82 protein-coding genes and 3 pseudogenes (1 of these 85 cut by a window edge) are annotated in these 99,853 nt (G+C 62.6%); 42 read left to right on the forward strand and 43 right to left on the reverse strand.

All coding sequences use genetic code 11. The annotated features are described in order from the left end of the window. The 4 genes from GYB81_RS05140 to GYB81_RS05155 all read left to right on the forward strand — a co-directional run. Positions 1 to 316, forward strand: the final stretch of a protein-coding gene (locus GYB81_RS05140; protein ID WP_024308676.1) for a class II glutamine amidotransferase. 458 nt of this gene lie to the left of the window's left edge; only the last 316 of its 774 coding nucleotides appear in the window; its start codon lies beyond the left edge, outside the window; its stop codon occupies positions 314 to 316. Positions 317 to 320: 4 nt separating this feature from the next. Further along, a complete protein-coding gene (locus GYB81_RS05145) occupies positions 321 to 845 on the forward strand; it encodes a DUF2937 family protein (protein ID WP_161866308.1) in 525 nt (174 codons plus the stop codon). Positions 846 to 983: 138 nt separating this feature from the next. Continuing rightward, the gene (locus GYB81_RS05150; RefSeq protein ID WP_161866307.1) at positions 984 to 2,051 is read left to right on the forward strand and encodes a DUF2167 domain-containing protein; all 1,068 of its coding nucleotides are present in this window, start codon (positions 984 to 986) and stop codon (positions 2,049 to 2,051) included. 9 nt (positions 2,052 to 2,060) lie between these two features. After that, the gene (locus GYB81_RS05155; RefSeq protein ID WP_161866306.1) at positions 2,061 to 2,459 is read left to right on the forward strand and encodes a hypothetical protein; all 399 of its coding nucleotides are present in this window, start codon (positions 2,061 to 2,063) and stop codon (positions 2,457 to 2,459) included. Positions 2,460 to 2,515: 56 nt separating this feature from the next. On the opposite strand, the gene GYB81_RS05160 is transcribed toward GYB81_RS05155, so the two are convergent. The 3 genes from GYB81_RS05160 to GYB81_RS05170 form a co-directional block, all read right to left on the reverse strand. Next, complete coding sequence (locus tag GYB81_RS05160) at positions 2,516 to 3,694, reverse strand: vWA domain-containing protein (protein WP_161866305.1); 1,179 nt, start codon at positions 3,692 to 3,694, stop codon at positions 2,516 to 2,518. A 150-nt stretch (positions 3,695 to 3,844) separates the two neighbouring features. Further along, the gene (locus tag GYB81_RS05165; RefSeq protein WP_161866304.1) at positions 3,845 to 4,690 is read right to left on the reverse strand and encodes an AAA family ATPase; all 846 of its coding nucleotides are present in this window, start codon (positions 4,688 to 4,690) and stop codon (positions 3,845 to 3,847) included. A 144-nt stretch (positions 4,691 to 4,834) separates the two neighbouring features. After that, positions 4,835 to 5,914 (reverse strand): DUF748 domain-containing protein, encoded by a 1,080-nt coding sequence (locus tag GYB81_RS05170; protein ID WP_161866303.1) that lies wholly within the window; start codon positions 5,912 to 5,914, stop codon positions 4,835 to 4,837. A 137-nt stretch (positions 5,915 to 6,051) separates the two neighbouring features. On the opposite strand from GYB81_RS05170, the gene cysK reads away from it, so the two are divergent. Beyond that, on the forward strand, positions 6,052 to 7,023 hold the full coding sequence (gene cysK, locus GYB81_RS05175; RefSeq protein ID WP_161866302.1) for a cysteine synthase A: 972 nt from the start codon (positions 6,052 to 6,054) through the stop codon (positions 7,021 to 7,023). A 122-nt stretch (positions 7,024 to 7,145) separates the two neighbouring features. Here cysK and GYB81_RS05180 read toward each other — a convergent pair whose 3' ends face one another. Continuing rightward, entirely contained in the window at positions 7,146 to 8,036 is an 891-nt protein-coding gene (locus GYB81_RS05180) for a DMT family transporter (protein WP_161866301.1), read from the reverse strand. A gap of 220 nt (positions 8,037 to 8,256) precedes the next feature. Here GYB81_RS05180 and aceK point away from each other — a divergent pair, with 220 nt between their 5' ends. Together aceK and GYB81_RS24945 are read left to right on the forward strand one after the other, a co-directional pair. Next, positions 8,257 to 9,975 carry a bifunctional isocitrate dehydrogenase kinase/phosphatase gene (aceK, locus tag GYB81_RS05185; RefSeq protein WP_161866300.1) on the forward strand — a complete coding sequence of 573 codons (1,719 nt, stop codon included), beginning with the start codon at positions 8,257 to 8,259 and terminating at the stop codon, positions 9,973 to 9,975. Positions 9,976 to 10,062: 87 nt separating this feature from the next. Further along, the gene (locus tag GYB81_RS24945; RefSeq protein WP_017362870.1) at positions 10,063 to 10,194 is read left to right on the forward strand and encodes a PA1414 family protein; all 132 of its coding nucleotides are present in this window, start codon (positions 10,063 to 10,065) and stop codon (positions 10,192 to 10,194) included. Between the two features lie 6 nt (positions 10,195 to 10,200). On the opposite strand, the gene GYB81_RS05190 is transcribed toward GYB81_RS24945, so the two are convergent. The 5 genes from GYB81_RS05190 to speB all read right to left on the reverse strand — a co-directional run bounded on the left by GYB81_RS05190 (position 10,201) and on the right by speB (position 16,606). Further along, on the reverse strand, positions 10,201 to 10,932 hold the full coding sequence (locus tag GYB81_RS05190) for an MBL fold metallo-hydrolase (protein WP_161866299.1): 732 nt from the start codon (positions 10,930 to 10,932) through the stop codon (positions 10,201 to 10,203). A gap of 91 nt (positions 10,933 to 11,023) precedes the next feature. Next, a complete protein-coding gene (locus GYB81_RS05195; RefSeq protein WP_161866298.1) occupies positions 11,024 to 12,364 on the reverse strand; it encodes a purine-cytosine permease family protein in 1,341 nt (446 codons plus the stop codon). Positions 12,365 to 12,543: 179 nt separating this feature from the next. After that, positions 12,544 to 14,145, reverse strand: a complete 1,602-nt coding sequence (locus GYB81_RS05200) for a 5-guanidino-2-oxopentanoate decarboxylase (RefSeq protein ID WP_161897746.1) — start codon at positions 14,143 to 14,145, stop codon at positions 12,544 to 12,546. 17 nt (positions 14,146 to 14,162) lie between these two features. Further along, positions 14,163 to 15,569: a YjiH family protein gene (locus tag GYB81_RS05205; RefSeq protein WP_161866296.1), complete on the reverse strand. Its 1,407-nt coding sequence runs from the start codon at positions 15,567 to 15,569 to the stop codon at positions 14,163 to 14,165. Positions 15,570 to 15,646: 77 nt separating this feature from the next. After that, positions 15,647 to 16,606: an agmatinase gene (speB, locus tag GYB81_RS05210; protein ID WP_161866295.1), complete on the reverse strand. Its 960-nt coding sequence runs from the start codon at positions 16,604 to 16,606 to the stop codon at positions 15,647 to 15,649. Between the two features lie 236 nt (positions 16,607 to 16,842). Here speB and GYB81_RS05215 point away from each other — a divergent pair, with 236 nt between their 5' ends. From GYB81_RS05215 to GYB81_RS05230, 5 genes and pseudogenes are all read left to right on the forward strand, one after another. After that, a complete protein-coding gene (locus tag GYB81_RS05215; protein ID WP_161866294.1) occupies positions 16,843 to 18,399 on the forward strand; it encodes an EAL domain-containing protein in 1,557 nt (518 codons plus the stop codon). Positions 18,400 to 18,415: 16 nt separating this feature from the next. Next, the gene (locus GYB81_RS05220; RefSeq protein ID WP_161866293.1) at positions 18,416 to 19,318 is read left to right on the forward strand and encodes a LysR family transcriptional regulator; all 903 of its coding nucleotides are present in this window, start codon (positions 18,416 to 18,418) and stop codon (positions 19,316 to 19,318) included. A gap of 117 nt (positions 19,319 to 19,435) precedes the next feature. After that, positions 19,436 to 19,717, forward strand: a pseudogene (locus GYB81_RS25145) (PAS domain-containing protein); the annotation flags it as partial. 306 nt (positions 19,718 to 20,023) lie between these two features. After that, positions 20,024 to 21,001 (forward strand): annotated as a pseudogene (locus tag GYB81_RS25150) (methyl-accepting chemotaxis protein); the annotation flags it as partial. A gap of 85 nt (positions 21,002 to 21,086) precedes the next feature. Further along, on the forward strand, positions 21,087 to 21,680 hold the full coding sequence (locus GYB81_RS05230; protein ID WP_161866291.1) for a tRNA-uridine aminocarboxypropyltransferase: 594 nt from the start codon (positions 21,087 to 21,089) through the stop codon (positions 21,678 to 21,680). A 166-nt stretch (positions 21,681 to 21,846) separates the two neighbouring features. On the opposite strand, the gene GYB81_RS05235 is transcribed toward GYB81_RS05230, so the two are convergent. The 3 genes from GYB81_RS05235 to GYB81_RS05245 form a co-directional block, all read right to left on the reverse strand. Beyond that, positions 21,847 to 23,205: an HlyD family type I secretion periplasmic adaptor subunit gene (locus GYB81_RS05235; RefSeq protein WP_161866290.1), complete on the reverse strand. Its 1,359-nt coding sequence runs from the start codon at positions 23,203 to 23,205 to the stop codon at positions 21,847 to 21,849. A gap of 11 nt (positions 23,206 to 23,216) precedes the next feature. After that, positions 23,217 to 25,367 (reverse strand): type I secretion system permease/ATPase, encoded by a 2,151-nt coding sequence (locus tag GYB81_RS05240; protein WP_161866610.1) that lies wholly within the window; start codon positions 25,365 to 25,367, stop codon positions 23,217 to 23,219. A gap of 91 nt (positions 25,368 to 25,458) precedes the next feature. Further along, entirely contained in the window at positions 25,459 to 26,814 is a 1,356-nt protein-coding gene (locus GYB81_RS05245; protein WP_161866289.1) for a TolC family outer membrane protein, read from the reverse strand. A 411-nt stretch (positions 26,815 to 27,225) separates the two neighbouring features. On the opposite strand from GYB81_RS05245, the gene GYB81_RS05250 reads away from it, so the two are divergent. Then, on the forward strand, positions 27,226 to 33,813 hold the full coding sequence (locus tag GYB81_RS05250) for a retention module-containing protein (protein ID WP_161866288.1): 6,588 nt from the start codon (positions 27,226 to 27,228) through the stop codon (positions 33,811 to 33,813). Between the two features lie 150 nt (positions 33,814 to 33,963). Then, positions 33,964 to 34,305, forward strand: a complete 342-nt coding sequence (locus tag GYB81_RS05255; RefSeq protein WP_013716143.1) for a hypothetical protein — start codon at positions 33,964 to 33,966, stop codon at positions 34,303 to 34,305. Positions 34,306 to 34,364: 59 nt separating this feature from the next. On the opposite strand, the gene lapD is transcribed toward GYB81_RS05255, so the two are convergent. The 4 genes from lapD to GYB81_RS05275 all read right to left on the reverse strand — a co-directional run bounded on the left by lapD (position 34,365) and on the right by GYB81_RS05275 (position 38,183). After that, positions 34,365 to 36,305 (reverse strand): cyclic di-GMP receptor LapD, encoded by a 1,941-nt coding sequence (lapD, locus tag GYB81_RS05260; protein WP_161866287.1) that lies wholly within the window; start codon positions 36,303 to 36,305, stop codon positions 34,365 to 34,367. A gap of 9 nt (positions 36,306 to 36,314) precedes the next feature. Then, positions 36,315 to 36,995 (reverse strand): cysteine protease LapG, encoded by a 681-nt coding sequence (lapG, locus tag GYB81_RS05265; protein WP_161866286.1) that lies wholly within the window; start codon positions 36,993 to 36,995, stop codon positions 36,315 to 36,317. Between the two features lie 162 nt (positions 36,996 to 37,157). Beyond that, positions 37,158 to 37,556, reverse strand: a complete 399-nt coding sequence (locus GYB81_RS05270; protein ID WP_017362861.1) for a YbaN family protein — start codon at positions 37,554 to 37,556, stop codon at positions 37,158 to 37,160. A gap of 42 nt (positions 37,557 to 37,598) precedes the next feature. Then, positions 37,599 to 38,183, reverse strand: a complete 585-nt coding sequence (locus GYB81_RS05275) for a UPF0149 family protein (RefSeq protein WP_013716139.1) — start codon at positions 38,181 to 38,183, stop codon at positions 37,599 to 37,601. A gap of 190 nt (positions 38,184 to 38,373) precedes the next feature. On the opposite strand from GYB81_RS05275, the gene recQ reads away from it, so the two are divergent. From recQ to GYB81_RS05295, 4 genes are all read left to right on the forward strand, one after another. Continuing rightward, entirely contained in the window at positions 38,374 to 40,506 is a 2,133-nt protein-coding gene (gene recQ, locus GYB81_RS05280; RefSeq protein ID WP_161866285.1) for a DNA helicase RecQ, read from the forward strand. Between the two features lie 92 nt (positions 40,507 to 40,598). Further along, complete coding sequence (locus GYB81_RS05285) at positions 40,599 to 41,759, forward strand: GGDEF domain-containing protein (RefSeq protein WP_161866284.1); 1,161 nt, start codon at positions 40,599 to 40,601, stop codon at positions 41,757 to 41,759. Positions 41,760 to 41,891: 132 nt separating this feature from the next. Next, positions 41,892 to 42,323: a MarR family transcriptional regulator gene (locus tag GYB81_RS05290; RefSeq protein ID WP_161866283.1), complete on the forward strand. Its 432-nt coding sequence runs from the start codon at positions 41,892 to 41,894 to the stop codon at positions 42,321 to 42,323. 279 nt (positions 42,324 to 42,602) lie between these two features. Further along, complete coding sequence (locus tag GYB81_RS05295) at positions 42,603 to 44,702, forward strand: FimV/HubP family polar landmark protein (RefSeq protein ID WP_498051847.1); 2,100 nt, start codon at positions 42,603 to 42,605, stop codon at positions 44,700 to 44,702. Positions 44,703 to 44,752: 50 nt separating this feature from the next. On the opposite strand, the gene GYB81_RS05300 is transcribed toward GYB81_RS05295, so the two are convergent. After that, positions 44,753 to 46,939, reverse strand: coding sequence for a patatin-like phospholipase family protein (locus tag GYB81_RS05300; RefSeq protein WP_161866282.1), 2,187 nt, complete (start codon positions 46,937 to 46,939; stop codon positions 44,753 to 44,755). Positions 46,940 to 47,009: 70 nt separating this feature from the next. On the opposite strand from GYB81_RS05300, the gene GYB81_RS05305 reads away from it, so the two are divergent. Further along, complete coding sequence (locus tag GYB81_RS05305) at positions 47,010 to 47,291, forward strand: Rdx family protein (RefSeq protein ID WP_161866281.1); 282 nt, start codon at positions 47,010 to 47,012, stop codon at positions 47,289 to 47,291. Positions 47,292 to 47,300: 9 nt separating this feature from the next. Here the strand turns inward: GYB81_RS05305 and GYB81_RS05310 are convergent, their stop codons facing one another. The 3 genes from GYB81_RS05310 to GYB81_RS05320 form a co-directional block, all read right to left on the reverse strand. Further along, on the reverse strand, positions 47,301 to 48,152 hold the full coding sequence (locus tag GYB81_RS05310) for a DMT family transporter (RefSeq protein WP_161866280.1): 852 nt from the start codon (positions 48,150 to 48,152) through the stop codon (positions 47,301 to 47,303). Beyond that, entirely contained in the window at positions 48,149 to 48,484 is a 336-nt protein-coding gene (locus GYB81_RS05315) for a tRNA-binding protein (protein WP_161866279.1), read from the reverse strand. Before GYB81_RS05315 ends, GYB81_RS05310 begins: the two co-directional genes overlap by 4 nt. A 151-nt stretch (positions 48,485 to 48,635) precedes the next feature. Next, on the reverse strand, positions 48,636 to 49,382 hold the full coding sequence (locus GYB81_RS05320) for a helix-turn-helix transcriptional regulator (RefSeq protein ID WP_161866278.1): 747 nt from the start codon (positions 49,380 to 49,382) through the stop codon (positions 48,636 to 48,638). A gap of 134 nt (positions 49,383 to 49,516) precedes the next feature. Here GYB81_RS05320 and GYB81_RS05325 point away from each other — a divergent pair, with 134 nt between their 5' ends. Both GYB81_RS05325 and GYB81_RS05330 read left to right on the forward strand, forming a co-directional pair. After that, positions 49,517 to 50,335, forward strand: coding sequence for a UDP-2,3-diacylglucosamine diphosphatase (locus tag GYB81_RS05325; protein WP_161866277.1), 819 nt, complete (start codon positions 49,517 to 49,519; stop codon positions 50,333 to 50,335). Then, complete coding sequence (locus tag GYB81_RS05330; protein ID WP_161866276.1) at positions 50,332 to 51,372, forward strand: glycosyltransferase family 4 protein; 1,041 nt, start codon at positions 50,332 to 50,334, stop codon at positions 51,370 to 51,372. Before GYB81_RS05325 ends, GYB81_RS05330 begins: the two co-directional genes overlap by 4 nt. A 102-nt stretch (positions 51,373 to 51,474) precedes the next feature. Here the strand turns inward: GYB81_RS05330 and GYB81_RS05335 are convergent, their stop codons facing one another. The 3 genes from GYB81_RS05335 to GYB81_RS05345 form a co-directional block, all read right to left on the reverse strand. Beyond that, positions 51,475 to 52,863: an adenylate/guanylate cyclase domain-containing protein gene (locus tag GYB81_RS05335; RefSeq protein ID WP_161866275.1), complete on the reverse strand. Its 1,389-nt coding sequence runs from the start codon at positions 52,861 to 52,863 to the stop codon at positions 51,475 to 51,477. 157 nt (positions 52,864 to 53,020) lie between these two features. Beyond that, positions 53,021 to 53,608 carry an HD domain-containing protein gene (locus GYB81_RS05340; protein WP_161866274.1) on the reverse strand — a complete coding sequence of 196 codons (588 nt, stop codon included), beginning with the start codon at positions 53,606 to 53,608 and terminating at the stop codon, positions 53,021 to 53,023. Between the two features lie 211 nt (positions 53,609 to 53,819). Beyond that, entirely contained in the window at positions 53,820 to 54,137 is a 318-nt protein-coding gene (locus tag GYB81_RS05345) for an Mpo1-like protein (protein ID WP_161866273.1), read from the reverse strand. Between the two features lie 129 nt (positions 54,138 to 54,266). Between GYB81_RS05345 and GYB81_RS05350 the strand changes: the two genes are divergently transcribed. Continuing rightward, positions 54,267 to 55,277 (forward strand): AraC family transcriptional regulator, encoded by a 1,011-nt coding sequence (locus tag GYB81_RS05350; protein ID WP_161866272.1) that lies wholly within the window; start codon positions 54,267 to 54,269, stop codon positions 55,275 to 55,277. A 9-nt stretch (positions 55,278 to 55,286) separates the two neighbouring features. Here GYB81_RS05350 and GYB81_RS05355 read toward each other — a convergent pair whose 3' ends face one another. Both GYB81_RS05355 and GYB81_RS05360 read right to left on the reverse strand, forming a co-directional pair. Then, positions 55,287 to 56,741 (reverse strand): TrkH family potassium uptake protein, encoded by a 1,455-nt coding sequence (locus tag GYB81_RS05355; RefSeq protein ID WP_161866271.1) that lies wholly within the window; start codon positions 56,739 to 56,741, stop codon positions 55,287 to 55,289. 3 nt (positions 56,742 to 56,744) lie between these two features. After that, on the reverse strand, positions 56,745 to 58,199 hold the full coding sequence (locus GYB81_RS05360; protein ID WP_161866270.1) for a TrkH family potassium uptake protein: 1,455 nt from the start codon (positions 58,197 to 58,199) through the stop codon (positions 56,745 to 56,747). A 293-nt stretch (positions 58,200 to 58,492) separates the two neighbouring features. On the opposite strand from GYB81_RS05360, the gene GYB81_RS05365 reads away from it, so the two are divergent. Together GYB81_RS05365 and GYB81_RS05370 are read left to right on the forward strand one after the other, a co-directional pair. Then, positions 58,493 to 58,864 (forward strand): YkgJ family cysteine cluster protein, encoded by a 372-nt coding sequence (locus tag GYB81_RS05365; RefSeq protein WP_024308629.1) that lies wholly within the window; start codon positions 58,493 to 58,495, stop codon positions 58,862 to 58,864. A gap of 172 nt (positions 58,865 to 59,036) precedes the next feature. Continuing rightward, a complete protein-coding gene (locus GYB81_RS05370; RefSeq protein WP_161866269.1) occupies positions 59,037 to 59,597 on the forward strand; it encodes a nitroreductase family protein in 561 nt (186 codons plus the stop codon). 11 nt (positions 59,598 to 59,608) lie between these two features. On the opposite strand, the gene GYB81_RS05375 is transcribed toward GYB81_RS05370, so the two are convergent. The 5 genes from GYB81_RS05375 to GYB81_RS05395 form a co-directional block, all read right to left on the reverse strand. Then, a complete protein-coding gene (locus GYB81_RS05375) occupies positions 59,609 to 60,937 on the reverse strand; it encodes a sensor histidine kinase (protein ID WP_161866268.1) in 1,329 nt (442 codons plus the stop codon). Between the two features lie 61 nt (positions 60,938 to 60,998). Further along, entirely contained in the window at positions 60,999 to 61,406 is a 408-nt protein-coding gene (locus GYB81_RS05380) for a Spy/CpxP family protein refolding chaperone (protein ID WP_161866267.1), read from the reverse strand. A gap of 280 nt (positions 61,407 to 61,686) precedes the next feature. Then, positions 61,687 to 62,364 (reverse strand): response regulator transcription factor, encoded by a 678-nt coding sequence (locus tag GYB81_RS05385; protein WP_161866266.1) that lies wholly within the window; start codon positions 62,362 to 62,364, stop codon positions 61,687 to 61,689. A gap of 4 nt (positions 62,365 to 62,368) precedes the next feature. Next, positions 62,369 to 62,746, reverse strand: coding sequence for a translation initiation factor 2 (IF-2, GTPase) (locus GYB81_RS05390; protein ID WP_161866265.1), 378 nt, complete (start codon positions 62,744 to 62,746; stop codon positions 62,369 to 62,371). A 41-nt stretch (positions 62,747 to 62,787) separates the two neighbouring features. After that, positions 62,788 to 63,087, reverse strand: coding sequence for a YciI family protein (locus GYB81_RS05395; protein WP_024307820.1), 300 nt, complete (start codon positions 63,085 to 63,087; stop codon positions 62,788 to 62,790). Positions 63,088 to 63,205: 118 nt separating this feature from the next. Between GYB81_RS05395 and GYB81_RS05400 the strand changes: the two genes are divergently transcribed. From GYB81_RS05400 to rluB, 7 genes are all read left to right on the forward strand, one after another. Beyond that, positions 63,206 to 64,072: a PHP domain-containing protein gene (locus tag GYB81_RS05400; RefSeq protein WP_161866264.1), complete on the forward strand. Its 867-nt coding sequence runs from the start codon at positions 63,206 to 63,208 to the stop codon at positions 64,070 to 64,072. 13 nt (positions 64,073 to 64,085) lie between these two features. Beyond that, positions 64,086 to 64,712, forward strand: a complete 627-nt coding sequence (locus GYB81_RS05405) for an L-threonylcarbamoyladenylate synthase (RefSeq protein ID WP_161866263.1) — start codon at positions 64,086 to 64,088, stop codon at positions 64,710 to 64,712. A 71-nt stretch (positions 64,713 to 64,783) separates the two neighbouring features. Continuing rightward, positions 64,784 to 65,998 carry a tryptophan--tRNA ligase gene (locus tag GYB81_RS05410; RefSeq protein WP_161866262.1) on the forward strand — a complete coding sequence of 405 codons (1,215 nt, stop codon included), beginning with the start codon at positions 64,784 to 64,786 and terminating at the stop codon, positions 65,996 to 65,998. A gap of 14 nt (positions 65,999 to 66,012) precedes the next feature. After that, entirely contained in the window at positions 66,013 to 66,837 is an 825-nt protein-coding gene (locus GYB81_RS05415) for a segregation and condensation protein A (protein ID WP_498051848.1), read from the forward strand. Beyond that, positions 66,834 to 67,625 (forward strand): SMC-Scp complex subunit ScpB, encoded by a 792-nt coding sequence (gene scpB, locus GYB81_RS05420; RefSeq protein WP_161897747.1) that lies wholly within the window; start codon positions 66,834 to 66,836, stop codon positions 67,623 to 67,625. The genes GYB81_RS05415 and scpB overlap by 4 nt, the downstream gene beginning before the upstream one ends. Before the next feature lie 95 nt (positions 67,626 to 67,720). Next, positions 67,721 to 67,903, forward strand: a complete 183-nt coding sequence (locus GYB81_RS05425) for a DUF1289 domain-containing protein (RefSeq protein ID WP_161866260.1) — start codon at positions 67,721 to 67,723, stop codon at positions 67,901 to 67,903. Between the two features lie 167 nt (positions 67,904 to 68,070). Further along, positions 68,071 to 69,225: a 23S rRNA pseudouridine(2605) synthase RluB gene (gene rluB / locus GYB81_RS05430; RefSeq protein ID WP_161866259.1), complete on the forward strand. Its 1,155-nt coding sequence runs from the start codon at positions 68,071 to 68,073 to the stop codon at positions 69,223 to 69,225. Between the two features lie 75 nt (positions 69,226 to 69,300). On the opposite strand, the gene GYB81_RS05435 is transcribed toward rluB, so the two are convergent. The 5 genes from GYB81_RS05435 to GYB81_RS05455 all read right to left on the reverse strand — a co-directional run bounded on the left by GYB81_RS05435 (position 69,301) and on the right by GYB81_RS05455 (position 74,086). Continuing rightward, entirely contained in the window at positions 69,301 to 70,227 is a 927-nt protein-coding gene (locus tag GYB81_RS05435) for a GGDEF domain-containing protein (RefSeq protein ID WP_161866258.1), read from the reverse strand. 239 nt (positions 70,228 to 70,466) lie between these two features. After that, positions 70,467 to 71,207 carry a YciK family oxidoreductase gene (locus tag GYB81_RS05440; RefSeq protein WP_161866257.1) on the reverse strand — a complete coding sequence of 247 codons (741 nt, stop codon included), beginning with the start codon at positions 71,205 to 71,207 and terminating at the stop codon, positions 70,467 to 70,469. A 64-nt stretch (positions 71,208 to 71,271) separates the two neighbouring features. Continuing rightward, positions 71,272 to 71,943 carry an N-acetylmuramic acid 6-phosphate phosphatase MupP gene (gene mupP / locus GYB81_RS05445; protein WP_161866256.1) on the reverse strand — a complete coding sequence of 224 codons (672 nt, stop codon included), beginning with the start codon at positions 71,941 to 71,943 and terminating at the stop codon, positions 71,272 to 71,274. Continuing rightward, positions 71,943 to 72,641, reverse strand: a complete 699-nt coding sequence (gene ubiG / locus GYB81_RS05450; protein WP_161866255.1) for a bifunctional 2-polyprenyl-6-hydroxyphenol methylase/3-demethylubiquinol 3-O-methyltransferase UbiG — start codon at positions 72,639 to 72,641, stop codon at positions 71,943 to 71,945. The genes mupP and ubiG overlap by 1 nt, the downstream gene beginning before the upstream one ends. Before the next feature lie 125 nt (positions 72,642 to 72,766). Beyond that, entirely contained in the window at positions 72,767 to 74,086 is a 1,320-nt protein-coding gene (locus GYB81_RS05455) for a TRZ/ATZ family hydrolase (protein ID WP_161897748.1), read from the reverse strand. Positions 74,087 to 74,294: 208 nt separating this feature from the next. On the opposite strand from GYB81_RS05455, the pseudogene mtnA reads away from it, so the two are divergent. From mtnA to ihfB, 9 genes and pseudogenes are all read left to right on the forward strand, one after another. Beyond that, positions 74,295 to 75,376, forward strand: a pseudogene (gene mtnA, locus GYB81_RS05460) (S-methyl-5-thioribose-1-phosphate isomerase). 224 nt (positions 75,377 to 75,600) lie between these two features. Next, entirely contained in the window at positions 75,601 to 78,369 is a 2,769-nt protein-coding gene (gene gyrA / locus GYB81_RS05465) for a DNA gyrase subunit A (protein ID WP_161897749.1), read from the forward strand. Positions 78,370 to 78,525: 156 nt separating this feature from the next. Then, on the forward strand, positions 78,526 to 79,611 hold the full coding sequence (gene serC, locus GYB81_RS05470) for a 3-phosphoserine/phosphohydroxythreonine transaminase (protein WP_161897750.1): 1,086 nt from the start codon (positions 78,526 to 78,528) through the stop codon (positions 79,609 to 79,611). A gap of 1 nt (position 79,612) precedes the next feature. After that, positions 79,613 to 80,707 (forward strand): prephenate dehydratase, encoded by a 1,095-nt coding sequence (gene pheA, locus GYB81_RS05475; protein ID WP_161866250.1) that lies wholly within the window; start codon positions 79,613 to 79,615, stop codon positions 80,705 to 80,707. A gap of 98 nt (positions 80,708 to 80,805) precedes the next feature. After that, positions 80,806 to 81,915: a histidinol-phosphate transaminase gene (gene hisC / locus GYB81_RS05480; protein WP_161866249.1), complete on the forward strand. Its 1,110-nt coding sequence runs from the start codon at positions 80,806 to 80,808 to the stop codon at positions 81,913 to 81,915. Further along, on the forward strand, positions 81,912 to 84,152 hold the full coding sequence (locus GYB81_RS05485; protein WP_161866248.1) for a bifunctional prephenate dehydrogenase/3-phosphoshikimate 1-carboxyvinyltransferase: 2,241 nt from the start codon (positions 81,912 to 81,914) through the stop codon (positions 84,150 to 84,152). Before hisC ends, GYB81_RS05485 begins: the two co-directional genes overlap by 4 nt. Continuing rightward, positions 84,149 to 84,814 carry a (d)CMP kinase gene (gene cmk / locus GYB81_RS05490; RefSeq protein ID WP_161866247.1) on the forward strand — a complete coding sequence of 222 codons (666 nt, stop codon included), beginning with the start codon at positions 84,149 to 84,151 and terminating at the stop codon, positions 84,812 to 84,814. The genes GYB81_RS05485 and cmk overlap by 4 nt, the downstream gene beginning before the upstream one ends. Before the next feature lie 149 nt (positions 84,815 to 84,963). After that, positions 84,964 to 86,646, forward strand: coding sequence for a 30S ribosomal protein S1 (gene rpsA / locus GYB81_RS05495; RefSeq protein ID WP_012018329.1), 1,683 nt, complete (start codon positions 84,964 to 84,966; stop codon positions 86,644 to 86,646). Positions 86,647 to 86,932: 286 nt separating this feature from the next. Continuing rightward, on the forward strand, positions 86,933 to 87,217 hold the full coding sequence (gene ihfB / locus GYB81_RS05500) for an integration host factor subunit beta (protein WP_003243558.1): 285 nt from the start codon (positions 86,933 to 86,935) through the stop codon (positions 87,215 to 87,217). A gap of 1,112 nt (positions 87,218 to 88,329) precedes the next feature. Here the strand turns inward: ihfB and GYB81_RS05505 are convergent. The 6 genes from GYB81_RS05505 to puuE form a co-directional block, all read right to left on the reverse strand. Then, positions 88,330 to 89,190, reverse strand: coding sequence for an outer membrane protein OmpK (locus GYB81_RS05505; protein WP_161866246.1), 861 nt, complete (start codon positions 89,188 to 89,190; stop codon positions 88,330 to 88,332). Between the two features lie 85 nt (positions 89,191 to 89,275). After that, positions 89,276 to 90,793, reverse strand: coding sequence for a nucleobase:cation symporter-2 family protein (locus GYB81_RS05510; RefSeq protein ID WP_161866245.1), 1,518 nt, complete (start codon positions 90,791 to 90,793; stop codon positions 89,276 to 89,278). 234 nt (positions 90,794 to 91,027) lie between these two features. Beyond that, positions 91,028 to 92,326 carry a urate hydroxylase PuuD gene (locus GYB81_RS05515; protein ID WP_161866244.1) on the reverse strand — a complete coding sequence of 433 codons (1,299 nt, stop codon included), beginning with the start codon at positions 92,324 to 92,326 and terminating at the stop codon, positions 91,028 to 91,030. Between the two features lie 48 nt (positions 92,327 to 92,374). Beyond that, the gene (locus GYB81_RS05520) at positions 92,375 to 92,878 is read right to left on the reverse strand and encodes an ureidoglycolate lyase (RefSeq protein ID WP_003243314.1); all 504 of its coding nucleotides are present in this window, start codon (positions 92,876 to 92,878) and stop codon (positions 92,375 to 92,377) included. Positions 92,879 to 92,922: 44 nt separating this feature from the next. Next, complete coding sequence (uraD, locus tag GYB81_RS05525; protein ID WP_161866243.1) at positions 92,923 to 93,438, reverse strand: 2-oxo-4-hydroxy-4-carboxy-5-ureidoimidazoline decarboxylase; 516 nt, start codon at positions 93,436 to 93,438, stop codon at positions 92,923 to 92,925. A gap of 11 nt (positions 93,439 to 93,449) precedes the next feature. Beyond that, complete coding sequence (puuE, locus tag GYB81_RS05530) at positions 93,450 to 94,376, reverse strand: allantoinase PuuE (RefSeq protein ID WP_161866242.1); 927 nt, start codon at positions 94,374 to 94,376, stop codon at positions 93,450 to 93,452. Between the two features lie 399 nt (positions 94,377 to 94,775). Here puuE and uraH point away from each other — a divergent pair, with 399 nt between their 5' ends. Next, positions 94,776 to 95,129 (forward strand): hydroxyisourate hydrolase, encoded by a 354-nt coding sequence (gene uraH / locus GYB81_RS05535; protein ID WP_161866241.1) that lies wholly within the window; start codon positions 94,776 to 94,778, stop codon positions 95,127 to 95,129. 408 nt (positions 95,130 to 95,537) lie between these two features. Here uraH and GYB81_RS05540 read toward each other — a convergent pair whose 3' ends face one another. Then, positions 95,538 to 96,878 carry an NCS2 family permease gene (locus GYB81_RS05540; protein WP_161866240.1) on the reverse strand — a complete coding sequence of 447 codons (1,341 nt, stop codon included), beginning with the start codon at positions 96,876 to 96,878 and terminating at the stop codon, positions 95,538 to 95,540. 591 nt (positions 96,879 to 97,469) lie between these two features. On the opposite strand from GYB81_RS05540, the gene GYB81_RS05545 reads away from it, so the two are divergent. Beyond that, entirely contained in the window at positions 97,470 to 98,237 is a 768-nt protein-coding gene (locus GYB81_RS05545) for a GntR family transcriptional regulator (protein WP_037050562.1), read from the forward strand. Between the two features lie 183 nt (positions 98,238 to 98,420). Here GYB81_RS05545 and guaD read toward each other — a convergent pair whose 3' ends face one another. Further along, a complete protein-coding gene (guaD, locus tag GYB81_RS05550) occupies positions 98,421 to 99,725 on the reverse strand; it encodes a guanine deaminase (protein WP_161866607.1) in 1,305 nt (434 codons plus the stop codon). Positions 99,726 to 99,853: the final 128 nt, after the last annotated feature.

Consider the following 99,853-nt stretch of genomic DNA (forward strand, 5'->3'; position numbering starts at 1 on the left):
GCTGCCGGTGCTGGTGGCGGCCTGTGCCAGCTACCGCCAGCTTGGCGTGTTCAACTGCCTGCTCAGTGATGGCGACTGGTTGTTCAGCTTCTGCTCGACCAAGCTGGCGCATATCACCCGGCGTGCGCCGTTCGGCCCGGCGCAGCTCAAGGACGCCGATCTCAAGGTGGACTTTCAGTCTGAAACCACACCCAACGATGTGGTGACGGTCATCGCCACCGAACCTCTGACCGACAACGAACAATGGTCGCTGTACCAGCCGGGCGAATGGCGCCTGTGGCGCCGCGGCGAAAGCATCACTCACGGCAAGGCCTGATCCCATGCTTAGAAGCTACCTGCGTCTGACGCTGTTCGCCTTCGGCCTGTTGCTCGGCGTACAGGTGCCGGGCTTCATCGATGATTATGCCAAGCGGGTCGAAGCGCACCGCCTCGAATCGCAACAGAGTCTCAAGGGTTTCCAGGAAACCGCAGAGAAATTCTTCAAGGGCGACATGGACGCGCTGGTGGCGCACTACCGCGTCAGCGACGACCCGGTGATGCGCAGCGACGCCAAGAGCGTCGGGCACCTGGTGCAGCGCTCGGCCTTGCTCGAGCGCGAGTGGCAGGCCATGCAGGGGCCCTGGTATGCCCAGGCCTGGCACCTGGCGACTGGCGCCGATCACGAGCTGTTCCAGGAAACCCTTCGGGCGTACCGCTATCAGGTGTTGTTCACCCCGGATGCCATCCTCTGGGGTGTGATCAGTGCGTTGCTGCTGGCCTGGCTGGCGGAACTGCTGGTGCTGACGTTCGGCTGGCTGTTCGGGGCAGGGCGGATCAGACGCGCTCAGCAGCGCCACTGGCGCTGAATCGGTCAGCCCGCGAGCGTTCCTAGGCGCAAGCCGAAGGGGGCAAAAGGTGCGCTGGTTCGCCAGATGTGCAGGCAGGGTGTGTTAATGTAATACCGCGTTACATTTATCCCAAACCCCTGTAGCACTGGAGTTTCCATGTCGATCAAGGATTCGATCCTGGCAGCCGCGCTGGCTGCCGTTCTGCCGTTCACGTCCGCTGCATACGCCAATCCCGAGACCGAGCCTGAGAGTGCTGCGGTCAGCGAGGAGGTCACCGAGGGTGACGATTCGGCGCAGTACATCAGCCCCGAAGAATTCGTCGCCAGCCTGGAGTTCAAGACCGGGCGAGTGGTGATCGGCAACGATCTGGCCACCCTCAACCTGCCCGATTCGCTGGTATTCCTCGATGGCGAGAATGCCCAGCGCCTGCTGGTCGATGGCTGGGGCAACCCGCCGGACGACTTTCCGCCGCTGGGCATGATCCTGCCGGCCGGGGTATCGCCGCTGGCCGAGGAGTCCTGGGGTGTCACCGTCGAGTATGAAGACAGTGGTTATGTATCCGACGAGGACGCCGCCGACATCGACTACGGCGACATGCTCAAGGACATGCAGGCCGACATGCGTGAGGCCAACACCTGGCGTGAGGAGAATGGCTACGAGCCGGTACAGCTGGTCGGCTGGGCCGCTGCGCCACGCTACGATGCCGAGGGCAAGAAGCTGCACTGGGCCAAGGAACTGAAGTTCGGTGACAGCGAGACCAACACCCTGAACTACAACATCCGCGTGTTGGGCCGTAAGGGTGTGCTGGTGCTGAATTTCGTCGCCAACATGGATCAGCTTGCAGAGATCGAGGCCAACGTGCCGGCCGTGCTGGCAGCCACCGAATTCAACCCAGGCCAGCGCTATGCCGAATTCGATCCGGACCTGGACACCGTAGCCGCTTACGGCCTGGGCGCGCTGGTAGCCGGCAAGGTGGCGGCCAAGACCGGTCTGCTGGCCATGCTGCTGGTACTGCTGAAGAAGTTCTGGTTCATCCCGGTGGTGGTGATCGGCTGGCTGTTCAAGCGTATCGGCCTGAGCAAGAAGGACACTGCGAGCGAAGAAGCGAGTGCACCGGCTGCTCCTGTGGCAGCGCCAGCCGAGGCCAAGGTCGAGGAGCCGGTACAGGCCCCGGCGCAGACGGTGATGGACCTGAACAAGCCGGACGACGCGGACAAGCGTTGAGCTCGAAGCGTGGGTGGTGTCATGCACAGGGATATACTGCGCTGCTCCTTTCTTGCGGTTGTGCTGTTGCTGAGCGCCGGCTGTGGCCAAGCGGATCGCTTCGCCGAGGGATGGGATCAGGGCGGTACGCTGCATGAGGCGACCATGCGGGACTGGGCTTTTGCCGTCGATGCCAATCGACTGGCCACCAGTGCCGATTTCGTCCGCGAACGGATTCCCGACGTGCCAGAAGAGGCGTTGCCGATCATCAGCGCCCTGGTCGAGAAATGCCTGAGCGACATGTCGCTCAGGTTCGCCGTGGACTATGTGAAAGCGCACGAGAAGCTGGATTACTGTTTCGACTATACCGAGAGAATGCTCGGCAGGTTGGAGCAGGAATATGCAAACCAGGCGCGTGCAACCGAATAGCAAAACGCCGCGAATCCTTAACCGGGTTCGCGGCGTTCTTCGTTGCGGCTCTAGCCTTACTTGGACAGGTACTTCATGCCGTCTTCCAATCCCTGCAGGGTCAGCGGGTACATGCGATCTTCGATCAGCTCGCGTACCAGGGCGGTGGAAGCGGTGTAGTTCCAGGTGTCCTTGGGGTAGGGGTTGATCCAGATGATCTTCTTGAACTTCTCTGTGAAGCGCTTCATCCAGACGTAGCCGGCTTCCTCGTTCCAGTGCTCGACGCTGCCGCCGGCCTGGGTGATTTCGTAGGGCGCCATGGCCGCATCGCCGACGAACACCACCTTGTAGTCGGCGCCATACTTGTGCAGCAGGTCCATCGTCGAGGTGCGCTCGCTGGTGCGGCGCATGTTGTTCTTCCACACGCTCTCGTAGATGAAATTGTGGAAGTAGAAATATTCAAGATGCTTGAACTCGGTCTTGCAGGCCGAGAACAGCTCCTCGCAGACCTTGACGTGGGCATCCATCGAGCCGCCGATATCCAGCAGCAGCAGGAGTTTGACCGTGTTGCGTCGTTCCGGACGCATCTGAATATTGAGCAGGCCGCCGTCTTTCGCCGTGTGGTCGATGGTGCCGTCCAGATCCAGCTCTTCGGCAGCGCCCTGGCGGGCGAACTTGCGCAGGCGACGCAGCGCCACCTTGATGTTGCGCGTGCCCAGTTCGACCTGATCGTCGAGGTTCTTGTATTCACGCTGGTCCCACACCTTGGCGGCCTTGCCCTGGCGCTTGCCGGCATCGCCGACGCGAATGCCTTCCGGGTTGTAACCCCCGGAGCCGAACGGGCTGGTGCCGCCGGTGCCGATCCACTTGTTGCCGCCTGCGTGCTTTTCCTTCTGCTCCTCGAGGCGCTTCTTGAATTCCTCGATCAGCTTGTCGAGGCCGCCGAGGCTCTGGATTTGCGCTTTTTCCTCATCGGTCAGCAGGCGCTCGAACTCCTTGCGCAACCACTCCTCTGGGATCATCGCCTCGATGTGCTGGTTGAGGTTCTCAAGGCCGTTGAAGTAGGCGCCGAAGGCACGGTCGAACTTGTCGAAGTGACGTTCGTCCTTCACCAGGATCGCGCGCGCCAGGTAATAGAACTCGTCCATGTCGGCGAACACGACGTTGTGCTTGAGCGCGTTGATCAGGTCGAGCAGCTCGCGCACCGACACCGGCACCTTGGCCGCGCGCATTTCGTTGAACAGGTTGAGGAGCATGGCTGCGGGTCTCCCGGTGATGCACGAACGGTTCCCTCTCCCATTCATGGGAGAGGGTTAGGGAGAGGGGCCTTTCAGGCCGTATCGACTTAGCCGGCTACCCTCTCCCCCGGCCCCTCTCCCGCAAGCGGGAGAGGGAAGACAAGCCTCTCAGCGGCTGGCGCGGCGGGTCATGAAGGCCAGGCGCTCGAGCAGTTGCACATCCTGCTCGTTCTTCACCAGAGCGCCGGCCAGCGGCGGGATGGCCTTGGTCGGGTCGCGCTCGCGTAGCACGGCTTCGCCAATGTTGTCGGCCATCAGCAGTTTGAGCCAGTCCACCAGTTCGCTGGTCGAAGGCTTCTTCTTCAGGCCCGGCACCTTGCGTACGTCGAAGAATACGTCCAGCGCCTCGGCCACCAGCTCGCCGCTGATGTTGGGGTAGTGCACGTCGACGATCTTCTTCAGGGTCTCGCGATCCGGGAAGGCGATGTAGTGGAAGAAGCAGCGGCGCAGGAAGGCGTCCGGCAGTTCCTTCTCGTTGTTCGAGGTGATGATGATGATCGGGCGCTGCTTGGCCCTGATCGTCTCGTTGGTCTCGTAAACGTAGAACTCCATCTTGTCGAGTTCCTGCAACAGGTCGTTGGGGAACTCGATGTCGGCCTTGTCGATCTCGTCGATCAGCAGGATCACGCGCTCGTCGGACTCGAACGCCTCCCACAGCTTGCCCTTCTTGATGTAGTTGCGAACATCGTGGACCTTGTCGGAGTCGAGCTGCGAGTCACGCAGGCGGCTGACCGCATCGTATTCATACAGGCCCTGATGCGCCTTGGTGGTGGACTTGATGTGCCAGGTGATCAGGCGGGCAGAGAAGGCCTCGGCCAGTTGCTCGGCGAGCATGGTCTTGCCGGTGCCCGGCTCACCCTTGACCAGCAGCGGGCGTTGCAGGGTGATGGCGGCGTTGACCGCGAGTTTGAGGTCGTCGGTGGCGACGTAGGACTGGGTGCCTTCGAACTTCATCGGAAAATCCTCGAAACGGTAACGCGCGGGCCGGCCCGCAGCAGAAATTCAGAGCGCGACTATAACGCGCAGCTCCGGTGGCTGTGAACGCAGACGCAGTATTCAGTCACTGAATGGGCGGTCACCGCTGCTTTCGGCTACAGCTCAGCTGCCGTCCTGCTGAGGTGGCGGGCGTTCGTAGCGGGGCGTGAAGGCTTCGACGAAACCATTGCGCAGGATGCCGATGAAGGCCTGGAAGGCGCTGATATCCTGCTGGCGCGTGCTACCGCTGAGTTCGACACGGGTGGCGATCTGATCCTGACGCTGATTCTTCAGGACCTTCTCGCTGCCACCGACCAGAGCCTCCCATATCGAGCGCAGAAAGCCCTTGTCCTGGTCTTCCACATCCTGCTGCCAGTCAAACACCTCGACGTTGCGTAACAGCGGCTTGATGTAGCCACTGAGCTGAGCATCCTCGGCGGAGGCTTCGACTACCAGGTCGCCGTTACCGCTTTTGAAGTCGAACTTGCCATAGGCGTTGGCCAGGTCGTTGAGGCGCGTTAGCTCGATACCGGTGGCGCGTACGCGGAACTCGAAATCCTCGAAGTTGTGAAAGGGATCGAACACCGCCGTGGCTTCCAGTGGCGCGTGATCGAGCAGTTGCGCCGTGCCCTCGAAACGGGCGACGCGATCGCCCTGTTCGTCGGCCACGTTGGTCAGGTTGTAGAGGCTGGCGTCGATCGCATTGGCATGCAGCTTCACCGGTGGTGAGACGCTGAAATTGTAGAAGCCCAGCGTACCGTCGAGTACACGCACTTCGTTGAGGGTGATCGGCAGCAGCTTGTTCAACTGCTCGCGCCAGTCGACGCCTTCACCGGTCTGGGTGTCATCGCTGTTTTGCCCGTCGACGAAGTTCACTTGCGGCCGGTCGAAGATCACCCTGGCCACCACGGCCCGCTCCTGCCACAGGTCGCGCCAGCTCACTGAAATATCGATGCGCGGCGCCTCGACGAAGGGCACTGGCACCTGCTGTTCGGCCTTGACGATGTTCAGGCCGTTGATGCGATAGGCGCCGCGCCAGAGCGCGATGTCGATGTCTTCGATCTGCCCGCGGTAGTTGCCCATGTTCGCGAGCTTGTCATTGAGGTAGACGCGAATGACGTAGGGCAGGGCGACGTGCAGCACCACCAGCAGCGCGAGCAGGCTGAGGCAGATCCACAGCGGCAGGCTGTAACGGCGTTTCATCGGGTGTATCCGTCAGGTCTGATTCTCCACAGGTTGACTGCGCTAGCCGGGGCAGAGTTCGACCTTCCTGACGCTGGACGCGATGATTCATCAGGCATAGGCTGGTGAGCTCCGCAACGACAAGGAATCGATGCACCATGAGCCGCATTTTCGCAGACAACGCCCAGGCCATCGGCAATACACCGCTGGTGATGATCAACCGTCTGGGTCCGAAAGGCGTGACCATCCTGGCCAAGATCGAGGGCCGCAACCCGGCGTATTCGGTCAAGTGCCGTATCGGCGCCAGCATGATCTGGGACGCCGAGGAGCGCGGTGTGCTCAAGCCGGGCATGACCATCGTCGAGCCGACCTCCGGCAATACCGGCATCGGCCTGGCGTTCGTCGCTGCCGCGCGCGGTTACAAACTGGTGCTGACCATGCCGGCCTCGATGAGCCTGGAACGGCGCAAGGTGCTCAAGGCGCTCGGTGCCGAACTGGTGCTGACCGAGCCGGCCAAGGGCATGAAGGGCGCGATCGAGAAGGCCAACGAGCTGGTCGCTGCCAATCCTGACTATTACCTGCCGCAGCAGTTCGAGAACCCGGCCAACCCGGCCATCCATGAAAAGACCACCGGGCCGGAGATCTGGCGCGACACCGAAGGTGCCATCGATGTGCTGGTGGCCGGCGTCGGTACCGGCGGCACCATTACCGGCGTTTCGCGTTACATCAAGCAGACTCAGGGCAAGCCGATTCTGTCGGTGGCGGTGGAGCCGGTGGGCTCGCCGGTGATCAGCCAGACCCTGGCGGGTGACGAGGTCAAGCCGGCACCGCACAAGATCCAGGGCATCGGTGCCGGTTTCGTGCCGAAGAACCTCGACCTGGCGATGGTCGATCAGGTCGAGCAGGTCAATGACGACGAAGCCAAGGCCATGGCCCTGCGCCTGATGCGCGAGGAAGGCATTCTCTGCGGGATTTCCTGCGGCGCGGCGATGGCTGCGGCGGTGCGTCTGGCCGAGAAGCCGGACATGCAGGGCAAGACCATCGTGGTAATCCTGCCGGACTCCGGTGAGCGCTACCTGTCGAGCATGCTGTTCAGCGATCTGTTCACCGAGCAGGAGCTGCAGCAGTAAAGCGGCAGGGCTAGGGTGGATCGATGAAGCGCGATCCACCCTACGGCTTGGCCTGACCACCAGTCCGTAGCCCGGATGCAATCCGGGGATTCACGCCGCCTGCGCCCCGGATTTCATCCGGGCTACGCTCTGCTCACGCTCGGCCTGACCACCAGCCACAGGGCCAGGGCGATCAACAGGCAGCCGGGCAGGTAGTCCCAGCTCAGGGGCTCACCCAGCAGCAGGCCCCCCCACAGCACGCCGAACGGCGGGATCATAAAGGTGGTGGTACTGGCCCTGATCGGTCCGATATCGGCCAGCAGGCGGAAGTACAGCACGTAGGCGAACGCCGTACAGAGCAGACCGAGACCGGCCAGCGACAGCCACACCTCCATGCCACCCCAGCTTGGTGGTGGCTGCAGCGCCAGGCTGCCGGCGAACAGTGGCAGCAGGAACAGGCTGGCCCCGGCCAGGCTGGCGAAGGCGGTCAGGCGGTTGTCCAGGCCGCCCTGCTGGCCGATCCAGCGCCGGGTGAGAAAGCCGGCGAAGCCGTAGCATGTGGTGGCCACCAGACAGGCACCGGCGCCCAGCAGCAGGTCGAGATCGAAGGCCACCGGGCCGGTACGGGTCAGCACCGCCACGCCGAGCAGGCCGAGAAACACGCCCGCCGCCTTGCTCGGGGTGATGCCTTCATGGAAGAACAGTGCGCCGATCAGCACGCCCATCAGGGGCGTGGTGGCGTTGAAAATCGCCGAGTAGCCGGCCGGCAGGATCAGCGCCGCCAGGCAGTACATGGCTGAAGGCAGCCCGGCGTTGATCACGCCCAGCCCCAGGCAGATGCGCAGCTTGCCGCGAAAGTCCCAGTCACTGCGCAGCAGCACAAGCACGGCGAGCAGCCCGAGTGCGCCGAAGCTGGCGCGAAAGAAGGCGGTCGGCATGCTGCCCAGCACCGGTGCGGCAACGCGCATGAACAGGAAGCTGGCGCCCCAGATGGCAGCGAGCAGCAGCAGGCGAAGCAGATCGGCGGTACGCACGGCGAAGCATCCAACAGGGTGGGGGCGAGAGTGTTGCCGCTGGGCAGGGTTCTGGCAATCCGCATTGCACTTTTGAATGATTGGTAGGGCTCGGTGGCAGGGACGGTGTGGGAGGGCTTTAGCCGCGACCTGCAATGGTGGAGGCTTTGGCAATCAAGATTGCATCCAGGTCGGCGTTGTCGGCTAAGCTCGGCTGATCACTGCGGATGAGGCATGCGTAATGGGGCAACAATGGCCGGCCGGCGAGATCGCTCGCCTGATCCTCGATGGCTTCGACGATTATCGCGAGCACTTTCGCCAGATCACCGATGGCGCCCGCCTACGCTTCGAGCAGGCGCAGTGGCAGGAGGCGCAGCAGGCCTCGGCAGCGCGAATCAATCTGTACGAAGCGAAGGTTGCAGAAACCCGCGAACGCCTGCTGCAAGGGTTCGATGCTGCTCTGTTGGAGGTAAGCCAGTGGCCGCTGGTCAAGAGCGCCTATATCGCCCTGATCGATCGGCGTTTCGACGACGAGCTGGCGGAAACCTGGTTCAACTCGATCTTCTGCAGCCTGTTCAGCCATGACCAGATCAGCGATGGCTGCATGTTCATCCATACCACCCGGCCGTCGCTGCGCAACCAGCCCAGCGCCGCGCAGACGCGCAGCTACCGGCCCGCCGGAGAACTGCATCAGGCGCTGCAGGCGATCTTCGAGGATTACCGTTTCGATGTGCCTTACGAAGACCTGCCACGCGACCTGCAGCGCCTGGAAGAGCAACTGCGCGCCAGCCTGCCGGACTGGGTATGCAAGGACCCGGAGCTGTGCATCGAGCTGTTTTCCTCGGTGCTGTATCGCAACAAGGGCGCCTACCTGATCGGGCGCATCTACACCCGCGACGAACAATGGCCGCTGGCGATCCCGCTGCTGCACCGCGAAGCGCAGGGCATCCAGGTCGATGCGGCGATCACCGACGAGGCGGAGGTGTCGATCATCTTCTCGTTCACCCGCAGCTACTTCATGGTGGACGTGGCGATCCCAGCCGAGTTCGTCGGTTTTCTCAAGCGCATCCTGCCGGGCAAGCATATCGCCGAGCTGTACACCTCGATCGGCTTCTACAAGCACGGCAAGTCCGAGTTCTACCGTGCCCTGATCGGCCACCTGGCCAGCACCGACGACCGCTTCATCATGGCGCCGGGTGTGCGCGGCATGGTCATGAGCGTGTTCACCCTGCCGGGCTTCAATACCGTTTTCAAGATCATCAAGGACCGTTTCGCGCACGCCAAGACGGTGGACCGCAACACGGTGATCGAGAAGTACCGCCTGGTCAAAAGCGTCGACCGGGTAGGGCGCATGGCCGATACCCAGGAGTTTTCCGATTTCCGTTTCCCCAAGGCCAAGTTCGAGCCCGAATGTCTGGCCGAACTGCTGGAAGTAGCGCCCTCGACCGTGGTGGTGGAAGGTGACACCGTGCTGGTTCGGCACTGCTGGACGGAGCGGCGCATGACGCCGCTGAACCTCTATCTCGAAGGCGCCAGCGAGGCCCAGGTGCGCGAGGCGCTGGACGACTACGGCCTGGCCATCAAGCAACTGGCGGCGGCCAATATCTTCCCCGGCGACATGCTGCTGAAGAACTTCGGCGTCACCCGACATGGCCGCGTGGTGTTCTACGACTACGACGAGATCTGCTTTCTCACCGAAGTGAATTTTCGGCACATTCCGCCGCCGCGTTTTCCCGAGGACGAGATGAGCTCCGAACCCTGGTATTCGGTGGGGCCGATGGACGTGTTCCCCGAGGAGTTCCCGCCATTCCTGTTCGCCGATATCAAGCAGCGCCGGTTGTTCAGCCAACTGCATGGCAATCTCTATGACGCCGATTACTGGAAGCGATTGCAGGAGGCGATCCGCGCGGGCAAGGTGATCGACGTGTTCCCCTATCGGCGCAAGAGTCCGGTGATTTGACGGAGGCTGGTTGAAATCCGTTTGGCCCGGCCTAATCTGATAAGTGAGCCGCCGGCTCTTACCTTAACTTGGCAGGAGGTCGTACCCATGCTCGCCAAGCTGCAAGAACAACTGCAAGCCCTGCTGCAGGCCCTTGGCCTCGTCCCGCAACCTCAGCCGATTCGTATCAGCGAGGCCGAGCAGGAGCGCCTGCGTCGCGAAGCGCGTCAGCGCCGCTGAAGCTGTTCAGTCGAGATGGTGGGCGTCGAACCAGGCGTCTATCAGCTCGCGCATCCGCTGCCCCGAGAAACTCGCGAAATGCCCGCCATGCACGGTGCGCACGGGCAGTTCGCGCAGGCGCGCCAGACTCTGCGCGTAATCTTCCAGGTTCGAATGGTAGGCGTCCTCGATCAGCGGGCCGTCGTAGAGGATGTCGCCGGAAAACAGCGTCTGCGTCTGCGCTTCCCACAGGCTGATGCCGCCCGGTGAATGGCCGGGCGTGTGCAGCACCTGCAAGACCCGATTGCCCAGATCCAGCACGTCGCCATTCTCGATCAGACGCGTGGCCGGCGCAGCCCGTACGCGGTATTCGGCGTAGCACAGCGGGCAATCCGGGTGCGCCTCGAACATCTCGTCGCCGACGAAATCGGTGGCCAGGGTATTGGCGCCGTCCGGCGCGGCGAGGATATCGGCCTCGGCCGGATGCACCAAGCGCTCGGCGAATTCGTGATGCCCGGCGATATGGTCGAAGTGGCAGTGGCTGGCCACGGCCAGCAGCGGCTTTTCGGTCAGCCACGGCAGTTGCTCGCGCAGGCTGACCAGCCCGGAGCCGGAGTCGATCAACACGTCATGCTCGCGACCCTGCACATGCCACATGTTGCAGCGGTAGAAGGGGCGTACGTAGGGCTCGTGGATCAGGCAGATGCCATCGTGGCGGTGTTCCACCTCGAACCAGCGGTCACGGCTGACGATTTTCATGATGGGGACTTGCCTCATTGGCGGGTTGCACCCGCCCTACAGATTCGTATGGCGGGTAGGGCGGGTGCAACCCGCCACGATGTTCATCACGCTACGCCAGCTGCGCCCGTGGCACCAGCACCCAGCGGCGCAGGACCGTGTAGCTGGCGGCGGTGATCAGGAACACCGGCAGCGAAGCGCCCCAGGCCAGCGGCGAGATCCAGCCCCAGTAGTAGGCCAGCACTGCGCCCAGACCATAGGCGACGAAAGCGGCCGGGTTGAAGCCGTTCAGGTAACGGTAGCGGCCGCCGTCTTCGCTGAGCAGTTCGTCCACTGCGTAGTGGCCTCTGTGGATCAGGAAGTAGTCGGCGATCAGCACGGCGAAGGCCGGAATGAACACGCTGCCGATCACCAGCAGGAAATTCTGGAAGTTGTCGAGAATGCCGGGGATCTGCGAGCCGAGGATCGACAGTACGCCGATGGCCAGCGCCGGCTTCCAGAACGGAGTCTTCGGGCTGATGTTGAGGTACGAAAGCGAGGCGCTGTAGACGCACATGACGTTGGTGGTCATCACCGAGAGGAAGACCACGACGGCCGCCGGCAGACCGAAGCCGAAACCCGCCAGCAGCACCGCCGGGTCGTAGGTCTGCTCCATGCCGGTGAGTACCGAGAAGCCCGACACCGTGGCGCCGAGGCCCATGGCCAGCAGCGTGGCCGCGACATAGCCGACCCAGGTGCCGACCGCCGCCACGCCCTGGCTGCGGCAGTTGCGGTTGTAGTCGGCGGCCAGCGGAATCCAGGAGAACGCGGTGGCGATGACGATATCGAAGGCGATACCGGGGGTGATCTCGTTACGTGGCTCGGTAGGCATGGCCAGGAGGCTGGCGAACTCGAACTTCTGTCCCATCACGTAGAACACCGCGCCTGCCAGCAGGAGCATGCCGATGGCCGCCCAGCGCTCGACCCGCTCGATGCCCAGATGGCCGCGCAGGGCGATCAATAGCACCAGGGTCTCGCAGAGGATGGTGAACAGCGGCAGGTTGGAGTAGCCGGTCAGGTGCTCCACAGCATAGTTCAGGCTCATGCCGGCCAATAGCGCCTGGATCCAGCTCCAGGCCAGCAGGGTCAACAGGTTGACCAGCGAGGGTAGCTTGGCGCCGCGCGAGCCGTAGCTGCCGCGCGCCAGCACCATGGTGGTCAGGCCCGAGCGCTGGCCCATCAGGCCGACCAGCACCAGCGGCAGAATGCCGATACCCGAACCGATCAGCACGATAAGCATGGCCTGGGTAAATTTCAGATCCGGCACCAGCAGCATGCCGGTGAGGATGGTGGTGACCACCACGTTGGCGCCCAACCACAGGGCGATGGTGCCGCCCAGGCCGAGGCTGCGATGACCCTTGTCCGTAGGTGCGAGGCCGTCCTGGCCGAAATACTGGCTGAGATGCTTGAACATGGAACGACTCCCCGATGCTTGTTTATTGGTGTTGTAGGTACGGCAGTCAGTGATGCAGCTGAATCTTGTGGTTATGTCGGTAGCCCCGATGCAATCCGGGGCGGGATGTCGCGGCTAAAGCCCCTCCCACAGGGGCACCTCGATTTCCGTGGGAGGGGCTTTAGCCGCGATCAATGTCGTCAGGGGTGAAAGGGCGCGGCCTCCTGCACTTCGATGATCAGCGGGCGATCCTGCGGCGCGCTGCGCAGCAGCTCGGCCAGATGCGCATGGTCGCGCGCTCGTTCGGCGGCGCAGCCGAAACCGCGGGCGATGGCCAGCAGGTCCGGGGTGTAGATGTCGACGCCGATCGGCTCGATGTCGCGGCGCTGCATGTAGCGCTTGATCTCGCCATAACCGGCGTTGTTCCACAGCAGCACGATGATGCCTACCCGCGCTTCCACGGCGCTGGCCAGCTCGGGCAGGGTGAACTGGATGCCGCCGTCGCCCATCAGGCTGATCACCGGGCGCTGCGGCTCGGCCAGCTTGGCGCCGATGGCAGCCGGCAGGCCGTAGCCGAGGGTGCCGTAGCCGGTGGAGGCGTTGAACCAGCGGCGCGCGCCGTCCAGTTCCACCAGATGGTTGCCGCTGTACACGGTTTGCGTCGAGTCGCCGACGAAGCGGGCATCGGGCAGGGCATCCAGGATGCAGTCGAACAGCTGGCGGTAATGCGCCCAGCCGCTGAAATCCTCGTTCAGGCGTGCCTGCGCGGCGGCGGTGCGCCGTGCGCCGGGGCTGTCCGCACGGGGTTCGCCGGGGTTGAACTCGGCCAGCAACATGCGCATGGCCACGCGAGCATCGCCCTGGATCGCCAGGTGCGGGGTGAAGTTGCGCTGCAGCTGCTGGGCATCGATGTCGATGCGGATCAGCCGGCCGGGCAGACGGAAGTCGCCGTCGAACACCACGTCATAGTCGGTCTCGCCCAGCTCGGTGCCGATGGCCAGCACCACATCGGCCTCCAGCGCCAGGTCGCGCACCGGGCGCAGCGACTGGTTGCTGCCCAGCAGCAGCGGGTGGCCTGGCGGCAGCAGACCCTTGGTATTGATGGTCAACGCGGTCGGTGCATCCAGCGCGGCGGCCAGGGCGCGCGCTTCGGCTTCGGCGGCGACGCAACCACCACCGAGCAGCAGCAGGGGGCGTTCGGCCTGCTTGAGCAGGCCGGCGGCTTCGCGGATCAGCGTGCGATTCGGTGCCGGGCGGCGCACGGTCGGTCGCGGCGCCACGGCCATATGCGTGGCGTCGGCGGTGATGATGTCCAGCGGCAACTCGATATGCACCGGGCGCGGCCGCTCGCCCTCGAACACGGCGAAGGCGCGGGCCAGCACGCCGGGCAGCTCCTCGACGCTCATCAGGGTATGGCTGAAGGCGGTGACGCCCGCGGTCATTGCCCGCTGGTTGGGCAATTCGTGCAGATAGCCCTTGCCCAGGCCGAGGCGCGCCCGCTCGTTGACGCTGGAGATCACCAGCATCGGGATCGAGTCGGCGTAGGCCTGGCCCATGGCGGTGAGGATATTGGTCATCCCCGGGCCGGTGATGATGAAGCACACCCCCGGCTTGCCGCAGACTCGGGCATAGCCATCGGCCATGAATCCGGCGCCCTGTTCGTGGCGCGGCGTGATATGGCGGATACCGCTGGCCGGCAGGCCGCGGTACAGCTCCACGGTGTGCACGCCGGGAATGCCGAACACGGTATCGACGCCCCAGGCCTCGAGTTGCCTGACGAGAAATTCGCCACAGGTGGTCATGGTCATTCCTCCTGGCATCAGCCGACGATCCAGTGCGCCATCAGCGCGATGATCGGCAGGGTGATCAGGGTGCGGATGATGAAGATGACGAACAGCTCCAGCAGGTTCAGCGGCAGCTTGGCCTTGAGGATCAGCACGCCGACTTCGGACATGTAGATCAGCTGGGTCAGCGACACACAGGCGACCACGAAGCGCGTCAGCTCGCTTTCGATGCCCTTGCCCAGTACCGCCGGCAGGAACATATCGGCAAAGCCCACCAGCATGGCCGGCGCTGCCTTGGCCGCTTCCGGCAACTGCAGCAGCTCGAGCAGGGGCACGAAGGGGTAGGACAGCCAGTTGAAGATCGGTGTGAACTCGGCGATCGCCAGGGAAACGGTGCCGATGGCCATGACCAGCGGCAGCAGACCCAGCCAGATGTCGACCACGTTGTGCACGCCGATCCTGATCATCTGCGCTGGCGAGGGGTTGGCATTGGCGCGCTGAACCGCCTGGGTCAGCCCCCAGCGCAGCAGCGAGGTGCCGGCCGGCACGTCTTCCTGGATCTGCTTGCCGACGCCGGCGACGTATTCGTCCTTTTTCCACGACAGTGGCGGAATGCGCGGGGTGATGATCGCGGCGGCGAGGCCGGCGACCACCACGGTCAGATAGAACGGTACGAACAGGTGATCGATTTTCATGAAGCTGGTGATCAGCAGGCTGAAGGCGATCGAGGCGATGGAGAAGTTGGTCGCGATCACCGCGGCTTCCCGCGCACTGTAGAAACCTTTCTGATACTGCTGAGCCGTAATCAGCACACCAACGGTGCCGGAGCCGAGCCAACTGGCGATGGCGTCGATGGCCGAGCGCCCGGGTAGACCGAAGATCTTGCGAAACACATTACGCACGATGGTGCCGATGAACTCCATCAGACCGTAGTCGGTCAGCAGCGGCAGGATCAGGCCGGCAACCAGGAAGAAGGTGATCAGTACCGGCGCCAGGTCTTTCAGTACCACGCCGCCAGTGTTGGCGCTCCAGATCCATTCCGGGCCGAACTGCCAGAAGGTCATGGCGGCGAACAGCGCGCCGAGCACACGCAGGCCCAGCCACAGCGGATGCAGCACGAACAGGTCCTGCAGCGGTTGGCGCTCGCTCAGCCAGCGCGGCTTGAGCAGGCTGCCGAGGACGCCCAGCACGGCCGAGAGGATCAGCAGTGCGGTGGCGATAGCCGGCAGGTGGTCGTTGAACGCAGCCTTGAGCGCATCGGCCATCACGCCAAGGCCGATGGTCACCTTCTCTTCATAGACGATGGGGGTGAGAAACAGCAGTACGCCGAGCAGCGAGGGGATCAGGAAGATCAGAAACTGGCGCAGGTTGTAGGGCTGTGCGGCAAGGTCGTTGGCTGGCGGCTGCTTGTCCAGCGTTGGAGCAGCGTCTTCTCGATTCATCAGGGCACCCTAATTCTTGTTGTATGAACGTGCCGGGTGCCGCTATGGACACCCGTGCGGGTATAAAAAGCCGTGGGTCAGCGGCGCTGAACCCCCGGCAGCACGCAGAGCATTTCGTAGAGCAGGTTGGCACCGAGCAGCGAGGTGTTGCCGGTGGTGTCGTAGGGTGGCGAGACCTCGACCAGGTCGCCACCGATCAGGTCCAGGCCCTGGCAGCCACGGATGATCTCCATCGCCTGGATGGTGGTCAGGCCGCCGATTTCCGGGGTGCCGGTGCCGGGGGCCCAGGCCGGGTCGATGCCGTCGATGTCGAACGACAGGTAGACCGGGCCGCCGCCGACCTTCTCGCGTACTTCGGCCATCAGCGGCGCCAGCGACTGGTGCCAACACTCTTCGGCCTGCACCACACGGAAGCCCTGCTTGCGGCTCCAGTTGAAGTCCTCGGCGGTGTAGCCCTGGGCGCGCAGGCCGATCTGCACCACGCGCTGGCTATCCAGCAGGCCTTCTTCCTGGGCGCGGCGGAAGGTGGTGCCGTGGGCGATCTTCTCGCCGAACATGTGGTCGTTCACATCGGCGTGGGCATCGACGTGCACCAGGCCGATCTTGCCGAACTTCTTGTGCAGGGCACGCAGGATCGGCAGGGTGATGGTGTGATCGCCACCCAGGGTCAGCGGCTTGATGCCGTACTCGACGATCTCGTCGTAGGCCTCTTCGATGATGCGCACGGCGTCGAGCAGGTTGAAGGTGTTGATCGCCACGTCGCCGATGTCGGCCACGTTCAGCGAGTCGAAGGGCGCGGCGCCGGTGGCCATGTTGTACGGGCGGATCATCACCGACTGGGCGCGGATTTCGCGCGGGCCGAAGCGGGTGCCGGAGCGCAGCGAGGTGCCGATGTCCAGCGGCACGCCGACGAAGGCGGCGTCGAGCTGGCGTTTTTCCTCGGGGCTCTGGATATGCGGCAGGCGCATCATGGTGGCGATGCCGCCGAAGCGGGGCATTTCGTTGCCGCCCAGGGGCTGATGAAAAGCGTTGTCCATGGGAGGGCCTCACGGTTGTTGTGTTTGTAGGAATCGTTGCCGCGGATTCTTGGTCAGCTGTTCATCAGGAAAAATCGGTTGAGGCAAAAACTTAGTTCAGAGATTTCTAAACTAACCCTTCGGTACTAGACTGATCGACCTCAGCTCCGAAGCCGCCGCCGTTATCTGTCAGCCTCAGTGCGGCGGCGTGTGGGGGGTGTTGCGTCTGAGACTGAACTGACGGCGAGGAAGCCCGGATGCCGCTAACCGCTTACCGCGCCAATAGTCTGCGCCTTCGGCTGTGCGCATCTCTCACGGTAGGAATGCTGCCGATCGTACTCGGCCTGATATTTCTGTACGTGCAGGCCGGAATCGTGCTGCGTGATATCAGTCGTACCAGCGCCGCCGACGCCGTGCGCCAGATCGACCTGATGCTCGACAATGCTGGCTTGGCCGCCGGTGAGGTATTGCCGCAGGTCGGCAGACCCTGCGAAGAGGTCGAACTGGTACTGCGCGAGCAGGTCGCCACCGTGCCCTTCGTGCGTTCTGTCAACCTGATGGAAGACGGACGGCTGTACTGCTCATCGCTGTTCGGCGCATTCGAGGAGCGGGTCGATTCTGCCGCTTACGTAGCCGGGCGGCTGCGGCTGCTGGCGGGCAAGCCGGTCACCCCGAATCATTCGTTGCTGGTGTATCGCGACGTCGTGGACGAGCGCGGCGCGCTGGTGGCGATCGACGGACGTTACCTGGCCAATGTGTTGCAGTCGGTGGACCGCGGCGCCTTCATGCAATTGCTGGTGGGGGAGCAGTGGATGCCGCGCAGCGGGCTGGTGCGGGCGGGGCGCCTGCCCGAATACCCCCTGGCTCAGGTCGCGCTGAAGTCGGCGCGCTATCCCTATCAGGTGCGCGCGGCGTTTCCCGGAGGCGCGCGGCTGCGCTACATGGGCGAGCAATATCCGGTGCTTTTCGTGCTGCTGGGGCTGCTGGGTGCGTTGGCCGGCGTTGGCACCCACTGGTTGCTGGCGCGTTCCAGCTCGCCCAGCATCGAATTGCGTCGTGCGCTGCAGGCCGGGGAATTCATTCCCTATTTCCAGCCGCTGGTGCGCAGCGGTTCGCAGCAGTGGATAGGTGCCGAGGTGCTGATGCGCTGGCAGCACCCGCGCGAGGGCCTGGTGCGTCCGGATCTGTTCATTCCCTTGGCGGAACGCTCCGGCCTCATCGTGCCCATGACGCGAGAGCTGATGCGGCAGACCGCCGACTTGCTGGCGCCGGTGGCAGATCGACTCGGCGGTGGTTTTCACATCGGCATCAACATCGCAGCCGCACATTGCCGTAGCCGCGAACTGGTCGAGGACTGCCGGAGCTTTCTGCAAGCCTTCGTACCGGGTCAGGTGGTGCTGACGCTGGAACTGACCGAACGCGAACTGCTGGAGCCGGACGCCTTCACCGATCAGCTGTTCGCCGACTTGCACGAGATGGGCGTGAAGATCGCCCTGGACGACTTCGGCACTGGTCACTCCAGTCTGAGTTACCTGCACAAGCTCAAGGTGGACTATTTGAAGATCGACCAGAGTTTCGTTGCCATGATCGGCAAGGATGCGCTGTCGTTGCACATTCTCGATAGCGTGATCGAGCTGTGTGCCAAGCTGCAACTGGAGGTGATCGCCGAAGGGGTAGAGGATGAACAGCAGCGCCGCTACCTGGCCGACCTGCAGGTCGACTATCTCCAGGGTTACCTGATTGGCCGACCGCTTCCGGCCGGCGAGTTTCTCTCCCGTGCGTGTTCTGACCTGGCTGCAACCAATCCGTCATAACACTAGACTGCTCAGCATGCTGACTCATTCCTCTTCGCTACCCGATCTCAAACTGCTTCGTGTCTTTGCCTGTGTGGTGCGCCACCAGGGCTTTGCCGCTGCGCAGCAGGAGCTGAACCTGTCTACCTCGGCCATCAGCACCTACATGAGTCAGCTGGAAAGCCAGCTCGGCATCGTGCTTTGCCATCGCGGCCGTGGTGGCTTCAGCCTCACCAGCAAGGGCGAACTCTTCCATCAGGAAACTCTGCGCCTGCTGAGCGAGCTGGAGGATTTCGAGCGTTACTCGGCGGCGCTCAAGGGGGAGTTGCGTGGCACACTCAATCTTGGAGTACTGGACTCGACCGTCAGCGATCCTGCACTGCCGCTGCCTGACGTGATCGGTGCATATAGTCAGGAACACCCCGGCGTGCATCTGCATCTGTCGGTAATGAGCCCATACGAGCTTCAGCTGGCGGTACTGGACAACCGTCTGGATCTGGCCATCGGCGCTTTTTCCACGCGAATGACCGGCCTGGTCTATCAACCGTTGTACCGCGAGCAGCACTGGCTCTATTGCAGCGAGCGGCATTCATTGTTCGAGCAGCGCCGTATTCCCGCCGAAGTGATCACCCAGCAACGTATGGTCGGCCGCGGCTACTGGAGCCAGGCGGAGCTTGCCCGACATGGATTCAAGCACAGCGCGGCAACTGTGGAGTCGATGGAGGCGCAGCTGATTCTGGTGCTCTCCGGCGCCTATATCGGCTATCTGCCGGAGCATTACGCGCAGCCCTGGGTCGATCAGAAACGCCTCAAGGTACTGCTGCCCACCACCTTCGGCTATCAGGCACCGTTCTCCCTGATCCTGCGTCGAGGCCGCTCGCGTGAGCCTCTGATCCAGACGTTCCGAGATTTGCTCAAGACGCAACTGCAACAGATCTGAATCGGCATCGGCGCTATTGTCCAAAAGGCTTACAGCCTAACGCTGGCGCGCTTATTAGGCTGTGCTAGTACTTATTCATACGTCTGCCTCAACTCCAATGCGAACAGGGAAGCCTCGATGCGCCAGAACCTGCCCGTGACTCAGCGGGAAAGAACCTTCCCTGCGGAAGAACGCCTGATTTCCACCACCGACCTCAACAGCAAGATCACCTACTGCAACGATGCATTCGTCGAGATCAGCGGCTTCACGCGTGAGGAGTTGATCGGCCAGCCGCATAACCTCGTGCGACACCCGGACATGCCACCGGCAGTGTTTGGCCATATGTGGGACACGATCAAGCAGGGCAAACCCTGGATGGGGATCGTCAAGAATCGCTCGAAGAATGGTGACTACTACTGGGTCAGCGCCTACGTCACACCGATCTACGAGAACGGCCGGATTGCCGGATACGAGTCGGTGCGTTCATTACCGACAGAGGCGCAGAAGCGTCGCGCCGAGGCGCTTTACGCCCGCTTGCGTGCCGGCAAGCCGCCGGTACCGAAGCTCGAGTACTGGACATACGATCTGCTGCGTTCCTGGCCATTGATCGTCGCGGCATTCCTGATCATCGCGGCGCACTGGCTGATCTCGGGTTGGCCGCTGATGGCCTTTATCGTCCTGACCCTGTTTGCGCTGGGCTCCTACCAGCTTCATAGCAAGCGACAGCTCATCCGCCGTACCTTGGCCGAGCATCCGAAAGCCTTCACCAGCGGTTTGGTGGCGTTGACGTACAGCGACAATCGCGGTGCCCAAGCGCTGCTGGACATGGCGATGATCAGCGAGGAGGCGCGCTTGCAAACGGCCCTGACACGACTCGAGGATGCCGGGGAAAACGTCAAGAAGCGCGCCACTCAGTCTGCTGAACTGTCGCGCTCTGGCGCGCAGCTACTCGATCAGCAGCGGGCCGAAACCGACCAGTCGGCGACGGCCATCAACGAGATGGCGGCGACCATTCAGGAAGTCGCACACAACGTGCAGAACACCTCGCACGCTGCCGAAGAGGCTGACCGTCTGGCTCGCGAGGGGCGTGATCTGGCCGTGGGCAGCCTCGATTCCATGCGGCAGATGGCCAAGGCCGTCAGCGATATCGGTCAGGCGGTCAACGAGCTGGCCAACTCCACCCAGTCCATCGGCAGCGTGGCCGATGTGATCACCTCGATCGCCGAGCAGACCAACCTGCTGGCACTCAACGCAGCCATCGAAGCGGCGCGCGCAGGCGAACAGGGCCGTGGTTTCGCGGTGGTGGCCGATGAGGTGCGCTCGCTGGCTTCGCGCACACGTCAGTCCACCGAACAGATCCACCAGATCATTTCTGACCTGCGTGCCGGCGCCGAGCGTGCGGTGCTGACGGCGGGCAAGGGGGAGGAAATTTCCCGCGGCAGCGTAGAGAGCGTGGAGTCGGTGCGCGATGCGCTGGAGGGCATCAGCTCGGCGGTGACGCGCATCACCGGCATGAGCCAGCAGATGGCGGCGGCGTCCGAAGAGCAGAGTCATGTGGCCGATGACATCAGCCGGCAGATCACTCGTATCGCTCAGCTTTCCGACCACAGTGCCGGTCAGGCGCATCAGGGCGCAGCCATCAGCCGTGAACTGGAGGAAATGGCCGACTACCTGCACAGCCTGGCAGAGCGCTTCAACCGCTGATTCTTTAGCCCGGCTGCAATCCACGGCATGATTCGGATTGCATCCGGGCTACGCGCGGGCAGGGGGTTCTGGCAAACTGCGCGGCATGCCTCGTCCGACCTGTCCCCGTTGTCAGCGCCCCCTCAGCCTCTGTCTCTGCCCGCTGATTCCCGATCTCGATAGTCGTACTCGTGTGCTCATCCTGCAGCACCCGAGTGAGGTCGGTCATGCGCTGAATACCGCTCGCCTGGCTGCGCTTGGTTTGCGCAATGCGCAGCTGCACGTCGGCGAGGTCTTCGAGGATCTGCCGCAACTGCTCGCCCAACCTGACCACCAGGCCTGCCTGCTGTTTCCCGGTGAAGAGTCCGTCGCCCTGGGCGCTTATGCGCCCGACGAGAGACCCTTGCTGTTGGTGGTGCCCGATGGCACCTGGCGCAAGGCGCGCAAGCTGCTGCACCTCAATCCGCGATTGGCGGCATTGCCCCGCGTCAGCCTTAACGGCGCTGCGCCGTCGCGTTATCGTCTGCGCAAGGCGCCGCAAGAGGGGGCTCTGTCGACCATCGAGGCGATCACTGCCGCGCTGGATGTGTTGGAAGCGCCAAAGCGTTTCGATGCGTTGCTGCGGCCCTTCGATGCGCTGATCGAAGGGCAGATCGCGGCGATGGGGCAGGACGTGTACATGCGCAATCATCAGCGCTGATGAGGTCCGCACGGTGCACCCTAGGCTATCGCTTCGGCGCGTAGCCCGGATGCAATCCGGGGAGGTTCTGCGTCTCGACTATCAATCGCGGATTTCATCCGGGCTACGCAGCTACGGTGTCGCGTCGGCCGCGTAGTCGGGTGATTGGCATGGGCGCGGCGCGGTCTCAGCGTTCGCGCATGGCTTCCGAGCGCGCCTTGAGTACGGGCTTAAGCAGGTAGGCCAGCACGCTTTTCTCACCGGTGATGATGTCCACGGTGGCGACCATGCCGGGGATGATCAGCAATGGATTCTCTTCGCTGCCCAGGTGGCTTTTCTCCGTACGTACCTGGATCAGGTAGAAACTGTTTCCTTCCTCGTCGGTGATGGTGTCGGCGCTGATCAGCTCCAGATTGGCCTTGAGCCCGCCGTAGATGGTGTAGTCGTAGGCGGTGAACTTGACCATGGCCTTCTGCCCGGGATGGAGGAAAGCCACGTCCTGCGGGCGCACCTTGGCCTCGATCAGCAGGCTGTCATCCAGCGGCACGATTTCCAGCATGTCGCTGCCCGGCTGCACTACGCCGCCGATGGTGTTGACCTTGAGCTGCTTGATCACCCCGCGCACCGGGGAGGTCACGGTAGTGCGGGTAACCTTGTCCTCGATGGCGACACTGGTAGCGGTGATCTTCTGCAGTTCGGTGCGCACCTCGTTGAGCTCCTTAAAGGCATCGGAGCGGAAACTGAGCTCGGATTCTTCCATCTTGCTTCTGATTTCGCTCATCGCCGCTTCGGCGCGGGGAATGGCCAGGTTGGTGGCTTCCAGGGAGCCTCGCACTTCCACCAGACTACGACGCAGGCGCAGCACTTCGACCTGTGAAATCGCCCCGGAGGCCACCAGCGGTTGCGACATGTTCAGCTCCTGCTGCAGCAAACCGAGGCTGGAACGGTATTGCTGGGCCTTGGAGCGGAACTCGGCCAGTTCCTGTTCCTTCTGGCGCAGTTGCTCGCCAAGGGTGCGTTGCTCGCTTTGCAGTCGCTGTTGCCGTGAGCGGTACAGGGCCAGTTCGTCTTCGGCCAGTTGTGGCGCGCCTTGTGTGATCTGCTCCGGCAGGCTGGGCGCGCGCCCCTCGGCTTCGGCGCTGAGCCTCTCCAGGCGGGCCATCAGCGCCAGGCGATCGGCTTCGGTTTCGCCACGGTTGGACAGAAAACGGGTGTCATCCAGCCTTAACAGTGTGTCGCCCTTGTCCACCACCTGGCCTTCGCGGACGAAGATTTCGCTGACGATGCCGCCTTCGAGATTCTGAATCACCTGCACCTTGCTCGAGGGAATGGCCTTGCCCTCACCGGTAGTGACTTCCTCCAGCACGGCGAAGTGGGCCCAGACCAGTGCGCTGAGCAGGCAGGCGCTGACCGCCCACACCGTGATGCGACTCAACCAGGGAGAATCCTCGAGGATGGCACCTTCCACTTCCGGCATGAATTCGCTGTCCTGGCGTTTTTCGCGCAGGCTGCCAAAGTAACCGCCGAGACTTTGAGTTGCTTGCATGGCTGGAGCTCCTACAGGCTGGCGGGGCCGACACGGCCCTTGCGCAGGGCTTCGATGACGGCATCCTTCGGCCCATCCGCTACGACATGGCCGTTGTCCAGCACGGCGAGGCGGTCGACCAGGCTGAGCATGGAGGCGCGATGGGTGATCAGGATCAGGGTCTTGCCTTGCACCCATTTGTGCAGACGCTGGCGCAGCAGATCCTCGCTGGTGTTGTCCATGGCGCTGGTGGGTTCGTCGAGCACCAGAATCGGCGGGTCGAGCAACAGCGCGCGGGCCAGCAGTACGGCCTGGCGTTGGCCGCCGGAGAGCAGTTGGCCACGCTCGCCCACCGGCCGGTCGAAGCCCTGCGGATGCTGGCGCGCCAGGTCGACCACGCCGGTCAGCTCGGCGACTTCGAGCATGCGTGCATCGCTGATGTAGCGCGCACCCAGGGTCAGGTTGTCGCGCAGGCTACCGGCAAGAAGCGGCAGGTCGTGGGCGACGTAGCCGATCTGGTGGCGCAGGTCGGCGACGTCGAGCTGACGCAGATCGAGATTATCCAGCAGTATCTGACCTTCATCGGCGCAGTAGAACGCCATCAGCAGACGGGCCAGGGTGCTCTTGCCCGATCCGCTGCGACCGATGATGCCGAGGCGTTCGCCAGCTCCCAGCCGCAGGCTGACATTGCTCAGCGCCGGGGTGCTCTGACCGGGGTAGGTAAAGCTGATCTGGCGCACCTCCAGCGCCCCCTTGAGCTGAGTGCGATCCAGCGGACGCTGCTTGTCCTGACGCTCCTGCGGCAGGGCCATCAGCGCGTCGGTGCTGGTCATGGTCAGGCGCGCCTGCTGGTAGCGGGTAATCAGCCCGGCGATCTGTCCCAATGGCGCGAGAATCCGGCTACCGAGCATGTAGCAGGCCACCAGCGCGCCGACGCTGAGATTGCCGGCGATGATCAGGTAGACCCCGGCGATTATGGTGGCCATGCCGGCGAATTGCTGAAGAAACAGGGTGCCGTTGGTGGCCAGCGAGGCAAGGAACTTGGCGTGACCATCCAGGCGCGTGAGGGCACCATGGGTCTGTTCCCACTGATGCTGACGTTCGCTCTCGGCGCCACACACCTTGAGCATCTCCAGCCCGCCAAGCGTTTCGATCAGCAGTGCCTGGCGCTGCGCACCGAGTTGCAGACTCTTTTGCACGGTATCGCGCAGGCGCACCTGGATGATCCAGGCGAAAAGAATGGTGATGGGGAAGGCCAGCACCGGGATGACCACCAGCGGTCCGCCGATCAGACCGATCACCAGCAGCATGAGCAGAGAGAAGGGCAGGTCAATCAGGCTGGTCAGGGTCACGGCGGTGAGAAAATCGCGCAGCCCCTGAAAGTCGTGAATGCTCTGGGCGAAGCCGCCGATGGTCGCCGGACGTGCCTTCATCGACATAACGGTGATGCGCTCGAACAGGGTGGCTGAAAGCACCACGTCGGTCTTCTTGCCGGCGGTGTCGAGCAGATGCGCCCGCAGCACTTTCAGCAGCAGTTCGAAGCCGGTACCGATCAGCAGACCGATGGCCAGCACCCAGAGCGTCGCGGTGGCCTGGTTCGGCACCACACGATCGTAGGTCTGCATCACAAACAGCGGCACCATCAGCCCCAGCAGGTTGATCAGCAGGCTGGCCAGCACGGCATCGGTGTAGAGCCAGCGTGACAGCTTGAGGGTGTCGCGGAACCAGGCCTCGATGCGTGGCACCAGCGGCGTGCGGGCTTCCTCCAGTTCATGCCGTGGGCGAGCGAAGAACGCCTGACCGCTGTATTCGGCAGCCAGTTGCTCGCGGCTGACCCACTGTTCGCCGCCGTCGGTTTCGCAGGGCAGAATCAGCGCCTGCTGCTTTGGCCCCCATTGGCGCAGCACCGCGCTGCGGCCATTTTTGAGCAGCAGCAGTACGGGCAGGTTGAGCGGTGAAATGCTGGCGAGATCGCGCTGCAGCAGGCGACCCTGCAGCCCTGCCCGGGCCGCGGCGCGGGCCAGCAGGTCGGGGCTCAGGCGTTGTGCCGGCAACGGCAGGCCGGCGCTCAGACTGCCACGGCTGGCGCTGCAGCCGTGCAGCCGACAGAGGATCAACAAACCATCCAACAACGGATCGTCGTGACTGAGCCGCGGATCACTGGCAGGCCCTGGCCGTTCCATGCTGGTCAATTTCTACTACTCCTCAGAGCCTGTTCAGCCCTTTTGCCGCGCGTCGAGCCCGAGGCATTCGCCCGGACCCTTCGAGCCGGGATCACTTCATATCCGGCAGGCGTGCTTCGCTTTTCACTTCCGTGAGGGCTACAGCTTCTGCCGGGACCACGACCTGTTGCTGACGCAGCAGATCCCCCATGGCCGCAATGACGCGGTACATCGAGAATTCTTCGCCGTAGCGAACCTCGGTGTAGCGACGATTGGCGGTGAACAGTTCGTTTTCGCTGTCGAGCAGATCGAGCAGAGTGCGTTGGCCCAGGCTGAACTGCTGCTGATAGGCCTCGCGCACGCGAGAGGTGTAGTCCGCGTAATCGCGCGCCTTGGGGGTTTGCTGGCGGGCGTTCTCCATGGCGTTCCAGGCCAGGGAGAGGTTCTCGTTGAGTACCCGCAAGGCGTTGTTGCGAATGTCCATCGACTCGTTGATCTGGTGCGCGGCCGACTGCAGGCGAGCCTTGTCGCGCATGCCGTTGAACAGGTTGTAGTTCATCACCACGGCTGCCCGCCAAGTGTTGTAGTGGCCTTCGTCGCCCTGCACGTTGTCATCGGCCGTGGTGGCCAGCTCCAGGTCAAAACGCGGATAGAAGGGTGACTTGGCAACCTCGTACTGCTTCTCGGCGGCGTTGACGTCCGCTTGCGCCGATTTCAGGAAGGGGTTGTTGTCCATCACGGTTTGCCGGGCGGCCAGCAGGTCGGCGGGCATGTTGCCCCTGATCGATGCCGGCGCCTCCAGTTGATCCGGCAGGCGCCCGACGGCGCTGAAGAAGTTGGCCTCGGCATCGGCCAGGTTGACCTCTTCGGTGTAGAGGTTGTTCTGTGCCAGGGCCAGACGCGCCTCGGACTGATCCAGGTCCGCGGTGCTGCCTACGCCCTGGCGATTGCGCATGCCGATCTGATCGTTGATGCGCTGATGGGCCTGCAGGTTGTTGCGGGCCAGGGTGACCATCTCGCGGCGCATCAGGACATCCAGATACACCTCCACGGTGCGCAGTGCCAGGCTCTCGGACGTGCCGAGCAGGCGGTAGGCGCGGGAATTGACCACGGCCTGGGTGCGCGCCACTTCGTTGGGCGTATTGAAGCCATCGAAGAGCATCTGGCGCAAACGCAGCTCGGCGTCACGGTAGTTGAGGGTTTCCTTGTTGTGATCACCCAGCGCACGGGTGCTGGGGCTGTCCGTGCGTTCCCGGCCGTAGCCGACCAGCAGGTCGACGGTAGGCAGATAACCGCCCTTGGCGAATTTCACGTCTTCATCCGACGCAAGTCGGCTATTGGCGGCTGCACTGATCTCGGGATGGTTATTCAGTGTGCTCTGAATCGCTTCCGACAGATTCATGGCTTGCGCCTGACTGCAAATCGTCGCCAAAAACATGGCGCTCCACAGCGGGGTTAAGGTGCGCATTGGCGTGTTCTCCTTACTGAAGTTCTTATCCTGTCGCCATAAAAATGGCGTTTTCTCCTGTCAAACCGTTTCAGGCTTGTAACATCAGAGCTAAGAACAACTTTTGGAGAAGCTAAGATGATTTTTTCACAAGGTATATTCAGAAAAAATCTTATGAACTCTGCGAAAAGCAGCACATTGTTTGACCCTGTGAGCTGTGCCGGGTCCGCATTTTCTGTGGGCTGGCAGCTGAAATGGGCAGTCAGGCATCAAAAAGGTGGGAATTCAACTGATGGAGTAGTTCGACGCATGCTGTGGTGACATTTTTTTGTCAGTAGCGTTTTTTGGGATTGTGCGCCGTTCCATTTCAATCTGCTGTTCTGGGTTCTCTCCTCTGCTTCGAAAAGGTGTTCTGACCCTTTTGCTAGGTACGTGTCGGCGGTGGTCGGCAGCTGTAGTGAGGATGGAATCATGGCTACTCTCATTGGTGTCGTCAGTCAGGTGGTCGGCGAAGTGTTCGCGGTAGCGAGCGACGGATCGCGCCGGCCAGTCAGCGAAGGTGATCGGGTTTATGCGGGCGAGCAACTGGTAACCGGCGCCTCGGGTGCGGTGGCCGTCACCATGACCAACGGCCAGCAACTGACCCTTGGGCGCGACAGCAGCATGACGCTCGACGCCCAGATGCTCGCCTACCGCGGTGAGTCGCAAGCCCCGGTCGGCGAAACGCCTCCCGCCGCTCCCAGCGATGCCGACCTCACCGATGTCGAGCGCCTGCAAGCTGCCATCGAAGCCGGGGACGACCCGACCCTGGAGGGCGAAGCCACTGCGGCAGGGCCGGGCGCCGGTGCCGGCGGCGCGGGAGGTGCCGGTGGCGGGAACTCGTTTGTGATGCTCACCGAGGTGGGCGGGGCGCTCGATCCGGTCATCGGCTTTCCAACCGAAGGGCTGCCGGGTGGGCCGGAGTTTCCGGATGCGGAGCCTATCCTGAGTGCCGATGCCGTTCCTGGTATTCCCATTGGCGGTGCTGCTTCCAATGCGGTGGACGAGGACGGCTTGCCCGATGGCCACGTCGGCGGTGTGAACGATCTGGATGGTGAGGCCACGAGTGTCAGTGGTGTGCTCGGCTACAGCTTCGGGCCAGATGGCCCTGGTACCTTCACTTGGTCAACGGCTGGCCTAGCGTTTCTGGAAATATCTTCTGGCGGAGTACCGCTGACCTATCAGGTCAGCGCCGACGGCCTAATTCTTACCGCCTTTGCCGGTGAAACGGTGGCATTCGTGGTGCAGGTCACCAACCTGCTGACCGGCGCCTATCAGTTCGACTTCTTCGCCCCTCTCGATCATGCCGCGCCGCCTCTGGGTGAGAGCAACGAGAACGACATCCTCTACCTGTTCAACTACACCATTACTGACGGCGACGGTACACCGGCAAATGGCACCCTAAGCATATTGATCAACGACGACAGCCCGGTGCTGGCCGAAAGCGAAGGTGAGCGCACAATCGTCGGCGGCCTGGTGCATGAGGATGCCCTGAGTGTCGGCAATGGCGAGGCCGGTAATCTGCCCACGCAAACCCATCAGCTGATTGGCAGGCCGGGAGCGTTGGATGTGCTGGTCAACTTTGGAGCCGATGGGCGAGGGGGATTCCAGTTCGATACTCGACCTGAAGCCCTTTCCGATTTAGAAGCGTTGGGGCTGACCTCGGCCAATCAGGAGTTGCTCTATTCAGTCACGGTCTCGGACGATGGCAGCACTAGCACGCTGACAGCGACCGCGGGTGAGGGCGGCCCATTGGTATTCACGCTAGTGGTTACCAGCGATGGAGACTACGTCTTCACGCTGGCGGGGCCGATCGATCATCCCCGGGGGGATGGAGACGATAGCGAGCGCCTGGGCGACAGCAGTCTGGCCCTGGACTTCTCCAAACTGCTGATCGCCACCGACTACGACGGTGATGCGGTTGCGGGCGGCTTCAACCCTGGCAGCTTCGTGATCGACGTGGAAGACGATGTGCCGGTTCAGGTTGGTGAGAACGGCGAAGGGACACGTGTCATCGGACTGGTGCATGAGGATGCCCTGCCCCCTGGCAATGCCGAAGGCAATAATCAGGTGCTGAGCATTAGCGGCGGTGCCGGAACCCTGGATGCGCTGGTGAACTTCGGTGCCGATGGTCGCGGTGGTTTCCAGCTGAGTACCGAGCCGGGCGCGCTGACAGCCCTGCAGAACCTGGGGTTTACCTCGGGCGGCGTGGCGCTGAGCTACGCGGTTTCGGCGGATGGCACCACGCTGACGGCGACGGCTGGCGCCAAGCCCACTTTCACCCTGACGGTGGGTACTGATGGAAGCTACGAATTCCTGCTGCAGGGTCCGCTGGATCATCCGCTGCCGAATGGCGATGACAGTGAAACCCTCGCTGGCAGCAACTTGGTACTGGATTTCTCTGGTGTATTGATTGCCACTGACGGTGACGGCGATCCGGTTGCTGGTGGCTTCAAGGCTGGCAGCTTCGTGATCGATGTGGAAGACGATGTGCCGGTTCAGGTTGGTGAGAACAGTGAGGGGCCACGTGTCATCGGACTGGTGCATGAGGATGCCCTGCCCCCTGGCAATGCCGAAGGCAACGATCAGGTGCTGAGCATCAGCGGCGGTGCCGGAACCCTGGATGCGCTGGTGAACTTCGGTGCCGACGGGCGCGGTGGCTTCCAGCTGAGTACCGAGCCGGGCGCGCTGACAGCTCTGCAGGGCCTGGGGCTGAAGTCGGGCGGCGTGGCGCTGAGCTACGCGGTTTCGGCAGATGGCACCACGCTGACGGCGGCGACGGACGCCAAGACCATCTTCACTCTGACGGTGGGTACTGATGGCAGCTACAAGTTCCTGCTAGAGTGCCCGCTGGACCATCTGCTGCCGAATGGCGATGACAGTGAAACCCTGGGCGTAAGCAAGCTGCTGGATTTCTCAAGCATATTGATCGCCACCGACGCTGACGGCGACCCGATTGTCGGCGGCTTCAAGGCTGGCAGCTTTGTGATCGATGTGGAAGATGATGTGCCGGTGCTGAAACCCGTCGACCCTCAGCGCTCGGCCCTTGGCGGAACGGCCCATGAGGACCTGCTTTCCCAGCCGCATAGCGGCAACCCCGATAATGGTGTTCAGACACGAGTCGTCAGTACCGATGGTGGCGCAGGCAACCTGTCTTCGCTGGTCTCCTTCGGTGCTGACGGTCCTGGTGCGTTCGGTTTGGTCCAGAGCAGCGTGGTGAAGGGACTGCTGGATGCCCAGGGGGTGGCGTCCGGCGGTGAGGCGTTGCTTTACCAAGTGGTGCCAATCGTCGTCGACGGCAAGCTGGTCAGTTCCACCTTGACCGCCGTGTCTGTGGGAAGCCTGGGCAGCTATCCAGTGTTCACCCTGACGGTCAGTGCCGATGGCAGCTTCCGCTTCGAGCTGCAGGGGCCCATCGATCATCCGGTAAACGATAGTGATGACGATGAGTTGTGGTCCAACGGTGAAGCGTTTGGTATCGATTTCACCCAGTTGATCACCGCGACCGATGGAGATAGTGATCCACTGCAAATGCCCGCCGATGCAAGCGGTCTGTTCGTCATCAATGTGCAGGACGATGTGCCGGCCCTGAACGGGAAGGAGTGCGATCCGAAGATCATTGAGAATGGTATTTCCCATGTGCTGCTTCTGGTAAATACCAATGATGGTGTCAAAGCAGTCAAGATCGAATATCCCGGCGGGGATGACATCAAGGATCCGAGCCACCCGCAAGGCTACGTCGCCTGGGTCGAGCAGGCCTATGGTGGTACCGTCGAGGCCTATTATATCAAGGCCGGTACCAAGTTCTACGATAGTGAGGGAGAAAGCGTCGATCCAGCCGCGCTGGATCTGGACAACTACCTGGTCGGTGGGAATAGCGCCTTTGGTGGGCCGGCGGTGATCGAAGCGGAGCGCCCGCAGTATCAGGAAATAGGGAATAATTGTGCCCCGTCCCTCAGCCATCTCGTGCATGAAGACCTGCTCAACAAGCCCTATCCGGGCAACCCCGAAGCAGGCCAGGCACTGGTGGCTGCAGGCAGTGTGGGCGCTTTGCATGTGCTGGTAAATTTTGGCGCCGATGGGCCGGGAGTCTTCAGCATTACTGGCGATGTGACTTCAATGCAGGCGCAGCAGCTAAGCTCCGGCGGCGTCGAGCTAAGCTACCGCGTCAAGTACGAGTGGGATGGCGGTCAGTTGGTCAGTTCCACCCTGATCGGTGAGGTGGCGGGTGTCGACGGCTATCCGGTATTCAGTTTCAAGGTGGGCGCTGATGGCAGTTATCGCTTTGAGCTTAAGGGGCCGTTGGATCATCCACTGGGCGACGGCAATGATGGCGAGACCCTGGGTGCGACAGGGCGGCCTATTGATTTCTCTAAGATGCTGCTGGCTACCGATGGCGACGGCGATCCTTTGTTAGTCGAGTTCCCCTCAGGCGGGCTAGTGATAGACGTCCAAGACGATGTGCCTTTGGCTCAAGGTGACAAGCCCAGCTGCATCGTGCAGTCCGCACCGCCCCTGGTGAACCTCACCCTGGTGCTGGACATCTCGCTGAGCATGGCAGGTGACAAGCTGACAGCCCTCAAGCAGGCGGTTGTCAACCTCACCCAGGGCTATGCGGGGCTCTCTGCTCAGGTGCACGTCAACCTGATTGCCTTCAACTCGGGCGCTGCGGAAATCGGCGATTTCACCTTCAGCTCGGTGGGTGATGCGGGTTACACCGCCTTGCTCACGGCGGTCAACGGCCTTACCGCCAGCGGTTTCACCAACTACGAGCAGGCCCTGAGCGTGGCCAAGACGCAAATCACCAGCGACATTATGGCTCCGGGCGCCGATCCGGCGCAGCAGCACAAGCTGTACTTCATCTCCGATGGTGAGCCTACGGCCGGGACACAGGGAGCGGCGCTGACAACCTGGATCACCAAAAACTGGACGAACTTCATCGGCAACGTCGATGGCGATCACAACAGTGCCACCAACAGCTTCACGGCGCACTCGGTGGGCATCAGATTCACGGGCAGCTTCATGGGGCAGATCGCCAGCGATGGTTCGGTGATCAACAGCACGCCTGCCAGGCTGTCCGCAACCTTGCTGGATTTGGCCGACCTGGGCGGCAGTGTTTCCGGCGACGTCCTGGCCAATGACAGCCTGGGCGCCGATGGCCTCGGACGTATCGAGTCGGTCAGTGTCGATGGCCAGACCTTCAGCCTGAACGATGCCGGCGACGGCGGCATCCTGGCCAGTGGTGCCGGCTCGGTCACCTGGAGCTTCAATGCCACGACGGCCGAGCTGATCCTAAACACCGCGACCGGGACACTGAAGATCCATCTGGATGGCCAGAACGCCGGGCAGTTCAACTTTGCCGCGAAAAGCGGCCTGAGCTTCGGTCCCAGCGGACAGCTGACGCAGAGCTTCACCTACATGGTGAGCGACGGCGATGGTGATCGTGCCTCGGCCAACCTGGACATCTGCATCCGCAGTGACCAGTCAGTGCTGGTGGTCGGCAGCAATGCTGACGACACACCGAACTCCAGCGTGCCCCACCATGTGCCCAGCCAATACGACGATGGCAAGGGGGCTATCGAAGGGACCTTCGGTAATGACGTGCTGGTCGGTGACTTGGGCGGTGCTGCCGATCCGGTGGTCAAACCGGCGGAAAACTACAACATTGCCTTGATCCTCGATCGCTCCGGCAGCATGGCGGACGATCCCGATGATTCGGGCAGCTATGACAGCCGGCTGGCATTACTCAAGGATGCGGTCAATGCCTTCATCGGCAAGCTGGGCACCCACACTGGACAGATCAACATTGCGCTGATCTCCTTCTCGTCCAGCGCCAGCCTGTTGCTCAGCGGAACCCTGGCGCAGATTCAGACGGCTCTGGCTGCGCAGAACAACGTGTTGATGGCGCTGACTGCTTCTGGCGCCACCAACTACGAAGCGGCGATGCAGCAGGCCAATGCCTGGTTCGGTGGGGTGGAAGCCAACGGCTACAACAACCTGGCCTACTTCCTTACCGATGGTGACCCGACCACCTACAACGGTGATAACAGCAACAGCGGCAGCACGGTGAACTACCTTGACGTCAACCGGGCTCTGGGTGATGCCACGGCGTTGATAGGGCGCGCCGAGGTGCACGCCATCGGCATCGGTACCGGGGTCAACAGCAATGTGCTGCGTTTCTTCGACAACACCGACGTGACAGGGGATGGTTCGCTGTCCTTCGGTGGCGGCAATACCGTCAACGGTGAGGTAGGCCAACCGCAGATCGTTATCACGCCGAGCGATCTTTTCGCGGTGCTCGATCCTGGCAGCTCCACCGACGGTGGTTACGCCAGCCTGGGCGACGATCACCTGGTGGCGGGTGTCGGCGACGACCACCTGTTCGGCGATTCGCTCAATACCCTCTGGATAGATGCCATCAAGGCACCGGGTTACCAGGTGGTCATCGATCACCTGACCAGCACGCTGGGCGCAACCCCGACCCAGACGCAGATCATGGACTTCATCCGTCTCAACGCCGAGAAACTCGGGGCATCGGTACCTGGCGTCGGGGGCGATGATGTGCTCGAGGGGGGCGCCGGTAATGATTGGCTCTTCGGCCAGGGCGGTGATGACGTCCTTATCGGCGGGGCCGGCAACGATGTGCTGTTCGGCGGTAGCGGCAACGATATTTTCGTCTGGAATGCGGGGGATCGCGGCGGCAACTATCTCGACATCGTCAAGGACTTCGGTAACGGCGCGGATAAGCTGGATCTGTCGCAGCTTTTGGTGGGTGTCAGCGATCCGGCCAGTGCCGATGTGCTGACTCAGTATCTGAGCTTCGACTTCGTCAGCGAGCCTGGCAGCACGGTGATCAACGTCGCCAGCGCAGGCAACGGAACCGTGGATCAGACCATCACGCTGGAAAACACCATCCTGTCTGGTGGCAGTGCAGCGGAAGTCATCCAGGGCATGCTGGATAACCAGCAGTTGATCGCCTGAGGTGAGAGTAAGGCCGCCAGCGCTGCGCTGGTGGCCTCTCAGCAAAGGGGAAATGCGTATCAGAGTTTCCTTAGCCGGAGCACTCAACTAGAGTAAGCCCGCTACCCGTTCCGGTAGCGGGTTTTTTTATGGCGTTTGCTGGAGGCACCAATGGTTTACGTACAGCGCGACGCTGCCGGGCGTTTGTTGCGGGTTGAGCACGAGCCCTTCGAGGGGATGACGGAGAACCTGGCGGTCGAGAGCGAGGAATTGCATAACTGGCTGGCTGCCAAGGAAGAGGTCAAGGCGCGTCTGGACAGCCTGAAACAATCCGACCTGGAGCTGGTGCGCGTGCTGGAAGACGTCGTCAGTGTGCTGGTCGAGCGTGGCGTGATCCGTTACACCGATCTGCCCGAGGCTGCGCGTCAGAAACTCGATCAACGCGCCATCGCCCGTGCCGAGATCGAAGGCTTGAGCGGCCTGCTTGGCGACGACGAACATCACCTCGTGTAACCGACGAGCGCGCCTTCAGGCTATTAAACAGGCGTTGAGCAAGCCGCTCTTGAATAGTGTTATCGCCAGGGCATCGGTGCGCCGATCAATCGACCCATGGCACCCTGTACACCCAGTTCGGTGAGCGCCTCGAGTTCGCCCTGGGTCTCCACCATCTCGGCAATCAACGGTAGATCGATGCTGTTGGTCGCGCGGAATATCGCTTCGATGAACATGCGCTTGTCGCTCTCCTGGTCGATGGCGCGGATATAGGTGCCGTCGATTTTCAGGTAGGCGAGGCCCAGATGGGTCAGGTTGCCAATCAGGCTGAAGCGTCCACCGAAGTGCTGCAAGCCCAGGCCGTAACCGATTTCACGCAGGTTCTGGCTCAAGGCCTCCAGTTCTGCGGGTGGTGGCAGGTGGCGCTCGTCTACTTCCAGGGTCAGCAGGCTCGCCTGCTCAGGGTGGCTTTTGAGCAGGGCGAGCAATCTTTCCCGCTTTGCCGTTTCGCGCAGGGTTGCGGCCGACAGGCTCAGTGCCAGTGGCTCGGCGTGTTGAGCCAGGTGGGCGAGGGCGTGCTCGAGCATCGCCAGGTCGAAGCGGGCGCTCCAGCCGAGGCGTTCGATCCAGGGCAGGAAGCGCCCGGCGGCGATGGCCTCGCCCTGCGGGTCGAGCAGGCGCGCCAGCACCTTGCGTTGCAGCAGGCGGCCGGAAACGCATTCCACCACCGGCTGGAAGTACAACTGCAACTTGCCCTGGTTGAGCGCATCGTCGATCCAGCCGCGCCAGTCGTGCAGCCCCCGGCCACTCTGTGCGGTGAAGTCGTCGAGGCGTTCCCAGCAGCGCGCTGCATTGCTCTGTGCCTGGGCCAGCGCCTGGTCGGCGCGGGCGATCACGCTGGCGGAGTCCTCGCCCGGGCGGAATGCGGCGATACCCAGGTGAGCAACAGGATTGCAGTCACTGGCGCCGGTCTGGCGCAGGTTGTTCAGGTGTTCACTGATTTCTTCAGCGAGGCGATCAGCATCATCGCTGTTCAGACCCGGGGCGAGGAGGGCGAATTCGCCACCGCGGCTGCGTGAGGCCAGCCATTCGCCGCGGCCCGGCGCCTGCAACAGACGCTTGAGCAGCTCGCCCAGGGCGCTGATCAGCGCATCGGTGCGCTGCCCACCCAGGCGTTGATTAAGCCCCCCGAGATCGTTGACACGCAACAGCAGCAGATAGCCCTCGGCATTCTGCTCATTGACTACAAGTTGGTTGCTCAGACGAATATCGAACTGGCGGCGGTTGGCCAGGCCGGTCAGGCTGTCCTGATAGGCCTCCTCGCGCAGCTTTTCGCTGCGCGCGGCTTCTTCGGCGAACAGCGTCTTGAGCTTGTCGACCATCTGGTTCATGGCCAGGACCACGCGTTTCAGCTCCGGGGTGCGCGGCACGCGGGGCAGGGTGAGGAACTCACGGCGGGTGATGGCTTGCGCCTGTTGCACCATGTTGTCCAGCGGGCGCAGTTGGCTGCGCAGCAGCCAGCCGCCGAGCACTGCGCTGACCAGGCCGCACAGCAACAGCCAGAGCAGGCTGCCAATGGCGCCGTCCCACAACTTGGCCAGGGCGAACTGCGGGTGGCTGAGCACTTCGACTCTTGCGGCCTGTTCCCAGCCGCGCATGATCAGGGCATCGCCACCTTCAGGTTCCAGGTTCACCAGATCGACGAACCACTGCGGGATATTCTCGGCGCGTACCTCGGTAGTGCGTTCGACCAATACCTTGCCATCGGGAATGCTCACCACGCGGATGCTGGCGAAGTAGCCGCTGTCGAAGATCGAGCTGACCATCAGCTCGAGCATGGCCGGGTCGTCCACATGGGGCGTCATCGACAGGCCCAGTGCCGTGGCGGCGTCCTGCGCGTGGGAGCGCAGCTGGCTGAGCAACTGCTCACGCGAGGTCTCGACGCTGGCGATGAAGCTGCCGGTGAAGGCCACGACCAGGAACAGGCATATGGCGAGGAACAGTTGTTTGAGTAGGGACATATCTTCCTCCTAGCCTTCGCCCACGGCGAAGCCCTCGGCATGCATTTTTTTCAGGATGTCCTGCCAGCGCGAAAGCTTCTTCGAATCGCTCTTGCGGGTGTTGGAGCCGGGCAGGTAGAGGCCTTCGGCATTGAAGGCGTAAACCGGGAGCAGGTCCTTGCGCTGTGAGGCCGGGCGGATGTCGTTGATCAGGTTGTCCAGCACCAGCGGTTCGGCGCTCGGGCTGGCGTAGTAGGTCAGCACCATGTGCGCCTGGTTGTAGTTCAGCGCCTTGACGTAGGTGATGCGCAGCTTTTCGCTGGGAATGCCGAGGCGGCGCAGGGTGAAGTACTTGGCGATGGAGTAGTCCTCGCAGTCGCCGGCGCCCTTGACCAGCATTTCCACCGGGGTGGCCCAGTAGTCGTTTTCGCCCCAGAGCTGAAGGTCGTCGACGAAGCGCACCTTGCGGTTGAAGAAACGATTGACCTCGTTGAGCTTGTCCGGCTCCGGCAGCGCCGCGCTGGTCTTGATCAACTCTTCCCAGTGGAGCAGGCGGGTTCGCGCCGCGCCGAGGTTGCCGTAGCGGTTCTCGGCGTTCTTGATGATCAGGGCGAAGTCCCAGTCCGCCTGCGACAGCCCGGCCAGCAACCCGCCGCCGATCCAGAGGATCAGCAGTCGCCACCGCCATCGCTGAATGCGCAGCCGTCGCATGGGTCGTGTCTCAGGGCCTGATCGCCGAAGTCTAGGCGAGGTGTCGATTTTTTGCCGGCCGCTTCGCTAGCGCAAGGAAAGGGTGTCAAAAGGCTGTCGAAAAGCGGGCTGTAGCCCGAAGTTCACTGCCCCCCCGAATCGCATCCGGGCTACGTACAGCAATCAGGGGTTGGGCAGAGTTTTCTGACGCAGGATGTAAATACTTACCAGCACAGCGCTGGTAAGCATGAATGCGCGCGCCCAAGGCAGGGGCACCAGGTAGCAGGAGAAGGCGATGCTCAACCACATCAGCGTAAGTGCGTAGAGCTTGGCCTTGAGCGGGAGACCTTCACCATCCAGATAAGGCACTATCCATGGCCCCAGGCGAGGATGATCGACCAGCCATAGATAGAAACGCCGCGAGCTGCGCATGAAGCAGGCTGCTGCCAGCAGCAAAAAAGGTGTGGTCGGCAGAACCGGCAGAAAGATCCCGATGACCCCGAGTGCCACGCTCAGCCAGCCGATGCCCAGCAGCAGATAGCGGACACTGCGATGGCGGCTTGGCTGAATGTCACGCGGCATGGGCAGTCTTGGCGGCCGCCGGGGCGTTGCCCCGGCTTACGGTCAATGGCGGGGTTTGAGCAGCGCGGGTTTTTCTTCCGGAGCCTGGCACAGCAGGAACAGGGCAGTGAGCAGCTCGGGAATCTGATCGATCATGCTGTCCACCAGATCGCGATCACGGGCGATCTCGGCGAACTCCTGCTGCTCGTCGAACAGGCCGGAGCCGACCATGATCGGCAGCAGCAATTCGCTGACTTCGTCCTCGGCATCCTCGAACCACACGGCTTCGCGCAGGAACACGCCTTCCATGAAGCCGATGCACCAGCCGCGCAGGTCGGAATCGTCCGGCTCGTCGCCGAGGTCCAGGTCGCAGGGCAGTTCGGGTTCTTCTTCACCAGCGAGCTGACGCGCGATATGCGCCTTCAGATGGATCAGGGTGTTCTCGATCTCTTCGCGCTCGGCGTCGCTGCGGTAGTGCGGCGGTTCGGCGAACAGCGCATCGATCCACTCGCGCTCCGGTACCTGATCCGGGCAGATCGCCAGGGCGGTCAGGTAGCCATGAGCGGCGACATAGTCCAGCGCTTCCTCGTGCAGCTCGTCGGCATCGAGAAAGGCTTGCAGGCGGGACAGTTGCTCGGCGAAGGACATCGTGTGGCTACCTTGAAGGAGTAAACGAGGCTGGATTCTAGTCTACGCGGGGCTCTGCGGCCATAGCGACGGGCCGCCGCAGCACGGAAAAGACTGCAGGCGAAACGCTCATTCACCGCCAATCGGATGGGCCGACGCCCTGCTGAGGGTCATCCTGCGGCATAATGCGCGGCTCGATTTGGAGGCCTTCATGCTCGACCACGCCCTGCGCATTCTCAAAGACGTTTTCGGCTACGACGCCTTTCGCGGCAACCAGGCCGCGATCATCGAGCGCGTGGCAGCAGGCGGTGATGCGCTGGTACTGATGCCCACCGGCGGCGGCAAATCGCTGTGCTATCAGGTGCCGGCATTGATGCGCGAGGGCCTGGCGGTGGTGGTTTCGCCGCTGATCGCACTGATGGACGATCAGGTGGCGACACTCGATGAGCTGGGTGTGGCCGCGGTGGCGCTGAACTCTACGCTGAGCGTCGATGAACAGCGCGAGATCGCCGATCGTATTCGCCGCGGGCAGATCAAGATGCTCTACCTGGCGCCGGAGCGTCTGGTGCAGCCACGCATGCTGAGCTTCCTGCAGGGCCTGGACATCGCCCTGTTCGCCATTGACGAGGCGCACTGCGTATCGCAGTGGGGCCATGACTTCCGCCCGGAATATCTACAGCTTGGTCAGCTTGCCGAGCTGTTCCCGCAGGTGCCGCGTCTTGCCCTGACCGCCACGGCAGACAAGCGCACCCGCGAGGAGATCGTCCAGCGCCTGCACCTGGACAACGCCGAGCGCTTCCTGTCGAGCTTCGACCGGCCCAACATCTTCTACCGCATCCAGCCCAAGGATCAGCCGCGCAAGCAACTGCTCGGCTTTCTCGCCGCGCGCAAGGGCGATGCGGGCATCGTCTACTGCCTGTCTCGCAAGAAGGTCGAGGAGGTCGCTGACTTCCTCAGCAGCCAGGGCTTCCCCGCGCTGCCTTATCACGCCGGCCTGCCCAACGAGCTGCGTGCCTATCATCAGAAGCGCTTTCTCAACGAGGAAGGTCTGATCATGGTGGCGACCATCGCCTTCGGCATGGGCATCGACAAACCCAACGTGCGCTTCGTCTGCCACCTGGATCTGCCCAAGTCGCTGGAGGCCTATTACCAGGAAACCGGTCGCGCCGGCCGTGACGGCCTGCCAGCTGATGCCTGGATGGCCTACGGTCTGCAGGACGTGATCTTCCTCAAGCAGATGCTGGCCAACTCGGATGGTGACGAGCGCCACAAGCGCATCGAACAGCACAAGCTCGATGCCATGCTCGCCCTGTGCGAGGAAACCCGCTGTCGTCGCCAGGCGCTGCTGGCCTATTTCGACGAGGAACTGCCTCAGCCCTGTGGGCACTGCGACAATTGCCTCGACGGCGTCGAGACCTGGGACGCCACCGAACCGGCGCGCCAGGCGCTGTCGGCCATCTACCGCAGTGGCCAGCGCTATGGTGTCGGCCATCTGGTGGACATCCTGCTCGGCCGCGACAACGAGAAGGTCCGCGCCGCCGGCCATCAGCACCTGGCGGTGTTCGGTGTGGGCAAGGGGCTTTCCGAGGTGGAGTGGCGAACCCTGTTCCGCCAGCTGGTCGCCCGTGGTCTGGCCGATGTCGATCTGGAAGGGTTTGGTGGTTTGCGCCTGGATGAAAGTTGCCGGCCGCTGCTGCGTGGCGAGGTCAGCCTGCAATTGCGTCGTGAGCCCAAACCGGCTCAGGCGGCCAAGGCCTCGAGCAGCGCCGCAAGCCAGCTGGTGCGCGGCCATGAGCGGGAAATGTGGGAGGCGCTGCGCAGCTTGCGGCGCAAATTGGCCGAGGAGCACAGCGTACCGCCTTATGTGATCTTCCCCGATGCCACGCTGCTGGAAATGCTGCGCAGCCAGCCCGGCTCGCTGAGCGAGATGGCCGAGGTCAGCGGTGTGGGCGCGCGCAAGCTGGAACGTTACGGTCAGGCTTTTCTCGAAGTGCTCAATGGCAGTGCTGCGGACGATGCCCCGGCTCCGGTGGCCGATCTGCGCCACGAGCTGGTCAGCCTGGCACGTGCCGGGATGACGCCCGCGCAGATCGCCGGGCAGCTCAATTGCACCGAGAAGAACGTCTACAGCCTGCTGGCCGAGGCCATCGCCGAGCAGCAACTGACCCTGGAGCAGGCGCTGGATCTGCCCGAAGAACTTCTCGGCGAGATTCAGGAAAGCTTCCTCGACGGCGAGGGTGAGCTCCCTGCCGTGAGCGAGATCGCGCCGCTGTTTGCCGGGCGTGTCGACGAGGCGCTGCTCTACTGCGTGCGCGCTGCCCTGCAGGCCGAGTTCGAACTCTGAGGTATCTGGACGTGCAGCTTGCCGGGGCGCTTCTGGCAGCATTTCACCGACGAGGCTAAGGTGTGGGCAGGCCGCCAGATGACGAGGTGAGGGTGCCCAATTATCACGCCTGGCTCGATGAAGTTCGTCCGAGCCCCTATGCCGACCAGCTCAGCCTGGGCTTTCGCTGGTTGCGTTTTTCCCGCGCGCTCGAGCGTGAATACCGTGCCCACATGCTCGAAGACAGCTTCGAGCTCAAGCGTATCGCCCTGAGCGTCGCTACGGCCATCTGGCTGGCGCTGGCAGCGCTGGATGTGCTGGTGGTGCCCGCATCGCATCTTGGCTGGGTGATCGCCATGCGGGTGGTGGTGCTGGTCATCCTGCTGGTATGCGGCGCGCTGATACTGCAGCGCCGACACATCCATTTGCTGCTGCCATTGAGCATGGCCTGCATCCTGGTGCTTGGCGTGGGCGCAGCGGTGATCGTCGGCATCGCCCACCGTGCCGACCCCGGCTATCCCTATGAAGGCCTGCTGCTGGTAAGCATGGCGGCCTACTTTCTGGTTGGCCTGCGTCTGAGCGAGGCATTGGCCTGCTCGCTGGTCGTGCTGCTTGCGTACGTGCTGGCCGAATGGTTCGCAGGGCTGCCCATGCCAAGGCTGGTCAACAACGTGCTGTTTCTCGCGTTCGGCAATCTTATCGGCGCGGTCGGCTGCTATCTGCTGGAATACAAGTCGCGCGAGCATTTCCTGATAAGCCGCCTGATGCGCCTGCTCGCCTATCACGACAGCCTGACCGGCCTGCACAACCGACGCAGCTTCAATCGACAGTTCGAGCGCCTGTGGCGTCAGGCGCAGCGCGACGGCAAGTCACTGGCGCTGCTGCTCTGCGATATCGACCACTTCAAGGCCTACAACGACTGCTACGGTCACCAGGCTGGCGACGTTGCGCTGCAGCGCGTTGGCGCCTTGATCGAGCAGGCCGCCCGGCGGCCGCTGGACATTGGCGTGCGGCTCGGCGGCGAGGAGTTCGCTCTGTTGCTGTTCGATATCGGTGCCGACGAGGCCCGGCAGCGTGCCGAGGCCCTGCGTCAGTCACTGGAGGAGGCGGGCATTGCCCACCGCGGCTCCGACAGTGCCGATGTGCTGACCATGTCCATCGGTGTCGCCTGCCTGAGCCCCGAAACCCAACCCGAGTTGAGTCAGCTCTATGAACAGGCTGACCGCGCGTTATATGAGGCCAAGGCGTTCGGCCGCAATCAGGTCGCGGCCTGACTCGCTGCAGCGTTGCAGGCGTTCGGTCGCATTCTGCAACGCTCGCGACGCAATCTGCGCTTGCCCTGCGCATCGGGTTATGGCTAGCTAGCTAATAATTAGTTTTTGACCTTTGTATGAGCCCGCTAGCCCATGTCTTACCCCGATCAACACCGCTTTGCCATGCAAGTCGCCCAGCTGTCACGCGCCTGGCGTTCCGAACTCGATAGACGCCTGGTCGGCCTCGGCCTGTCCCAGGCACGCTGGCTGGTGCTGCTGCACCTGGCGCGCTTTACCGAAATGCCAACCCAGCGCGAACTGGCACAAAGCGTCGGAGTGGAAGGGCCGACCCTGGCACGTCTGCTCGACAGCCTGGAAAGCCAGGGCCTGGTGACGCGTGTAGCCGTACCCGAAGACCGCCGCGCCAAGAAGATTGCATTGCAGCCCAAGGCGCAGCCGCTGATCGAGAAGATCGAGGCAATTTCCACCCAGCTTCGTCAAGAAGTCTTCGCCGGCATCGATGAAGAGGATTTGCGCCGCTGTCAGCAGGTGCACGCTCGAGTGCTCGGCAACCTGACGAAGTGATCTCGCCAAAACCGTCAAATTGCGATCACTTTCTTGATCGATGGCATTTCGTGCCTAACTTTTGACTGATGGAGCTTGATGGCACCCTGCTTTCGTCGGCAAACTGGCGTCCAATCCGCTACTTTGTGAATTAGTAGCCATAATGCTATTCGAGTCGACCTCGACAAGGATCTTGTCGAACGTTCTCGGAACTTTCAAGGGCGCCAACCTCCCGGCCAAGGGAAGCTAAGACAGGAAGTCGAGGAGGTGGCGTTCGAGCCGGATAACCCTGGAGGTCACATGGCTCGGGTGCGTCAGTTGATGTTGGGTTTGGCGTCGGGGTCTGCTCTGTATTCGGGGATGGCGCCGGCGCTCGGTTTGGGTGAAATCACGCTGCATTCGGCGTTGAATCAGCCTTTCGAAGCCGAAATCGAGTTGCTTGAAGTAGGGGATCTGGGTGCGCAGGACTTGCGCATCGGCCTGGCACCCGCCGATGTGTTCAACCGCGCGGGGGTCGAGCGTTTCTATTTTCTCAACGATCTGCGTTTTACACCGCTATTGCGCGGTTCGCGTAGCGTCATCCGCGTGGTCTCGAGCCGTCCGGTGCGCGAGCCCTACCTGAATTTCATCGTCGAAGTGGCGCGTCCCAACGGTCAGTTGCTACGTGAGTACACTGTGCTGCTCGATCCACCGGGCTCCTCGGCTTATACCTCCGTGGCGGCTGCGCCGACCGCGGCGCCCGTAACGCAAGCGTCCAGTTCCGCTGCGACTGCGCCTGCGTCGGTCAGAACGGTGACGCCACCCAGTGCGGCCGCGGGCCATCGTCATCAGGTCGCTCGTGGCGACAGTCTCTGGCTGATTGCCGCGCGTCTGCGTGAGCAGGGCAGTACGCTGTCCCAGCAAGCGTTGATGGAAGGTATTGTCGCGCTCAACCCGAACGCCTTCGCAGGCGGCGATCCAAGTCGCTTGCAAGCCGGTGCCGACCTGCTGCTGCCGGATGCCGCTCGCACTGCAGCCGCAGTTGCGGCGGTCGCTCCGGCAGCTCCGGCGTCGGCAGAGGTTCCCCCTGTCGTTGCCGCAGAGAGCAGCGCCGAAGGCCCGGTGAGTGCACCTGCGTCATCCGTAGAGCCTGCGCCGGAACAGACCGACAGCCTGCTGCAACTGGCAGAGAGGCAGCGCCAGGTCGATCAGGAACTGGCCAATCAGGCCGCGGAGAACCTGCAACTGCAGCAGGGATTGGCGCAGCTGCAGTTGCAATTGCAGCAGTTGCAGGAGCAACTGGCGCAGAAAGACGCTCAGTTGGCCGAGCTGGCGGCGCGTACACCGGTCGAACCGGCCGCTGAATCCGCTTCCGCAGCGCCAGTAACCGTCGAGGAGCCGGTGGCCGCAGAACGCGGCTGGTGGTCGACACTGCTCGCTGGTGGCATCGGGCTGCTGTTGTTGCTCGGCGCTCTTTTGTGGGCCGCTCGGCGGCGTGGGGAAAAATCCAAGCCGGTGGTACAGGTTCAGCCCAAACCGGATGTGCAGCAGCCTGTCCGTGCGCAAAGCGCTGCCGTCGTCGCTCCCGTCGCCGCTGCGCCGGTGACCAAAGTGGTGCCCGCTCCGGCTCCTGTGCGTCCGCAAGGTCCTGTCGATCCGCTGGAGGCCGCCAATGTCTACATCGCCTATGGCCGTATCAGCGAGGCCCGTGGCGAGCTGAGCAAGGCCCTGGCTCAGTACCCGCAACGCAGTGACCTGCGCTTCCGGCTGCTGGAGGTTCTGGCCATGTTGGGTGATGGTGCGGGTTTCGCCCGCGAAGAGGCGGTGCTGCGTGCCGAGGCGTTCGATTGCGCACGCATCGATGCCCTTAAGGAGCGCCACCCGAATCTGCAGACAGCGCAGCAGGCCTGGAGTGAACCTGTCGCGCCGTTGCAGCCAGCGGCCGAGCCCGCGCCTGAAACCGATTTCCAGCTGAACCTCGATGACCTGTCGCTGGACGCCGACTGGGATCTGGTCAGCCCGTTCCCGACCAAGGCCAAAGCCAAGCCCAAGGCGCCCGCCGAGCCGGAGTTCGATACGTCATTTGCCAGCAATCTGCAGGAACTGCCCGAGGTGTTCGAATTGCACCACGAAGACGAGCAGTTGAGCGCCTTCGGCGAGATGGAGATGGTGCTGAGCGACGAGGTGGATGACAACTTCCTCGACGCCTTCGCGGGCGATGCCGATCCCACCGCTGCACTGCAGGGTGATATCGATCAGTTGGCGGGCAATCCCGAGCACATGACCCTGCTCAACCAGGCCCTGGCCTATATCAAGCAAGGCGATATCGCCACCGCCTGTGACATTCTCAACGAGGTGATCGACCACGGCGACGACGAACAGAAGAAGGCCGCACGCCAGTTGCTGGCGGAAATCGCCTGATTGGCGCTGTTGGACCCAACGAGGCCGCGCTTATGCGCGGCCTCTTCGTTTCAGAAACTCCTGCCGAGATTCAGGTACAGCGCCTTTTCCCGCTCGTCGTTGAAACCGTAGCTGAAGTTCAGCGGGCCGAGCGGGGTGTCCAGGCCGAGGAAGATGCTGGCCGCATTGATGTAACCGCTGTCGAAGGCATTGTCGTTGTTCCAGGCGCGGCCGCGCTCCAGCGACATGCCCAGATACAGCGGGAAATTCAGCGGTAGCAGCGAATTCTGGGTCATGCGCCGGTAGTAGATCATCCGAGCCAGTGCCATGTTCTGGCCGCTCAGCGAGTCCTGGCGAAAGCCGGACAGCTCCTGCGCGCCACCGAGGATGAAACCTGAAGTGACCACCTCGGCTTCATCCAGAGTGCGCCCGTAGCGACCGCCGAACAGCCAGGTATTGGGACCATGGCTGTAGGCCTTGTCCAGTTTCAGCTGCCACTGGCGATAATCGTCGTCCGAACCCAGGCCGCGGTCATACTTGCGCAGCATCAGGCCTATGTCCTCACCGGTGCGCGGGAAGTCAAGGTTGTCGAGCGTGTCGAAGGAGTACAACAGCTCGTAGTAGCCCTCGCTGAAGCTGAAACTGGGCAGCTCGCGCTCACCGACGCGTACGTCCGCCTCGCCCCAGGCCTGGCCGATGCCGAAGCGAATCTCGCCGTTGTTGGCGATCTGCCGGCCCAGGTTGAGGCCGTAGCCGTAGCGTTCCAGGCGGTACTCGGCAATGGGGTCGTTGTCCATGATCGCTTCGACGTTCTGCGCCTCGCCGAACAGATAGGGTGCGACGAAGTAGCGTGAGCCGGCATCCAGCGGCTGATAGAACTCGCTGTAGAGCTCCTGGCGGTCGCCCAGCTGCAACCGCGTCAGCCACTCGGCGCCCAGTTCGTTGATGCCGTTGATGCGGTAACTGGCGCCGATGTTGAAGGCGCTGTCGCCGCGCATGTCATCGGACAGGTTCAGCCCCAGACGCAGATAGTCGGTGCCGGTGCGTTTACCCCGTGCATCGATCACCAGGGCGCTGCCGCGCTCGTCCAGTGGCTCCACGTGGTACTGCACGCGTTCGAAGTAGTCCAGGCCGTAGAGCGTGCCCATGTCCTTTTGCAGGCGCTCCATGTCCAGCGGCTCGCCCAGGGTCTGGCGGATGTGTCGGCGAATCACCTCATCGCCGACTTTCGAGTCATTCTCCACGCGAATCTCGCGGATCACCGGATTGCGCTGCTCGCGGGTGCGGGCCATGGCCAGCGCCGGGTTGCCGGCGCTGCTGGTGCGCAGGCGGGCCAGCTGTTCGGCCTTGATCTGCGTGGCGCGGTAGCCGGCCTCCATCATCTGCTCGCCACGGTTGAAGTCGGCGACGCCGAAGCCGGCCAAGGGTGGCTGGATCAGCACATCGTCAGTGGTCACTGTCCGTAACTGCGCTTCGGAGTTTCTGCGCATCATCAGGTTGATCGACTGGTTCATCACGTCGACGACGGTGAGCAACTCCTTGGCCGGTTTCAGCGGCATGCCCAGATCGACGACGATGACATGATCGACGCCCATCTGCCGTGCGACATCGATCGGCACGTTGTTGACCATGCCGCCGTCGACCAGCAGGCGGCCATCCACTTCAACCGGGGCGAATACCGCGGGGATCGACATGCTGGCACGCATCACCTGCGGCAGGTGGCCGGTGCCCATGATCACTTGCTCACCCGTGACCACGTCGGTCGCGACGGCGCGATAGGGGATAGGCAGCTGATCGAAGTCGCGCGTGGCGCTGCGGTGCACCAGCAGGCTCTCCAGCAGCAATGCCAGGTTCTGGCCCTGGATCACCCCCAGCGGCAGACCCAGGCTGCCATCATCACGGAAACTGAGCTTCTGCTTGATCAGAAAGTCGCGGTCGTCCTGCTTGCGCCGGAAAGGGACATCTTCACGTGGCGGCGAGTCGGAGAGTGCCTGCTGCCAGTCCAGCTCCAGGGCCAGACGTTCCAGCTCGGCCACCGAATAGCCGGCGGCATAGAGCCCGCCAACGATGGCGCCCATGCTGGTGCCGGCGATGGCATCGATACGGATACCTTGCTCCTCCAGGGCCTTGAGCACGCCGATGTGCGCCAGCCCGCGGGCGGCGCCGCCCGATAGCACCAGGCCGACACGTTCGGCGGCGATGGCAGGCAGGCTGGACAGGGCGAACAGGCAGAGCAGCGAAACGAGCAGGCGACGCATGGCAGTTTCCGGCAGGCGCAGAGAAAAGGCCGTTATTATAGGCGCCAAGCCCCTGCGTAGAGCCGCTGTCATGCCCGATCAGAAGCCTGAAATCGTCATCACCTATTGCACTCAGTGCCAGTGGTTGCTGCGCGCCGCCTGGTTGGCTCAGGAGCTACTCAGTACCTTCACCGACGAGCTGGCGCGAGTCAGCCTGGAGCCCGGTACTGGCGGGGTGTTTCGCATCCTCTGCGATGGCCGGCAGATCTGGGAACGCAAGGCCGATGGTGGCTTTCCCGAGGCCAAGGTGCTCAAGCAGCGGGTGCGCGACCAGATCGACCCCGGGCGCGATCTGGGCCATAACGACCGTTAGAGTCTCGGTTCAGCGCGCCATCCGCGCTGACACGAAAATGGCGCTGACGATCAGCACGCCGCCGGCGAGCATGCGCAGTGTCGGCTGTTCGCTGAACAGCCACCACGCGAACAGGATGCCGTAGACCGGCTCCAGGGCGAATATCACCGCCGTGGTGCGCGCCTTGAGTACCCGCAGGCTGGCAACGAACAGGCTATGGGCCAGGCCTGTGCAGAAGATGCCGAGCATGGCCAGCCACAGCCAGTCCATCGGGCGCAGGCCGGGCAGCCATGGCCAGGCCAGGGGCAGGAAGCACAGCAGCACGGTGATGTTCTGGTACAGCGCGGCCTTTACCGGGTCGATGCCCTTTGTGCTGGCGCGATTGAGCAGCGACAGCAGGGCGAACAGAAAGCCTGACAGCACCGCCCATAGCAGCCCGACCGTGGCGCCGCTGTCCAGACTGAACTCGGGGGTGACCAGAATCAGCCCCACGCAAACCACGCCGACCATGGCGAATTCGCCGGGGCGGGTGCGCTCGCGAAACAGCAGGCCCTCCAGCAATACGGTAAAGGCCGGGAAGCTGGCAAAGCCGAGGGTGGCGATGGCCACGCCGGAGATTTTCACCGCTTCGAAGAAGCTGACCCAGTGAGCGCCCAGTAGCAGGCCTCCGAGTGCCAGCAGGGCCATCTGCCGCAGGCTTGGGCGTACCGCGTTGCGGCTGCGCCAGAGCAGGGCGGCCAGAGCCAGGGCGATGACGGCGAAGAAGGCGCGGCCGCCTGCGATCATGTTCGGCGTGGTGGCAGCGAGTTTGCCGAAGATGCCGGACAGGCCGAACAGCAGTGCACCCAGATGAATCGCCAGCAGGGCGTTGCGTTCGTTCATGCCAGTCGCGCGCCATTGGGCAGTGGCTTGTCGAAGCCGGCCAGCACCACTCGGTTGTCGCTGTCATAGGCGCCCGTGATCAGCACTTCGGAGCGCACGCCGGCAATGCGCTTGGGGGCGAAGTTGCACACGCACAGCACTTGGCGTCCGACCAGCTCGTCACAGGTGTAATGCGCGGTGATCTGGGCACTGGAGGTCTTGAGACCCAGTTCGCCGAGATCGACTTCCAGCACATAGGCCGGCTTCACCGCTTTTTCATTCGCACGGGCGCTGCGAATGGTGCCGACGCGCAGCTCCACTTTTTCGAAGTCCTGCCATTCGATGGTTTGCATGAGGTACTCCTTCAATGATGCGGCGCAGTCTAGGTGTCGCAGTCGTTACCTGTCTGTCGCGGGAGTGATGAGTTTTGTCGTCAGACTCTCGCTACCAGCCGTAGCCCGGATGAAGTCCGGGTGCGCTTTACGGGCGGTGTCTGGAGGATGGCTAACGAGTGCGGCGTAGCTGCCGCGGGGTCATGCCCAGATGGCGGGAGAGGGCGGCGGTGAATGCGCTTTGCGAGCTGTAGCCTACCCGGGCCGCGATTTCGCCAACGGCCAGGTCGCTGCCAAGCAGCAGCTGCTCGGCCAGGTGCAGACGTCGCTGGCGAATGTGCTCCATGGGTGTGTGTCCGGTCGCGGCGAGGAAGCGGGCGTGGAAGCGCGCCACCGACAGACCGGCCAGGCGCGCCAGATCCGCCACCTGCAGTGGATGCGCGGCGTGCTGGTCGATGTAGCGATCCAGGGCTGCCATGGGCAGCCAGGTGATCTCTGTCTGCTGGCGCCTGCAGGCCAGGCTGCCGAGCAGCAGGGCCGCGCCCTGGCCGGCGATGATAGGGTCATTGATCGGGCTGCTGGCCAGCCAGTTGAGCAATTGGCCTTGTGACGAATCGAGCTGCAGGGCGCTGGGTTTGTCCAGCAGGCGCTGGATATCGCTCGCATGATGACCAAGCTGGCGTTCGATCCAGTCGTTGGCCGGCAAGTCCAGTACCAGGCATTGGCTGCCGCCCGGGCTACCGCAGGTGTGACGCGATTCGGCCGGCACCACAGCCAGATGATGACGCAGCACCCGGCTGCCCTGACCGTCCACTTCGAACTGCAGCTCGCCGGCCAGGCCGAACACCAATTGCGCATGGTCGTGGCTGTGGCAGAGCATTTCGTGGCTGTAATGGCGTAGGGACAGAACTGGAAGCATGAAAATTTCCTCGGTAACGGTCGCAGTGTAATGCCTGGCCGGTGGCGATGCTGCGTCATTGAACGGTCTTTTGCCTGTCACAAGCCCTTCACCGCAACGCCTCAAGCTCGTCTAAACCCAGCCGGAGGCCGCCCATGACCAGCGCCCAGCTCGCCAAGCCCAGCCGCAAGCAACGTGTCCGTACCCTGTGGATTTCCGACGTGCACCTCGGCACGCGCGACTGCCAGGCCGAGCATTTGGCCGCCTTCCTCAAGCGTTACCATGCCGACCGCATCTACCTGGTGGGTGACATCATCGATGGCTGGAAGCTGCGCGGCGGCATCTACTGGCCACAGGCGCACACCAACGTCATCCGCCGTCTGCTGACCATGAGCAAGCGCGGCACCGAAGTCATCTACGTCACCGGCAACCACGACGAATTCCTGCGCCGCTACTCCAGCCTGCTGCTGGGCAATATCCAGCTGGTGGACGAGGCGGTGCACGTCACGGCCGATGGCCGCCAGTTGCTGGTGATCCATGGGGACCAGTTCGACGTGATCACCCGCTACCACCGCTGGCTGGCCTTCCTCGGCGATTCGGCCTACGAATTCACCCTGACGCTCAACCGCTGGCTCAATCACTGGCGCAGCCGCTGGGGCTACGGCTACTGGTCGCTGTCGGCCTATCTCAAGCACAAGGTCAAGACCGCGGTGAACTTCATCAGCGACTTCGAGGAAGCCATCGCCCACGAGTGCGTCAAGCGTGGCCTGCAGGGCGTGGTCTGCGGGCATATCCACCATGCCGAGATTCGTCAGGTCAGCGGTGTGGAGTACATGAACTGCGGCGATTGGGTGGAATCCTGCACGGCGCTGATCGAGCACTGGGACGGGCAGATCGAGCTCTATCGTCTGGCCGAGGCGCAGGCGCGGCTGGCCGGTGAGGAGCGGACAGTCGCCCTCGAGACCAGTGCATGAGACTACTGATCGTCTCCGACGCCTGGTCGCCCCAGGTCAATGGTGTGGTCACCAGCCTGGCTGCGTTGGTCGCCGAACTACGCGGGTTGGGGCATCAGGTCAAGCTGTTGTCACCGGCGGATTTCCGTACCGTGCCGTGCCCGACCTACCCGGAAATTCCGCTGGTATGGGATCTCTGGCGAGTGGGCAGCGCAATTCGCGACTTTCGCCCCGACAGTGTTCATTTGGCCACGGAAGGCCCGCTGGGCTGGGCAGCGCGGCACTGGTTGGTCAAGCGTGGCCTGGCCTTCACCACCGCTATTCATACGCGTTTTCCCGAATATGTCAGTACCCGCTGGCCCTGGATCGCGCCGCGCTGGGGATACGCCTATCTGCGAGCTTTCCACCGTCCCAGCCAGGCGGTACTGGTGACCACCGACCGCCTGCGCGAGGAGTTCGCGAGCTGGGATCTGCAAAGGCTGAAACTCTGGCGCAAGGGCGTCGATACACGCCTGTTTCGCCCGGACGAGGAGCGCCGCCGGCCCGTGCGACCGGTATTCCTCTATGTCGGGCGCATCGCTGCGGAAAAGAACCTGCAGGCCTTTCTCGATCTGGACTTGCCGGGGGACAAGCGCGTGGTCGGCGATGGCCCCCAGCGCGAAATGCTGCAGCAGCAGTATCCGCAGGTGCGCTTTCTCGGCTATCGCCATGGCCAGGCATTGGCCGAGACTTACCAGGGAGCCTCGGTGCTGGTGTTTCCCTCACGTACCGATACCTACGGCCTGGTGATGCTGGAGGCGCTGGCCTGTGGCACGCCGGTGGCCGCTTTCCCGGTGCCAGGGCCGCTGGACGTGCTGCTGCAGGGGCAGAGCGGCGTGATGGCGGAGGACCTGCGCACTGCCTGTGTGGCGGCGCTGGAGCTGGATCGGAGTCGTTGCGCGGAGCTGGCTGCGGCCCAGTCCTGGCGAGCTTCGGCACTGGAGTTTCTGGCCCTGCAGCCGCTGATCGACGGCGAGCCGGCGCTGAGGCACGAGGCGTTGCCCGATACCGCGCTGTAGCCTGTTTTTTTCGCGGCTGAAGCCGCTCCTGCGTTAATGCAAGCGCCGACCTAGCTCATGTAGGAGCGGCTTCAGCCGCGAAGCGCTGCCAAACGGTTTGCCTCAGAGAATGACCTTGTCGCGCAGCTTTTCGGCAGCCTGATTGAGCGCCTGGATCACCCGTTCCTTGTCGAAGTTCTGGATGCCGTTGGTGTCCAGATACATGGAGAAGCCCGGCAGCTCGTGCTCGACGTAGCTGGAAGTGGCGCCCAGATCACGGCGGAAATCCACCACCTGATAGATCTGAACCGGGCGGGTAAAACCCTTGACGGCGATCTGACCCTTGTCGCGGCACATGATCACGTCCTTGACCAGCGAATAGGTTTCGTGGGAGATCAGGATCTCGCCTGACTCGGCAGCGCTTTCCAGGCGGCTGGCAAGGTTCACGTCGCGACCGATGATGGTGTAGTCCATGCGCGTGTCGGCGCCGAAGTTACCCACCGTGCAATAGCCGGTATTGAGACCCATGCGGATTTCCAGCGGCTTGGTGATGCCCTGGGCGCGCCACTGCTGGCGCAGTACCTTCATATGCTTGCGCATGGCGATGGCCATGGAAACCGCAGCGACCGCATCCTTCTTTGCACCGTTGCTGCTGGGGTCGCCGAAGAACACCATTACGCAGTCACCGATGAACTTGTCGATGGTGCCGCCATATTTCAGGCAAATCTTCGACATCTCGTTGAGGTAGGTGTTGAGCAGGTCGGTGAGCGCTTCGGCCTCCAGCTCCTCCGACAATTCGGTGAACCCCTTGATGTCGGAGAAGAACACCGTGAGCTTTTTGCGCTGGGTTTCCAGGCGCACGCTCTTCTTGCCGGTGAAGATCGACTCCCACACCTGCGGCGACAGGTACTTGGCCAGGTTGCGCGCCAGGCGTGCGGCCTTTTCCTGTTCACGCTTGATCTCGACGCGTACCTGCGCCAGGCGCAGTCCCTGCTGGTTGACGAAGTATGCGGTGATGCAGATATACAGCGTGGCGAAGAGGATGCTGACCAAGGCCACCAGCGTCGGTGTTTCCGGATTGGGCTGCACATCCACCAGTGCTGCACACAGTGCCATGCCACTGGCGGCCACCAGCAGTGACAGGCCCAGATAGCGCAGCCCGCCGATGACCAGGGCACTGAAACTCAGCGTTAGCAGGAACATCAGGCTAGGGACGACGGAGAAGCTCAGCAACACGCAGGAAGCGCCGGCATGCAGGGCGTCGACGAACAGCAGCGTCAGGTCGGTCTGCTGTGGATGGTCGCGTTTGAAGCGGCGGCTGAGGTTGTGCGCGAGATGAGGATACAGAAGGGCGTACGGCACCATCCACAGAATGTCGTAGTTGAAGTGCCCCACGTAGGTGCCGGCGGCGATGCTGGCGGCCGTGGCGATATAGGCCAGCACGCGCGAATAGTATTCGCGCAACGGCGGCGTCGGCAGCCCGTTGGCGCGACTGGTGGTTGCTGGCTTCATCTGCTGGAACTGTCCCTGCTGGATTTCTGGCGCCTCTGCTGGACGCCTGGCTGGTCGGCAAGACCTGAGCCCGAGGCTCGTTGGGCGGGGATCATAACCAAGGGGTGGCGGCCAGCCAAGCATGGCCGCCGAACGGTGGCCTAACAGTGGCCAGCGGTCAGGCGCCAGTGCTGTCCATTGCCGCCAGGTAGATGGAATTCTTCGGCCGGGCGAAGACGCGCTGCAGCATGGGCTCGAAGAAGCTCAGCGGCAGGCTTTCGTAGTCCGGGTCGAAGGCGGCCGCGTCGTACCTGGCGCAGAAGTCGATGGTCGCCTGGTACTGCGGGTGATCCTTGAATTGCTCGCGCAGGTGGCGATCCATACCCAGGTGATGGAAGAAATAGTAACCCTGGAAAATGCCATGTTTCTCCACAATCCAATGGTTCTCGGCACTGACGAAGGGCTTGAGGATGGCCGCGGCGATGTCCGGGTGATTGTAGCTGCCGAGGGTGTCGCCGATGTCGTGCAGCAGCGCGCAGATGACGTATTCCTCGTCTCGGCCGTCGCGATGGGCTCGGGTGGCCGTTTGCAGTGAATGGGTCAGGCGGTCGACAGGAAAGCCGCCGAAGTCGCCATCGAGCAGGCGCAGGTGGTCGAGGATGCGCGCGGGTAGCTGGGCGGCATAAGCGGCGAAGTCCTGGGCGATGATGGCCCAGTCCTCGGCCTGGCCATCCTGCATATGGATGAAACGGGCTCGGTCATTCATGCTTCTTCTCGTTGTTAGGCTCTGTAAGAAAAGTGCCTGTGCTCGGAGATGCGGCGTTACAAACAGGCTGGAACGCCAGCCCGGTCAAATGCTCATTTACGGCACATAAACTGCGCTTCGCTTCTGCGCCTTTGTTTTTGCGGGGCCGCCATCGTTATTGCCTGATCTTCTCGGCGATTTTTCGTACAGGTCCTGGGTGAGCAGCCGGTTCCTAGAAACGGATACGACCGGTGAAGGCATCCTTGAGCATCACCCAGTCACCCATCAGGCTGTACAGCGGGTATTGGAAGGTGGCGGGTCGGTTCTTCTCGAAAATAAAGTGGCCGACCCAGGCGAAGCCGTAGCCAGCCAGTGGCATGGCCAACAGCCAAAGCCATTGCTGAGTGAACAGGGCATAGGCGAGGATCGCCAGCACCAGCAGGCTGCCAGCGTAATGCAGGCGGCGGCATACCGGGTTACTGTGCTCCTGCAGGTAGTAGGGGTAGAACTCGGCGAAGCTCTGGTAGCGTTCGGTGGTTTGGGCGGTCATGGCGCACCTCCTGTTATTGTCACCGTCAGTGTAAGTCGGCTGTCTCCGTGGGCCACTGACTTAAGGTGCCAGTCTAGTATCCTTGCGCCGCCAATCATGGCCTTGCTGATTGATCATAAGAACAAGACGATGAGCGAAAGAACCACCTCTTCCAACTGGGCATTGGCCATCGTGCAGGCGCTCGAGCTGGGCGGCGTCGACTGTGCCAGCCTGTTCGCCGAGCTGGGGATGGATTACGCCGCCTTGAACGATCCCGACGCGCGCTTCCCGCAGGATGGCATGACCCGTCTGTGGCAACGCGCCGTGGCGCTGTCGGGGAACCCGGCGATTGGCCTGAACATGGCGCAGGTGGTGCGCCCGGCGTCCTTCCATGTGGTGGGCTACGCGCTGATGTCCAGCCGCAACCTGCGCGACGGTTTCACCCGTCTGGTGCGCTATCAGCGCATCATCGGCGAGGGCGCGGACCTGAATTTCCTTGCGCAACCCGGTGGTTATGCGCTGACTCTGGCCATTCATGGAGATCGCCTGCCACCGGCCCGGCAGAGCGCCGAGGCGTCACTCGCCTACTGCCTGGCGTTCTGTCGCTGGATGACCGGCAAACCCATCCGTCCGCGTGAAATTCGCCTGCAAGGTCCGGCACCTGCCGATCTGGGGCCTTATCAGCAGGTGTTCCAGGCGCCGCTGAAGTTCAACGCCGAACACTATGGACTGATCTTCGAGCGCGCCGACCTAGAGGCGCCGCTGCCCAGCGCCAATGAGGCACTGGCGCAACTGCATGATCGCTTTGCTGGCGAATACCTGGCGCGCTTCTGCAGCAGTCGTGTCACCCATCAGGCGCGCCAGGTGCTGTGCCGCCTGCTGCCACAGGGCGAACCGCGGCGCGAAGTGGTGGCGCAGACGCTGCACCTGTCGCAACGCACGCTGCAAAGACGCTTGCAGGAAGAGGGCACCAGCTATCAGCAATTGCTCGACGATACCCGTCGTGAGTTGGCCGAGCAGTACCTCGGGCAGGTCGACCTGACCCTGCTGGAGGTTGCCTATCTGCTGGGTTTCGCTGATCCGAGCAACTTCTTCCGGGCCTTTCGCCGCTGGTTCGGCGAAACGCCGGGCGAGTACCGCAGCCGCCGAGGGCTTGCTTAGCGGGCGTGCTCAGTGGCGCCAGAAGGCCGGGAACAGCAGTACCAGCACCGTGAGGATTTCCAGGCGCCCGAGCAGCATGCCGAAACTCAGCAGCCATTTGGCCAGGTCGGGAATGGTGGCGTAATTGCCGGCGGGGCCGACCATCTCCCCCATCCCCGGGCCAACGCCGGACACCATGGCCGCTGCGCCGGTCAGTGCGGTGATCCAGTCCACCCCGCACATGGCTACCGCCAGCGCCAGGGTGGCGATGGTGATGGTGTAGAAGAAGGCGAAGGCGAGGATCGAGCGAACGATATCCTCATCCAGTCGGTGACGGTTGTACTGTTGCTTGATGACCGCGCGCGGATGGATGAGCTGCTTGAGGTTGGCCTTGAGCAGGATGTAGGCGACCTGGAAACGGAAGATCTTCAGCCCGCCCGCGGTGGAGCCGGAGCAGCCGCCGACGAAGCCCAGGTAGAAGAACATCATGCTGGCGAACGGGCCCCACAGGTGGTAGTCACCTACGGCGAAGCCCGTGGTGGTCATGATCGAGGTGATGTTCACGGCGACCAGGCGCAGTGCATCGAGCCAGTACAGGTCGGTGGTCAGCCATTTCCAGCCGGCCAGCACGAACCAGCTGCTCACCAGCAACAGCAGAAAACCGTGCACCTGGGCATCGCGCAGCAAGGCGCGGTAGTTTCCACGAAGGGCGCTGACGTACAGCACGAAAGGCAAGCTGCCGAGTACCATCACCACAATCGCGACCCAGTGAATGGCCGGTGCCTGCCATTTGCCCAAGGAAGAGTCCGATGTGGAGAAACCGCCGGTGGCGATGGCGGACATGGCGTGGTTGATCGAGTCGAACAGCCCCATCCCCGCCAGCCAGAAGGCCAGCACTGCCAGGGTGCTCAGACCGACGTAGGCCAGCACCATGTATTTGGCGACCATGTGCGAGCGCGGCATGACCTTCTCCGAACGGTCCGAGGACTCGGTCTGGAACAGGCGCATACCGCCAATGCGCAGCATCGGCAGGATCGCCACGGCCATGCCGATGAAGCCGATGCCGCCCAGCCAGTGCAGCAGCGAGCGCCAGATCAGCGTGCCGGGGGACATCTCGTCAAGCCCGCTGAATACCGTGGCACCGGTCGCGGTAATGCCGGACATGCTCTCGAAATAGGCATCTGTGACGCTGGCGCGTTCGGCGAAGATGAACGGCAAGGCGGCAAAGATCGACACCATCACCCAGCTCGACACCGTCAGCATATACATGTCGCGCGGACGCAGTTGCGTTTGCTTGGGCCTGCCCTGAGCGATCATGGCCAGGCCAACGAGTGCGGTGATCAGGCTGGACCAGAGGAAGGCATTGATCTTTTGTGGCTGTTCGAAGATCAGCAGGGTGATCACCGGCACCAGCATGCTCAACGCCAGCGTGACGAGGAAGATGCCATTGATGAAGGCGAGGATGCGCAGGCTTGCTAAGGGCATCGGTCAGTGCTTCCAGAAGCTGCGGGTGACCAGCACCAGTACGGTCAGAATTTCCAGGCGGCCAAGCAGCATGCCGGCACTGAGCAGCCACTTGGCCGAATCCGGCAGACTGGCGAAGTTGCCGGCCGGGCCGATGATCGGTCCAAGGCCCGGGCCGACGTTGCACACGGCGGTGGCAGCGCCGGTCAGCGCCGTGACCCAATCCAGGCCGACCAGGGTCAGGGCCAGCGCCAGTACGCCGATGGTGATGGTGAAGAAGAAGGAGAAAGTGATCAGCGAGCGGACGATCTCTTCATCCAGGTTGTGATTGTTGTACTGCTGCTTGATCACGGCGCGAGGATGCACCAGCTGCATCAGGTTGGCCTTGAGCAGCACGTAGGCGACCTGGAAGCGGAAGATCTTCAAGCCCCCGGAGGTGGAACCGGAGCAGCCGCCGACGAAGGTCAGATAGAAGAACAGCAGCACGGCGAAGCTGCCCCAGGTGGTGTAGTCGCCGAGGGCGAAGCCGGTGGTGGTGACCACCGAGGTGACGTTGACCGCAACGATGCGAAAGGCGTCGAGCCAGGTGTAGTCCGAGTTGATCCACAGCCAGGTGCCGAATACCAGCCAGGTCAGCAGCAGAAAGCCGATGAAGCCGCGGACCTGATGATCCCTGAACAGCGCCTGGCGATTGCCGCGAACGAAGGCGACATAGAGCATGAACGGCATGCCGCCGAGCAGCATCAGCACGACCGCCGTCCAATGCACGGCCGGTTGTGGCCAGTGCGCCAACGAGGCGTCGGAAGTGGAGTAGCCACCGGTGGAGATCGACGTCATCGCGTGGTTGACTGCATCGAAGGGTTCCATTCCCGCTGCCCAGTAGGCCAGCACCCCGAGCAGGGTGATCGCGACATAGAGCAATAGCAGGTATTTGGCGGCCATGTGCGAGCGCGGCATGACCTTCTCGCCCCAGTCCGAAGACTCGGTCTGGAACAGGCGCATGCCACCGACGCGCAGCAACGGCAGAATCGCCACCGCCATGCCGATGAAGCCGATGCCGCCCAGCCACTGCAGCATCGAGCGCCAGATCAGAATGCCGGGCGACATGCTGTCGAGACCGGTCAGCACGGTCGAGCCAGTCGTCGTGATACCGGACATGGTCTCGAACATGGCATCCGTGTAGCTGATGTGGGCGATCAGCATCAGCGGCAGCGCGGCGAAAGCGCAAACCAGGGTCCAGCTTCCGGTCGTCAGCAAATACATGTCGCGCGGGCGCAGCTGCGCGTTCTGCGGACGACCGGGAATCACCAGAGCAAGACCGGCCACCAGGGTTATCAGGCTGGACCATAGGAAGGCAGTGAGATCTTCAGGATGCTCGAAGATCAGCAGGGTCAGCATGGGAATAGCCATGCTGACCGCCAGGGTAATCAGGAATATGCCGATGATGAAACCGATGATGCGCAGCGTCGGCAAGGCCATGTAGAGGGCTCTGGCGGGTTGTAAAAATGGGCCATTCTACCCGCGGACGGGCGGCTGTAAACCGGCACAGTCGGGCTGTGTGAAAACGTAGCGAGCGAAGGTCAGGCACGGCAAAACAGGCGAGGAAGCGCAGTTTACGAGCTGTAAATGAGCATTTTGAGCCTGTTTTTAACGCAGCCTGGCCGAGCGCAGTAGTTTTCACACGTGCCCGGTGAAGGGGCTTTACAAGCGTATAGCCAAGCATAGAATAGCCGCCAGTTGCCGGCGTCCGCCGGTTTCCGAGTCCTCCCCAAATGTCCGAAGCCAATCCCTGCCTCACGTGCGGCGCCTGCTGCGCGTTTTTTCGTGTGTCCTTCTTCTGGGGCGAGTGTCAATCCGCGGGCGGTAGCGTTCCGGACGAACAGGTCATCCAGATCAGCCCCCACTACGTTGCCATGCGTGGTACCGAGAGCAAGCCGGCACGTTGCACGCAACTGCTCGGTGACGTTGGCTGCGGTGTGCGCTGCACCATGTACGAACAGCGTTCCAGCAGTTGCCGTGAGTTCGAGGCGTCCTGGGAAAACGGCGTGCACAACCCGCGTTGCGACGATGCGCGCAAGGCCCATGGCCTACCGCCGCTGACGCCACCGGTGCAGCCGGTGATATCGCCTGACCGGGTAGCCTGACGCGGCTGCAGGCCAGCGTGTAGCCCGGATACAATCCGGGGCAGCGATCCCTCGACTGCATCCGGGCTATGGCTTTACGGGCTTCAGGCATCCGTATGTGGGTATCGGTCAGCTTGCAGTGCGCCGCTTGCAGCATCGAGAATGCGCCTTCTTTGTTTCAAGGAGGTGGCCGATGGAGGCTCTCGACGCTCTGCTCAACCGTGTATCCGTTCCCCGTCTGGTCGAGCCAGCCCCGGATGCGGCGCAACGTGAGCTGCTCTTTCGCGCGGCGTTGCGTGCGCCGGATCATGGCCAGCTACGCCCATGGCGCTTTCTGACGGTAGAGGGGCAGGCGCGTGAGCGTATGGGGGAGTTGTTCGCCGAGGCCATGCAGATTGCCGATGCGCAGGCCGCGCCGGAAGCTCTGAACAAGGCACGTGGTATGCCGCTGCGTGCGCCGTTGCTGGTGGTGGTGATCGCCCGCGTACAGGCTCATCCCAAGGTGCCCGCCTCCGAGCAGGTGATCGCTGCCGGTTGTGCTGCCCATGGCATCTTGCTGGCGGCACATGCTCAGGGCATAGGTGCGGTCTGGCGTACCGGTGACATGGCCTATAACGCTCATGTGGCCAAAGGTCTGGGCCTGGCGGCAGACGAGCAGATCATCGCCTATCTCTACCTTGGTACGCCGGAACGCGAGCTGCGTCGCGCCCCGGAAGTCAGCGTCGAGGATTTCGTCAGCGCCTGGCACGGCTGAGCCCTCGACACTCAGGCTGTCTGTTGCCTGGCCGGCAGCCTGAGAGTGGCGACGAAACCGCCTTCGGGGTGGTTATTCAGCAGCAGTTCACCGCCATGACGCTGCGCCGCGCGACGTGCGATGGCCAGCCCCAGCCCATGGCCGGAACCACTCTGGCCCGGCGCGCGGAAGAAGGGTTTGCCCAACTGCGGCAGGTGCTCGCTGGCGACTCCAGGGCCGTGGTCGCGCACGCAGAGCAAAACCTCCTGCCCCTGGCGCTGCACGCCGATGACCACGGGCTTGTCCGGCGGGCTGAAGCGCAGGGCGTTACGCAGCAGGTTGTCGAGTGCGCGCTCGAGCATGTCCGGCCAGCCTTCCAGGTGCGCTCCCTGATCGAGGTCGATCTGCAGCAGCTGCTGGGGCGTTGTCAGACGCGCATCTTCCTGCAGGTTGCCGAGCAGTGCACGCAGATCTACCGGCTGCGGGGCTCCGGGGTCGGCATCCAGTCGGGCGAGGGTGAGAATTTCGCTGATCAGCGCTTCCAGCCGATCACATTCCTGGCTTAGCCGTGGCCAGAGTTTTTCCCGCTCGGTGGCATTCGCGCGTTCTGCCAGGGCCAGGGCGATGCGCAGGCGCGCCAAGGGCGAGCGCAGCTCGTGGGACACATCGCGCAGCAGCTGACGCTGGCTGCCGATCAGCCCCTGCAGACGTTCGCCCATGCGGTTGAAGTCCTTGGCCAGCAGGCCCAGTTCGTCACGGCGGGTGGCCAGGCGTGCCAGGCTGTTTTGCTGATAGGCAGTCTGGCCCAGGTCATGCACGGCGCCGCGCAGGCGATCCAGCGGACGGGTGATCGACAACGTCAGCATCAGGCTGAACAGCGTCAGCACTACCAAGGCAATGGCCAGGGCGCTGAGCGGCCAGAACAGGCTGCCACGGTGCCAGGCCGCCAGTTCAGGGTGCGGAATGCGATAGATGAACAGATAGCTTTCGCCGCTTTGCGGGCTGGTGTATTCCGCGGTCAGGCGGCGCCAGGGCAGACGGCGGTCGTCGCCATGACGGGCTTCGAAAGCCGCGGCGCGCGACGGAAACGTACCTTTGACCAGCTGCTGGCCACTTTCGCCAAGCACCTGGGTGTCGATGCGGTACCTGCGCTTGCGCCGTTCGAGAAAGTCCTGCGCCACGGCCGGTCCCTGCTGTTCGTAGCGTTTGACCCACTCGCTGTCGATGTCATCAAGGCCCGGATGCAGGCTGAGAATCCAGGCGTCCTGGTTCAGGGCGCGGCCAAGCAGCAGCGACAGACCGGCAACCAGAGCGATGGCCAGCCAGAAGGTCGCGAGAATGCGCCAGAACAGTGAACGCACGGTGATTCCTCATGCAAAAGCCGCCGGGCTCGGTGAGCGCGGCGGCGGGTCTAGGGGGCGATCAGTTGTTTTTGCTGTCCTTCTCGGCTTTCCAGGCCTTGAATTCCGCCATTTCGGCGCGGCGAGCTTCCATTTTCTTCTGATGCTCGTCGAAGGCTTTCTGCTGCTCGGGGTTGAGCAGGTCACGCAGTGCCTTGTGCTGGTCGGCGCGAGCCTGCTCCAGCTCCTTCTTCATGGCCTGCTTCTCGGCCTCCGGCAGCTTGTCCAGATAGCGCTTGGTGATGTCGCGATGGGCTTTCATCTGTTCGCCCATCAGCTTGCGGAACTCCTGGTGCTGTTCCTTGCTCAGGTTCAGCTCCTTGAACATGCCGTGATGGCGGTCCTGGTGACGTGGGCCACCGTCCGGCATGGCAAAGGCCAGGGTCGGCAGAGTGGCGGCGAGCAGCAGGGCGGTGAGGGTCTTGCGCATGGTGATTCTCCTTGTCTTGAGAACCTGTTTTACGATCTAGCGAGCTAGAGTCATGCAAGGCGAAAACAGACGAGGAGGCGGAGTGTACTGTTGTACATGAGCATTCCGAGTCTGTTTTCAACGCAGCAGGGCCGACGCGCAGCAGGTCGTAAACAGGTTCCGAGGCCGGTAAGTACCGGATGGGCTCATTATGCGGCGGTCAAGGTCAAGGGCAGTCAGGCGTGGGTAAAGCTTGGGTAAAGACGATGTTGCAGGTCGTTTACGTAAGGGCGGCAAACGATCACGGCGCGTAGTAATAGCCGCGGCTACGCAGTGCGAGAATGCGTGGGCGGCCATCGGGGTGCGGGCCGAGCTTCTTGCGCAGGTTGCTGACGTGCATATCCAGGCTGCGGTCGTACAGGGTCAGTTTGCGGCCCAGGGCGAGTTGCGCCAGCGCCTGCTTGTCCACCGGCTCGCCCGGCTGGCGCAGCAGAGCCTCCAGCAGGCGGCTTTCGGAAAGCGTCAGCGGAACGTCATGCTCACCGATGCTGACCACTCCGCGGTTGGGGCTGAAGCTGAGGTCACCCAGCTCCAGTTGGCTGCTGGCCGGGGCGGGGGCGGTACGCCGGAGTACGGCACGCAGGCGTGCGGTCAGCTCACGCGGATCGCACGGCTTGGCCAGGTAGTCATCCGCGCCCAGCTCCAGGCCAAGGATGCGGTCCAGCGGCTCGCCGCGGGCCGACAGCATCAGCACCGGCAGATCAGGATGTTCGCCACGCAATTGCTTGAGCAGCTCCAGGCCGCTGCCATCCGGCAGCATCACATCGAGCACCACGGCATCAGGCGCCTGTGCGGCAAGGGCCTGACGCGCACCGCCTGCTTCATGGCAGGCGGTCACCTGAAAGCCTTCCTGAGTCAGCCAGCTGGCGAGCAGCTCGCAGAGTTCCTGGTCGTCATCGATCAGCAGCAATCGGCTCATGGCTTTAATTTATCCATTCGCGGCGAGTCTTGCGCGAGCCTCGCAGCAGGGTGCCAAACAGCATTGAAGCCAGGCTCAGGGCGGCGCCGAGGGCAAACCAGGTCTGCTCTTCACTGAGCACGCGTGGCTGGGCCTGTGCCTGGCTCTCCTTGAGCTGCATGCGCAGGCGCTGATTCTCCTGGCGCAGGCGTTGCAGTTGCACGGCGCTGCTGGCTTGCTGTTCATTGCGCAGCTGCTCGCTTTGCGCCAGGCGCTGCTCCAGTTCCTGGCTCAGGGTGTCCACACTTGCCGCCTGAGGAGGCGGTAGAGCGACTTCTTCTGCCTGCAGCGACGCGCAGGTCAGCAACAGGGTGACCAGCAGGGACAGCGGGGTCGTGCGCATCGCGATTCCTTGTAGGCGAAAGCCGCGTGAGTGGTACCTCGTCAGGGCAGCACTTTCTTGAAGGGTTTGACCACAACGCTGGCATACACACCGGCTGTGCGGTACGGGTCGGCATCGGCCCACTTCTGCGCAGCTTCAAGGGAGTCGAATTCGGCAACGACCAGGCTGCCGCTGAAGCCCGCCGGGCCTGGGTCATTGCTGTCGATGGCCGGATGCGGGCCGGCCAGCAGCAGGCGACCTTCCTGCTTCAACTGTTCCAGGCGGGCGAGGTGAGCAGGGCGTGTGGCCAGACGATTTTCCAGGGAGTTTTCGACGTCGGTGGCGATGATGGCGTAGAGCATCTCAGTCCTTAATTCAGGTCGAAGCGGGGAGGGAATGGAGCGTTTGCGCCATACGGCGTCTGCCTTGCGGCGGATGTGGGGCATAATAACAAACATCAATCTCAACGAAAGCGCCGCCATGATTGTCGATCTGCACTGCCACAGCACCGCCTCAGATGGCGCCCTGGCGCCCGCCGTACTGGTGGCCCGGGCGCACGAACGCGGCGTGCGGCTGCTCGCATTGACCGACCATGACACCCTCGAAGGGCTCGATGAGGCGCACCTCGCGGCCGAACCGCTGGGCATGAAGCTGATCAACGGCATCGAGCTGTCCTGCACCTGGGGCGGGGCGACCATTCATGTGCTGGGCTACGCCTTCGAGCGGGAGGCTCCAGCCCTGCGGGCTGCCATCGAGGCTTTGCACCATGGGCGCTGGCAGCGTGCCGAGGAAATCGACCGACGCCTGGCGGTCAAGGGCATGCCCGGCGCACTTGAGGGTGCGCGTGCTGTCCAACAGGAATTGGGCGATAGCGGCAACGCACCGGCGCGCCCCCATTTTGCCGAGTTTCTGGTGCGCGCCGGGCATGTGCGTGACCGTGCCGAGGCGTTTCGCAAATGGCTGGGCTCGGGCAAGTTGGGCGACGTCAAGCAGCATTGGCCTATGCTGGAAGAAACCGTTGCCACCTTGCGTTCGGCCAAGGCCTGGATCAGCCTGGCGCATCCGTGGCAATACGACTTTACTCGCAGCAAGCGCCGACGCCTGGTTGCCGACTTCGCAGCGGCGGGTGGTCATGCCTTGGAAGTGGTGAACGGCATGCAGCCCGCCGAACAAGTAGGTGGCCTGGCGATTCTGGCGCGCGAATTCGGCTTGATGGCCAGCGTCGGCAGCGATTTCCATGCGCCGGGCGACTGGTCCGAGCTGGGCATGTACCGCCCGTTGCCCGTTGACCTGACCGCGCTCTGGGAGCGCTTCGAACATGCACAGCCATCCGCTGTCACTTCATGAGCAGGGAGCAAGCGTGAGTCAATTTTTCCAGGTTCACCCGGAAAACCCCCAGGCACGCCTGATAAAACAGGCCGTGGAAATCATTCGTGGCGGCGGCGTGGTGGTTTATCCCACCGACTCGTCCTACGCGCTGGGCTGCGCCATCGGCGACAAGAATGCGGTCGAACGCATTCGCCGCCTGCGTCAGCTCGACGACAAGCACAACTTCACCCTGGTCTGCCGCGACCTGTCGCAGATCGGTCTGTTCGCCAAGGTCGACACCGCCGCTTTTCGCCTGCTGAAGAATCACACCCCGGGCCCCTATACCTTCATCCTCAATGCCACCCGCGAAGTGCCGCGCATGCTGCTGCATCCCAAGCGCCGCACCATTGGCATCCGCGTGCCCAGCCATCCCATCGCCCTGGCGTTGCTGGAGCAACTGGGCGAGCCGTTGATGAGCGTCAGCCTGATCATGCCGGGTGATGAACTGCCGATGTCCGACCCCTACGAAATGCGCCAGATTCTCGAACACCATGTCGACCTGATCATCGACGGTGGTTTCGGCGGGCTGGAAGCCTCCACCGTGGTCAATCTCGCCGAGGATAGCCCGGAAATTCTGCGCGTCGGATGCGGCGACCCGACGCCGTTCCACGATCTCTGACGCCGGCTTTTCCGTTGTGGGCCTAGCTACCCTATACTCCCTGGCCTTGTCTGAATTTTGGATAGAACGGTTTGAGCCTTAACGACTCCGAACGTCGGGTGCTGTCAGGGATGCGTCCCAGCGGCCGTTTGCACCTCGGGCACTACCACGGCGTGCTGAAGAACTGGGTCAGGTTGCAGCACGAGTATGACTGCTTCTTCTGCATCGTCGACTGGCATGCGCTGACCACCGAATACGCCGATGCCGGCCAGCTTTCCCAGCACGTCATGGATATGGCGGTCGATTGGCTGGCCGCCGGTGTCAGCCCCAGCTCCGCGACACTATTCGTGCAGTCGCAAGTACCGGAACATGCCGAGCTGCACCTGTTGCTGTCGATGATCTGTCCGCTCAGCTGGCTCGAGCGGGTGCCTTCCTACAAGGAGCAGCTGGAACGACAGACCGGCAAGGATCTCTCTACCTACGGTTTTCTCGGTTATCCGCTGTTGCAGGCGGCGGACATCCTGCTGTATCGCGCCGGCCAGGTGCCGGTCGGGGCCGACCAGTTGCCTCATATCGAGTTTGCCCGCGAAGTGGCGCGCCGGTTCAACCACCTGTACGGCAGCGAGACGGATTTCGAGCTGAAGGCTGAAGCCGCCATTGGCAAGCTGGGCAAGAAAGTCGGCAAGCTCTACCGTAACCTGCGCAAGGCTTATCAGGAGCAGGGTGACGCAGAGGCGCTGGAGACGGCGCGGGCCCTGCTTAAGGAGCAGACCAGCATCACTCTGGGCGATCAGGAGCGCCTTTACGGCTATCTGGAAGGTGGCGGCAAGGTGATTCTGAGCGAGCCGCAGCCGCTTCTCGCCGAGTTTTCACGGGTACCAGGTCTGGATGGGCAAAAAATGGCCAAGTCCAGCGGCAACGCGATATTCCTGCGCGACAGCGATGCCGAGATCGAGGAAAAGCTGCGGCGCATGCCGACCGACCCCGCACGCGTGCATCGCGACGACCCCGGTGAGCCACAGCGCTGCCCGGTCTGGTCACTGCATCAGTTGTATTCCAACGACGAACAACTGCATTGGGTCATTGAGGGCTGCCGAAGCGCTTCGATTGGTTGCCTCGATTGCAAGAGCGCGCTGTGCTCGTCTCTGCAGGCAGAGTTGACTCCTCTGCAGCAGCGTGCCGTCGACTACGAGGAAAACCCCGATCTGGTGCGCAGTATCCTCGCCGAGGGTGCCGAGCATGCTCGTGACGAAGCACGCAATACCCTGGCCGAAGTGCGCATGGCCATGGGCCTGAATCATCGTTGAAGGAGCCGCGGCTGATGAGTGAATCCGCCACGCCAGTCGTGGACAGCCAGGCCGGCGCGCAGCAGGAGCTGCCGTTCGCCCTGGTCTACGGCGAGGCGGTCACCGAGTTGCCGCTGGACCTGTACATCCCTCCGGATGCGCTGGAAGTCTTCCTCGAAGCCTTCGAAGGACCGCTCGACCTGCTGCTCTACCTGATTCGCAAGCAGAACATCGACATCCTCGACATTCCGGTGGCTGAAATCACCAAGCAGTACATGGGCTATGTCGAGCTTATGAAATCGGTGCGCCTGGAGTTGGCCGCCGAGTACCTGGTCATGGCCGCCATGCTCGCCGAGATCAAGTCGCGCATGCTCCTGCCGCGTTCGGCCGAGGCCGAGGAGGAAGAGGACGACCCGCGTGCCGAGTTAATCCGCCGTCTGCAGGAGTATGAGCGCTTCAAGGCCGCTGCCGAAAATATCGATGAGCTGCCGCGCGTCGGCCGTGACGTGACCGTACCCAGGCTCGACGCTCCCGAAGCCCGCGCGCGCAAGCTGCTGCCGGACGTGAGCCTGGAAGAGGTGCTGCTGTCGATGGCCGAGGTGCTGCGCCGCGCCGACATGTTCGAAAGCCATCAGGTCACCCGCGAGGCACTGTCCACCCGCGAGCGCATGAGCGAAGTGCTGGAGCGCCTCAAGGGCGGGGCTTTCGTGCCGTTCGTCGAGCTCTTCGCTGCTGAAGAGGGGCGGCTTGGCGTGGTAGTCACCTTCATGGCGGTGCTCGAATTGATCAAGGAATCCCTGGTAGAGCTGGTGCAGAATGAGCCCTTCGCTGCCATCCACGTCCGAGCCCGTGCCGAATGAACCTGAATGACCCCCAAGACCTGGCCCAGTTGCTTGAAGCCTTTCTGCTGGCTTCGGGGAAGGCGCAATCGCTCGAACGCCTCTACGAACTGTTCGAGGAGGGCGAGCGGCCCGAACCCGAGCAATTCAAGGCGGCGCTGGAAATCCTGCGCCAGTCCTGCGAGGGCCGCGCCTTCGAGCTGAAGGAAGTGGCCTCGGGCTACCGCCTGCAGGTGCGCGAGCGCTTCGCTCCCTGGGTCGGTCGGCTCTGGGAAGAGCGGCCGCAGCGCTATTCCCGTGCGCTGCTGGAGACTTTGGCACTGATCGCCTATCGCCAGCCGATCACTCGCGGTGAAATCGAGGACGTGCGCGGCGTGGCGGTCAACAGCAACATCACCAAGACGCTGCTGGAACGTGAGTGGATTCGCGTGGTGGGCTATCGCGATGTGCCAGGGCGCCCGGCGATGTTCGCCACCACCAAGGGCTTTCTCGATCATTTCAATCTGAAGAGTCTCGACGAACTGCCGCCGCTCGCAGCGCTGCGCGAACTGGAGCCCGAGCCGGAGCTGGCGCTGGATGAGGACGCCGAAGTGCCGGCAAGCTTGCAGGCGCGCGCCGACCTGGCTTTGCAAGAAGAAGGAGAGGTCGAGCCGCGCGAGGAAGTCAGCTTCCGCAGCCTGCTGGCCGAGCTGGACGACATGGAGCAAGGGCTCAAGACCGACTTCGACGACCTGCGCCTGGTCGAGGAAGCAGACGAGCCTGCCGAAAGCGACCTGGCCGACCAGGACGGTGACGAGCCGTTGCATTGACGGCGTTTAAGCCAGGTATCGAATCCTTCAATCACTCCTGCCTGCCCAGACCCTTATGCTTGCCAGCATCCGACCCGTACTGTCGAGGAGGCGTAATGAGCAAGAATCCCTGCATCAAGGTCTGTGAGTTCGAAAAGGACATATGCCTGGGTTGCGGCCGCAGTCGCCAGGAGATTAAGGGCTGGAAGCGCATGGACAAGCACGAGCGTCTGGCGCTGTTGGCCGAAGCCGATATGCGCTTGCTGGCGCTGGCGGCGACGGGGCGACGCAAACACTGAGGCAAGTTCTTGCTCTGGTCGCGCCTTGCGGATTTATCTGCCTCTTGTCTCCGCGCGGTGAGTGTCTTGTTCGGACGAATGCCTCAGCATCACCTACCCTAAGAGCTCTCCAGTGCGTATGATGCGCGCCCTTCGTTCATCCATTACTACACCGGGAGGTGCCCAAGATGACTGAGCACGAACAACCGCGTCCTGCAGGCGAGAAACTGCAGAAAGTTCTGGCCCGCCTCGGGCTGGCCTCGCGTCGCGAGATAGAGACCTGGATCGCCGAAGGTCGGGTCAAGGTCAATGGCGCCGCTGCGACCCTGGGTCAGCGCGTCGATGCCAACGATGCCATCGCCCTTGATGGCCGCCTGCTCAAGCGTGAAGAGATCACCGGTTCGGTTCGTCGTGTGCTGATCTACAACAAGCCGGACGGTGAGATCTGCACCCGTGACGACCCGGAAGGTCGCCCCACCGTATTCGACCGCTTACCGCGCCCGAAAGAGGGTCGCTGGATCAACATCGGGCGTCTCGATATCAATACCACCGGCCTGCTGCTGTTCACCACCGATGGTGAGTTGGCCAACCGCCTGATGCACCCGTCCTATCAGATGGACCGCGAATACGCGGTGCGTGTGCGTGGCGAGGTTACCGAAGAGATGCTCGAAAACCTCAAGACTGGCGTCATGCTCGAGGACGGTCCGGCCAAGTTCACCGATATAAAGGAAGCGCCCGGTGGCGAGGGTTTCAACCACTGGTATCACTGCGTGGTGATGGAAGGGCGTAACCGCGAAGTGCGCCGTCTGTGGGAATCCCAGGGTTTGGTGGTCAGCCGCCTGAAGCGTGTGCGCTTCGGTCCGGTGTTCCTCACCTCGGAGCTGACCATGGGCCGCTGGCGCGAGATGGACCAGCGCGAAGTGGACATTCTCAGCGCCGAAGTCGGTCTGGCTCCGCAAGCGCTGCCGGCGATGAAGGAGAAGACCCGCGACAAGCTCGACCGTCTGCAGCGCAAATCGGCCAAGCCGGTCGATGTCCGTGGCAAGCGGGTGCTGCGTCCGGCCAAGGACGAGGCTGGCGCGGAGGGCGCCCGCCCGAGTCGCGCGCCGCGCCGCGAAGATGCCGAGCAGCGTGCCCCGCGCAGCCGCAAGGAAAGCGGTGAGCGTCGTGAGGGCGGTCGTGGTACGCCGGTTGCCGAGCGTCCGGGCGACGTGAAGAAGCGTCAGCCACGTCCGGCGGTGGAACTGTCCGAACGTCCGGCACGCAAGCCGCGACCGGCTGCGCCAGGCAAGCGCGCACCATCGGGTGATGGCCAGCGCCCCGGCTTTGGCCGCAAGCGCTGATAAACGAAAAGGGACTCCGCGGAGTCCCTTTTTTTCATTCTGGTGCGGATTTCATCCGCCTTGGGCAGCCAGCCTCTAGCCCGCCATGGACAGGCGATTGCGTCCTTCACGCTTGGCTACATAGAGCGCGTTATCGGCACGGCGCAGCAGGCTTTCGGCAGATTCACCCGGCAACAGGCTCGAACAGCCCAGGCTGATGGATACGTCGATGGGGCGCCCGGCATCCAGGCATTGCAGTTCCAGTACGGCAAAGCGCAGGCGCTCGCCCACCAGCGCTGCTCCCTCCCGGCTGGTACCTGAGAGAATCACCAGAAACTCTTCGCCGCCGTAGCGAAAGACCATATCGATATTGCGCAGCTGGTTCTTCAGGGTCTGCGCGACCGCTTTCAGCACCTGGTCACCGAGTGCATGGCCATGGCTGTCATTGATGGTCTTGAAGTGGTCGATGTCGAGCATAAGCAGGGACAGCGGCTGCAGATTGCGGCGGGCCAGATCCACCTCGCGCTGCAGCACCTGATCCATGGCGATGCGATTGCCGGTATCGGTCAGCGGGTCGCGCAGCGCACTGTGCAGCGCGGTGCGGTAGAGCAGGGCGTTGCGCAGCGGGAAAAGCAGGCTGGCCAGCAGTGACTCCAGCTGAATCAGCTCGTCCTCGGCGAAGCGCTGCTTGCGACGGAAGATCAGTTCACCCAGGTATTCCCCTTCATGACTGAGGCGATAGCCAGCCGAGTGCGGTGCGCGTTCACCCAGTTCCAGGCGCAGATCCTGAGAGGGATGCTGAAATGCCAGCGCGTCAAGCGGCACCAGACGTTGCACTTCGCGAAAGAACAGGTTGAGGATGCGCTCCACATCCAGGCTGGTCTGCAGTTGCAGGCTCAGGTGGTGACGTAGCTCCGCCAGGCTGATGGGCTTTAGCGGCAGATCGCGATTGCCGGTAACGCCGAGACGCTGCAATTTGGCGGCATCGAAATCGATGGTATTGGAGTGGCTGGGGGGGACCATGGAGCAGAACCTCTGGCGCGGTGGTGCGACGAGAGGGTTAGAGCGAATTTCGTGCCAACTGGTTCATGCTGGCATAAAGCCTTTTTAAATCAATTGTTTAGGTAATATTGAAGGCGCTGTTCGGCAAGCGGTTGCCGGTAGTCTGGCGGTATTGGTGGCAATGTGCTGCCGTGCGGCAAAGGGCGTGGCGGATTTCTGTCGCATCAGGGCCCGCTCTGTGGCGGGCCCTGATGTCCTGCTTATTGAGCGTCGAAGGCCTGGCCGTTGACGCCCTTGCTATCCGGCCCCATGAGGTAGAGATACAGCGGCATGATCTCTTCGGGCAGCGGGCGGGTTGCTGGGTTTTCCCCAGGGTAGGCCTGTGCGCGCATGGCGGTGCGGGTCGCGCCCGGGTTGATGCTGTTGGCGCGCACGTTGGCGATACCGTCTAACTCATCGGCCATCACCTGCATCAGGCCCTCAGTGGCGAACTTGGACACGGCGTAAGCACCCCAATAGGCGCGGCCCTTGCGGCCAACACTGCTGGACGTGAAGGCAACGGAGGCGTCCTGCGACAGCTTGAGCAGTGGCAGCAAGGTGCTGCTGAGCATGAACATGGCGTTGACGTTGACGTGCATTACGCGCATGAAGTTGTCGCCGGAGAGCTGTTCCAGCGGCGTGCGTGGGCCGAGGATGGAGGCGTTGTGCAGCAGGCCGTCGAGGCGGCCGAATTCGTTCTCGATCATCACTGCCAGCTCGTCGTACTGGTGCGGCAGCGCGGTTTCCAGGTTGAAGGGAATCACCACGGGCTGCGGATGACCGGCGGCCTCGATTTCGTCGTATACCTGGCTCAGGTTGGCTTCGGTCTTGCCCAGCAGCAGTACGGTGGCACCGTGGGCGGCAAAGCTCTTGGCGGCGGCTGCGCCGATACCGCGGCCGGCACCGGTGATCAGGATGACGCGATCCTTGAGCAGGTCTGGGCGGGCGGTGTAGTCGAACATGTTCAGGGTCCTTCGCGATGCTGAAATGGGGCGGGGCTGGCCCGCCAGAACAGGGAGAGGCGGCTTAGCAGCTGCACAGGGCTCGATCGAGTACGGCGCGCAGTTCCGCTGGATGATCGACGACGACGTCGGCGCCCCAGTTACGCGGGTTGTCTTCGGGATGGATATAGCCGTAGGTGACGGCGGCAGTACGGCAGCCGGCGGCGCGTCCGGACTCGATATCGCGTTCGTCGTCACCGATGAACAGTACCTCCTGCGGCTGTACGCCGATCTTCTCGCAGGCCAGCAGCAGCATGTCAGGTGCGGGCTTGCTCAGTGCCACGTGATCCGGGCACACCAGAACTGCCGAGCGCTCGGCCAGATTCAGGCGTTGCATGATCGGCTCGGCATAACGTACCGGCTTGTTGGTAGCCACGCCCCATGGCAGGCGCGCCTGCTCGATATCGGCGAGCAGTGCTTCGATGCCGTCGAAGGGGCGAGTCAGCACCGCGCAATGCTCCTGATAGCGCTCGAGGAACTCCTGGCGCAGGGCCTCGAAGGCGGCCGAGTCCGGGGCCTCGTCGAAGGCGCAGGCAACCATGGCGCGTGCGCCGCCGGATACCTGGTCACGAATGATCTTGTCTGCCAGTGGCGGCAGGCCGCGAGCGGCACGCATGGCCTGGGTGATGGCGATGAAGTCCGGCGCCGAGTCGAGCAGGGTGCCGTCCATGTCGAACAGTACAGCGCGCAAACGCATCAATCTTTCCTCAGCGTCTGGATCATGTAGTTGACGTCGACGTCGGCTTCCAGTTTGTAGTGCTTGGTCAGCGGGTTGTAGGTCAGGCCGATGATGTCCTTGACCTCGAGGCCGGCCGCGCGACTCCAGGCGCCCAGTTCCGAGGGGCGGATGAATTTCTTGAAGTCGTGGGTGCCGCGCGGCAGCAGGCGCAGGATGTACTCGGCGCCGATCACGGCGAACAGATATGCCTTGGGGTTACGGTTGATGGTGGAGAAGAACACCTGGCCGCCCGGCTTGACCAGCTTGTGGCAGGCGCGGATCACCGACGACGGATCGGGCACGTGCTCGAGCATCTCAAGGCAGGTGACCACGTCGAACTGGCCCGGCATTTCCTCAGCGAGGGCTTCGGCGGTGATCTGCCGGTAGTCGACCTCGACGCCGGACTCCAGCTGATGCAGCTGCGCCACCGAAAGCGGCGCTTCCCCCATGTCGATGCCGGTGACGCTGGCACCGCGCTGGGCCATGGCCTCGCTGAGAATGCCGCCGCCGCAGCCGACGTCCAGGACGCGCTTGCCGGCAAGGCCGACACGTTCGTCGATCCAGTTGACTCGCAGCGGGTTGATGTCGTGCAGGGGTTTGAACTCGCTCTCGCGGTCCCACCAGCGGTGTGCCAGGGCCTCGAATTTGGCGATTTCGGCGCGGTCGACGTTGCTCATAAGCATCTCTTCAAAGCAGGAAAGCGTATTGCCGCTATGTTGCCAGTTTAGGAGCAGGCATGGGGCGGCGCGGATTCGGTCAATGTATGTCAGTTTGTCGCAGTGCGGGTGCCGTCTTGCGGCGATCACTTGGTGGCAATTCTCTCGCCCCAGGCTCGTGCTTTGGTGATCAGCTCGCCTTCGTCCATGCGCGTCAGGCGGCCATCCTCCAGCAGTTGTTTGCCGCCGACCCACAGGTGCTTCACGCAGTCGCGGCCGCTGGCGTAGATGAGTTGCGAAACCGGGTCGTAGATCGGTTGCTGGGCCAGGCCGGAAAGGTCGAAGGCGACGACATCGGCCAGTTTGCCCAGCTCCAGCGAGCCGGTCTGTGTCTCCAGGCCCAGTGCGCGAGCACCATTGAGGGTGGCCATGCGCAAGGCGCTGTGAGCATTGAGGGCAGTGGCAGAACCGGCGACGGCCTTGGCCAGAAGCGCCGCGGTGCGGGTTTCGCCTAGCAGGTCGAGATCGTTGTTGCTGGCCGCGCCATCAGTGCCGATAGCGACGTTGACGCCGGCCTGCCACAGGCGCTCGACCGGGCAGAAGCCGCTGGCCAGTTTCAGATTGGATTCCGGGCAATGCACGATATTGCAGTTGTGCTCCACCAGCAGCGCCAGGTCCTCGTCATCTATCTGCGCCATGTGCACCGCCTGGAAGCGCGGGCCGAGCAGGCCGAGGCGTGCCAGGCGCGCCAGCGGGCGCTCGCCGTGCTTGGCAACGGCTTCGGCCACCTCCTGAGCGGTTTCGTGCACGTGCATATGAATGCCGGCATCCAGTTCATCAGCCAGCACGCGAATCTGCTCGAGCTTGTCGTCGCTCACCGTGTACGGCGCGTGGGGGCCGAAGGCGATGCGGATGCGTGGGTGTTGCTTGAGGTCATCGAACAGTTGCAGGCCCTTGCGCAGCGCCTCGGCAGCGTTGAGCGCGCCGGGCACCGGGAAGTCCAGTACGGGAACGGTGATTTGCGCGCGCACACCGGCGTTATGCACGCATTCGCAGGCTACCTGCGGGTAGAAGTACATGTCCGAGAAGCAGCTGATGCCGCCCTTGATCTGCTCGGCGATCGCCAGGTCGGTGCCGTCGCGGACGAAATCCTCGTCGACCCACCGACCTTCGGCGGGCCAGATGTGCTCGTGCAGCCAGGTCATCAGCGGCAGGTCGTCGGCAATGCCGCGCAACAGTGTCATCGCCGCGTGGCCGTGGGCGTTGATCAGCCCCGGGGCGAGCAGGCATTGGGGGAGTTCCCGCACCTCCGTTGCCGGATGGCGCAGTGCCTCGGCCCGCGGCGCGATCAAGGCGATCTGCCCGTTGCGGATGCCCAGGCCATGATCGCGCAGCACGACGCCGGCTGGCTCCACGGGCACCAGCCAGGTGGGCAGCAGCAACAGGTCGAGAGGGGCTTCGGGCATAGGCTGGGTCCGTGTGACTGGATCGGTCTGGGAAGGTCGCCAGTGTATAGATGAACGCGCGCAGCTTGAAGTCGTGAGGGCATGGCGGATTGTTCGGCTGGTGTCTGCTGGTCAGGGGCTGTTCCCGTTTCATTCGCGGCTCGCGATGAAACAGGAACAGGCCCTAGGTATAATCCGCGGCTTTTTGGCGGTTACAGGGTGGCGTGCGATGCGCGAGCAATTGCTGGCGGTGGAGAAGGCTCAGGCGATCAAGTGGCGCGATGGCGCGTTGTATCTGATCGACCAGCGTCTGCTGCCGCATCGGCAGGTCTGGCTGCGCTTCGATACCGCTGCGGAGGTGGCCGATGCGATTCGCGACTTGGTGGTGCGCGGCGCATCGGCGATCGGTATTGCCTGTGCCTGTGCCTATGCGCTGGTGCTGGGTGCGCGCGCCCGGCTGCAGGCGGGGGGAGACTGGCGTGGGGCGCTGGAGGCGGACGTTGAACTTCTGGAGCGTTCGCATCCTGCGGCGGTATACCTGTCCAGGGCGCTACAACGCATGCGTGAGCGTCTGGCGCGAATCAAGGATGGCGACGATGCCATCGCGCTGCTGGAGGCCGAGGCGGTCGGTATTCATGTCAGCGACCGTGAAGCGAATCTGGCCATGGCGCAGCTGGGTATGGAGCTGATCCGCAGGCATCAGGGCAATTCGCAGGTGTTGCTGACCCACGGCAATGCCGGTGCGCTGGCCACGGGGGGCTTTGGCACGGCGCTTGGGGTGATCCGCGCGGCGCATCTCGAGGGGCTGATCGAGCACGTCTATGTCGGCGAAACCCGTCCGGTCTGCTGGGGGCGCGGCTGAGCGCCTGGGAGCTGGCCGGCGACGGCGTGTCGGTCAGTCTCAATGCCGATGCGGCGGTGGCACACTTGATGAAAGCCAAGGGCGTCACCTGGGTGATCCTCGGCGCAGAGCGCATCGCCGCCAATGGTGATGTGGTCAATACCATCGGCACCTATCAGTTGGCGGTCAATGCCATGCATCACGGCGTGCGCCTGATGGTGGTCGCGCCGAGCTCGACCATCGACATGGGGCTTGAGAGCGGTGAGGACATCCTGCTCGAAGAGCGTGACGGGCGCGAGTTGCTGGAGGTGGCGGGGCAGGTAGTGGCCGCGGAGGTGCATGCCCTCAATCCGGCCTTCGACGTGACGCCTGCCGATCTGGTTGACTACATCGTGACCGAGAAGGGTGTAGTCGAACGTCCCGATAGCGCCAAGCTGGCGCAACTGATGTGCCGCAAGCGTCTGCATTGAGCTGGCCGTCCAGGCCCCTTTGCGGGGTAGGTGTGTGGCACGCTTTGTGATAATCTCCGGCAGTTTTCAAGGGGGCTGACCACAGCCACCTTCACTGCATCGAATCGTGACATAACTCGTTGATTTGTCGTGAGTCGCTGATGGCCTGACGCTATCGCGACGTGCTCCATGGCGTTCCGGAAGAATGACGCGGAGTTTCACCAGAAAAAGGAACCAGGCTTCTCATGGGCGAACTGGCCAAAGAAATCCTCCCGGTCAATATCGAAGACGAGCTGAAACAGTCCTACCTCGACTACGCAATGAGCGTGATCGTCGGTCGTGCGCTGCCGGATGCGCGCGATGGCTTGAAGCCGGTCCACCGTCGTGTGCTCTACGCCATGAGCGAGTTGGGCAACGACTGGAACAAGCCCTACAAGAAATCCGCCCGTGTGGTCGGTGACGTGATCGGTAAATACCACCCGCACGGCGACATCGCGGTATACGACACCATCGTGCGTATGGCACAGGACTTCTCCCTGCGCTATCTGCTGGTCGACGGCCAGGGCAACTTCGGTTCGGTGGACGGCGACAACGCCGCGGCCATGCGATACACCGAAGTGCGCATGACCAAGCTGGCGCATGAGCTGCTGGCCGACCTGGACAAGGAAACCGTCGACTGGGTGCCCAACTACGACGGCACCGAACAGATCCCGGCTGTCATGCCGACCAAGGTGCCGAACCTGCTGGTCAATGGTTCTTCCGGTATCGCCGTGGGCATGGCCACCAATATCCCGCCGCACAACCTCTCCGAGGTGATCGATGGCTGTCTGGCGCTGATCGACAACGCCGACCTGACCGTCGATGACCTGATGCAGTACATCCCGGGCCCGGACTTCCCTACTGCGGGCATCATCAACGGCCGTGCCGGGATCATCGAGGCCTATCGTACCGGCCGTGGGCGCATCTACATCCGCGCCCGTGTCGAGGTCGAGGACATCGACAAGGTTGGCGGTCGCCAGCAGCTGGTGGTCACCGAGCTGCCTTACCAGCTGAACAAGGCGCGCCTGATCGAGAAGATCGCCGAGCTGGTCAAAGAGAAGAAGATCGAAGGCATTACCGAGCTGCGTGACGAGTCCGACAAGGACGGCATGCGCGTGGTGATCGAACTGCGTCGCGGCGAAGTGCCGGACGTGGTGCTGAACAACCTGTACGCCCAGACCCAGATGCAGAGCGTGTTTGGCATCAACGTGGTGGCGCTGGTTGACGGTCAGCCCAAGACCATGAACCTCAAGGACATGCTCGAGGTGTTCGTCCGTCACCGCCGTGAAGTGGTGACCCGTCGCACCGTCTACGAGCTGCGCAAGGCGCGTGAGCGTGGCCACATCCTCGAAGGTCAGGCGGTGGCGCTGTCCAACATCGATCCGGTGATCGAACTGATCAAAGCCTCGCCGACCCCGGCCGAAGCGAAGGAGCGCCTGCTCGCCACTGCCTGGGAATCCAGCGCGGTGGAAGCCATGGTCGAGCGCGCTGGCGCCGACTCCTGCCGCCCGGAAGGGCTGGATGAGCAGTACGGTCTGCGTGACGGCAAGTACTACCTGTCGCCGGAGCAGGCTCAGGCCATTCTGGAGCTGCGTCTGCACCGCCTGACCGGTCTGGAGCACGAGAAGCTGCTGGCCGAGTACCAGGAAATTCTCGCTCTGATCGGCGAGCTGATCCGTATCCTGACCAGCCCCGAGCGTCTGATGGAAGTCATCCGCGAGGAGCTGGAAAAGGTCAAGGCCGAGTTCGGCGACAAGCGTCGTACCGAGATCATCGCTTCGCGTCAGGACCTGACCATTGCCGATCTGATCACCGAAGAAGAGCGTGTCGTCACCATCTCCCACGGCGGCTACGCCAAGAGCCAGCCGCTGGCCGCCTACGAGGCGCAGCGTCGCGGTGGCAAGGGCAAATCCGCCACCGGGGTGAAGGACGAGGACTACGTCGAGCACCTGCTGGTGGCCAACAGCCACGCGACCCTGCTGCTGTTCTCCAGCAAAGGCAAGGTCTATTGGCTGCGCACCTTCGAAATTCCCGAAGCCTCGCGTACTGCGCGCGGCCGTCCGCTGGTCAATCTGCTGCCGCTGGACGAGGGTGAGCGCATCACCGCGATGCTGCAGATCGATCTCGAAGCGCTGCAACAGAGCGCAGGTGCAGACGAAGACCTGGACGATGAAGGCGTGGTGATCGAAGGCGAAGCCACCGAGGTGGTCGAGGCCGAGGAGGTCGAAGAAGTCGAGGGTGAAACGCCCGAGCTCGTCGCCGAACCGACTGGCGCTTTCATCTTCATGGCTACCGCCTTCGGTACCGTGAAGAAAACCCCGCTGGTGCAGTTCAGCCGTCCACGCAGTGCCGGCCTGATCGCGCTGAAGCTGGAAGAGGGCGACACCCTGATCGCTGCTGCCATCACCGATGGTGCCAAGGAAGTCATGCTGTTCTCCGATGCCGGCAAGGTGCTGCGTTTCGCCGAGAGCAAGGTGCGCACCATGGGCCGTACCGCACGCGGCGTACGCGGCATGCGTCTGGGCAAGGATCAGCAGCTGATCTCCATGTTGATCCCCGAGTCTGGCGCGCAGATCCTCACCGCTTCGGAGCGCGGCTTCGGCAAGCGTACGGGGCTGGGTAAGTTCCCGCGTCGCGGCCGCGGCGGCCAGGGCGTTATCGCCATGGTCACCAGCGAGCGTAACGGCAAGCTGGTCGGCGCCATCCAGGTGCAGGACGGCGAGGAAATCATGCTGATTTCCGACCAGGGCACCCTGGTGCGTACCCGTGTCGACGAAGTGTCCAGCTCGGGCCGTAATACCCAGGGTGTGACCCTGATCAAGCTGGCCAAGGACGAGACCCTGGTCGGCCTGGAGCGCGTACAGGAGCCGACTCCGGTAGAAGATGACGAGCTGGTGGAAGGCGAAGAGGGCGCGGAAGTTGCCGAAAGCACCGACGCACCGATCACCGACGCCGAGGAAGGCAGCGAGGAATAAAGTTGGGCTCCGTGGGAGGGGTTTTGGCTGCGACTGTCGCCGCTAAAGCGCCTCCCATGGAGACCGGGATGGGTTGAGCGCAGCGATACCCATCGGCAAGCGGTGTGACATGCCATCGCCTGGTGGTGGCGTTCTGTGAATCTGAGAGAGACAGACGTGAGCAAGCGAGCTTTTAACTTCTGCGCCGGCCCGGCCGCGCTGCCGACCGCTGTACTGCAACGCGCCCAGGCCGAGATGCTCGACTGGCAGGGCAAGGGCCTGTCGGTGATGGAGATGAGCCATCGCAGCGACGATTACGTGGCCATCGCCAGCCAGGCCGAGCAGGACCTGCGTGATCTGCTCGCCGTGCCCAATGACTACAAGGTGCTGTTCCTGCAGGGCGGCGCGAGCCAGCAGTTCGCCGAGATTCCGCTGAACCTGCTGCCGGAAGACGGCGTGGCGGATTACGTCGAGACTGGCATCTGGTCGAAGAAGGCCATCGAGGAAGCCCGTCGCTACGGCGCCATCAATGTCGCCGCCAGCGCCAAGGCACACGACTATTTCGCCATTCCCGGGCAGAACGACTGGCAGCTGTCGAAGAATGCCGCCTACGTGCACTACTGCAGCAACGAAACCATCGGCGGTCTGCAGTTCGACTGGGTACCGCAGACCGGCGACATCCCGCTGGTGGTGGATATGTCTTCGGACATCCTTTCGCGGCCCATCGAGGTGTCCCAGTTCGGCCTGATCTATGCCGGTGCGCAGAAGAACATCGGCCCCAGCGGCCTGGTGGTGGTAATCGTCCGTGAGGACCTGCTCGGCCGTGCCCGCAGCGCCTGCCCGACCATGCTCGACTACAAGATCTCGGCCGATAACGGCTCGATGTACAACACCCCGGCCACCTATTCCTGGTACCTGTCCGGCCTGGTGTTCCAGTGGCTGAAGGAGCAGGGCGGTGTCGAGGCCATGGAGCGTATCAATCGCGCCAAGAAGGACCTGCTGTACAAGACCATCGACAGCAGCGATTTCTACAGCAACCCTATCGCTCACAACGCACGCTCCTGGATGAACGTGCCGTTCCGTTTGGCTGACGAAAAGCTGGACAAGGCCTTCCTCGCCGGCGCCGATGAGCGCGGTCTGCTCAACCTCAAGGGCCATCGTTCGGTCGGGGGCATGCGTGCCTCCATCTACAACGCCGTCGGCCTGGATGCGGTCGAGGCGCTGGTGGCCTACATGGTCGAGTTCGAGAAGGAGCATGGCTGACATGTCGGAGCAGGAACTGCAGGCGCTGCGTGTGCGCATCGATAATCTCGATGAGCGCATTCTCGAGCTGATCAGCGACCGCGCGCGCTGCGCCGAAGAAGTGGCGCGGGTGAAAATGAAGGAACTGAAGGAAGGCGAGTCGCCGGTCTTCTACCGCCCTGAGCGCGAGGCTCAGGTGCTCAAGCGCATCATGGAGCGCAACCAGGGCCCGCTGGGTAACGAGGAGATGGCGCGGCTGTTCCGCGAAATCATGTCCTCCTGCCTGGCCCTGGAGAACCCGCTGAAGGTTGCCTACCTCGGCCCCGAGGGCACCTTCAGTCAGGCCGCGGCGATGAAGCACTTCGGCCACGCCGTGATCAGCGTGCCGATGGCGGCCATCGACGAGGTGTTCCGCGAGGTGGCTGCCGGTGCGGTGAACTTCGGCGTGGTGCCGGTGGAAAACTCCACCGAAGGCGCAATCAACCACACCCTGGACAGCTTCCTCGAGCACGATATGGTGATCTGTGGTGAGGTGGAGCTGCGCATCCACCATCATCTGCTGGTAGGCGAGACCACCAAGACCGACAAGATCACCCGCATCTATTCTCATGCCCAGTCGCTGGCGCAGTGCCGCAAGTGGCTGGATGCGCACTACCCGAACGTCGAGCGCGTGGCGGTCTCCAGCAACGCCGACGCCGCCAAGCGGGTCAAGAGCGAATGGAACAGCGCGGCCATCGCCGGCGATATGGCCGCCAATCTGTATGGCCTGACCAAGCTGGCCGAGAAGATCGAAGATCGCCCGGACAACTCCACGCGATTCCTTATTATCGGCAGTCAGGAAGTGCCGCCGACCGGCGACGACAAGACCTCGATCATCGTCTCCATGCGTAACAAGCCGGGCGCGCTGCATGAACTGCTGGTGCCGTTCCATAACAACGGCATCGACCTGACCCGCATCGAGACCCGTCCGTCGCGCAGCGGCAAGTGGACCTACGTGTTCTTCATCGACTTCATCGGCCACCACCGTGATCCGCTGATCAAGGATGTGCTGGAAAAGCTCGCGCAGGAGGCCGTGGCACTGAAGGTGCTGGGCTCCTATCCCAAGGCGGTGTTGTAACCCGCGCCCTTGTAGGAGCGGCTTTTGGTCGCGATATTCGCGACTGAAGTCGCTCCTACAAAGCCTGTGGCGCTCGGTCGAGACAATGAGGTTGTGTAATGACTTGCGATTTCCTGACCCTGGCCCAGCCAGGCGTACAAAAGCTGTCCCCCTACGTACCAGGCAAGCCAGTCGATGAGCTGGCTCGTGAACTGGGGCTCGATCCGGCCGGTATCGTCAAACTGGCCAGCAACGAGAATCCGCTCGGCCCCAGCGACAAGGCACTGGCGGCGATTCGTGCCGAGCTGGACGAGCTGACTCGCTACCCGGATGGCAATGGCTTCACCCTCAAATCCGCCTTGGCTGATCGCTACGCTGTCGATGCGGCGCAAGTCACCTTGGGCAATGGCTCCAACGACATTCTCGAACTGGTCGCTCGTGCTTATCTGGCGCCTGGCCTGAACGCCGTTTTCAGCGACTATGCCTTTGCTGTTTACCCCATCGCTACCCAGGCGGTCGGCGCCCAGGGCAAGGTGGTGCCGGCCAGGGACTATGGTCACGACCTGGACGCCATGCTGGCGGCCATCGACGACAAGACGCGCGTGGTGTTCATCGCCAACCCCAACAACCCGACCGGGACCTGGTTCGGCCCTGAGGCACTGGAGGCCTTCCTGGCCAAGGTGCCTGAGTCGGTACTGGTAGTGCTGGACGAGGCATACATCGAGTACGCCGAAGGCGACGAACTGCCGGACGGCCTCGAGTATCTGGCGCGTTATCCCAATCTGCTGGTCTCGCGCACCTTTTCCAAGGCCTATGGCCTGGCATCGTTGCGGGTCGGTTACGCGATCAGCTCGCCAGCCATCGCCGATGTGCTCAACCGTGTACGCCAGCCGTTCAACGTCAACAGCCTGGCTCTGGCCGCTGCCTGCGCTGCGCTGAGTGACACCGACTACCTGGCCGAAAGTCGCCGTCTCAACGAAGCCGGCATGCAGCAGCTGGAAGATGGCTTACGCGCCCTGGGCCTCGGCTGGATTCCCTCCAAAGCAAACTTCATCGCCGTCGACTTCGGCCGCGATACCGCTGCGATCAACCAGGCACTGCTGCGTGAAGGGGTGATCGTGCGGCCAATGGCCGGTTACCGCATGCCCAACTTCCTGCGGGTCTCCATCGGTCTGCCGAGAGAGAATGCACGTTTCCTCGATGCTCTGGCCTCGGTGCTGTCCGCGTGACTGTCACTGCAGTGCAATCGACTGGTCCTAAGATCGGCCGCCTGGTGGTGGTAGGTCTCGGCCTGATCGGTGGGTCCTTTGCCAAGGGGCTGCGTGAACGGGGCCTGTGCCGGGAAGTGGTTGGTGTCGATCTGGATGCCGAATCGCGTCGCCTGGCCGTCCAGCTGGGCGTGGTTGACCGTTGCGAGAGCGACCTGGCTGCCGCCTGTCAGGGGGCGGAGGTCATTCAGTTGGCCGTGTCTATCCTGGCGATGGAGAAGGTGCTTGCGCAGTTGGCCGGGCTGGATCTTGGCGATGCCGTGCTCACCGATGTGGGGAGCGCCAAGGGCAATGTCGTGCGTGCCGCGCGCCTGGCTTTCGCCGGCAAGCCTGTGCGCCTGGTGCCGGGGCACCCCATCGCGGGTTCCGAGCAGAGTGGTGTAGAGGCCGCCAATGCCGAGCTGTTCCGTCGCCACAAGGTGATTCTGACGCCCTGCGAGCACAGCGATGAAGCTGCTGTGGCGCTGGTCGAAAACCTTTGGCGTGAGCTCGGCGCAGATGTCGAGTCCATGGACGTCGAACATCACGACCAGGTGCTGGCTGCTACCAGCCATCTGCCGCACTTGCTGGCCTTTACCCTGGTCGACTCGCTGGCCAAGCGCAGCGAGAACCTGGAAATTTTTCGCTATGCCGCCGGTGGTTTCCGCGATTTTACGCGGATCGCCGGCAGTGATCCGGTGATGTGGCACGATATCTTCCTCGCCAATCGCGAGGCCGTGTTGCGCACACTGGATACGTTTCGCGACGACCTCGACGCCTTGCGCGACGCGGTCGACGCCGGGGATGGGCATCAATTGCTGGGCGTATTCACCCGCGCCCGCGTGGCCCGCGAACACTTCAGCAAAATTCTGGCCCGCAGGGCCTATGTGGACGCTATGCACTCGACCGATCTGATTTTCCTGGCAAAACCTGGTAGCAGCCTGTCCGGACGTATCCGCGTACCCGGTGACAAATCCATTTCGCACCGTTCGATCATGCTGGGTTCGCTGGCAGAGGGTACCACCGAGGTCGAAGGCTTTCTCGAAGGCGAGGACGCCCTGGCCACCCTGCAGGCGTTCCGCGACATGGGCGTGGTCATCGAAGGGCCGCACCATGGCCGCGTGACCATTCACGGTGTTGGCCTCAAGGGCCTGAAGGCTCCGGCGGGCCCCTTGTACATGGGCAACTCCGGCACTTCCATGCGCCTGCTCTCCGGCCTGCTCGCTGCGCAGTCGTTCGATACCACCCTGACCGGCGATGCTTCGCTGTCCAAGCGCCCGATGAATCGCGTGGCCAAGCCGCTGCGTGAAATGGGCGCAGTGATCGAGACCGGTCCGGAAGGCCGTCCGCCGCTGACCATCAAGGGCGGCCAGCGCCTGACCGGCATGGACTATGAAATGCCCATGGCCAGTGCCCAGGTCAAATCCTGCCTGTTGCTGGCCGGCCTGTACGCTGCGGGCCGCACCTCGGTGACCGAGCCGGCGCCGACCCGCGATCACACCGAACGCATGCTGCGCGGCTTTGGTTACCCGGTCAGTGTCGAGGGCAGTACCGCCAGCGTCGAATCCGGCCACAAGCTGACCGCTACCCGCATCGAAGTGCCGGCCGACATCTCCTCGGCGGCCTTCTTCCTGGTCGCGGCCAGCATCACCGAAGGTTCCGAGCTGGTGCTGGAGCACGTCGGCATCAACCCGACCCGTACCGGAGTGATCGATATCCTCAAGCTGATGGGCGGCGATATCACCCTGGAAAATCAGCGCGAAGTGGGCGGCGAGCCAGTGGCCGATATTCGTGTACGTGCCGCCAAGCTCAAGGGCATCGACATTCCCGAAGACCTGGTGCCCCTGGCCATCGACGAGTTTCCGGTGCTGTTCGTAGCTGCGGCCTGTGCCGAAGGTCGCACCGTGCTGCGCGGCGCCGAGGAGCTGCGGGTCAAGGAATCCGATCGCATCCAGGTCATGGCCGACGGCCTGATTGCGCTTGGCGTCAAGGCCGAGCCGACCCCGGACGGCATCGTCATCGAGGGCGGCGCCATTGGCGGCGGCGAAGTCTGGGCGCATGGTGACCACCGTATCGCCATGTCCTTCAGTGTCGCCTCGCTGCGCGCCAGTGCGCCGATCCGTATCCATGATTGCGCCAACGTCGCTACCTCCTTCCCGAACTTCCTCGCCCTGGCGGCGCAAGTGGGGATCAATGTGGCTGAAGAGGGCAAGGCATGAACGCCCCGGTAATCACCGTCGACGGGCCGAGCGGGTCGGGCAAGGGCACCCTCTGCGCGTTGCTGGCCAAGCAACTGGGCTGGAATCTGCTCGACTCCGGCGCGCTGTATCGCCTGCTGGCCTTCGCTGCAGGCAATCACGGCATCGACCTGACCAACGAGGAAGCGCTCAAGCAATTGGCGGCGCACCTGGACGTACAGTTCATCGACAAGCGCATCATCCTCGAAGGCGAGGAGGTGACCGATGCCATCCGCAACGAGCAGGTGGGTGCGGGTGCCTCCATGGTTGCATCGTTGCCAGCGGTGCGCGAAGCGCTGCTGCAGCGTCAGCGGGCGTTTCAGGAAATGCCCGGCTTGGTGGCTGATGGGCGGGACATGGGCACCGTGGTGTTCACCGATGCGCCGCTCAAGGTTTTCCTCACTGCCAGTGCCGAGGAACGTGCACGCCGCCGCTACCTGCAGTTGAAGGCCAAGGGCGATGATGTTAATCTCGCGAGTCTTCTCGATGAGATACGGGCACGCGACGAGCGCGATACCCAGCGCGCGGTGGCACCGCTCAAGCCTGCTGCTGACGCAATCCTGCTGGATTCGACCGAGCTTTCCATCGAGCAGGTGCTTGAACGAATTCTGCGTGAGGTCGCCGATCGCGATCTCGCCGGCTAAGGACTTTCGGTTGCTTTAAATCGAAAAGTCCGCAAGGAGGCATGCGGGAGACCAGTCCTTGTCCCGCAGGCCTCTTTTTACATGAACGAACCCACATGGTCTGGAATGTGGTTTGGGCGAATCCCCGCCCTTGATCAACAGGAATCAACATGAGCGAAAGCTTTGCAGAACTTTTTGAAGAAAGCCTGAAATCCCTCGACATGCAGCCGGGTGCCATCATCACCGGCATCGTGGTCGACATCGACGGTGACTGGGTTACCGTTCACGCCGGTCTGAAGTCCGAGGGCGTCATCCCGCTCGACCAGTTCTTCAACGAACAAGGCGAGCTGACCATCAAGGTCGGTGACGAAGTCCACGTCGCGCTGGATGCGGTTGAAGATGGCTTCGGTGAAACCAAGCTGTCCCGCGAGAAAGCCAAGCGCGCTGAATCCTGGCTGGTTCTGGAAGCTGCGTTCAACGCTGAAGAAGTGGTCAAAGGCGTTATCAACGGTAAGGTCAAAGGCGGCTTCACCGTTGACGTCAACGGCATCCGCGCGTTCCTGCCGGGTTCCCTGGTTGACGTCCGTCCGGTGCGTGATACCACTCACCTGGAAGGCAAAGAGCTGGAATTCAAGGTCATCAAGCTGGACCAGAAGCGCAACAACGTTGTCGTTTCCCGTCGCAGCGTCCTGGAAGCCGAGAACAGCGCCGAGCGCGAAGCTCTGCTGGAATCCCTGCAGGAAGGCCAGCAAGTCAAAGGTATCGTCAAGAACCTCACCGACTACGGTGCGTTCGTTGACCTGGGCGGCGTAGACGGCCTGCTGCACATCACCGACATGGCTTGGAAGCGCATCAAGCATCCGTCCGAGATCGTCAACGTTGGCGACGAGATCGACGTCAAGGTTCTGAAGTACGATCGCGAGCGCAACCGCGTATCCCTGGGCCTGAAGCAGCTGGGCGAAGATCCGTGGGTTGCCATCAAGGCGCGTTACCCGGAAAACACCCGCGTCATGGCGCGCGTCACCAACCTGACCGACTACGGCTGCTTCGCTGAGCTGGAAGAAGGCGTTGAAGGTCTGGTGCACGTTTCCGAAATGGACTGGACCAACAAGAACATCCACCCGTCGAAGGTCGTCAACGTCGGCGACGAAGTGGAAGTCATGGTTCTGGACATCGACGAAGAGCGTCGTCGTATCTCCCTGGGTATCAAGCAGTGCAAGACCAACCCGTGGGAAGACTTCTCCGGCCAGTTCAACAAGGGTGACAAGATCTCCGGCACCATCAAGTCGATCACCGATTTCGGTATCTTCATTGGTCTGGACGGCGGCATCGACGGCCTGGTTCACCTGTCCGACATCTCCTGGAACGAAGCCGGCGAAGAAGCCGTGCGTCGCTTCAAGAAGGGCGACGAGCTGGAAACCGTCATCCTGTCGGTTGACCCGGAGCGCGAGCGCATCTCCCTGGGTATCAAGCAGCTGGAAGACGATCCGTTCAGCAACTACGTTTCCCTCAACGACAAGGGCACCATCGTCCGCGGCGTTGTGAAGGAAGTAGATGCCAAGGGCGCGATCATCGACCTGGGCAACGAAATCGAAGCCACTCTGAAAGCCTCCGAAATCAGCCGTGACCGCGTTGAAGACGCGCGCAACGTCCTGAAGGAAGGCGACGAAGTAGAAGCCAAGATCATCAGCGTCGACCGCAAGTCCCGCGTCATCAGCCTGTCCATCAAGTCGAAAGACGTCGAGGACGAGAAGGACGCAATGAAGGAACTGCGTAACAAGCAAGACGTTGAAAGCACCGGCCCGACCACCATTGGTGATCTGATCCGTGCTCAGATGGAAAACCAGAACTAAGTTCGGGTAATTCATCGAATAAAAAAGGGCGGCCCTCGGGTCGCCCTTTTTCGTTCATGCCTCCCCAAACGACGCTTCTGTAGGCGCAACGCCCGCGGCGAATAGCTGTCATCCCGTCATACTCCGGAGTTTTGCCACAAGGCAGTTGATCTACATAAGGCGTCTCGTTATCCCAACTAACTTCAAAACTCTCTAACGCCCCGTTTTTTAGGCTGTTCAAAAGCTGACCAGCGTGCTAAAACCGAACCGTCGAGTCTTCTAGCCGCTTGAAAAAGAAGGGAAAACCATGACCAAGTCGGAGTTGATCGAAAGAATTGTCACCCATCAGGGTCAGCTCTCCTCCAAGGATGTCGAGCTGGCCATTAAGACCATGCTGGAGCAAATGTCCCAGGCGCTGGCGACGGGGGATCGTATCGAAATTCGCGGCTTTGGCAGCTTCTCGCTGCACTATCGTGCTCCGCGCGTTGGGCGTAACCCCAAAACCGGCCAGTCGGTGCGTCTGGATGGCAAGTTCGTGCCGCACTTCAAGCCGGGCAAGGAGCTGCGTGATCGAGTTAACGAGGATGAGTGACTGCTATTTGTCTCGCGGCCGTTTGTGTGGGTTGCTTAGGCGGTTTATTCACGGCGTAAAGAAAAATTTTCGTGGACTCTGGTGAAAGAGCAAGTTGACCGGCTGAGGCGTTGGGGCGAATCGCAATCGCCAAGACAACTAGCGCTCACACTCTGCTCTTACCGCGTATCCTATTATCTTGCCGCTTTCTGGCTAGGCTATGAAGTCGTTGCCTTTCGCCCTGTTGCTCACCTTTCTGATTGTTAGAACTCCAGACTAGGCGAGTCCCAATGCTGACGCCGTCAGCAGGTCAGACTTTTATCTATTAAAGGCGGCTGAGCAAGGGTTGAACGTGATCTGTTAGACCAGCGTATGCTGCGCAGCGGCCTTGCGCAGGTTTGGCCGCTTGCGTTCGGACTGAACTGATCGACCGTCTGGGTCTGCTTTTCGCTTGGCTCAAGGCTTGAAGGCTTGAAGGCTTGAAGGCTTGATGCGGAAACTGCTTATAGCCACTCAGCAACTGGCCAGCTTGCACCGGCACTCTCAAAGGCTTTCGACAATCGCTTAGAAGTGGAGGTTGACCCCCTTGAGCGCGGGGGCTGTGAGCCACTTGGTCATCGATGAATTACCTTGCATCAAGGTCACCGCTGCGCTGCGATGATTATGAGTGCTGAGCGAATACGGGTGATGTGGGGGCACCGCAATAGGCGTTAGGCAGTTTGGCCGTTCTTTGAGCTTGGTTAGCGCTGCCAGTAAATCCAAGCGGTCGCCATGTGAACGAAGACCGCGTTCGACTTGGAAAGTGAAGCGGCACTGTCCTCAAGCCGAATTGTATGCAATGTGGCGACGCGCTATGGCGCGAGGTGTTCGACCGTATCCACATTGACCAATCGAACTTGCTGCGTGATAGCGCGCCGGCGCCTTGCCGTTGCGTAAATCATTAAGTCTCAAGGACAGCCAATCCTTACAGTTGCGGTATGTGCTCGCGGTTAACTAGCTATATGCCGCGATTTATTTGCTTACGGATGCACTGCAGGAATATTTGTTCTGCATCGAGCGTATGGAGAGCTGCAACGCTGGCGAACCCGGCCGCCGTCCCTACCCGACGTCGGCCAAGTGCTTTGCGGCAGTGGTCAGAAGTGGTACTTGACCAGTGCCTGCACGGCCGTCTGGTCGAAGCGATCGCCCGAACCATCCACCGGTTTCACGCCGTACTTGGCGCGCCACATGTTGATCTCGGTGCCGACGTAGAGCTGGCGTTCCTTGCCGAACAGGGCCTTGCCGGCGTCCCACTTGACCTGGATCGAGGAGCCTACCGAGGTCTGGGTGCCGGCATCGCGCGAAGGCGAGCGCCAGTCGACGAAGCCGTCGACGACGAAATCCTGATCGCCCAGGCTGAAGGGGTACGCGGCGCTGACGGTCAGCTGGGTGGCGTAGCCGTTGCTGTCGGCATCGGTGAAGAAGGTGTGGTTGTTGATCTTCACCTGATACAGGTTGGTCTTGAAGTAATTGAAACCCGGTATTTCCCAATCCAGGCCTATGCCGTACAGGTAGTTCTCCGGTCCCGGGCCGCCTTCGCCTTTCTCGTAGGTAAAGGCTGCATAGACATCCTTGATCGGGCCGGCAGCCAGCTTCTGCCCGGTCAGCCAGCTCAGGCTGACACGCGGTGAGAACTCCATGTAGTAGAAGGAGTTGCGGTCGTGCTGGCGGAAGGTGCCATTGTCGAAGCTGCCGCGTGTCTGCACGTTGTCGGCGCGGATGTAGTCGAGGAAGTAGAAGATGTCGCCCCAGGCCCAGCCGCTGGCGTGCTCGAAGGTGAAGGTGGTCTGGGTGCGCTGCTCTTCGGCATTGAAGTTCATGCGCTGGAAGTTCTCGCCATACAGGTAGGACAGGCTGTTGTCCTGCCAGTGGAGCAGGTCGCCGGCGAGCGTCTGCTGGCCGGAGAACAGTCCGGCAGAGAGGGCCAGGCAGTGAGGCAGATGCTTGAGTTTCATGAATTGTCCTTGTTTTTGAGGTGCAAGCAGGTGCCTCCCGGCAGAGGCTGCCGGGAGTGAATCGGTGTATTGCGGTTAACGGGGGTCAGCTGGTGCGCGCTTCCGGGGTAAGGTCACGGCTCAGAGTCTTGAGGCTGTTGTCATCGACGCTATCGTCGTCCTCGCGGTTCTGCAGCACGGTGTGCAGGTGCGCCTCGGGATCGTAGTCGTCCTCCTCCACTTCCTGCTGTTCGTCTGGCAGGAAAATGTTCAGCACGATGGCGCTGAAGGCTCCGATGGTAATCGGTGAGCCGAAGATGTTCTTCAACACGTCCGGCATGTGCGAGAGCACCTCCGGCACGCCGGCTACGCCCAGGCCCAGGCCCAGGGAGATGGCCACGATCAGCACGTTGCGACGGTGCAGACCGGCTTCGCTGAGAATCTTGATGCCGGCCACCGCGACGGTGCCGAACATGATCAACGTAGCGCCGCCGAGTACCGGCTTGGGCATCAGTTGCAACACTGCACCGACCACCGGAAAAAGGCCGAGCAGCACCAGTATGCCGGCGATGTAGAAGGCCACATGACGGCTGGCCACGCCGGTAAGCTGAATCACCCCGTTGTTCTGGCTGAAGGTGGTCATCGGCAGGCTGTTGAACATGGCGGCGACTGCCGAGTTGCAGCCGTCGGCCAGCACCCCGGACTTGATCCGGCGCATGTACAGCGGGCCCTTTACCGGCTGTTTGGAGATGATCGAGTTGGCGGTCAGGTCGCCAGCTGTCTCCAGCGGGGTGATCAGGAAGATCACGGCGATGGGCACAAAGGCGATCCAGTCGAAACCGAAGCCGTACTTGAACGGCTGCGGCACGCTGATCAGTGGTACCTCGGCCATGTTGGCGAAATCTACCCGGCCGGTGAACCAGGCTACGGCGAAGCCCAGGGTCAGGCCGATGATCACCGCGGAAAGGCGCAGTACCTGCGACGAGACGCGGTTGAGCACGACGATGGTGCCCAGCACCAGGCCGCCGAGCGCGAGGTGATGCAATGCGCCGAGATCTGGCGCGCCGTAGCCGCCGGCCAGGTCGGTCATGCCCACCTTGATCAGCGAAAGACCCATCAGGCAGATGATGGTGCCGGTCACCACCGGGGTGATGACCTTGCGCAACTTGTTGATGAACTGGCTGAAGGCGATCTCGACGAAGGCGGCGCAGAAGCAGATGCCGAACAGCGTGGCGAGTATTTCCTCCTCGCTGGCTCCGCGGCCCTTGACGATGAATCCCGCGCTGAGCACCACGCTGAGAAAACCGAAGCTGGTGCCCTGCAGGCATAGCAGGCCGGAGCCGATCGGGCCGATGCGCTTGGCCTGGACGAAGGTGCCGAGGCCGGAGACGAACAGCGCCATGCTCACCAGATACGGCACATGGGCACCGAGGCCCAGCGCGCTGCCGACGATCAGGGTGGGGGTAATGATGCCGACGAAGCTGGCCAGCACATGCTGCAGCGCCGCGAAGATGGCTGGGGCGAATGCCGGGGTGTCATCCAGCTGGTAGATCAGGTCGCTATTGCCGGAAGGCGCAGCGGGGGTAGGAGTGTTGCTGTCTGTGGTCATGTCATAGCCTGCCATTTGTTTTTATACGGTCATGGGCTTGCACGAGGCTTCACGGCACCTCTTTCCTGGTTACTAGAAAGTTGTCTAGGTGGTCAGGATGTGGCGACTATAGCAACTTGTGGACATGGTTAAAAACAATTTATTTATTGATTGTGCACAAAAAATGAACCGCCGGTCAGCTTGCGCTGCCGGCGGTTCATGGCTGTAAAAAGATGCCGCACCCAGTCACGGGCGCGACATGTGTGGCAATCAGTTGATCTGAGCGCCCTCGGCGATCCAGCTGCCGATCAGGTCACGTTCGTCCTGGGTCATCTGGGTGATGTTGCCCAGCGGCATGATCTGCGAAGCCACGGTTTGGGCGTGGATCTTCGCCGCCTGCGCCTTCATTTGCTCGGGGGTGTCGAGCATCAGGCCGGCCGGCGCTGCGCTGAACATCGGGCTGGTCGGGTTGGCCGAGTGGCACACGGTGCAGCGCTCATGGATCACGCTCTCGACCTGGGCGAAGTCGCTCGCACCCGCATTGGCGGCTGGTGCGCCGTCCGTGCTGGCGGCTTGCTCGACAGGAGTCGCTGCCGGGTTTGCTTGCTCGACCTTGGCCGGGGTTGTGCTGGCCGGTTGTTCGACGGCGGCTACTGGCGCAGCAGCTGGCGCGCGGTGCGCTGGAGAGGTGACATAAGCCAGGCAGATCATGCCCAGCGCTGCGGCCGGCAGGGTCCAGACGTACTTGCTGCTGTCATGGCGGGTGTTGAAGTAGTGACGCACCAGCACGGCCAGGACCGCGATGCCAGCCAGGATCGCCCAGTTAAACTGGCTGCCGTAGGTGCTCGGGAAGTGGTTGCTGATCATGATGAACAGCACCGGCAGGGTGAAGTAGTTGTTGTGCCGTGAGCGCAGCAGGCCCTTGGCCGGCAGTACTGGGTCGGGCGTGCGGTTCTCTTCGATGGCCTTAACCAGCGCACGCTGGGCCGGCATGATGGTGAAGAACACGTTGCCGACCATGATGGTGCCGATGATCGCGCCGACATGAATGTATGCCGCGCGGCCGCTGAAGATCTGGCTGAAACCATAGGCGGCGGCGATGATCAGCACGAACAGCACGGCGCCGAGCAGGGCGGGGCGCTTGCCCAGGGGCGAGTCGCAGAGGAAGTGGTAGATCACATAGCTGATCGCCATGGAGCCGAGGCCGATGGCGATGCCCATTGCCGGGGACAGCTCGACGCCCGGCTTGACCAGGTACAGGCTGGGGTTGAGATAGTACACCACCAGCAGCAGGGCGACGCCCGACAGCCAGGTGGCATAGGCCTCCCATTTGAACCAGTGCAGGTTCTCCGGCATTTTCGGTGGGGCCAGCTTGTACTTTTCCAGGTGGTAGATACCGCCGCCGTGAATCGCCCAGAGGTCGCCCGACAGGCCCTCGCGGGGGTTGCTCCGGTTGAGGTTGTTCTCCAGCCAGACGAAATAGAAGGATGCGCCGATCCAGGCGATACCGGTGATCATATGGATCCAGCGGATGCCCAGGTTTAGCCATTCGGTGAAATGTGCTTCCACGATTCGTACCTCTTTTCCCGGGGGAGGCACGCCAGCCCCGGGCTTCTCTTATTGGTGGGGGTTGAGGAGAAGGAGCTCGTCCTCATTGAAGAAATGCTCATCGCAGTTGTTGCCGGAACCACTGCGATCAACCACCAGGAAGTCATCCCGCTTTTCGATCGTCAGCACCGGGTGGTGCCAGACGCCGCGATGGTAATTGACGCCCTGCCTGCCATTGCTGAGGAAGGCACGGACGGACCCTGATACAGGTACATCGCCAAGTGGCGCGACCACGATCAGAAAGGGGTTGCCGAGCAGCGGGATAAAGGCCTGGCTGCCCAGCGGATGGCGTTCCAGCATGCGGATGGTCAGTGGCATCTCCAGTGCTTCGGCGCTGAAGATGCTGATGATGGCCTTGTCCTCCGGCTGCGCGGTCTCCACCGTGGCCAACTTGTGATAGCGGCGGGTGGAGCCGTTGTTGATCATGAAGAAGTCGCTGCCCTCGGTTTCGATCACGTCACCGAAAGGGGCGAAGGCTTCTTTGCTCAGGGGCTCGATGGTCAGGCTACGCATGGCTGTTCTACTTGTTCTGTTCGATTGTCGGGGCTGCTGCAGGCTTAAAGCTGCTGCAGACGGAAGAGGGCGATCTTGTTGATCTCGGCCAGGGCGGTGGCGAATTCCTGCTCTGGCGTGTTGTGAATGCGCTCCTCGAAGGCGGCCAGGATCTGGTGGCGGTTGCTGCCCTTGACGGCCTTGATGAAGGGAAAGCCGAACTTGGCCTTGTAGGTGTCGTTGAGCTCGGTGAAGCGGGCGAACTCCTCGGCGGTGCACTCATGAATGCCGGCGCCGGACTGTTCGGCGGTGCTCGAAGCGGTCAGCTCGCCACGCACTGCAGCCTTGCCGGCCAGGTCCGGGTGCGCGTTGATCAGTGCCAACTGCGCATCGGCGCTGGCGGACAGCAGGATGTCGGCCATGCGCTGCTGCAGACTGTCGATATCGTCCACGCTTTCGTCCAGACCGAGGTCATAGGCTTTCTCGGCGACCCAGGGCGAGTGCTCGTAGATGTCGGCGAAGGCTGCGACGAACTCCTCGCGGCTCAACTGGGACGGGGTCAGGGTTTGGAAACGGCTCATGGACGGCTCTCTCATTCGGTCGCGCGGAAGGGGTGGTTGGCGTGCCAGTGTCTGGCGATATCGACGCGGCGGGCGCACCAGACCTTGTCATGGCTTTTCACGTAGTCGATGAAGCGTGCCAGCGAGGCCAGGCGCGCCGGGCGCCCGAGCAGGCGGCAGTGCATGCCGATCGACAGCATCTTCGGCGCGCCGGCCTGGCCTTCTGCATAGAGCACGTCGAAGGCATCCTTGAGGTACTCGAAGAAATCGTCGCCCTTGTTGAAGCCCTGCACCTGGGTGAAGCGCATGTCGTTGGTGTCCAGGGTGTAGGGGATCACCAGGTGCGGCTTCTCCGCGGTGCTGGCCGGGTCCCAGTAGGGCAGGTCGTCGTCGTAGGTGTCGGAGTCGTAGAGGAAACCGCCTTCCTCGCGCACGATGCGCCGGGTGTTCGGCCCCAGGCGGCCGGTATACCAGCCCAGCGGGCGCTCGCCGGTCAGCTCGGTGAGGATGCGGATGGCCTCGAGCATATGCTCGCGCTCGGTGGTTTCGTCGACATTCTGGTAGTCGATCCAGCGGTAGCCGTGGCTGCAAATCTCGTGGCCGGCGGCGACCATCTGGCGAATCACCTCGGGGTGACGCTGGGCGGCCATGGCCACGGCGAAGATGGTCAGCGGGATGTCGTGCTTCTTGAACAGCTCGAGCAGGCGCCAGACACCGGCGCGGCTGCCGTATTCGTACAGCGATTCCATGCACAGGTTGCGCTGGCCCTGCAATGGCTGGGCGGCGACCATCTCGGAGAGGAAAGCCTCGGATTCCTTGTCCCCATGAAGAATGTTGCGCTCGCCACCTTCCTCGTAATTGAGCACGAACGACAGGGCGATGCGGGCATCGCCCGGCCAGTGCGGATGGGGCGGGTTGGCGCCGTAGCCGATCAAATCGCGTGGGTAATCAGCATTCACTGCAGTCTTCCTATCTGGATCGTGGCGGTCACTGCGCATGACAATGGGGGCTGCGCGACCGGGATGGATAATTGTATACAAAGTTAGTTGCCGTTTGTAAATCGACTTTTTACGCTTTTCTTCACTATAGGCTGCGACGTCGAAATTGACCGAGTGGCCAGCAACCTGCGCTGGTAAAGCCGTGATTGCTAGCTTTGGACGATGTGGATCATGAACCTTTATGGTGCGTTGCCGGCGCGACCAATAAATTTATTGTGTACAATTTATGGTTAAAATGTTTTATATTCGAGCTGCATGCTATCCTGCCATCGCGTCGGAGCACTGCGACGAGCCGATTTCAACAGAGTAGAGGAGGTGTGGTGTTCGTTGGGCGCAGGTCGCCACGAGCATCCGAGACCCATGGGACGTTTAACTACGCATGTACTGGACGCCGCGCACGGCTGCCCAGGGAGTGACATCAAGGTCGAGCTGTATCGCGTCGAAGGCGCGCAGCTGGAGCTGATCAACAGCGTGACCACCAACCACGACGGCCGTTGCGATGCGCCGGTGCTGCAGGGCGGAGACTACCGCACGGGCGTGTATCAGCTGCACTTCCATGCCGGCGACTACTACCGTGCCCGTGGCGTGAAACTGCCCGAGCCGGCCTTCCTCGATGTGGTGGTGCTGCGCTTCGGCATCGATGCCGGCCAGGAGCACTACCACGTGCCGCTGCTGATTTCCCCTTACAGCTACTCCACCTACCGCGGTAGCTGACTGACAGGCGGGCCAACAGCCTGCCAGACGAATGCTTGTCACCCTCAGACTCGTTTGAGTCCTTACGCCCGCTCACACTGCGGGCTTTTTTTCGTCTGCGTGTAGGGTGCGCCGTAGCCCGGATGAAATCCGGGGCCGGCGATATGCTTGCGACGAGCGCGTCTGTAGTTGCCGGGCCAAACGAAAAGCCCCGGCACAGGGCCGTAATGCTGTTCGCATAAGAAATGGTCGGACGCGATTAGTCCCCTCGCCCCTTTGGGGAGAGGGGAAACTGGCAGTTTTGCGGTGTTTTCAGCCCTCTCCCCCAGCCCCTCTCCCATAAATGGGAGAGGGGAGCCAAACGTGTGCGACCTTAAGTGAACAGCATTCGGCACAGGGCTAGGGCTTCGATCAACGAAGGGTTTGCCCTCAGAGGAAGGCGAACTTGGCGATGAAGATAACGCACAGCACGTACAGACTCAGCGATACCTTGTCGCGCTGGCCTGTCAGCAGCTTCAGCGTCGCGTAGGTAAGGAAGCCCAGGGCGATGCCGTTGGCGATGGAGAAGGTCAGCGGCATCATCACCACCGTGACGATGGCTGGAATGGTGTCGGTGTGATCCTTCCAGTCGATGTGCGCCATGCCGCTCATCATCAGCATCGCCACGTAGATCAGCGCGCCGGCGGTGGCGTAGGCGGGGATCATGCCGGCCAGCGGGGCGAAGAACATCGCGGCGAGGAACAGGATGCCGACGGTGACGGCGGTCAACCCGGTGCGGCCACCGGCGGCGACGCCCGAAGCGCTCTCGACGTAGCTGGTCACCGGCGGACAGCCGACCATGGCGCCCACCACGCTGGAGGTGGAGTCGGCCTTCAGCGCCTTGGACAGGTTGTGGATCTTGCCGTCCTCATCCACCAGGTTGGCGCGGTGGGCCACGCCCATCAGGGTGCCGGCGGTGTCGAACATGTTCACGAAGAGGAAGGCCAGGATCACGCTGATCATCGCCACATTGAAGGCGCCGGCGATATCCATGGCCAGGAAGGTCGGCGCCAGGCTCGGTGGCATCGACACGAGGCCGCCGTACTCCACCAGGCCCAGGGCCCAGCCCAGGGCGGTGACGCCGAGCATGCTGAACAGAATGGCGCCGAATACGTTGCGGTGGCTGAGCACCGCGATCAGCAGGAAGCACACCGCCGCGAGCAGCGCAGAAGGATTGCCGAACGAGCCCATGGTCAGCAGGGTGGCCGGGCTGTCGACGACGATGCCAGCGGTCTTCAGGCCGATCAGGCCGAGGAACAGGCCGACCCCGGCGCCCATGGCGAAGCGCAGGCTCATCGGGATGCTGTTGAGCAGCCACTCGCGAATCTTCGACAGACTCATGATCATGAACAGCACCCCGGAGATGAACACCGCGCCGAGGGCGATCTGCCAGCTGTAGCCCATCTCGCCGACCACGGTGTAGGTGAAGAAGGCGTTCAGGCCCATGCCTGGCGCCAGGCCCACCGGCCAGTTGGCGTACAGCCCCATCAGGAAGCAGCCCAGGGCTGCGCCGATGCAGGTGGCGACGAAGGCGGCGCCATGATCGATACCGGCGCCGGCCATGATGTTGGGGTTGACGAAGATGATGTAGGCCATGGTGACGAAGGTCGTCAGGCCCGCCAGCAGCTCGGTCTTGATGGTGGTGCGGTGCTCGGTCAGTTTGAAGAAGCGGTCGAGCAGGCCGCCCCTTGCCAGTTGATTCGCGTGTTGTTCTTGTCTGACGCTTTCCACAGCGGGTACTCCTCATCTCTCTTGTTGTGTACCGCCCAGAGCGTTGCGCAAGAACAATGCTCTCTGAGGCAGGCGGTGTTTCAGTGGTGCTTCCTGGCTAAGTTGTTGACCGAGCGGTCAAGAAGTCACTCAGGCGCGATTATGATGTTGTATACAAAAAATGCAATTAATGTTTTTAATGTTGCATTAATCGCACCAGTTGACGGGGCGGGCATGAGTGCGACGGGATTTGGCGACAATCCACCAAGCCTTGAAGTTAAAAGTCTTTAAAAACAACTAGATAAGATCGCTGCTGGCAAGGGGGCTCTGGCTGCCTCGGCAATCATCTGCATGCTGTAGGTCGCCCTTAGCTGCAAATGAGCTGAGGCGGGGCCTGTATATAAAGAAAGGATTTGATGTGTTGCACTCAGACTGAGACAGTCTGCTGCCGTTGAGCAGCTATGACGTCGTACGACGCAGGTGTAGTGGCTGATTGACTTGTGTACAATTGCTCGAATTTTTTTCTGATGTTTTTTCGCTCGGAGCTTGTCAGCTACCGGGTAGAACACAGTAGAGTCGCAGTGTCGCCGACTCTCATTGACGCGAGCCAGAATGAACGATCAATTGCAGCCACTGAAGAAGCAGCCGCGTGCGGGCAAAAGCAGCCGCAGCGGGACTCAGGACGATGTCGTATATGCCCACATTTTCGATGCCATTCTCGAGCAGCGTCTGGCGCCCGGCACCAAGCTGAGCGAAGAGGCGCTGGGTGAGATCTTCGGCGTCAGCCGCACCATCATTCGCCGCGCCCTGTCGCGCCTGGCCCACGAGGGTGTGGTGCTGCTGCGCCCGAACCGCGGTGCGGTGGTGGCCAGCCCCAGTGTCGAAGAAGCCCGGCAGATCTTCTATGCGCGCCGCCTGGTCGAGCGGGCCATCACCGAGCTGGCCGTCGAGCATGCCACCGCCGAGCAGCTGGCCGAGCTGCGGCAGATGGTCAAGGACGAGCAAGACAGCTTCTCCCGCGGTGATCGTGGTGCCGGCATCCGCCTGTCCGGCGAGTTCCACCTGAAGCTGGCCGAGGCCGCGCGCAATGCGCCGCTGGTGAGCTTCCAGCGCAGCCTGGTGTCGCAGACTTCGCTGATCATCGCCCAGTACGAAAGCGGCAGCCGCTCGCATTGCTCCTACGACGAACACAACCAGTTGATCGACGCCATCGAGGCGCGCGATGCCGAGCGTGCGGTGCACCTGATGATGCACCACATGGACCACATCGACAGCAAGCTCAACCTGGACGAGGAAAGCGCCTCGGACGACCTGCACGCGGTGTTCTCGCACCTGCTGCAGACCAAGAAAAAGCCCGGCCGCAACGCTGCCAATCGCTGATTCGTTGCATGCAAATTAAGAAAGCCCCGCTGCGCGAGCAGCGGGGCTTTTTCATTGCTGAGACGATGTGGCTGAGGTGAGAAGCATTTGTAGGAGCGAATTCATTCGCGATGCTGTCGAGGCATTGGCTACAGCCTGATCGCGGATAAATCCGCTCCTACAAGGGCGCGCAGATCATCGGGCTCAATCGCGCTGGTGCACTGATACACCAGCCGCGAAGGTTTCCTTCACCGCACGGTCGTCGCCGAGCATGGTCAGGGCGAACAAACGCTCTTCCAGGCTCTTGGCCTGCTGCATGCGGTAGCTCATCAGCGGTGTGGCGTTGTAGTCCAGCACCAGGAAGTCGGCGTCCTTGCCGGGCAGGAAGTTGCCCAGCTTGTCGTCCAGATACAGTGCATTGGCGCCGCCCAGCGTGGCCAGGTACAACGACTTGAAGGGGTCGAGTTTCTTGCCCTGCAGCTGCATGATCTTATATGCCTCGTTCAGCGACTGCAGCTGACTGAAGCTGGTGCCGGCGCCGACGTCGGTACCTAGCCCGACGCGCACACCATGGACTTCCAGCTTGTTCAGGTCGAATAGGCCGCTACCGAGGAACAGGTTGGAGGTGGGGCAGAAGGCCACCGCCGAGCCGGTTTCGGCGAGGCGCTTGCACTCGTCGTCGCACAGGTGCACGCCATGGGCGAACACCGCGCGCGGGCCGATCAGCTTGTGGTGGTCGTAGACATCCAGATAGCCCTTGCGCTCGGGAAACAGTTCCTTGACCCATTCGATTTCCTTGCGGTTCTCGGACAGGTGAGTGTGCATGTACAGATCCGGGTATTCGCTCAGCAGCTTGCCGGCCAGCTCCAGTTGCTCCGGCGTACTGGTGGGGGCGAAGCGCGGGGTGACCGCATAGTGCAGGCGACCCTTGCCGTGCCAGCGTTCGATCAGGGCCTTGCTCTCGGCATAGCCGGATTCGGCGGTGTCGGTCAGGTAGTCCGGGGCGTTGCGATCCATCAGCACCTTGCCGGCGATCATGCGCAGGTTGAGCTTGTCGGCCTGTTCGAAGAGGGCGTCCACCGACTGCGGGTGCACGGTGCCGAACACCAGGGCGGTGGTGGTGCCGTTGCGCAGCAGTTCCTTGAGAAAGATCGCCGCCACGTCGCTGGCGTGCGCCTTGTCTTCGAACTGCCGCTCGGTGGGGAAGGTGTAGGTGTTGAGCCAGTCCAGCAACTGCTCGCCGTAGGAAGCAATCATCCCGGTCTGCGGGTAGTGGATATGGGTGTCGATGAAACCGGGGGTAATCAGCGCGTCGCGGTACTCGGTGACTTCGACGCCGGCCAGCTTCGGCAACAGCTCAGTGGCGGGGCCAACCTGAGCGACCTTGCCATTTTCGATCAGCAGGATGCCGTCCTCGAAGTATTCGTAGGACTGCTCGACACCGACCACGGCGGGATCGGCGAGGCTGTGCAGGATGGCGGCGCGGTAGGCTTTGCGGGTGTTGCTCATCATTTGGATCTCATGAGTTGATCAATACTGTTCGCTTAGTACTGGGCGAGCGCGGTCAGTCCCCTCGCCCCTCTGGGGAGAGGGCTAGGGAGAGGGGGAAACTGGCAGCCTCGCGGTGTTTTCGGCCC

Origin of the sequence: Pseudomonas yangonensis (assembly GCF_009932725.1) — a bacterium.
Lineage (GTDB): Bacteria > Pseudomonadota > Gammaproteobacteria > Pseudomonadales > Pseudomonadaceae > Aquipseudomonas > Aquipseudomonas yangonensis.

Bases quoted from the DNA above. Each gene is read 5' to 3' on its own strand.
- GYB81_RS05440 (WP_161866257.1), bottom strand. From the start codon at position 71,207: ATGTTCGACTACACCGCCCGCCCAGACCTGCTCAAGGATCGCGTCATC.
- GYB81_RS05435 (WP_161866258.1), bottom strand. From the start codon at position 70,227: ATGGTCCCCCCCAGCCACTCCAATACCATCGATTTCGATGCCGCCAAA.
- cysK (WP_161866302.1), top strand. From the start codon at position 6,052: ATGAGCCGCATTTTCGCAGACAACGCCCAGGCCATCGGCAATACACCG.
- GYB81_RS05305 (WP_161866281.1), top strand. From the start codon at position 47,010: ATGCCCGATCAGAAGCCTGAAATCGTCATCACCTATTGCACTCAGTGC.
- GYB81_RS05200 (WP_161897746.1), bottom strand. From the start codon at position 14,145: ATGACCACCTGTGGCGAATTTCTCGTCAGGCAACTCGAGGCCTGGGGC.
- GYB81_RS05190 (WP_161866299.1), bottom strand. From the start codon at position 10,932: ATGAAAATCGTCAGCCGTGACCGCTGGTTCGAGGTGGAACACCGCCAC.
- GYB81_RS05400 (WP_161866264.1), top strand. From the start codon at position 63,206: ATGATTGTCGATCTGCACTGCCACAGCACCGCCTCAGATGGCGCCCTG.
- GYB81_RS05455 (WP_161897748.1), bottom strand. From the start codon at position 74,086: ATGCCCGAAGCCCCTCTCGACCTGTTGCTGCTGCCCACCTGGCTGGTG.
- GYB81_RS05295 (WP_498051847.1), top strand. From the start codon at position 42,603: ATGGCTCGGGTGCGTCAGTTGATGTTGGGTTTGGCGTCGGGGTCTGCT.
- guaD (WP_161866607.1), bottom strand. From the start codon at position 99,725: ATGAGCAACACCCGCAAAGCCTACCGCGCCGCCATCCTGCACAGCCTC.
- GYB81_RS05275 (WP_013716139.1), bottom strand. From the start codon at position 38,183: ATGTCCTTCGCCGAGCAACTGTCCCGCCTGCAAGCCTTTCTCGATGCC.
- GYB81_RS05325 (WP_161866277.1), top strand. From the start codon at position 49,517: ATGACCAGCGCCCAGCTCGCCAAGCCCAGCCGCAAGCAACGTGTCCGT.
- GYB81_RS05520 (WP_003243314.1), bottom strand. From the start codon at position 92,878: ATGCGTAGCCTGACCATCGAGCCCCTGAGCAAAGAAGCCTTCGCCCCT.
- GYB81_RS05350 (WP_161866272.1), top strand. From the start codon at position 54,267: ATGAGCGAAAGAACCACCTCTTCCAACTGGGCATTGGCCATCGTGCAG.
- GYB81_RS05150 (WP_161866307.1), top strand. From the start codon at position 984: ATGTCGATCAAGGATTCGATCCTGGCAGCCGCGCTGGCTGCCGTTCTG.
- GYB81_RS05165 (WP_161866304.1), bottom strand. From the start codon at position 4,690: ATGAAGTTCGAAGGCACCCAGTCCTACGTCGCCACCGACGACCTCAAA.
- pheA (WP_161866250.1), top strand. From the start codon at position 79,613: ATGTCGGAGCAGGAACTGCAGGCGCTGCGTGTGCGCATCGATAATCTC.
- GYB81_RS05220 (WP_161866293.1), top strand. From the start codon at position 18,416: ATGCTGACTCATTCCTCTTCGCTACCCGATCTCAAACTGCTTCGTGTC.
- GYB81_RS05545 (WP_037050562.1), top strand. From the start codon at position 97,470: ATGAACGATCAATTGCAGCCACTGAAGAAGCAGCCGCGTGCGGGCAAA.
- GYB81_RS05230 (WP_161866291.1), top strand. From the start codon at position 21,087: ATGCCTCGTCCGACCTGTCCCCGTTGTCAGCGCCCCCTCAGCCTCTGT.
- GYB81_RS05380 (WP_161866267.1), bottom strand. From the start codon at position 61,406: ATGCGCAAGACCCTCACCGCCCTGCTGCTCGCCGCCACTCTGCCGACC.
- recQ (WP_161866285.1), top strand. From the start codon at position 38,374: ATGCTCGACCACGCCCTGCGCATTCTCAAAGACGTTTTCGGCTACGAC.
- GYB81_RS05320 (WP_161866278.1), bottom strand. From the start codon at position 49,382: ATGCTTCCAGTTCTGTCCCTACGCCATTACAGCCACGAAATGCTCTGC.
- GYB81_RS05300 (WP_161866282.1), bottom strand. From the start codon at position 46,939: ATGCGTCGCCTGCTCGTTTCGCTGCTCTGCCTGTTCGCCCTGTCCAGC.
- ihfB (WP_003243558.1), top strand. From the start codon at position 86,933: ATGACCAAGTCGGAGTTGATCGAAAGAATTGTCACCCATCAGGGTCAG.
- GYB81_RS05255 (WP_013716143.1), top strand. From the start codon at position 33,964: ATGGTTTACGTACAGCGCGACGCTGCCGGGCGTTTGTTGCGGGTTGAG.
- GYB81_RS05170 (WP_161866303.1), bottom strand. From the start codon at position 5,914: ATGAAACGCCGTTACAGCCTGCCGCTGTGGATCTGCCTCAGCCTGCTC.
- hisC (WP_161866249.1), top strand. From the start codon at position 80,806: ATGACTTGCGATTTCCTGACCCTGGCCCAGCCAGGCGTACAAAAGCTG.
- GYB81_RS05390 (WP_161866265.1), bottom strand. From the start codon at position 62,746: ATGCGCACGACCCCGCTGTCCCTGCTGGTCACCCTGTTGCTGACCTGC.
- GYB81_RS05365 (WP_024308629.1), top strand. From the start codon at position 58,493: ATGTCCGAAGCCAATCCCTGCCTCACGTGCGGCGCCTGCTGCGCGTTT.
- GYB81_RS05205 (WP_161866296.1), bottom strand. From the start codon at position 15,569: ATGAATCGAGAAGACGCTGCTCCAACGCTGGACAAGCAGCCGCCAGCC.
- uraD (WP_161866243.1), bottom strand. From the start codon at position 93,438: ATGAGCCGTTTCCAAACCCTGACCCCGTCCCAGTTGAGCCGCGAGGAG.
- GYB81_RS24945 (WP_017362870.1), top strand. From the start codon at position 10,063: ATGCTCGCCAAGCTGCAAGAACAACTGCAAGCCCTGCTGCAGGCCCTT.
- GYB81_RS05235 (WP_161866290.1), bottom strand. From the start codon at position 23,205: ATGCAAGCAACTCAAAGTCTCGGCGGTTACTTTGGCAGCCTGCGCGAA.
- GYB81_RS05290 (WP_161866283.1), top strand. From the start codon at position 41,892: ATGTCTTACCCCGATCAACACCGCTTTGCCATGCAAGTCGCCCAGCTG.
- mupP (WP_161866256.1), bottom strand. From the start codon at position 71,943: ATGCGTTTGCGCGCTGTACTGTTCGACATGGACGGCACCCTGCTCGAC.
- GYB81_RS05330 (WP_161866276.1), top strand. From the start codon at position 50,332: ATGAGACTACTGATCGTCTCCGACGCCTGGTCGCCCCAGGTCAATGGT.
- ubiG (WP_161866255.1), bottom strand. From the start codon at position 72,641: ATGAGCAACGTCGACCGCGCCGAAATCGCCAAATTCGAGGCCCTGGCA.
- GYB81_RS05345 (WP_161866273.1), bottom strand. From the start codon at position 54,137: ATGACCGCCCAAACCACCGAACGCTACCAGAGCTTCGCCGAGTTCTAC.
- lapD (WP_161866287.1), bottom strand. From the start codon at position 36,305: ATGTCCCTACTCAAACAACTGTTCCTCGCCATATGCCTGTTCCTGGTC.
- GYB81_RS05315 (WP_161866279.1), bottom strand. From the start codon at position 48,484: ATGCAAACCATCGAATGGCAGGACTTCGAAAAAGTGGAGCTGCGCGTC.
- GYB81_RS05360 (WP_161866270.1), bottom strand. From the start codon at position 58,199: ATGGCCTTGCCGACGCTGCGCATCATCGGTTTCATCATCGGCATATTC.
- aceK (WP_161866300.1), top strand. From the start codon at position 8,257: ATGGGGCAACAATGGCCGGCCGGCGAGATCGCTCGCCTGATCCTCGAT.
- GYB81_RS05215 (WP_161866294.1), top strand. From the start codon at position 16,843: ATGCCGCTAACCGCTTACCGCGCCAATAGTCTGCGCCTTCGGCTGTGC.
- rluB (WP_161866259.1), top strand. From the start codon at position 68,071: ATGACTGAGCACGAACAACCGCGTCCTGCAGGCGAGAAACTGCAGAAA.
- GYB81_RS05425 (WP_161866260.1), top strand. From the start codon at position 67,721: ATGAGCAAGAATCCCTGCATCAAGGTCTGTGAGTTCGAAAAGGACATA.
- GYB81_RS05145 (WP_161866308.1), top strand. From the start codon at position 321: ATGCTTAGAAGCTACCTGCGTCTGACGCTGTTCGCCTTCGGCCTGTTG.
- GYB81_RS05505 (WP_161866246.1), bottom strand. From the start codon at position 89,190: ATGAAACTCAAGCATCTGCCTCACTGCCTGGCCCTCTCTGCCGGACTG.
- speB (WP_161866295.1), bottom strand. From the start codon at position 16,606: ATGGACAACGCTTTTCATCAGCCCCTGGGCGGCAACGAAATGCCCCGC.
- GYB81_RS05310 (WP_161866280.1), bottom strand. From the start codon at position 48,152: ATGAACGAACGCAACGCCCTGCTGGCGATTCATCTGGGTGCACTGCTG.
- GYB81_RS05385 (WP_161866266.1), bottom strand. From the start codon at position 62,364: ATGAGCCGATTGCTGCTGATCGATGACGACCAGGAACTCTGCGAGCTG.
- GYB81_RS05240 (WP_161866610.1), bottom strand. From the start codon at position 25,367: ATGGAACGGCCAGGGCCTGCCAGTGATCCGCGGCTCAGTCACGACGAT.
- uraH (WP_161866241.1), top strand. From the start codon at position 94,776: ATGGGACGTTTAACTACGCATGTACTGGACGCCGCGCACGGCTGCCCA.
- rpsA (WP_012018329.1), top strand. From the start codon at position 84,964: ATGAGCGAAAGCTTTGCAGAACTTTTTGAAGAAAGCCTGAAATCCCTC.
- GYB81_RS05340 (WP_161866274.1), bottom strand. From the start codon at position 53,608: ATGAATGACCGAGCCCGTTTCATCCATATGCAGGATGGCCAGGCCGAG.
- GYB81_RS05510 (WP_161866245.1), bottom strand. From the start codon at position 90,793: ATGGCAGGCTATGACATGACCACAGACAGCAACACTCCTACCCCCGCT.
- cmk (WP_161866247.1), top strand. From the start codon at position 84,149: ATGAACGCCCCGGTAATCACCGTCGACGGGCCGAGCGGGTCGGGCAAG.
- GYB81_RS05160 (WP_161866305.1), bottom strand. From the start codon at position 3,694: ATGCTCCTCAACCTGTTCAACGAAATGCGCGCGGCCAAGGTGCCGGTG.
- scpB (WP_161897747.1), top strand. From the start codon at position 66,834: ATGAACCTGAATGACCCCCAAGACCTGGCCCAGTTGCTTGAAGCCTTT.
- GYB81_RS05395 (WP_024307820.1), bottom strand. From the start codon at position 63,087: ATGCTCTACGCCATCATCGCCACCGACGTCGAAAACTCCCTGGAAAAT.
- GYB81_RS05270 (WP_017362861.1), bottom strand. From the start codon at position 37,556: ATGCCGCGTGACATTCAGCCAAGCCGCCATCGCAGTGTCCGCTATCTG.
- GYB81_RS05355 (WP_161866271.1), bottom strand. From the start codon at position 56,741: ATGCCCTTAGCAAGCCTGCGCATCCTCGCCTTCATCAATGGCATCTTC.
- GYB81_RS05245 (WP_161866289.1), bottom strand. From the start codon at position 26,814: ATGCGCACCTTAACCCCGCTGTGGAGCGCCATGTTTTTGGCGACGATT.
- gyrA (WP_161897749.1), top strand. From the start codon at position 75,601: ATGGGCGAACTGGCCAAAGAAATCCTCCCGGTCAATATCGAAGACGAG.
- GYB81_RS05370 (WP_161866269.1), top strand. From the start codon at position 59,037: ATGGAGGCTCTCGACGCTCTGCTCAACCGTGTATCCGTTCCCCGTCTG.
- GYB81_RS05415 (WP_498051848.1), top strand. From the start codon at position 66,013: ATGAGTGAATCCGCCACGCCAGTCGTGGACAGCCAGGCCGGCGCGCAG.
- GYB81_RS05335 (WP_161866275.1), bottom strand. From the start codon at position 52,863: ATGAAGCCAGCAACCACCAGTCGCGCCAACGGGCTGCCGACGCCGCCG.
- GYB81_RS05195 (WP_161866298.1), bottom strand. From the start codon at position 12,364: ATGTTCAAGCATCTCAGCCAGTATTTCGGCCAGGACGGCCTCGCACCT.
- lapG (WP_161866286.1), bottom strand. From the start codon at position 36,995: ATGCGACGGCTGCGCATTCAGCGATGGCGGTGGCGACTGCTGATCCTC.